Raw genomic sequence first — 115343 nt, forward strand, 5'->3', positions numbered from 1 at the left:
CGACCTGCAATTTTCCAACGCACTGCTCACCAGCGTCGAATACCTGTGTGACGCTCCAGCCATTGTCCTCGCCATTGACGGCGAATGGCTGACCGCCCAGGCGATTTCCTCCTGGCCCGAACTATCGTTGCGCCTTCCTCGCGAACCGGCACGAAGCCTCATCGCAATCTGTGCGGCCGAAGGCCGGATACTGACGACCTATGACGACGGTGTCGAACCGGCGATCGTCGACCAACAACTTGGTCACCTCCTGAAGCGCGCCCACCTTATCTACTTGCCGCTGCAGCACCAGGGACAATGCCTGGGCGTCGTCGTCGCGGGTATCGATAACCCTCTTCCGAAAGCCCGCCTCGACTTGCTGGCACTGTTCGCTCGCGAGGCAGGCCAATTACGCGTCAAATTGGGGCAAGAGCGGGAAACTGATCAGAGCGCACGTTCTCTCGAGCGTATGGAGCAGGAACTGGTTGTTCGCCGGGTCGCCCATGAAATCAGTAACCCGCTGACCATCATTCGCAACTACCTGTCCACATTGCAGGATAAGCTGAGCGACGATGAATCCGTCAGCGCGGACCTGCAAGTCGTCCGCGAAGAGCTCGAGCGGGCCGCAGACCTTTTGTTGCAGCTGCGCGATACCCGTGAGGAAATACCTGAAGGCGCGGAACTGGATATCAACACGGAAGTCCGCAACCTGGCCGACCTTTTGCAGGATTCGCTCTTTGCGGCGCATGATGTGCACTGCCAACTGCAGCTGTCAGAGGCCCCGGTAACCGCCCACGCGACACGCGGTCCTCTCCGGCAGGTGCTGGTTAACCTTGTCCGCAATGCGGTCGAGGCGATGTCGGAAGGCGGTGAACTCGAGATCCGCACCAGTCCGTCGATCTGGCAAGGGCATCGCAACTGGATTGAAATATCGATCAGCGATAGTGGCACCGGGTTACCCGAGTCGGTCCGCCAGAACATGTTCCGCCCGGTACAGACGACCAAAGGCGAAGGACATAGCGGCCTCGGCCTGAGCATTGTGAAACAACTGATTGATGACATGGAGGGCATCATAAGCTGTCGCACCGGAAGCGACGGCACGAGTTTCCAGATCCTGCTGCCGGCCGTATCCGGCGACAAGCAGGATAAAAAGGAAACCTGACGATAACCCAATAAGATGAAAGCCATGAATGGGGATAGCGCTAAGCAGGCTTCACGACCGATCGAGTCCAATGCAAACATCCTGGTTGTCGATGACGAGCCGCGGCTGCTACAAAGCCTGATCACGCTGCTCTCAGAGCGCGGTTTTTATGCCGATGCCGCGCTTGGAGGCAAAGCAGCCTGTCAGTTGCTGACGCAGCGCGACTATGACCTGGTATTGCTGGACCTTCGTATGGCCGACATGGATGGCCATCAAGTCATGGACTTTATGAATCGCCGGGACATTCGTGCGGCGACCGTGGTGGTCAGCGGCGAATCATCCTTCTCATCCGTAAGCCGTGCATTGAGGCGGGGTGCTTACGATTACATCAAGAAGCCCTTCGATGCGGATGAGCTGATCGCGACCGTGACCAATGCCCTCTCCAAACGGCAATTGGAACGTTCCCACGATGACGTCCAGCACCGCCTGCGCAAATCCGAAGAACTGCACCGCTATATCGTCAACAGCTCCCCCGATATCGTTTTCATGCTGGATAGCGACGGGCGTTTCTGCTTCCTCAACAGCAAGGTGGAAGCCCTGTTGGGCTACAGCTGTGGCGAGCTGCTGGGTCGGCACTTCCGCCATCTCGTTGACGACCAGGATGTCGCCAAGGCGATGTACACGTTCCAGGACCCCAACATCAACGCCACCAACCCACGCACCATCGAACTACGCCTGAAGACCCGGGGCAGCCGTAAGGCCAACCGCCACTTCGAGATCACGGCTTTCCCCATGGACGGGAATGCATTGGGAATGAAAGCCACCGATGGCGTTGCGGATAACGTCGATGCGCAGATTTACGGAACCGCCCGGGATATTACCGAACGAAAGGAAGCCGAGGCCTTCATCAACTTCCAGGCCTATCACGACCTTCTGACGCGCCTGCCCAACCGGGCCCTGTTCAAGGACCGCCTCAACCTCGCCATCACCCATGCCCGGCGGAACAGCCAGAAGCTGGCGGTCATGTTCCTGGATCTGGATCGCTTCAAGGTCGTCAATGACACCCTGGGCCATGCGATGGGCGACCGCCTCCTTCAAGCCGTGTCGCAGCGACTGGAAAGCTGCTTGCGTCGCGGCGATACCCTGTCGCGTTTCGGCGGCGACGAATTCACGCTCCTGCTCCCGGCGATCTCAAGCCATGAAGACGCGCGCAAGATCGCCCGCAAGCTGATCAGCGTACTGAAAGCACCATTCCAGTTGGGCGAACATGAAGTCTTTGTCGGCGTCAGTATCGGTATCGCCGTATTCCCTGATGCCGGCCAGAGCATGGATCAACTGATCCAGAACGCCGACATTGCCATGTACCACGTTAAAGGACGCGGCAAGGACGGCTACCAGTTCTTTAATGATGCCATGAGTATCAACAACACGACTCACCGCCTGGGCCTCGAGCGCGATCTCCGTCGCGCCCTGGAACAGAACGAAATGCGTGTTTTCTATCAGCCACAGGTCAGCGCAATCGACGGGCATATCGTCGGGGTCGAAGCCCTGGTGCGCTGGCAGCATCCGGAGCGCGGACTCCTTTACCCCCGCGACTTCCTGCCCCTGGCCGAGGAAACCAAACTCATCGGCGACCTGAGTCAGCTGGTATTGGGCACGGCCTGCCGGGAGGTTCGGGACTGGCTGTCGGACGGCAACCAGAAAGTACGACTGGCTGTCAATTTCTCACCCTCCCAGGTCGAACATCCCCGGTTTGTTCAACAGCTGCTGGCCCAACTGGATCACTTCAATTTCCCGGCGGAAAACCTGGAAGTCGAGATCACTGAAAACGTGATCATGAACGATCTGGAGCAAATGAGCCGCAAGTTACAGGAGCTGGCGGCCCATGGCATTCGCATCGCGATCGACGACTTCGGCACGGGGTATTCCTCGCTCAGCTATCTGCACCGGCTCCCGATTCATACGCTCAAGGTGGACCAAACCTTCATTCGCGGCATCCGGGCCGGCGAAGATGGCGCCTGCATCGTCAACGCCATTGTTGCCATGGCACATGGCTTACGACTGGATATCGTGGCAGAGGGTGTGGAGACCGCCGAACAGCTGCAATATCTACGCGAACTGGGTTGCCAGCAGGTTCAAGGTTTTTACTACGGACCGGCGCGACCGGCGGAAGAAATCGGGGGTTTGCTGACAGGCCAGCGCCAGTCTGTTCGTATCAGCAAGGCGGGTTAACGGTCAGGCGCTCATGAGCGCGCTGCCGGAAATCCCGCTACTCGCCTTTTCGCTGCCCCAGATACCGCTCCACGATGCGGTCGATAGTGCCGTTTGCCTTTAATACGCTCAAGCGCTCGCTGATAAAACGGCGATCCTCAGAGGGCATGTTACGGTCTACCGCAAGATAGATGTCGTAATCGGGAATGATCGCGCTGAAATCGACCCTGTGCAGACAGGTTGGACGCTGTCCTTTCCAGTGCTTCAGGTGGTAGCGCAAGCGAATATCCATTTCGACGAAACCATCCACCCGCCCCAATGCCGCCATGCGAATACCGGACTCGTAATCGCTGACGCCCACCTCGCGGACAAGCCCCGCCTGACGGGCCTTATCCAAGCCCAGATAGTCGAAATGTTTCAGTACGGCCAGCTGCAGCCCTGCCAGATCCCGCAGACTGGACAGCTTCGGGAAATCGCGGCGACAGGTCAGGGCAACATGGTGGACGCGAAACAGTGGTTCATTTATCAACAACTCCCGACGCTTCAAGTGTGGCCAGGGCTTGGCGTCATACGCAACCCAGTTGTTGAACACCCCCTTGTTGACCGTGAAAATCAGCCGATTAACCGGAAGGACCCTGACGCGAAGATCATAGGCTGAGCCGGCAAACACCGCCTGAACGATATCAGTGATGATACCGCCTGCACTTTTACCCGCATTCGCCACTTGAAACGGCTCACTCCTGCTTTGCACGACCAGATAATTGATCGTGGAGGCATAAACCGGCCCCACCGTCACCAGAAAGGCGGTCAGGAAAAAAAGCCTCAGGGTAAATAGGGTTCGGATCGCCATGCCGCCTCATACTCACATATGTCAAACACAAAATGTGACGCCAACAATTACCCTTTATAGCTCACAATTAGATCAAAGCCCGGATAAATCTGCAAATTGCAACCATCTTATTGTCAAACAATCCGTTGCAATATACTGATTCAGCTCACGATTCCTCGACAAGTGCCACAGATTTGCGGGCTGATCCACAGCTTTTTCGCAATCATTTTCGTACGCTCTGTAACCGTCGGCATAATGACAACACAAAATGGCCACGCAGTCTTCACACCTCCAGGGAGATGTTCAGACTGCCGGAACGACTCTCAGGACAGGCAGCTTCGATCATGCGGGATAAATATAAGGTTATCGGCCCCATCTATGACATGCTGAGCACGCTCTATAGCGGAAAAAACATTCTTAAATGCAAGACCGCTATGCTCAACGAAAACACCATCAGCCCCGGCACCAAGGTCTTGTTTGCAGGCGTCGGCCATGGCCGCGATGCGATCAAAGCGGCGGAGTTGGGCGCAGACGTCACCGTCGTCGACCTGTCCGAGACGATGTTGCGCAAATTCGAGGACGTCCGCCTTGAGCAGTCTCCGGATGCAAAGGTTCGCAAGGTGCACAGCGACATCCTCAAGTTCGACGAATTTGGCGAATTCGACATGGTCATCGCCAATTTCTTCCTCAACGTCTTCGACGAAGACACCATGGTGACGGTGCTGCAGCATCTGATTAAGCTGGGCAAACCAAATGCGAAGGTCGTTGTTGGGGACTTTGCCTACCCTACCGGCAATCTCGTGGCCCGCGGCTTCAAAAAGGCCTACTGGTACGCCGCCCTGTCACTGTTCTGCCTGCTTGCGGGCAATGCCTTCCATGAAATCTACAACTACCCCGAGCACATGCGAAAGCTCGGCTTGAAAGTGGCCACGCCACAGCACTTCAAGCTACTCAACATGCAGATGTTCTGGTCGATTCTGGGAGAGAAACAAGCCTAGAAACGGCGTCCGCCGACGCCACGCTGTGCGGTTGGCAAAACCGTCAGTTGGCGTCGGGCGACCAGTTGCCGAAGATTGTCGGAGAGCGATAACCGGAAGCGACAAGATAGCTATCCAGGCGGACAGGCGCATCAGCCGTAAAATAGAAGCGATGACCACCACCGTAAGACGCCTTCCGGGCCTTACCCTCAGCCGCTATCCACAAACTTTCCACTCGTCGGGCAATAGCGTCGCCGGAGTCTATCCATTGCACATCCGCCGGCATCTGTTCAGCCAACGCGTGGGCGATAAGCGGGAAATGCGTACAGCCAAGGATAATTGTGTCCACGCCAGCAGCTCGCAAGGGTGCCATAACCGACGCGACCACATCGGCCTTCAATGTACCCGTAGCCAGCCACTGCTCGGCCTCCCGCACCAGTTCTGAACTCCCCACCCGAGTAACCTCACAGTGCGCTGCAAAGCGCTCTATCAGATCATTGAGATAGGTTCGGCGCACCGTGGCTGGTGTCGCCAGTAACCCGATACGGCCACTGAGGCTTGCCTGCGCAGCCGGCTTGACTGCCGGCACGACACCTACTACCGGCTGAGACAGACAAGCCCTTAGCGGCTCCAGCACGACCGTACTGGCAGTATTGCAACCGATGACAATAATATCGACCGGCTCGGTGGACACCAGAGCGCTAACCAGAGAAACGCAGCGATCGACGACCATTTCCTCCGGTAACTCTCCATAAGGAAAACGGGCATTGTCGGCGAGATACACCACATCGCTGAAGGGTAACCGTTGGCGAATGCAGTGAGCAATGCTGAGCCCTCCGATGCCGGAATCGAAAACCAGCACCCGCGGAGCTCCCGCCTCATGCAGCGTCGCCTCAACGTCGGGAGACACCTCCGCCCCCGGCACTCTTGCGGTCATAACACCTTGTCCACACCATCCTGCGATGCCAAAGCAGCTCGAATCAGCTGGCCAGCAATGGTTTCGACACCCGGAATCCGGGGCAGAGAGTCGGCTGAAAACCAGCCCCCGTCGGCCAATTCGTCTTCCTGTAAAACCAGCTCGCCAGCCACGTAATCAACCATGTACCCCAACATCAACTGATGAGGAAAAGGCCAGGGCTGGGAGGCGACATAACGGGGATTGGCGACCTGCAAGCCGGTTTCTTCGAGCACCTCGCGGGCGACGGCCTCTTCAGCAGACTCACCGGGCTCGATAAAGCCCGCGATCAAACTGAACATCCCTTCCGGATAATGTGGCGCTCGGGCCAACAGTAGTTGGTCGTCACGTCGGATCACCACGATGACACAGGGAGACACCCTCGGAAACCAACGGTGCTGACAGGGTTCGCACCAAAGCGCCCTTTCGACGGGGTGCGGCTTTGTAGGGGTGCCGCAACGGCCGCAAAACCGATGGTCCTGCCACCAATGCAGCAACTCTGAGGCTGTTCCGACCAGCTCCCAATCCTCGGCGCTCGCCTGCGCCAGAAAGCGCCTCAAATCGATGGCCTCGACACCCTCTGGTGCTGCTGCGGCATCCAGCCCCAGAACATGCACACGTCGCCCGCCCCGCTCACCAATCGGGAACAGGTTAATGCTCCGGCAAGGGTCGGAGAGAGAAGATGCCCAGTCGGAAACAGACCACAGCGGACGCTGGTCCTTGAGCAGCAGGCGTTGGCCGGCGAAAACCAACAGCGTCTCATCCGGTGTCGGCGGTTCCAGCGACCAGGCAGGTACCAAATCTGTCATAGTGAAATCTCGATGTGCGGCCGTTGCTGAGCTTCAGTCGACAGGCTATCGACGGAAACTCCGACGCCACCACCAGGTAATCAGCGCCAGCAGCAGCGTCAGCAACAACGGCGCGATGACGATATTGATCAGTTTCAGCTTCGCTCCCAGCGCTTCGATATCACTATTGAGCTGATGCTGAACATCACGCAACTGCTTCCGAATCTTCAGCTTTTCTTCCCGGAACTGCAAGATAGTGCTCTTCTGCTCCTGTGTCAGCAGGTTCTTGTTCCCCTTACCGGCCTTCTTCTGCAGCGCATCGAGCTTGTCTTCGGTTTGTTTGAGCTTGTCTTTCAGTGCCTCTTCCCGCTCCAGAAAACGCGACTCGGCATCCCGGCGCAGCGCTTCCACCTTCACGAAAGGCCGGGTGTAACGCCCGCGGCTGCGAATACTGATCAGATCCTTACTGCCCGCGAAGTTGTCCAGGGCATTGATCAGGAAGCTGCCATTGTCCGCCCATGGCTGAGCGACTCGCTGGCCGAAGAAATCGTTGATACGAACCCAGAGCCGGTCTGAAAGAACATCGGTATCCCCCACCACCATCAGGTTGATGTCACCACTCGTCCGGGTGGGCGAGAGGTGTTCTTCGACCATCCTGGTTGCGCCCGGCGCGTTCCCACTCTTGTCAGTGGATGGCGACTTGTCGGCCGGGGCAGGCACCTTGACGTTCACGCCGTTGGGGAATGCCGTGGTTGCCTTGCCGGTGATGCGCGCCGCCAGGACGTAGCGCTTCCCGGTGGGTCGAAAGCCATCCATCAGCTGATCGGGCGTTTGCAGCGTCAACAACTTGTGGGTATCGATCGGCATCGAACTCCGACTACTATACAGCAACGGCTGCACCTTCAGCCCGGTCCCTGGCAGGATCTTGAAGTAGCCGGTTGTCGACAGGTTGATATTGTCCAAGCCGCTAAGAATAACGTCGCCGTTGGCGAAATCCTCCCGGGTCAAACCCAGCAAACCGATATGTCGCATCGGCTGCCGCTGCGGGCCCACACCCACCACCAACGAGTTGTCGTAATCGCCGACAAAATCCTGACTCAATTGTACCCCCCAATGCTTGAGGAGTTCCGGCAAATCGGAACGGCGTTGAGGCGCAGCTGCCATGCCCGAATTGTCGCCGGCGGCCTCTGAATTCGGGTCGAAAAAGGCAATCAGCTTGCCGCCGTTCAGCACATACTGGTCAATGGCGAAGCGGGTCTGGTCGCTCAGGTCGGTAGGGTGGATCAGCAGGAGGACATCCACATTCTTACCAATCTTCGCGACGTCATCGCCCAGCCAATGCACGTCGAAAAGGCCTTCCATCTGCTGAATCGCCGCCCAGGGATACTTACGGCTGTGCGTCGCGAAATCCACCCCGCCGTTGACGTCCAACCCGGAGATGACAGCCACCACCGGTTCCTGCGGATTCTCCAGGGTGTAGATCAGTTTAGTGATGTCGTATTCAAGGCTGGTCTCGCGATCGATCCGGAAAAACGGAATCACCTGCTGGTCGCCTGCCTGATTCCTGCCGATCAAGCCAAAAAAGACCTTATCTCCCTGATTCCCCTTCGGAATACTCTGCAGACCTGCTTCAGTGGCGGTGTCTTCCTGATCGGAAAATGGCTCTGGATCAACCACGTGAAAGTGGATCAGGCCACGGCTATTCGCCTGATATTCATCGAGCAGTTCACGAACCCGCGCCTCGTAGGAACGCAGGGCCGGCAGGTTGGTCGATGTCTGATTGGAGAAATAGAGCGTCAACGTGATCGGTGTCTTCAAATCGTCGAGGATGCTTTTTGAACCTTTCGACAGGGTGTAAAGGTGATTCTCGGTCAGGTCCAGCCGATCGCCCTTGAAATCCAGGGAGATCAATACCGCCAATACAAGAAAGGCAACAAACAGAACAACCAGGCCGACACCGGACTTCATGAAATGCCTCACCGGACCAGCCTCCTAATTCGCCTTGCGCAGATTCAGCACGATCACGGTGGCCAGCAGCCAGGTCACGATCGTGAGCAGGAAGTACAGAAGGTCGCGTAACTCGATGACCCCCCGCGCGATGGCATCGAAATGGCCAAGAAAACTCAGGGCACTGAGGCCGTCGATCACCCAGGTTGGCGCCCAGGGGGTGAACAGGTCCTGCACCATGGGGAAACCGGTGACGACAAACAGGAAGCACACGACCAAGGTCAGAATGAACGCTATCACCTGGTTCCGCGTAGCCGCCGACAGGCAGGAACCGATTGCCAGGAAGCCCCCGGCCATCAGCCAGGCGCCGATATAGGTGGCACTGATGACACCATTATCCGGATGGCCGAGGTAGTTGACCGTTATCCAAAGCGGAAACGTCAGCGCCAGCGCGACACCGACAAAGAACCATGCCGCCAGGAACTTGCCCAATACGGAGGTACCGATGGAGACCGGCAACGTCAGCAACAATTCGATGGTGCCGCTGCGACGCTCTTCTGACCAGAGGCGCATGGACACCGCGGGAATCAGCACCAGGTACAACCAGGGCAGGAAATTGAAGAACGACAGCAGATCCGCCTGACCGCGTTCAAAGAAATGCCCCAGATAGAAGGTGAACACACCGGAGAGTACCAGGAAGATGACCGTAAAGACGTAAGCCACCGGCGTCGCAAAGTAGCCGTACAGCTCTCGGCGCACAATCACCGACAATCCCGTCATGCCGCCTCCCCCGTGGTTAGCTTACGGAAGACATCATCCAGACGCCCCTGCTCCACATACAACTCTTCGATGCGCCACCCGTTCGCCTGGGCCAGTTCGTTGACGCCTCGCAAAATCCGGCAGCCCGGCTGCGGGAAAACGGTCATGGTAAGGCCATCACGCTCTACCTCAACGTCGGCCACATCCTCCAACGACAGGAACGCCTCAGCACGAACGCCTTCACCGGTGAACCTCAGGTGCACGGCCTGGTGGTAGCGTGACAGGCTCGCCAGATATTCCGGCGACCCATCGACGACAATGCGACCGGCGGAGATGATGAGCGCACGGGTGCAGACCGCATGCACCTCCTCCAGGATGTGGGTGGAGATAATCACGGTTTTGTCACGGGACAGATTGCGGATCAATTGACGGACTTGATGTTTCTGGTTGGGGTCAAGCCCGTCGGTGGGTTCGTCCAGAATCAGTATACGGGGGTCATGCAACAACGCCTGGGCCAGACCGACGCGGCGCTTGAATCCTTTCGACAGGGTTTCGATACGCTGGGTCAGGACAGGCTCCAGATCGACCTGTTCAACAACTTCCTGAAAGCGATTTTGCAGCGAGGTACCGCGCAGCCCACGAATCTGGCCGATGAAGTGCAGGAAGGCGCTGACGGTCATGTCAGAGTACGCCGGCGCACCTTCGGGCAAATACCCGATCTCTCTCTGGGCACTCACGGGATTACGGACAACGTCGTGATCGAAAATCGACACAGCACCGGAAGACGGCGTCAAAAAGCCGGTCAGGATTTTCATGGTGGTGGATTTCCCGGCGCCATTCGGCCCCAGAAAGCCGAGAATTTCCCCCTGCTCGACCCTGAAGGTGAGGTTATCGACAGCGGTGAAATCACCGAACTTGCGCGTCAAGCCCGTGACATCAATCATGGTCCGTTCACCCTGTTCTGCAGCAAAAAGTTCTGTGCCACCCGGCTATCAGGTACCGCAGAAACACCGTTCGGTCACGGTCACAATGCCGACTACGACAGGGTGCAGCGCGAAGGCAACAGGGCCGGAACCCCGCCATGGAAGGTGCTCTGCCAACCAGTCAGGTGGCAACGCTCTATTATTGTTATAACGATTCGATGACAGCGACGGGCGTTGACTGTGACCAGTACTGTCGCGACGTGTCCTGGCTTGAGCCATCAACGCGCCTTGCCGGGCCGTCACTGAAGGCTATTCAAGCCTTTCTTGGTTTGCCGGACTATAAAAAAGGCCCATTTGGCTGGCAAGTGACATCTTCGCAATATTAACGGTGTTCCGAGTGTGTCCTGCCCCGGCAGACCATAAAAGGATACCAATCCCATCAAGATCTCTACGAGACAGGACACTCTCAAAAAACGCGAAGCAAGTCACAGTTCCGTTCCATTTCAGCGGCGACCGACGAGACGCGTTCCAGGCCAGAAACATCGCTGCACTTTGCCTGCCTGTGCCAACCCAGTACACTTGTCCGGAACTTGTCGCGTCGCTTTCGTGGAGCCTGCATGATCAAATACTTGGGGTGGAATTCCTGGTTCTTTACCCTGTTGCGTAAGCTGTTGTATCTCTGGGTGAGGACCGATGTTGTCGGTGCCAGCCGAGAAGAGCTCGAACTCGATCCGAACAAGCCGATCTGCTACGTACTACAATACAGCTCCCTCTCAAGCCGCCTGGTGCTCGAACAGGAGGTTCTTCGGGCTGGACTGCCGTCTTCCCAGCAGCCCATGACGTTTCCCGACGGTCCCCGCCGCTCGTTCTTTTTCCTTTATCAGCGTCAAGGACGCCTGTTTCAACGGCGCCACACGCCGGCCCTGACCAGCCGCCTCAAGCAGCTGGTCCATGCAGCCGTCGCTGATACGTCGCTGGACGTGCAGATCGTCCCCGTGTCGCTATTCTGGGGTCGTGCACCGGACAAAGAACGCTCGTTGGTCAAACTCCTGCTCAGCGACAGCTGGTCTGTCGCCGGTCGACTGCAGAAACTGCTGGTCATCCTGATTCACGGCCGGGCGACATTCGTCCAATTCAACAAAGCGATCTCGTTGCGGCATGTCGTCGACGAGTTCCCGGACAGCGAGGAACGCGCCACCCGCAAACTGGCCCGGGTCTTGAGGGTTCATTTCCGCCGTGTTCGCCAAGCCGTGATCGGCCCGGACCTATCGCACCGCCGCACCCTCGTGGAATCCCTGATTCGCACACCGGCGGTAAAGGACGCCATTCGAGAAGCGGCCAAGCAGGACGACCTGCCACCGGAAAAAGTGAAGATGAAAGCATGGCGATATGCTGACGAAATCGCCTCCAATATGTCCATCGCCACCATACGCTTCCTGGAGACGATCCTGTCGTGGCTGTGGAACCGGATCTATAACGGTATCGCCATCAATCGCATCGACACCGTGCGGGAGATCGCACGGGACCAGACCGTCGTCTACGTGCCCTGCCACCGCTCACATATCGACTATCTGCTGCTGTCCTATGTGTTGTACAAAAACGGACTGACACCGCCACACATTGCCGCAGGCATCAACCTCAACATGCCCATTGTCGGCCCAATCCTGCGTCGTGGCGGAGCCTTTTTCATGCGCCGCAGCTTCAAGAACAATCCGCTGTATAGCACCGTCTTCAACGAGTATATGCACTTCGTCTTCTCCGGCGGCTATTCCGTGGAATACTTCGTCGAAGGTGGTCGCAGCCGTACCGGGCGCATGCTGTCGCCCCGCGCCGGCATGCTGGCAATGACCGTGCGCAGTTACCTGCGCGACCATCAAAAGCCCCTGGTATTCGTCCCCGTGTATTTCGGCTACGAAAAGGTTCTAGAGGCGCGCACGTACCTGGGCGAATTACGAGGACGCAAGAAGCAGAAAGAAAGCGTTTTCGGACTTTTCAAATCGCTGCGCTCGCTGCGCAACTCCTTCGGGCGCGTCGCGGTCAACTTCGGTGAGCCCATCCCGCTGGCCGCCTTCCTCGATAAGGAGCGCCCCAGCTGGCGCCAGGAAGCCTACGACAGCGAGTACCGTCCAAAATGGCTGGGCGAAGCGGTGGATAACCTCGCCGTCGAGGTCGCCACCCACATCAATGAAGCGGCGGCGATCAATCCGGTCAATCTTCTCGCCCTGGTCATGCTGTCTACCGAACGCCTGGCCATGGACGAACGCATGCTGGCGCGACAGATGGAGTTCTTTGCGGAGTTCATGCGTGCCTCGCCCTATAGCGAATACTGCACCATCCCCGTCGGCAAGGGGCAGGAATGGATTCACTACGCGGAAATCATGGGGTTGGTCGAGCGCCAGAAACAGCAGTTGGGCGACATCATCACACTGGAAGGCAACAACGCCATCCTGATGACGTTCTACCGCAACAACATCCAGCACCTGTATGCGATTCCGGCCTTGATTGCGTGCATGTTCCAGAACAACAGCACGCTGGAGCGCGAGCGCATCGTTTTCCTGATCAGCTCCATCTATCCCTACATCAAGGCAGAGCTGTTCCTGCGCTGGTCGGCAGAAGAAGTCGAGGCGGTGATCGATCACTGGATCGATATCATGATCGAGAAAGAACTGCTGACGCTTCAGGGTAATGTTGTCTATCGGCCGGTAACCGGCTCCGAACAGGCCGTACGCCTGCGCGCACTTTCGCGCTTCATTATCCAGATCCTAGAACGCTACTACATCAGCATCGCGGTTCTCCGCAAACAGGGGTCAGGGAAGATTACCGCGGCCGAACTGGAGGAACAAAGCAGCCTGATGGCCCAGAGAATGTCGATTCTGTTCGGACTCAATGCGCCTGAATTCTTCGACAAGGCCCTGTTCCGCAACTTCATTCACCATCTCAAGAAAAACGAGATACTGACGACCGACGACGATGGCAAGCTGATCTACACCTCGGGACTGGACGAAGTTGCGGAAGATGCGCGGCTGGTCTTGAACGTAGAAATGCGCCAGTCGATCCTTCAGGTCACCATGATGGAGTCCTAAGGCAGATTCAGTCCAGGGCGCGCAGGGTGTAAAGGTCGTAACGGCTACTCTTGCCTTCCAGCGCATGGGAGGGCGCCGGCCCCGCCAGGGGCGGCGCCTTGCGTGGACGCTTGACCACCACCCTGCAACGTGCCGCCTGCAATGCCGCCGGCAATAACCGGTCAGCATCGAGATCGTCCCCCACCAGGTCCCTGAAGACGCGCATTTCCTTTTTCACCAGCGCAGACTGTTGTCCACGGTGAGGAAACATCGGGTCCAGGTACACGACATCAGCTACCTCTTCGGCGGCCTCAAGATAGCCCGCTGCATCCGCCGCCTGAAGTTTCATTCGTGCGATGATCGGCGCCAGCTCCGGGTCTTGCGACGCCCTCGCCAGACCATCCTCCAACAGGGCATGGACCACGGGGGAGCGCTCCAGTAGCAACATCGAGCAACCCAGTGTGGCCAATACAAAGGCATCCTGACCCAGCCCGGCGGTGGCATCGAGCACAGACGGAATACGACGGGCACGACTCAGCCCTACAGCCTTGGCCACCAACTGCCCGCGGCCACCGCCATGCAAACGGCGAAAAGCCGCCTTGCCGCCGGAAAAATCGACAATGACAGGTCCTGGGGCACCTCGGCCGGTGACTCTCAAAGCCAAACCTTGATGATCCAACCAAACCAGAAGACCCCCTGGAGCCATCTCTCGTGGCGCCTGAGGGCCCAGATAAGGCAACTGGAGTCGCTGCGCCCAGCCTTCAGCCTCAGGCGCCAATGACGCCTCACCACAGGCGACGCCCAGCAGCGCTGCTCCAACAGAATCTTCAGTGTTTTTCATGAGGCACTTAGGGATAGGAAATGACTATCAGGCGCGGACGTCGATACCGGCAATCTCGACACCCTGCGTCTGGGACTGGGTAGCAACATCCGTATAGGCCTTCTGGGCCTGCAGGCCACGCAAAGGCACCTGGTCGGCACGGAAGCGCTGTAACCGAACCCCTTCACTGGATGCACTTTCTTCAACGGGCCGATTGGATGTACGCGTACGCCCCCCGGTCGCATTCTGACCGGTGGTGTTTTGATCGTTTTTCGACGTTACCCGTTCAGGGGCCGTCGATGCATCGGGCTGACGCGGCGGTTCCCGTCGCACCCTATCGGGTACAGGGACCGGCAGGCCAACACCGTTGATACCACCCACCATAAACCGACACTTCCTCCAGCCTATCAGGCCGGGCAATTAGGCAAGGTTTCTTTCAGGGACAAGCCAATAATGGATTATAGCAACACAACCAGCAGTACACCGCCTAACAACAAACGATACACCACATAAGGCATAAAACCGAAGCGATCCAAATAACGCAAAAAGAAGTGGATGCACAGGATGGCACTGACGAACGACAGCAGAGCCCCCAGACCCACCTGCCCCCAATGCGCACCGGTTCCCGCTTGAATCAGCTCCAGTGTTTTCAGGAGACCGGCAGCCGCAATCAGCGGTATCGACAGCAGAAAGGAAAACCGTGCCGCAGCCTGACGCTGAAACCCCAGCAGCAATGCTGTGGTCATGGTAATCCCTGAGCGCGAAGTGCCGGGAATCAAGGCTAATGCCTGTGACAGACCGATCAACAACGCCGCTCGCCATCCCAACTCGCTCATGGGCAGCTTTTCCGAACCACGGCGATCGGCCCAACCAAGAGCGAGACCGAAAACAATGGTCGCCACCGCAATCACCAGCCCGGACCGTAAGTGCTGCTCGATGAACGATTCCAGCAGGATACCGATCAGTCCGGCGGGTACCGTAGCCAGGACAATCTGCAGCCCCAGACGGCCACCCGCATCCAACTCCCGGCGCACCAGACTCCCAAGCGTTCCCCGAATAAGCCGGACAATATCCTGCCGAAAGTACCAAACAACCGCCAGCAGGGTGCCGACATGCACGGCCACGTCAAACGCCAGCCCCTGATCAGGCCACCCCAACAACGTGGAAGGTAGGATCAGGTGGGCGGAACTGCTGATGGGCAGGAATTCGGTAAAGCCCTGGATTAGCGCCAGGAAAAAAATGTGGAACAGTGACATATCAGCGCCCCGGCATCTTCTGCCAAGCGACTTCATCGCGTAGGTAGACAGGTTGAGCCTGAGCGGCATCGATCGCCGCGCCCTCGAGCCAGGCCTGCTGGGCCAGCAGGGCAATCGCACCAGCCGTCGGTATAGCCTCCAGCAAACGCTCGGTCACTGCGTCGCAGACCGACTTTGGCATCTCGTCACATAGCAGCCAACCGGCACCGGCTCCGAGCCAGCGCTCGTCTCCACCTATCGTCGGTAAGGAAAGCCTGTCCGGTGGGCAAACCCGTTCTTCCTCGAGAGGCTGCACCCTTCCCTCTTCAACCCGAAAGGTTCCCCAGTAGACCTCTGCCATGCGCGCATCGAATGCCACCGCCACCGGCCCTGGGTTCTGCTCACGAGCCACCAATGCCGTCGCGGCCAGCGAGGAAACCGGCAGCACGGGCTTTCCGAGCCCGTATGCCAGCCCTTGCACGATGCCGGCAGCAATACGTAACCCCGTAAACGACCCAGGCCCCCGCCCAAAGGCCAGGGCGTCCAGATCGGCAGGTTTCAGAGCGGACTGCCGCAACAGCTCGCGGATCATGGGCATAATGCGACGGGTATGCATGCGCGGCGCATTCTCGAACTGCTCGATGATCTGTCCGTCCAGGTTCAGAGCAACGGAGCAACCTTCGGCAGTAGTGTCCAGGGCGAGGAGTTTCATTTGGCGTTGAGTCGGCAAAGCGCCCAGAGATCGGCTCTCCGGACGCTTGCGGCCTTACTTGAGCTGGGCAAAAATCTGATCGCGGATGGAGTCGACAGACCCGATACCCTTGACCAAGACATAGGTGGGCGCTTCAAGCGGCGCGGCCTGCGCCCAGTCGCGATAGTAGCCAACCAGCGGTGCAGTCTGAGAGTGGTATACCTGCAGGCGCTTACGTACGGTTTCCTCGCGGTCGTCTTCCCGCTGGATCAGGGGTTCGCCGGTCACGTCATCGACACCGGACTCTTTGGGCGGATTGTAATTGACATGATAGATCCGACCGCTGCCCTCATGGACTCGACGTCCGGACAGTCGATTGACGATCTCTTCGTCTTCGACGGCGATCTCAACCACGTAGTCAATGGCAATTCCCTGGCTGCGCAGCGCTTCCGCTTGCGGGATAGTCCGCGGGAAGCCATCAAGCAGAAAACCGTTACGGCAATCGTCCTGCTGAATCCGGTCTTCGATTAGTGCGATGATGGTTTCATCGGAAACCAGCCCACCACTGGCCATGACTTCCTTGACCTTTTGTCCCAGCGGTGTACCCGCCCGAACAGCGGCACGCAACATGTCGCCTGTTGAAATCTGCGGAATGTCGAACTTCTCGGTAATAAACTGGGCTTGAGTTCCCTTGCCCGCACCGGGTGCACCTAACAGGATCACTTTCATGGTTGGCTTGCTCCCCTTCATTGAAAAAAATGGCTGGGTCATGCGGCAAAGCACCGTTTCCGGAGCCCGTACCGCTTATCGGAGACATCACTGCACCAACAATGCCCCATGTCAGATCCTGGATCTGACTCCCTAATTGGCTACGTATCGGCGACCATGTCGCTCGACACATCAATATCTCATGTGGCACGCAACCGACGTTTCACCACCCAAAAGATGGCCCCGGCCCGTTCGCCGTATTCTTGTTATGTATTGGGGGATTCGGGTCTTCAACAACCGGAAGGTCCAACTGGTGCGCCCCCACTTCCGGCCCCATCAGATTTTGCTGAGCGGAGCATTATACGAAGAGGAAGGGGGGAGAGAAAGGGGAGCCTGCAACCAAGAGCCGTCAGTGCCGTTTGGCACACAACCCATCTGGTAACAGCGGAGACTGGCATGAAGCTACTGCCAGCAGCAGCAAAACCCTTGCAGTATCAGGCCGCGAGCGCGTTTGCCAAGGCGTCCAGCTCACCGGCAGCTTCTTCGGTACAGACCATCAGTTCGCCCAGTGCCTGCTCATCCAGCCCAAGGGACTCAGCCAAGCCTTCAGGCGCTTCTTCGTTGAATTCGTCGCCAACCATTTCACGCTTGAGCAGGATATTCGCCAGTTGCACTGTCCAAATATAAGGCGCGTGCTCTCCCTGATAGCCGACATGCTGATGCATACCAGCAGACTTGATGACGGCTTCCGGTAATTGCCAGAGCTTGAGCAGAATGCCGCCGATAGCACCATGTCCCACCATGAGGACATCCTGCGCCTGCCCCATGCCGAAAACCTGCTGCTCGAGTGACGCCAACGGCTGCTCGGGGTTCGCATCCCTTAACTTGTTCAGCAGCCGAAATTCCGGGGGAAACAGGTGAGCGATCAGTAACAGGCCGAAGTTGTGCAGCAGGCCACACAGATAGGCCAGCGCCGGATCCATCCTGAGGGCGGGGTTCGCCCGTTCAGCAATCCGCTGACTTAAATAGGCGCAATAGAGGCTGTGACGCCAGAAAGCATCCAGTCCCAACATGCCGTCACGCGGCACGTTGAAGGCCCTGGAAGCCGCGATCCCCATTGCCATATGGGCAACGCGCTCAAAACCGAGAACGCGGGTCACCGCATCCTGGACACTCTGGATATCGCCCTGATAATTGAACAACGCCGAACGGGCATAGCGCATGATCTGCGCCGCCAGGCTCGGATCGTGATCGATCAGCATCGACAATTCGCGTGCCGATGCATTGTCGTCCGCCGTCAACTGGAGAATACGCAACGCAATCGCCGGCATGGCCGGTAATCGGTAGAGCTTTTGCAGGCGGGCAGCGATGTCTTCCAGGGTAATACCGCTACAGACGGTCTTCTCGGACAAGTCGCACACGGGCTGCATAATCGAAAAACGCGCCCGACTCGCACCCGCCATCGCCAAGCGGAAACTACGGCCATCCATCTCCAGCAGCGTGGTACGACAGCCGCTGGGCATGTAAAACACCTCCGCCGACAGCAACGCTTCCTCAACTACGACGGGCACACTGTACGCAGCACCGATGGGCGGATGCATCCCGGTTTCGCAGTCTGGAAACAACCGATCCGCCTGAGTGGCGGTCAGCGTCTGCAGTCGCCGCCCCGTGGAACGGCAGATGGCATCCACATCCAACGTCGCCTGATAGGGGTGAACCGCCATGACCACACCTTTGAGATCGATCAGGAAGGTGGCCATGACCACCTTATCAGCGGGAACACCACTGGCAGCAATCGCCATAGCCAAGCTATCGACCCGGTCATGATGCAAGCACTGGAAGTCGATTCCCTTGCGATTGAAAAACTGACTCAAACGCACAGCTAGTGGCACAACGTTTACCTCGCCTTCAAACCACCCGAAGCAGGCAGTTTTCATCACCTCAAGTCTAGTCTGCTCGCGTAAAAAACACCGCTACTACATCACAAATTAACTGTTCCAGAATGTTACCGCAAACGGACAGGACACTAGCCGGTATTGCGCATGCCCGCCGCAATTCCCGCCATGGTCACCTTAAGTGCCTGCTCCACGGGCTCGGGCACCTGCCCCGACGACTCCCGGTCCCGCCGCAGCAATTCCGCCTGCAGGTAATGCAGCGGATCAGTGTAGGGGTTGCGGACTTTCAGGGAATGCGCGAATACCGGATCTTCGGACAGCAACTCATCCTGCGCCTTAAGCTGGTTAACCAGTTGGATGCACCCTTCGAGCCGTTGACGCAGCGCTTCACCCAGGGGATGCAATTCCGGCGCGACCAAACGGTGTTCGTAGTAGCGACAGATACGCAGATCGGCCTTGGCCAGGACCATTTCCAGCATATCCACATGCGTGTGGAAAAACGGCCATTTCGCCATCATTTCCCGCAGGAGCGTTTCGTGACCGGCGTCCACCGCCTCGCGTAAAGCGGTATCGCTGCCGAGCCAGGAAGGCAGCATCAGCCGCATCTGGGTCCAGGCAAAAATCCAGGGGATAGCGCGCAGACTTTCAACACCGCCGCTGGCCTTACGCTTGGCGGGCCGGCTGCCCAGCGCCAGCTTGCCCAGCTCCTGCTCAGGCGTCGCTTGGCGGAAATAACTGACGAAATCCGGCTCACCGCGGACCAGACCCCGGTATGACGCCAGGGAACGCTCCGTCAGCCAATCCATCATATCCCGCCAGCGGGGGGCTGGAGACGGCGGCGGGGCCAGGTTCGCCTCGATCACCGCACTCGTATACAGGGTCAGGCTCTGTCCCGCCATTTTCGGGAGTCCGAACTTGAAGCGGATCATCTCGCCCTGCTCGGTGATACGGAAACGACTGCCGATCGATCCCGGCGGCTGAGACAGGATGGCACGATTGGCGGGACCGCCGCCCCGGCCGACGGTCCCGCCACGACCATGAAAGAGGGTCAGTTGCACATCGTTACGACGAGCAACATCCGTCAATTGCTCCTGGGCCTGGTACTGCGCCCACGCCGCCATCATCTGCCCGGCATCCTTCGCCGAATCCGAATAGCCGATCATGACCTCCTGATGGCCGCCGATATACTCGCGATACCATTCCACGGCAAACAGCGACGCCATGCTGTCCGGCGCATGACTGAGATCTTCCAGGGTTTCGAAAAGAGGCACGATCCTCATCGGATAATGCATCCCGGCTTCACGCAACAGCAATATCACACTCAGGACATCCGACGGTGTGCTTGCCATGGATATCACGTAGGACCCGAGCGCCTCCGGCGGCTGCTCAGCGACGACCCGGCAGGTCTCCAGCACTTCCCTGACATTGTCCGACGGCAGCCAGTCACGAGGGATCAACGGCCGGCGACCGCCCAACTCACGTAACAGGAACGCCTGCCTCTCGGACTCGTCCCAACTGCGGTAGTCCCCCATACCCAGCGCCTGCACCAGCTCGCCGACGGCTTCCGCGTGACGATCCGCTTCCTGGCGGACATCCAGCTTCACCAGTTCGAGGCCATAGCTGTGAGCCCGTCGCAAGGTATCCAGCAGCAGGCCATTGGCGATCACGCCAAGCCCACACTCTTCGAGCGATTCGTAGCAGAGAGTCAATGGCTCGATCAGATCGCGATTGGCCAGCAGGATGTCCGTCGTATCCGGAGGTGCTGCTTTCGGATCGTTCTGCACGCAGGCTTCCGCCCAATCCCGAGTGCGCAGGAGGCGATGGCGCAGCTGGCCAAGGATCTCGCGATAGGGTTCACGAGCCTCTCCGGTGACCTGTCGAACGGCATCGTTCGCTTCCCACATGGATAGCTCGGCACGCAGTGTCTGGATATCCCGCAGGTAAAGGTCCGCCGCCATCCAGCGACTCAGATGAAAGACCGTACGGGTAACGTCAGATGTCACATTGGGATTGCCGTCACGGTCACCGCCCATCCAGGACGCAATACGGATCGGCGCCACCGAACGCGGCAAGCGCCGCCCCGTAACCTTCTCCAGCGCCCGATCCAGATCGCGCAGGAAGCGCGGTAACGCCCCCCACAGGCTGTTTTCGATAACCGCAAATCCCCACTTCGCCTCGTCGACCGCCGTAGGGCGTTCATGACGAATCTCATCGGTATGCCAGGCTTCAGCGACCAGCTGGCGCAAACGGTCCACGACGTCGTCCCTTTCCTGCGGCAGCAGGTCGTCGTGATCGAGCTGTTCCAGACAGGCGGAAATTTCGTCGTACTTCATGATCAGCGTCCGCCGCGCCACTTCCGTCGGATGCGCGGTCAGAACGAATTCCATCTGCAGATCGCATACTTGCCGATAGAGTGTGTCAGTATCGACGCCACCCGCGATCAGGCGCTGAAAGACCTCTTCGAGAGGCTCAACCGCGAGATCCGACTCGTGGTCACGCTTACGGCGGATACTGTGGTATTGCTCTGCCAGGTTGGCGAGATTGAGAAACTGATTGAACGCCCGCGTTACCGGTAGCAGGTCAGACTCGCCAAGCCCCGTCAGGAGCTCGGCCAAACGCTGACTGGAACCGCTTTCGTGTTTACGGTCGGCTTTTGCGGCTGCCCTGATCTGCTCGATCAGATCGAAGCAGTCCGGACCGGGGTGTTGGCGGATACTATGCCCTAACAAATCGCCCAATAATCTGACGTTTTCTCGCAAATCCGGGTGCAATTCGGTCATGAAATGATCGCTCCTGTGCACAACGCCGGCTCTCTCATGGAGCCTACGTACAATCCGTTACTCAACTGGGTCTGTCTGGCCGCGGGAATACGACTAAACTTTACTGTAACGGCATTGCCCTGGCGATCACAATGAGGCAGGGTATTCTTATCGATCTGTACAACAGGTTACCGAACGGTCGCGCGGCTGTTTTCGATGATGGCGAGGAGATCTCATGAAGGTTACTGATCTGGTCAACAACTGGGAAACCGACACTAAATCGGATGACCGGAACAACGATTACTACCTGCGCATGCCGTTGGAAGATGCGGCTCGCGTTGCGGCGCTGTCTGAGCTTTTCCCGGGACGCAGCGAGAACGATATCCTCAATGACATGATTGCCGCGGCGCTTGACGATATTACCCAGACCCGTCCCCTCAAGGGCAAAGCTGCAGGCAGCAAGAAAATATCGCGCAATAACTGATTTGCCAGATACAAGACCGCGTTTCATTGCTGCGGCAAAGACATAAAAAAACCGGTGAGCCCTTTTGCTAAAGGCTCACCGGTTTCTTTTTGGCCCCGCCGAAACGGACGCCTTTATTCATTCATGATAACCGCCAGATAAAACAGTCGGCGTCACTCGCGCTGCCCGCCTCATGGGCAAGCCGCTATCCATCTATCCAACAACGCTGGAGCGGGAAAACCCCCGTCCTAGGCGGCAGAGCCCATCAGACGCTCTTTCAGCGACTGCATGTGCTTCTGGCTTAATGCGACGAAACGCGGCGTAATGCCCGCATCCTCATAGATTTCATCGCCTTCTTCATCCAGCGCAACGACACGAGCACCCTGCACATACGGAAAGCTCGTCTCCAGTTCATCCAATGCAGCTGACACAAGATCGCGAATCAGATCTTCGGGCGACTTCATTGGATAGAGCTCGGCAAGGGCATCCAAGCGCTGACGATTGTCGTCCGACAAAGACACCTTGTAGGCGTCACGCGTCAGTCGACCTCGCGCATGCTTGTCCCAATATCTCACCAGCTCTTTGATTTTCATGGGATGCTCCTAAAAACATCATAACGTCAACAACCCGTTCGCTCGGGATAATGCAACGTTTGCAGCAGTCATCCGGGGATCTTCCCGGTACTGAAAAACGGTGCAAGAACGAACGGCATTCTATGGCAACTGCCTTATTGATAAATTCTAGCCGATGCCGTCAAAATCCAAGGCAAATTTCGGTTACGGATTGTACCTATTCACCCGACACTCTCCGCTTTCCGCCATATCACCCGCCCCAAAATGGCGCCGGAATCATCCTGCCGGCACGCTATCGATTCGTACCAGCCTCTGAGACCCGCTCCTCCTGCTTGGCGCGATCCCAAAGCTCATCCAGCTTTTCGAGCGGAAGCGACTCCATACTTCGCCCTTGTTCACGCAATTGTCGTTCCATACTTCGAAAGCGGCGTTCGAATTTGCGGTTGGTTCGACGCAAGGCCTGGTCAGCTTCTACACCCAGAAAACGCGCCAGGTTAACGCAGACGAAAAGAATATCGCCCAACTCATCCTCCAGCGCATCCCGGTCGCCCTCCGACTCGGCCACCGCCTTCCAAGCCTGCTTCAGCTCTTCGACTTCTTCCTGAAGCTTATCGAATACAGGTTCGATATCCGGCCAGTCAAAACCGTGATGGGAAGCGCGCCGCTGCAATTTTTCAGCTCGCGCCATCGCCGGCAAACCCGCGGTTATCCCGTCGAGGTAACTGGTCGGCTGGTCCGTCGCAGCTAGCCCTTCAGCGCGACGCTCCTCGGCCTTGATACGCTCCCAGTTGGCCTTGATGGCCACATCATCCGGCCGATTGCCAGGGTCCACCCGGCTCTCGAGCGTGCCTTCCGGAAACACATGAGGGTGACGGCGTATCAGTTTGCTGACAATGCCATGTACAACGTCCTCAAACGCAAACCGATCCTCTTCCCGCGCCAACTGGCTGTAGAAGATGACCTGAAACAGCAGATCACCCAGTTCGCCACGCAAGTTGTCATAATCGCCCCGTTCAATAGCATCGGCGACTTCATAGGCCTCTTCCAACGTGTGCGGCACAATACTTCGGTAATCCTGTTTGAGATCCCAGGGACAACCATCGGACGGATCCCTTAAACGTGCCATCAGGTACTTCAGGTCATCCAGCGTGTAACGTTCCGCCACCTTGTCTCCTCATCCCATTTCCACACCGGCCTGCTTTCCGAAACGGCCGGCTCAACCATCAATGACTTCGCTTGCGGCGCACTTCCGCGATATTGGGAAGCTGGCGAATCTGGGCCAGCAGCCGCGCCAGTTGCTCGAGACTGTTGATCTCCACCGTCAGGGTCATGGTCGCGGTATTGTCGTCCGGGTGAGAAAGCGTGTTGAGGGCAACGACGTTGATCCGCTGATTGCCGACAATCGTCGTGATATCCCGTAACAGACCCGAACGGTCATAGGCCTCGATTTCGATTTCCACCGGATACACCGCTTCCGGGCGGCCGCCCCAGGACACTTCGATGATGCGATGCGGCTCGGCCTGCTGCAGTTGCAGGAAATTGATGCAGTCCATCCGGTGCACCGTTACGCCACGACCCACCGTGATATAGCCTCCGATGGCATCACCCGGCAACGGTTTACAGCAGCGGGCAACGGCCGTCTTCAGCTTGCCGACACCGCGGACCTGGATATCCGAGTCTGTGGCATAACCCTGCAATCGCGGCCCGGTCAGCTGCAAGGCCAGCTGTTTGTCCCGCGGTTCACTCATCTGCTGGGCCGAGTTCGCCACCTGGGTCGGCTTAAGGTCACCCGCCCCAATGGCGGCGAACATGTCCTCGGCACTCTTGTAATTGACCTTGTGCGCCAAGTCTTCCAGGTTGACGTCACTGATCGACAGACGCCGGAATTCGTCTTCCAGGATCGCGCGGCCATCCGCCACGTTGCGATCCCGGTCCTGCATCTTGAACCAGTGCGTCACCTTTGCCCTGGCGCGCGATGTCTGGATATAGCCAAGACTTGGATTGAGCCAGTCGCGGCTCGGTGCCGGATTATTGGATCGCAACACGAAGACCTGATCGCCGGTCTTCAGCGGATAGGTCAGGGGTACGATGCGACCGTTAACCTTGGCCCCCCGGCAGGCATGACCGACTTCAGTGTGTACCCGATAGGCAAAATCCACCGGTGTGGCGCCCTGCGGCAGATCCACCACATGCCCTTCGGGCGTAAACACGTAGACCCGGTCGGACGCCACGTCCGATTTGAGGTGGTCGACCAGGTCCGACATATCGCCCAGTTCTTCCTGCCATTCGAGCACCTGACGCAGCCAGTTGATCTTGGCTTCGTAGCCGATGGACGTGCTCTTGGTGTCCGTTCCCTTATAGCGCCAGTGAGCGCAGACACCCAACTCCGCCTCTTCGTGCATACGCTGGGTACGAATCTGCACCTCCATGATCTTGCCTTCCGGCCCGATCACGGCTGTATGCAGGGACTGGTATCCATTCTCTTTGGGATTGGCGATGTAATCATCGAATTCATGGGGAATGTGACGCCAGAGCGAATGCACAATACCCAGTGCGGCATAACAGTCGCGGACCTCCGGAACCAGCAGGCGCACCGCGCGGATGTCGTAGACCTGGGAAAAATCGATGCCCTTGCGACGCATCTTGCGCCAGATGCTGTAAATATGTTTCGCCCGCCCCGCCAGATCCGCCTTGATGCCGGCCCGTTCCAGCTCATGGCGAAGCCGGTCCAGCACCCGCTGGATGTAGGCATCGCGATCCAGGCGTTTTTCGTCGAGAAGCTTGGCGATTTTCTTGTAGGCGGTTTCATGGAGATAGCGGAAGGACAGGTCCTCCAGCTCCCACTTGATATGGCCGATTCCCAGACGATGAGCCAATGGCGCATAGATGTCGAATACCTCGCGCGCCACTCGCATGCGCTTTTCCGGCGATGCGTCCTTAACCGCCCGAATGGCGCAGGTACGCTCCGCCAGCTTGATCAACGCCACACGGACATCGTCGATCATCGTCACCAGCATGCGACGCACATTGTCGAGCTGCCCCTGGGTCTGCCCCAGAACACTGCCTTTCAGCGGGTGATGAACGGCCGATATTGCCGCCATCTGCTGGACGCCATCGATGAGTTTGGCGATTTCCTCACCGAAGTCCCGCGCAATGACGGCCAGCTCGACACGCTCTTCACGTACCGATCTGTACAGGACTGCCGCCACGAGGCTGGCCTGATCCATATGCAGATCGGCCAGGATCTGCGCCATCTCCAGCCCGGTAAGAAAGCTGCTGCCCCCCTCGGTCCAGAGGCGATCCTCTCGCACCGCCTGCTGGTCGATGGCCTGGCTGAGCTCGCAGGCCCGATAAAGCTGGGCGGGATCGTCCAACGGCACACTGGACTGGATATGTGTGATCCAGCGGTCGATGTCGGCCTTCCCATCCGGATTCAACACATAGTCTTCACGAACCTTGACCATCGGGGATCAAACTCCCTGCTGAAATACCCGCCGAAGACGGGTATGGAGGCATCAGCCCTTTTACAAACTCAGGCTTTTGCGAACTCTCAGTCTTTCACAAACAAGGCCATGGACTCGACATGGGCCGTATGCGGAAACATGTCCATAACGCCGGCCTTGACCAGGCGGTAACCTGCGGCGACCAAGACACCGGCATCCCTCGCCAGCGTCGCCGGGTTACAGGATACGTAAACGATCCTTCGCGCCCCAAATGCCGATAAATAGTGTACGACCTCCAAGGCGCCTGAGCGCGGAGGATCGATCAAAATCTTGTCAAAACCGTCGCTGGCCCAGGATTCCTTGGTGAAATCGCCCTGCAGGTTGGCCGCATGAAAAGTGACGTTATTCAAGCCGTTGGCCGCGACATTCTCCCGCCCTCGCACCACCATGGCCTCATCACCTTCAACACCGGTTACCTTTGCAGAACGCGTTGCAAGAGGCAAAGTGAAATTACCCAGGCCACAGAACAGGTCCAGGACCCGCTCGTTGGGCTGCGGATCGAGCCAATCCAGCGCCTGGGCCACCATCTGGCGATTGATATCGGCGTTCACCTGAGTGAAGTCCATCGGGTGGAAGTACATGGACACCCCGAAGTCCTCCAACCGGTAGGACAACCGGTCTTCACCGCCGTCGGGATAGAGGCGATGCACCGTATCCGGGCCACCCGGCTGCAGATAGATCTGCAAGTCATGTGCCTGACCAAAAGCCACCAGCGCTTCGGTATCGACGTCCTGCAACGGCTCCAAATGGCGAAACACCAGAGCCACCGCCTCATCGCCACACGCGACCTCGATCTGCGCGATGGCGCGATAGATCGTCAGCCCCCGGATCAACTGCCTCAGGGCCGGAAGGTGAGTCCCCACCCGCGGGTCCAGCACCGGACATTGCTCGATGTCGGTAATAAAGCTGTTGCGCTTCTCACGGAAGCCCACCAGCACCTCGTCCCGTTTCGGGACATAGCGCACGCCCAAACGGGCCTTGCGCCGGTATCCCAGTTCCGGGCCCTGCATCGGCGGCACCCACTGTTCCGGCTGAATGCCTCCGAAATGAGCAAATTGCTCGCGGAGCGTCCCTTCCTTGAACCGTATCTGTGCAGCGGGCGCCATATGCTGAAGACTACAGCCACCGCAGATCCCGGCATGGGCACAAGGCGCCGGGACCCGCTCCGGCACAGCCTCAATCACCTCCACAGTCCTCAGTTCGTCAAAGCGACGGCGAGAACCGGTGAAACGCGCCAACACCCTCTCGCCAGGGAGCGCCCCGTCGATAAACTGTATTTTGCCTTCCTGGTGGGCCAGCCCACGGCCATCGTGGCTCAGGCGTTCGATTTGACAGCTCACCGGCTCAGCCGGCAACGACTTCTTGCGACGTCTACTCATCAGATACTTTCGGTTCTTTTACGTTATCGGATTCAGGAAAACACGCCCGTGGACAGGTAACGGTCACCGCGGTCGCAGATAATGGCAACAATCACAGCATTTTCAACCTGTTGGGATAAACGCAGCGCACCGGCAACAGCTCCGCCGGAGGAAACACCGCAGAAAATGCCTTCGCGCTCGGCCAGCGCTCGCATGGTCTCTTCGGCTTCGGTCTGGCCGATGTCATACACATGATCGACTCGGCTCGCATCGAAGATGCTCGGCAGGTAAGCCTCGGGCCAGCGACGGATACCCGGGATCGAGGCCTGGTCCGCAGGCTGCAGGCCGACGATCTGGATATCCGGATTGCGCTCTTTGAGATAGCGGGAGACACCCATGATCGTACCGGTCGTTCCCATCGAGCTGACGAAATGGGTAATACGGCCGCGAGTCTGTTCCCAGATCTCCGGCCCGGTGGAGCGATAGTGTGCCAACGGATTATCGGGGTTGGAGAATTGATCGAGAACCTTCCCCTCCCCTTTTGCCTGCATCTCCAGCGCCAGATCCCGGGCCTGCTCCATACCGGACTCGCGGGAGACCGTAATGATCTCAGCGCCATAGGCCTTCATGGCGGCGCGGCGCTCCTCGCTCATATGCTCCGGCATGATCAGCACCATGCGGTATCCCTTAATGGCTGCCGCCATGGCCAGTGCGATCCCGGTATTACCGCTGGTGGCCTCAATCAGGGTATCCCCTGGAGCAATCTCCCCGCGGCGCTCCGCTTCACGAATCATGCTCAGGGCAGGCCGATCCTTCACCGATCCAGCCGGGTTGTTACCTTCCAGCTTGGCCAGCAAGGTATTACTCGTATTACCAGGCAGGCGCTGCAGGCGCACCAGCGGGGTGCTTCCCACAAAATCCTCGATGGTAGGGAAATCCATGACGACTCTGACTCCTCATCACGTCAGTACAACGGCGCGGCCACTGCCGCCGGACTACTCAGGCGGGTAATAAGACCGCTCCAGGGCCGGTCAGGGCGGTACACTCTGCTACGCTCTGGCGCGTTATCATACGCCTTCCACTGCCTCAGTCCCAACCTGTCGATATAACTGTGTCCCAACTCCAGCTTCTTCGCTGGCAGCGAAGCCAGAAGTCATTGATAATGATTCTCTGATCAGCGGGCCAATGCCCGCGAATGGCAACATCACCAAATTGCGGGCCCGACCGCCAGCGCCGCTGAATAGACCCATCGGATCGAAGACAGCATGGGACCGACTCTCATCACCGCGCAATGGGACCTTTCGTCACTCCCGCCTATGGATGAATGCCTCATGGCCTTACCGAAGCCTTGCGAACGGGAGATTCGCCACTGATGCGACGTTGGGGAATTCGCCAGAAAGTCTTGGTTGTTGGCCTGGTGCCGACCATCGCAACCACAGTCCTGCTGGGGCTGTTCTTTACCCATAGCTGGGTCGGCAATATCTCCAAGCTCCTCGATGAGCGCGGTGCTTCCCTCAGTCGCCAGTTGGCCTCAGCCGTCGAGTACGGCATGTTCACCGGTAACCGCAACCTGTTATTCGGCCTGGCCAGTTCCATGCTGGACGAACGTGATGTCCGATCGATCACCCTGCTCGATGCCTCTGGACAGGAACTGCTGCACACCGGTCCGCGCCTGGGCATTTCCATCCCGGCCTCGCTGCGCAAGCTCAGGAGCACGACAGAAACGGATGGCGAGGATTCGTCCATCTATATATCTCCCGTTCGCCTGCAGGACCTGATGCTCGACAGCGTTATGGATCTGGACAGTCGCCAGCAATCCCCTTCGGCCAGCAAGGCACCGCTGGGCTGGACGGTCGTCGAGCTGTCCCATGCCGCCACCGATACGGAGCGTTACCGTGCCCTGCTCGTCAGCCTGTTGCTGGTTGGGGGCGGCATCCTCTTCAATTTGTTGATCGCCATGCGCATGAGCCGCTCGGTGACCGACCCGATCTTCAAGCTGACCCATGCCGTGCAGCGCCTCAAGGAAGGCCATCTGGACACTCGCGTCTATACGCAGGCCGGCCCGGAACTGGTGCAGCTCGAGTCCGGCCTCAATGCCATGGCCGAAGAACTGAGCAAGGCCCATGCGGAGATGCAGCAGAACGTCGACCAGGCGACTGAGGACCTGCGCGAAACCCTGGAAACCATCGAAATCCAGAACATCGAACTGGACCTGGCGCGAAAGGAAGCGCTGGAAGCCAGTCGTATCAAGTCGGAGTTCCTGGCCAATATGAGCCACGAGATCCGCACACCACTCAATGGCATCATCGGCTTCACGGACCTGCTACTGAAGAGCCCCCTCAGCCAGCAACAACGTGACCACCTGCATACGATCCGCAAGTCCTCGGAAATTCTGTTGACCATCATCAACGACCTCCTCGACTTCTCCAAGATCGAAGCCGGCAAGCTGGTGCTGGACCGCATCCCGTTCCGCCTGAGGGATATCGTCGAAGACGTTATGGTCATGCTGGCGCCGGCCGCCCATACCAAGAACCTGGACCTCGTTCCACTGGTCTACAGCGACGTACCCGACCACATCGTCGGCGACCCCCTGCGGGTCAAACAAATCATTACCAATCTGGTCAATAACGCGATCAAGTTCACCCAGACCGGCGAAGTGGTCATGCGCGCCATGCTTGATGACGAAGGCGACGATGAGCACCTCACCATACGTATCAGCGTCACCGACACGGGGGTGGGCCTCTCGCGCGCCCAGCAGCAGTCCCTGTTCAACGCCTTTACCCAAGGCGATGCGTCAACTGCCCGCCAGTTCGGGGGAACCGGACTGGGCCTTGTAATATCAAAGCGCCTGGTCGAGGAAATGGGCGGCGAGATTGGACTGGAAAGCGAGCTTGGTAAAGGCTCGACCTTCTGGTTCACCCTGAAAACCGACCTCGCGCCGGGCGGTGGGCTACCGGAGTGCCGTGACGGCATCGGCAGCGAGCGTGTCATATATCTGGAACATCAAAAAACCACCGGTCTCTCCGTCGAACACCAGTTGAGTCAGTGGGGACTTGAAGTAACCCGTGTTGCCACACCGTCCGAAATGCTGGACAAGGTCGCCGCTGCGCAAAGTCAGCACAACGGCTATGCCGCCGCCCTGGTCGGCCTGACACGCCATCTACTCAATTCCAATCAGTACCGGGACCTGCTCCACCAGTTGGAGGTCGAGCTCGACTGCCGCGTCATCCTGCTGACACCGACCCTGGATCACCACGACGTCGGTTTGGTCGACATGGCTTCGTTCCATCTGGTGAAACCCATTTACCGGGATCGCCTCTACGACGCACTGTTCCAGTTGGTCCACGGAACCACGCCACAAACCGACACAGGCCCAGCCACGACCGGAGAATCGCAGCACCACCAAACAGTAGGCGTACCCAAGGTGCTCGCGGTGGATGACAACGATGCCAACCTGAAGTTGGTGCTGACCTTGCTGGAAGATCTCAATATCCGCAGTGAAGGTGCCGCCAGCGGCTTCGAGGCCCTCAGCAAGATTCGCCAACAGCGCTTTGACCTGGTCTTCATGGATGTGCAGATGCCCGGCATGGACGGCATCGAAACCACACGCCGCATAAGGGGGCTGGACGGACCCGGGCGCCATACGCCCATCGTCGCGCTAACGGCGCATGCCCTGAGCGAAGAGCGAGACCGATTGCTACGTCGCGGCTTTGACGATTACCTGACCAAGCCGCTTTCCAGCGACAAGCTGACGGAGATCGTCCAACGTTACACCGGTTTTCGCAAGAAAACCGGCCATATACGGGATACGGGAATCGAAACGCCCCTGCCGGTTCGCCCCTCGTCGCGGGCTCGCCAGGCGCCTTGTGTCGATATCGAGGAGAGCATTCGCCTCGCGGCCGGCAAAGCCGACCTCGCGGAAGAGTTGTTCAGCATGTTACTGGAACAGTTATTGGCGGAACGCAACCTGATAGCGGACCTGCTCGAACAGGAAGACTGGCCGACCTTGCTGGAACATGTCCACAAGCTGCATGGCGCAACCCGTTACTGCGGTGTACCCGAACTGAGGCAGATCAGTGAGGAGACAGAAAGCGCCCTCAAACGCAGTGACGAAAATGTCGCTGCATTGACGAAACAACTCCTCGAAGCCATCGATCACGTCGAGCATTGGTGCGATAAGACCCACTGGCAGTCACTGTTCCGCAACGCCGACAGCGCCTTGCCGTCCTGACAATCGCTCAAGCGCCGAAGAGGACGGCATCATCCAGGATCTTGCGCATGTCCATAACCGCCTGTTTCATGCCTGTGAATAGCGCGCGTGCCACGATACTGTGCCCGATATTGAGTTCATTGATGCCCTCTATGGCAGCAATCCGGGCCGTATTCTGGTAATTCAAACCATGGCCGGCGTTCACGATCAGCCCTTGATCCAGTGCGAAACGGACGCCCTCCCGAACCCGTAAAAATGCCGTTTCCTCCTGCTCGGGATCGGCAGCATCCGCATAGTGACCGGTATGGATCTCAATCACCGGCGCTCCGCAGCGCACCGCCGCCTCTATTTGTTCGCGCTCGGCATCGATGAACAGCGACACCTGGGTGCCGACAGCCGCCAGACGTTCACAGGCCTGCCGCACTTTCTCTTCCTGCGAAACCACATCCAGGCCACCCTCGGTGGTCAGCTCCTCGCGCTTCTCCGGCACCAGGCAACAACATTCGGGGCGCACACGCTCTGCAAATTCAAGCATTCCCTCGGTGACCGCCATTTCCAGATTCATGCGGGTATTCAGCAATTCCCTTAGCAACAGGACATCGCGCTCCTGGATATGACGGCGGTCCTCACGGGGATGGATGGTAATACCGTCGGCGCCAGCCTCTTCCGCCACCAGGGCCGCCTGAACCGGATCGGGATAACGGGTTCCCCGCGCCTGACGCAGTGTTGCCACGTGATCCACGTTAACCCCTAGCAGAATCCTCTTTTTCATGGTTATCGCCTCGCGAATGCGTAAACAGCTCCCGGCTGTGTAACGGCCGGCCCTGCAATAAATGATCGATCAGAACACGCATAACCCTTTTCGCCACACTCCGGGCACCTGGCGCATCATAGTCGTCATTGGCCAGCGCCAACAGCACATCGCCAGAGATATGCTGCAGTCGTGTACCGTCACCGGGACGCGCAGTAACCCCCTGCTCAGGGTCAAAACCATAAACCCTACCGGACTGGACCGGCTCACCACAATCGCTGGCAAGCTCCCAGGAAAAGCCCTGACCCAAGGCATCCATCAACGTCCGTTCGAAACGGCGTAACGGAATTTCGACGTTATCCGCCATCGCAAGCGAAGACAGGGTCTGGGCGTATGTGGCAAACAGTTCCGGGCAGGAATCCTGGGGAGGCAACAGGCGCTGGAGAAGTTCGTTCAGGTACAGGCCGCAATACAGGCGACGAGTACCGGAAAGCGCAGTGGAGGGACGCGATTCGGCATCCGTCAGGGTCTTCAGGTCCGACCGCCCCTGCCAACCGACCAGCAACGCCTGGAAGGGTTGCAGTTGGGCCTTCCAGGGATTTTTCGGTCTATTGGCGCCGCGCGCCACCAGGCTGACGCGGCCATGATGTAAGGTGAAAACATCCAGCAGCAGGCTGGTTTCACGGAAGTCACGCCGGTGCAGGACAAAAGCCGGCTCCTGATCGACCTGCCCCGCCATCGCCGTCATCAGCTATCGTGGAAGCCCAGGCTCCGTAGGGCACGCTCGTCATCGGACCAGCCTTTACGGACCTTGACCCAAAGTCGCAGCATCACTTTACGGTCGAACAAGCGCTCCATATCGACCCGAGCCTCCTGCCCAATCTGACGCAGGCGTTCTCCACCCTCGCCGATCACGATTTTTTTCTGCCCCTGCCGCTCAACCAGGATCAACGCATTAATGTGCAGGCTCTTGCCACTATCCTGGAAGGATTCGATTTCGACCGCCACGGAATAGGGCAACTCTGCCCCCAACTGCCGCATGACCTTCTCCCGAACCAGTTCGGCCGCAAGGAAACGTTGCGAACGATCCGTGATCTGGTCTTCATCGTAAAAGTGAACACCTTCAGGTAGATAGCCGCTGATCACCTGCGTCAGACGATCCAGGTTATTTCCCTTGAGGGCGGACAACGGCACGATATCCGAAAAGTTATACAGCGACGACAGGTGCTGGATATGGGGCAACAGCTTGTCCCGGTCAGCGATCTGATCGACCTTATTGATAGCCAGAACGACTGGACATGTGACCCGCTTGAGTTTTTCCAGCACACGCTCGTCGTCTGTGGTCCACTGCAACTTATCCACCACGAAGACCACTACGTCGACATGCGAGAGCGCCGCCGTCGCAGCCCGGTTCATATGCCGGTTGATCGCGCGGGAATCGTCATCGTGCATCCCCGGCGTATCCACATAGATCGCCTGGACAGGTCCTTCGGTCCAGATACCGATAATCTGGTGCTGCGTCGTTTGTGGCTTACGGGAGGTAATACTGATTTTCTGGCCGAGAATATGGTTGAGCAATGTGGACTTGCCCACGTTGGGGCGTCCAACGATGGCCACGTATCCACACTGGGACTTCGTCCCGGCTGAAGTGTTTTCCGGCTGATCCGTCATCGCGATGACTCCACACCCAAAGCCCTTAATGCGGCTTGCGCCGCCTGCTGTTCAGCCACGCGCCGACTGCCACCCCGTCCAGACGTCGATGCTTCCAGGCTGGGTACAACACATTCTACGAGGAAAGTCTGGGCGTGGGCTTCCCCTTCCACCGAGACCACCTCATAACGAGGCAACTGTAACTGACGCGCCTGCAGAAATTCCTGCAGCCGGGTTTTCGGATCCTTCTGGGTGTCTTCGATACTGAGTGCATCCAGACGGGCGCTGAACCAAGCCAGCACCTGGCCTCGGCATGTCGCAAAATCACTGTCCAGATAGATAGCTCCGATAATCGACTCCAGGGCATCTGCCAGGATGGAATCGCGACGATAACCGCCACTCTTCAACTCACCGGACCCTAATCGCAGATAGTCGCCGAGCCCAAACTCCCGGGCCAGTTCCGCCAGCGTCACCCCTTTGACCAACCTCGCCCGCAGACGACTGAGCTGCCCCTCGCGAGCCGCACCGAAATGCTGGTAGAGATATTCGGCGATGACCATGTTCAGAATGGAGTCGCCCAGAAACTCCAGACGTTCGTTATTGCGTCCGCCAAAGCTGCGATGGGTCAAGGCCAGCAAAAGCAGTTCGTCATTACGGAAAGTGTATCCCAGGCGACGTTGAAGTCGCTCCGTGGATGGTTCGGTTCCTGTCACTGCGTACTCATTTCATAGTGGTTCGTAAAGGTCTGGACCGCGTCGATATTGCCAACGATATGGGTACGGACTTCGTAGTGGAGATCGATATCGATCTGGTTGTCCACCTGCGTGATCTTGATCGCCTTGTCTGCATCGAAATGATCAATAGCGTTCACATCGAGATGGCGGCTAATGAGCTTTCTGACGCCATCTGGCGTGCGGTCGCTGGGACCGGCTTCCTGGGTCACGCTGACAATCGACTTTTCGATGGTGTAGTGATCCATATAACCCGGCCCCAACTTGATCGCCAGGGTCGCCACCGAGACCAACACAATCATGATGATCAACATACCCAGAACCGATGCGCCGCGCTGATGCTTCATAAGATCTCCACACATGTCCTGACGACAAGATAAGCGCCTTTCAACAGACACCCTGTTTAATTCAGCAGTCGATCCCGGCTGAAGCTCGGCAGCTCCCATCCCTTCATATGCATCCAGATGGCAAACGCCTTGCCCACAATCAAGTGCTCGGGGACGAAGCCCCAGAAACGGCTATCGTCACTGTTGTCGCGATTATCGCCCATCATGAAATATTCATGGGGCGGCACCACCCACTCACCATCTGCCCGCGGATCACTGGCTCCGGGGATGTGGTACATCTTGTGGTTTACCTTGCCCAGATGCTCTTCGAACAACCGGTAGGGTGGCAGGTCCGCAATGTACTCCTTGGGCACCGCCTTACCATTAATATAGAGGGTTTCATTGTGATAACGAATATGATCGCCCGGCACGCCGATCACACGCTTGATGAAATTCGTCTTGCCGTCGACCGGATACTTGAACACCATGATATCGCCGCGCTTGGGTTCTCCCACGCTGAGGATCTTGGTGCGCAATACCGGCAGACGCACCCCGTAGGCGAATTTGTTGACCAGGATAAAATCCCCCACCTGCAAGGTCGGCAGCATCGAGCCCGACGGAATCTGGAAGGGCTCCACCAGGAATGAGCGCAGGATCAGGACTATCAGCAGGATCGGGAAGAACGATCGGCACAACTCAATGAGATAGGGCTCGTCAGTTTCCTCTTCATCCGTCGCTGGGGACTCCCCCCCGGCAGCGACCTTCGCCAGCCGCCCCCGCCGCAGAAACAGGATGTCGACCAACCATACCAGTCCGGTACCCAGCGTCAGCAGGGTCAAAATCAGGGGGAAATCTATATTCATCTCGGGTCCTAGTTATCGACACGGAGGACGGCAAGAAACGCTTCCTGCGGCACTTCTACACGGCCGAGTTGCTTCATGCGTTTCTTCCCTTCTTTCTGCTTCTGCAGCAGCTTTTTCTTACGACTGACGTCACCACCGTAACACTTGGCCGTGACGTTCTTGCGTAACGCTTTGACGGTCTGACGCGCAATGACCTGGTTCCCAATCGCCGCCTGAATCGCAACGTCGAACATCTGCCGGGGAATCAGCTCCTTCATCTTCTCGGTCAATACCCGGCCACGGTTATGGGAATGCTCGCGATGCACGATCAGCGCCAGAGCATCCACCTTGTCACCGTTGATCAGAACATCCAGGCGCACAAGATTGGCCGGTTGGAAGCGGATGAAATGGTAATCCAGCGACGCAAATCCGCGGCTGACCGATTTCAGCCGGTCGAAGAAATCGAGGACAACCTCGCTCATCGGCAATTCATAGGTCAATTGCACCTGCGCGCCCAGGAACAGCATGTTCTTCTGGATGCCCCGACGTTCCTCACACAGCGCAATAACGTTCCCCAAATGATCCTGAGGTACGAGAATATTGGCTTCGACGATGGGCTCGCGCATCTCCTCGATGGTGCCGAGATCGGGCAACCGCGAGGGATTATCCACATAGATGGTTTCTTTTTGGGTGGTCAGAATCTCGTAGACCACGGTCGGCGCAGTGGTAATCAGGTCGAGATCGTATTCCCGCTCCAGGCGCTCCTGGATGATCTCCATGTGCAGCATGCCCAGGAAACCGCAGCGGAAACCAAAACCCAGGGCATCCGAGTTCTCCGGCTCGAAGAACAGCGAAGCGTCGTTAAGCGTAAGCTTTTCCAGCGCATCGCGGAAGTCGTCATAGTCATCCGCATTGACCGGGAACAAACCGGCATAAACCTGGGGCTTAACCTTTTTAAAGCCCGGCAGGGAGGCCACATCGGGAGTCTTCTGGTGAGTGATGGTATCACCCACCGGAGCACCATGAATGTCCTTGATACCCGCGACGATGAAACCTACCTCACCGGCCCTGAGCACCCCGGTATCGGTCTGTTTCGGCGTAAAGATCCCGACCTTGTCCACTGGATGAGCCTTGCCCGTGGACTTCATCTGAATCTTATCGCCTTTTCTCACCGTCCCCTGGAAAACCCGCACCAAGGATACGATACCCAGGTAATTGTCGAACCAGGAGTCGATGATCAACGCTTGCAGCGGCGCCTCCACATCCCCCTTGGGCGGAGGAATCAGGCGAATGATCTCTTCCAGAACATCATCCACCCCCATGCCGCTCTTGGCACTGCAACGAACGGCATCACCCGCCTCAATACCGATGATCTCCTCAATTTCCTTGGCAACCCGCTCGGGATCGGCCTGAGGAAGGTCCATCTTGTTCAGTACCGGAACCACTTCCAAACCTTGTTCGATGGCGGTATAGCAATTGGCCACCGACTGCGCTTCAACCCCCTGCCCCGCATCGACCACCAGCAGAGCGCCCTCGCAGGCCGCCAGCGAACGGGAAACCTCGTAGGAGAAATCCACGTGCCCAGGGGTATCGATGAAATTCAATTCGTATTCCCGGCCATCCTGCGCGCGGTAATTGAGGGTGACGCTCTGGGCTTTGATCGTAATGCCCCGCTCACGCTCCAGGTCCATCGAATCCAGCACCTGTTCAGCCATTTCCCGGGCAGTGAGTCCCCCACATACCTGGATGAAACGGTCTGCCAGCGTGGACTTGCCGTGATCGATATGGGCAATAATGGAGAAGTTACGAATATGGCTCAGGTCACTCACAGACAATCTATACCCGCTTTCCAGGAAACTGCTTGATGACCCCATCGCATGCACGGTGCTTGGGCGAACGACGGAGGGCTTTGGTATAACCGCGCGATTTTACCGAAGGCCACCGGTCATTACCATGTTCCTGACAGACAACGCGGGAATTAAGCGCTGCCGATGCGATAAAACCCCGCAAAAGAAAACCCGCGCATCGCGCGGGCTTTCTCTGGCGGTATGATGCCGATCTATTTCTTCTTGGGAATTTTCACCACGATGAAGGAGGGATTGCCGTTGCGGACAATCAGCACCGGAATCGCTTTACCCAAAGGCAACTCTTTCACCACCTTGTTAAAGACTTTTACCGAATCAATCGAATGATTGTTGATGCTGCGGATCACGTCATTGGACTGGATACCCGCATCCATCGCCGGCCCCTGCCCTACCTGGCCGACCAGTACACCGCCTTCGATATTCCACTGTTTCTTAAGCTTGTCCGGCAACGCCTGCACACTGATGCCCAGCTTGTTGTCAGTGATTTGTGGAGCGACGCCGCCCTGACCCGATCCAGCAACCTGTTCTGCCGGCAGCTTGCCGATCGTCACATCGATCGTTTTGCGCTCACCATTTCGCAATATAAGCAGCTTGGCCGTACCGCCCACACGGGTGCTACCGACCAGCGGCGGCAGATCCGATGAGAGATTGATCTTATGTCCGTCATACTCGAGGATGATGTCGCCCGCCTGCAGACCAGCCTTGGCCGCCGGAGAGCCGTCCATCACCTGAGCTACCAGGGCGCCGTGCGGCGTCTTCAGACCGAAAGACTCAGCCAGGTCACGACTGACTTCCTGAATCAGCACACCCAGCCAGCCGCGCGAAACATGCCCGGTATCCTTGATCTGATGGAAGGCATTCATCGCGACATTGATGGGAATCGCGAACGACAGCCCCATGAAACCACCGGAGCGGGTATAGATCTGGGAATTGATACCCACGACCTGGCCATCCATATTGAACAGCGGGCCACCCGAGTTACCTGGGTTGATCGCGACGTCGGTCTGAATGAAGGGTACGTAATTCTCATCAGGCAGGGCCCGGCCGATAGCACTGACAATACCCTCGGTCACACTGTAATCGAAGCCGAACGGCGAACCGATCGCAAACACCCACTGTCCCACCTGCAGATCGTCCGAGTTGCCCAGCTTGACCACTGGCAGGTCATCCGCCTTGACCTTAAGCACGGCGATATCCGCGCGCTTGTCGACGCCAACGACCTTGGCATCGAGTTCACGTCGATCACTCAGGCGAACCGTAATCTTATCGGCGCCCTTGATAACGTGGTTGTTGGTCAGGATATAACCGTCAGAAGAGACGATAAAACCCGATCCCATGGAGCGACGCTCGCCTTGTGCGTGAGGGCTGATCTGGGGAGCGTTGGGACCGAAGAAATGGCGGAAGAATTCCGGCAGTTGCTGAATCTGGTTCTGATCCAGCGTTGCCTGGCTGTTGCTGCCCAACTCGGCTGTCGCACTGACATTCACCACCGCCGCCTTGTTCTCTTTCACCAGTTTCGTGAAATCGGGCAATTCACCGGCGCGAGCCACCACTGCGGTCAACATCAAGACCCACAACAGCGAGAACGGCAGGATGAAACGCTTTTTCATCACCATGCTTGTCTCCAACGTCAAAAATGGGGGAATGAGAGAATCAGTAACATTCCTGATTTCCTGACTTATCATTCTGTGTTCGGCAAGCCGAATTTCAAATTAAGGATTGGTAAGTCGTCAAAAACGATGGGTTTCATCACACAACGACCGCCAACACAACGGGAAGATGGGCGGGGAGCGAGATGCCAGCGCCCGCAAGACCAGAAAATCAGCCTACATTGGCGCGCTAGGGCTCATTACAAATGCGTAGTAAAAGAGGACGCAAGTCGCCAGAACTTGCCCCCCTTCGCTGAAACCAGCTTACGAGGACAAAACCACTGCCCAGCCCCAACAACCCGGCGAATGCCACGGCCGAATCGGCGAAGCCGGCCAAATTGGCCATTACGGCGAAAAACAACATCCCCAGCAGCGGCCAGAGATATACCTGCACAGCTACCCGCAACAGCGCGGACTCCGTCATCCCGATCGTAACAGGATCGCCCTCGCATGCATTCAAATGGTTGATCACCGAAATCTGAACGATTTTGCCAGAGCCCATCCCAGCCAAAGCGCCCTGGCCACAACCTGCGCGGACGTCACACCCCTGGCATCCCGACTGCCGCTTAATGGCCACCCAAGCCCGGTCGCCTTCTATGGCTACGACCCGCCCTGACTCTTCCAGCATAGGTTCGGCAGTCCTCTCAACGCCGGGATCTCAATGCCCCAGTTCTATCCCGTTCGCCACACGCCGCGCCGTCAAAGGCGGCACTTCGCCAACGACCGTAATGAGGAAGGTGGTGTTATTCCGTCGGATCTTTCGCAAATACGCCGTCGTCGCGCCAATACGCGACACACCAGAGGGCATGTCGACCCCCTTCAGGGGCTCCACGAATACGGAAAAAGACGCCAAGCCGTCCGAGTAGGCAACCGCCTCATTCCTTGCCGAAACCGGCGCCGCAGCCGCAACGAAACCGGCCGGCTTCCAACCCATCGACCATTCCGTGCGATGGGGCGACGCATCCGGCTGGCGAATATCCTCCCGCTGTATCGTGCGATTTCCCGGCTTGGCTTCCAGCTCACTATCCGGAATATTGTCCGTAAACGTCAGATCGGTGAACTGGAAACGCTCCAGGGTGTGGCCACGGACCCCGACCACTTCACTACGCACCAGCAATCCGGTGTTCTTCTCAAGCCATAACCGATAGCTGTAACGATCCTTATCCTTCGCCTTTAACTCGATGCCGACCGCCGGATATCCGGCAATGCGATCTTCACGCAACAGCGTTGGCGTATACCAGCGGGTGACCGGTGTCAGTTGGTTGGCAAAGGCTTCCGCAAAAGGGCCTGCCGGAATAACGTTATCCAGCTGCACCTGTCCCTTATTGGGATAGATACAAACCACCCGATTATCGTCCCGGATGATTTCGCCATTGGCACCATCGAGCTGCACCAGCCGCTCCCGGACATGTCCGTCACGGTAACGATGATAGATCCGCATGCTATTGACGTCGTTACCGCGGGTATAGACGAAGACGCCTTTATAGCTCGTCCGGTTCAGCGCCGGCGCCAGTTGCTGGAGCCACTGCTCCGCAGTTTTGGAAGGCTGCTCAGCCGCTGCCAGCGACGACCAGAATAAGAGCAGGCATAACAGCCATTCGCCGGACCGGCTTCGACAACAGAGCGGCACAGCGCGTTCAGCGCACCCCATAATTCCAGAACGTTCAGACAAATTGGGCTCCGCTCTCACTGATCGTCATAGGAAATACTGGCAACACGCGCGAAGCCAACAGCGCCGCGACCACCGCCAATACTGCTATGCTGCGCATGGCGCAAAAGATAGGCCGACAACTGCTCACGCTGCGCCGGGTCCAGTTGCGCCATCGAAATATTGGTCATCCCCGACGCGGCATTATCCCCACTGTCGTCTACCCGCATGATCGAATGCGAGCCGCCGTCAGCCGACGCCACCAAATCGGCCGCACCCGGCAGCGCATGACGCCACTGTGAGCCCGCCCCAAACCCGAGCCCCAACGCCATGGCCACCATCGCCGTCAAGGCCCAGGGGCGAGCCTGACGTGGCAACACTTTTGTGACCGCAGGCAGACGCAGGCGACGCTGCGGCTGAGCCCCATCGATCTGCGCCCTGACGGCGGCCGACACATCGACCTTCGCAAATGGGCGTTCTTCATCACGTAACAGAGCGCGAACCTGATGCCAATGCTGCCAGGAACGTTGCATTTCCTCGACATCCCCCTGCTGGAGAACACGCCGAACAGACAACTCGTCGGCCTCGTCGTCCACCATTGCCGAAAGGATCTCTTTCAGTCGCTCATCCATTGTCCGCCACCTCGCAGAACAGAAAGCGCCAACCACACATAACCACTAATCCCCATTTTCCAGGAGCGGCGCAATACGGCGATCCACCGCCTCCCGCGCCCGAAAAATCCGCGACCGGACCGTACCGATAGGACAGTCCAGCACCTTCGCAATATCGTCGTAACTGAGCCCGTCAAACTCTCGAAGCAACAATGCCGTTCGCAATTCTTCCGGCAACTCGGCAATGGCCTGCTGCAGTACCTGATAGAGCTCCTGACGCTGAAGCTGACGCTCCGGCGAGGCAATCTCACGCAGTTGAACGGCCCCTTCGATACGCTCCGCATCGTCTGGGTCAACGGTGCCCTGCGGGCGACGACCACGCGACTCCAGGTAGTTCTTTGCCGTATTGACCGCAATCCGGTACAGCCACGTATAAAACGCACTCTCACCGCGAAAACCTTCCAGAGCCCTGAAGGCTTTCACAAAGGTCTCTTGAACCAGGTCCAACACCTCATGGTAATCGGACACGTAGCGACCGATAATAGCGGCGACCCGAGATTGGTATTTGAGAACGAGCATATCGAAGGCCGAACGATCCCCTTGCTGAACGCGTTGGATCAGTTGGCGATCGGCCTCACCCTGTTCGAGTGCAGCCTGAGAGGGTTGCGTCGATGACGTCATACCTTGAGCGCCGGGCACTCCTGTCGGCTGGTTGGCGGCGTCGCTGGAAACCGCCGGAGCGCCGGCGTCACCTTGAATCAATCTCAGGGGCGGGTTTTCTCCGGCAGACTCTTTTCCGGAAACGCCTCCCGTCCTGTGCGACATACCAAAATTGTTTGCCATTCGCTGTCCCCACAGTAAAAGCAGGCACTATCCAGACCGGTGCCCGCACAGAAGCGTCATCGCTCATGTGGGTCGAATAGACAGCGAAAAAAAAGTTTAGTTCAATACAGGCGTTTATTATGCCCCGCGACCAGGATGCCATGCCACAACCCTTCCAGCATGATGTACTTATCATCGGCAGCGGTGCCGCCGGATTAACGGCAGCCCTGACGCTACCGGCGCACCTGCGTGTCGCCGTGTTGAGCAAAGGCAGCCTCTCCAGCGGCTCGACACTCTATGCCCAGGGCGGCATTGCGGCAGTTCTGGAGCAGACCGACAGCATCTCCGATCATATCAGCGATACCCTGAAAGCCGGTGGCGGCCTCTGCCATGAGGATGCCGTCCGCTTCACCGTCGAGCACAGCCGCGAAGCTATTGAGTGGCTGATCGAACAGGGTGTCGAATTCACTCGCAGCGAAGACGATGGGGAACACTATCACCTGACCCAGGAAGGCGGGCACAGCCGGCGGCGAATCATTCACGCGGCAGACGCTACGGGTCAGGCGGTGTCCAATGCGCTCTGCGACCGGGTCAAGGAACGCCCCAATGTCGAGATTTTCGAGCACCGGGTCGCGGTCGACCTGATCACGCACCGCAAGCTGTCGTTGCCGGGCAACCGCTGCGTCGGTGCCTATGTCCTAAACCGTCAGACCAACCATGTCGAAACCTTTGGCGCCCGCTTCGTCATTCTGGCCACCGGCGGCGCCAGCAAGGCATACCTGTATACGACCAATCCGGACGGTGCCTCCGGCGATGGTATCGCCATGGCCTGGCGTGCCGGCTGCCGCGTAGCCAACATGGAATTCAATCAGTTCCATCCGACCTGCCTCTACCATCCCCAGGCTAAATCCTTCCTGATCACGGAAGCTGTCCGGGGCGAAGGCGGCTTGCTGAAACTGCCGGACGGCACCCGTTTCATGGACCGCTTCGACAAGCGCGGCGAGCTGGCACCCCGGGATGTCGTGGCCCGCGCTATCGACCATGAAATCAAGCGGCTGGGCGTCGATCACGTCTATCTCGACATCAGTCACAAACCGGCGGAGTTTATTCGCGGTCATTTTCCGACAATTTATGAAAAATGCCTGGAGCTGGGCATCGACATTACCCGACAGCCCATACCCGTGGTGCCCGCCGCCCACTACACCTGCGGTGGCGTCATCATCGACCGGCGCGCGCACAGCGACATCAACCAACTGTATGTCGTCGGCGAGGCATCCTTCACCGGCCTGCACGGCGCCAACCGGATGGCGAGCAACTCACTGCTCGAATGCTTCGTGTACGGGCGTGCGGCCGCCAATGATATCGCCAAGCGGGCACCCGATATTCCCGAAGCACCGCTGGCCCCGGACTGGGACGAATCCCAGGTGCGCGACTCTGACGAGGATGTCGTCATCTCCCACAACTGGGATGAATTACGCCGCTTCATGTGGGACTATGTCGGCATTGTACGGACCACCAAGCGCTTGCAGCGCGCCAAGCACCGGGTCGACTTACTGCATCAGGAAATCGCAGAGTTCTACAGCAATTACCGTGTCAGCAATGATTTGCTGGAGCTGCGCAACCTGGTCACGGTCGCCGACCTGATGATCTGCTCGGCCCTGCAGCGACGAGAGAGTCGAGGCCTGCACTACACCCTGGATTTTCCGGGGCTTCTGAACGAAGCCCGAGACACCATTCTGACGCCGACGTCCTGGATGCGTCGTACAACCTGATTCCCTATAACCAGCGGGCATCCCGGAGGCGCTCGGACGAGTGCTCTCGGCGTGGCCAAGAGGTAGTAATCAATGACGGATGAAATAGAAACCAAGCGACTTTACTGGCATAGCCGGCGCGGCATGCTTGAACTGGATGTCCTGCTGATCCCCTTTCTGGAAGAAGCCTATCCCAGCCTGGCCGATGACGATAAAGAACGTTACAGACAACTACTGGAATGCGAAGACACCGATATGTTCGAATGGTTCATGCAGCGCAGCCGCCCGCAGGACCCAGACCTGGCGCGCATTGTCGACCTGATTTTGAGCCGTGTACAACCGGATTGATGTCCCTGTACGGCCCAGTCACCGACTAGCCCTGCTGGCCGTTTTACCTTGGCTGACGCTCGGCACCACCCTGCTGCTGTCCGGACGGCCGCCCTGGGTGATTGCTCTTGCTGGGATTCTGCCGGTGGCAGGGCTTTGGCGGGACAGTCGCCGCCTGGGATTGTTACGCGGTACCCGCGCCATCAGCGCGTTGCGCACTAGCGGAGGCGAGATCGAGTTCCTCGACAGGACAGGCTGGCAGGTTGCCCGGGTCAAAGGCACATCACGCCTGTTCGCCCACTGGGTCCTGCTCACGTTGAAATCCCATGCGACGGGACAGCGCCGCACCATCGTACTCAGCAGCCATCCACTGTGCACCAATACAAACCCGGAAGCCCTGCGTCGCCTGCAAGTCTGGTTGCGATTCCGCCCCAAACACCGACATGGCGAGCGGGCACCCACTCACTGAGACACGCTTCGGACGTTTTATGACGCTGTTACTGAATGAACTGGCAGCCGCAGGCATACCCTGCGATAAGGCCCCGGCGCCGAGCACCCTGCCGCCGCAATGGCTCTCTGCCGCCATTGATCAGGTTGTGGTCCGCGTCCGAGGCGCCGACGCCGCACGTTTCCTGCAAGGACAGGTCACCTGCGACGTAGAAAACCTGGACATGTCCCACAGCATCCTTGGCGCTGCTTGTACACCCAAGGGCCGCGCCTATCTGACCTTCCGCGTAGCGCGGCACGGAGATGACTTTCTTCTGCGCGCCCCGCGCGAGACGGCAACCGCCGCACTGGAACGCTTACGCAAATATATGGTGTTTTTCAAAGCGGAAGCGTCTGTACTGGAAGATTGGGTGGTCATCGGCGAAGCGGGAGAAGCCAGGACGCCACTGACCGCCGTCGGCGACACTGCTGCGGTTGCCCAAGGTATCCGGGTGCGGGTTCCCAACACGATCGAAGGACTGATCCGCCACGAACTCTGGCTGCCGCTGAAAACGTTATCCGACGCCCTACCAAAGCAGGATGCGAACTGGCTGCCCCCCAGCGCGTGGCAGCTCAGCGAGATCCGGGCCGGGATTGGCGAAGTGACGCTGGCAACGTTGGAATCCTTCGTGCCGCAGATGCTGAACTGGCACCTTCTTGACGGCATCAGCTTCAAGAAAGGATGCTACACCGGCCAGGAAATCATTGCCCGCATGCGCTACCTCGGCCAACTGAAACGCACCCTCGTACGCCTATCCCTGACCAGCCCGGAAACACCCCAGGTGGGAGACACTCTGATGGCGAATGAACGAAAGGCGGGAGAACTGGTCAAGGTGTTACGCCTCGACGATGGCAAATACGAAGCCCTGGCGGTGATACAGAACGATCTCGACGGCCCGTTCCAACTGGAAACGATCACCGGCAGTCTCCTGACCGTTATGCCCATCCCCTACGAGGTACCCGATAGGCAAAACGGCTAAATGCCCGATACAAGCCGCACAATTCTGCTATAACTACATAAACTCAGTTTCGGGCACAGGCCCGCCAGAGCGTTTTGGCCCGAAACGTCGGCTATCATGGATTTGAAGACTTATGTCAAACCTTGCGGACAAGATCAAAACCGACCTGATGACGGCTATCGACGCCGATAAACTGGTCCTTCCAACGCTCCCCGAAGTCGCACTCAAGGTGCGGGATATCGCTGAATCGGATGACTCGTCCGTCGCGGACCTGGTCAAGGTGATCAGTAACGATGCGGCCATGTCGGCACGCCTGATCCGGGTCTGTAACAGCCCGCTTTTCCGGGGCAGCCGCGAAATCGAAAACCTCAACATGGCCGTCAGTCGCCTGGGTATGGCCTATACCAGCAACCTGGCGATGGGCCTGGCGATGGAACAGATGTTCCAGGCAACCTCGGATATGATCGACAAGCGCCTGCGCGACAGTTGGCAGAAGAGCACGGAGATTGCCGGTATCTGTCATGTACTCGCCCAACATTACACCCGGCTGAAACCGGATCAGGCGACCCTGGCCGGGCTGGTCCATGGCATTGGCGTGCTCCCCATTCTGCGTTACGTGGAAGACAACGACATCCAGATCAGCAACGTCATGCTGGACAATCTGATCGACGAACTGCATCCGCGCATTGGCGTGCGTATCCTGCAGAAGTGGGACTTCCCGAAAGAACTGCAGGATATTCCTGTCGAGTACACCAACTTCGGTCGCCAGATCCCCAAAGCGGACTACGCCGACGTGGTCATGATTGCCAATCTGCAGACGCTTGTCGGCAGCGAACACCCCTTTACCGAAATGGACTGGAACAAAATCAGCGCATTCGCTCGCCTCGGCCTGGACCCCAACGTCGACATGGCCGGCGAGGAAGATCTCAGCGCGGAAATGGAAGCCGCCATGTCGTTCCTGGGATAAGCCCCCAGACAGAACTCCGGTGGCGCTCCAGCGTCACCGCCCCCTCGCGCCTTTAATGGCAAATTTTCTACTTATGACTTCCGCTGATAACGGGCCAACAGCACTTCTTTCGCCGGCAGTGCCCACTCAATCGGTTTACGGCCATGGGCGATCAGGTACTGGTTGGCTTGGGAAAAGTGGCTGCAACCGAGGAAGCCTCGGTGCGCGGACAATGGGGAAGGATGCGGGCTTTGCAGCACCAGGTGCCGCTGGCGATCGATGAACTGCCCCTTTTTCTGCGCATAACTGCCCCACAGGAGAAACACCACACCGTCCCGCTCGTCATTCACATGCTGAATAACGCGGTCGGTGAACTGCTCCCACCCCTTACCCTGGTGGGCGCCTGCCTGTCCCTGAACAACCGTCAAAACGCTGTTGAGCAACAGGACACCCTGCTCCGCCCAAGGCTGCAGGCAGCCATGGTCAGGTGGGTCTATCCCCAGATCCCGCTGGATTTCCTTGAAGATATTGATCAATGACGGTGGCGGTCTTACGCCTGGGCGTACGCTGAAGCAGAGCCCATGCGCCTGTCCCGGACCGTGGTAGGGATCCTGGCCGAGAATCACGACAGCCACTTTATCGAAGGGCGTCGTGTTGAGCGCATTAAAACAGAACTGGGAGGGCGGAAAAATCACCTTTCCCGCCTGCTCTTCCTGAGCCAGGAAGTCTCCCAGCGATTGCATATAGGATTGCTGGAACTCCGGTTCCAACAGCTCCCGCCAACCGCGACCGGGCTTGAGATGGGACAATAGACTCGCAGTGGCGGGATGCAAGACGCTACCCCTTTTCGGGCCGCATGGCCGGGAACAGGATAACGTCCCGAATCGACGGCGAATCGGTGAGCAGCATGACCAAACGATCGATGCCGATCCCTTCTCCCGCGGTGGGTGGCAAGCCGTATTCCAGGGCAGTGATGTAGTCCTCGTCGAAGAACATCGCCTCGTCGTCACCGGCGTCCTTCTCTTCCACCTGTTGCTGGAAGCGGCTGGCCTGGTCTTCCGCATCATTCAGCTCCGAGAAACCGTTGGCGATCTCCCGCCCTCCGACGAAAAATTCGAAGCGGTCTGTCACGAAGGGGTTGTCGTCGTTACGGCGCGCCAACGGAGACACCTCGGTCGGATATTCGGTGATAAACGTCGGCTGCACCAGTAGGTGCTCGACCGTCTTCTCGAAGATCTCGATCTGGATCTTACCCAGCCCCCAAGTTGGCTTGAGCGGAATATGCAGTCGCTTGGCGATCGCCCGAGCGCCCTGCTCATCGCCCAACTCGGCGGCAGAAATGTCCGGATTGAACTCCAGGATCGAATTGAACACGGACAGGCGACGGAAAGGTTGGCTGAAGTCGTATTCAATGGTTTCGATAACTTCGCCATCACGGTCACGCACGGTGTTGACGATGGCGGTCGTGCCGAGCGCCTCCTGCGCCACACGACGCAGCATCTCCTCGGTAAGATCCATCAGGTCATTGTAATCGGCATAGGCCTGGTAGAACTCGATCATGGTGAATTCGGGGTTGTGGCGCGTCGACAACCCTTCATTACGGAAGTTGCGATTGATCTCGAATACCCGTTCGAAGCCTCCCACCACGAGCCGCTTCAAATACAGCTCCGGCGCAATACGCAGGTACATGTCGATATCCAGCGCATTATGATGCGTGATGAACGGACGCGCTGTAGCGCCGCCGGGAATCACCTGTAGCATCGGCGTTTCCACTTCCAGGAAACCGTGTTCGACCATGAAACGACGGATACTCTCGATGATCTTCGAACGCTTGAGGAAGGTATTACGGGTCTCCTCATTGGTCATCAGGTCAACATAGCGCTGACGATAGCGGATCTCGGTATCGGTCAGCCCTTTGTGTTTCTCCGGTAGCGGACGCAAAGACTTGGTCAGCAGGATGAATTCATCCATGCTGACATAGAGATCGCCCTTACCCGACTTGTGTAACACGCCACGCACACCAACGACATCGCCGAGATCCCAGTGACGGGTATCCTTCTGCACATCCTTGGAGGCATAGACCTGAATGCGTCCCGAGCTATCCTGCAGCACCTTGAAGGCCTTACGGTCCAACATCAGGCGACCGGCAACGGCGACCGTGATATTCAGGGCTTCGAGCTCCTCCTTGGTCTTCTCGCCATATTTCGCCCGCAGCTCCGCGGCATAGGCATCGCGACGAAATCGGTTGGGAAAGGCGTTACCCTGCTCTCGCAGCTCGTTCAGCTTGCCGCGGCGCTCGGCGATCAACTTGTTCTCGTCGTGGGCGGGCGCATTCGAAGTCTGTTCGGTCATGATATCTCGCTGCTGTTTTTACACTGTGGCTGACAGACGGACCCGCCGCCTGCCACGTCGCTCGATCTCGAGTCACTCGATCTCTAAATGGACTACTCGGCTCAGAGTCCCATTTTCAGGCTGGCTTCGATAAAACGATCGATATCGCCATCGAGCACTGCCTGCGTATTACTGGTTTCCACCTTGGTTCTCAGATCCTTGACCCGGGAATCGTCCAACACATAGGAACGGATCTGGCTACCCCAGCCGATGTCGGCTTTGGTGTCTTCAAGGCGCTGTTTCTCGGCATTGCGTTTCTGCAACTCCAGCTCGTACAGTTTCGCCTTCAACTGCTTCATCGCCCGATCACGGTTGGCGTGCTGCGAACGCTCGCTCTGACACGCCACAACCACACCGGTCGGGTTGTGGGTCAGACGCACGGCGGATTCAGTCCGGTTGACGTGCTGACCGCCCGCGCCGGAAGCCCGATAGACATCGACACGCAGGTCGGCCGGGTTGATCTCGATATTGATGCTGTCATCCACTTCCGGCGACACGAATACCGACGAAAAGGAGGTGTGCCGGCGATTGCCGGAGTCGAACGGCGACTTACGCACCAGACGATGCACGCCTGTCTCGGTCCGCAACCAGCCATAGGCGTATTCGCCCTGGAATTCGATGGTGGCGCTCTTGATACCGGCGACTTCGCCGTCCTGGACCTCGATCAGCTCGGTCTTGAACCCTTTACGCTCACCCCAGCGCAGATACATGCGCAGCAGCATGGCCGCCCAGTCCTGCGCCTCCGTACCGCCCGATCCCGCCTGAATATCGAGATAGGCGTTGGACTCATCCATTTCACCGGAAAACATGCGACGGAATTCGAGACGGGCAAGGTCTTCTTCGAGACTGTCGAGTTCTTTGCGGATGTCGGCTACCGCATTCTCGTCTTCCTCGGCGGCCGCCATTTCCAACAGCTCTTCGAGGTCGCCCAAGCCCCCGGTGAGCTTGTCGATGGTGGAGACGATTTGCTCCAGGCTGGAGCGCTCGCGTCCCAGCGCCTGCGCTTTCTCCGGCGAGTCCCAGACTTTGGGATCTTCCAGTTCGCGCTCGACTTCTACCAGGCGTTCCTTCCGGGTATCGTAGTCAAAGATACCCCCTAAGAACGTCAGTGCGCTCTCGAAGGTTGTTGATCGTCAAAACAATCGGATTGATTTCCATCTTATACGTCCACTAACCGCAAGAAGACGCCAACCGGCGCCTTCGAAAATGGGAAAGGGCAACATTCTACCGGATGCTGCACCCCGAATACATGCCCGACCCGCCACTCACCGCGGCTCAAGATACTCCACCATCAGCTGCAGACTGGTCCGCCCCCGAAAATGATTCTGCTCCGGACGGAACACCGCCCTGATGCCATCCTTCGTATAGTCCGGCACCTGTGCGCCGGTATTGAAGGCAATGGCATCGACAAGATCGCGGCCACGCAATGGTCGCAGCAACAGCTTCAGATGATTACCGCCGACAATCCGCTGATTCACAACCTCGAACTCCCCGTCAAACAGGGGTTCGGGAAACTGTTGTCCCCAGGGCCCGGCGTCCTTCAGGAGTTGCGCCGTCACCAGGCTCAACTCATCCGGCGCCAGCTCTCCGTCGGTCACAATGGCCGCGTCCAGCGCTTGTGCATCCAGCTTGGCGCGCACACGGTCGTCGAATGCCCGGCTAAAGCGGTCGAAATCCTGAGCGCCGATCGTCATGCCGGCCGCCATGGCATGGCCGCCGAACTTCCGTAAAAGGCCGGGGTGACGGGCATCCAGATCGACCAGGACGTCGCGGATATGCAGCCCGGGGATTGAGCGAGCCGAGCCCTTCAGCTCTTCACCATCGTCGTCGGCCCGAGCAAAGGCAATAACCGGACGGTGCAACTGCTCCTTGATCCGTGACGCCAGAATGCCGATGACACCCTGATGCCACTCCGGTTCGTAAAGCGCCACACCCCATGGCAAGCCTTCATCATCCAATGCCAGATTGGACAGCAGCACCTGGGCCTGCTGCTTCATGTCGTCCTCGATACTACGCCGTTCGCGATTGAGCCGGTCCAGCTCTATTGCCAGCGTGTGCGCATGCTGCGGATCGTCCGCCAACAAACAGGCGATACCCAGACTCATATCGTCCAGACGTCCGGCCGCATTGAGTCGGGGTCCCAGCACGAATCCAAGATCGGTTGCGGATATCTGCTGCGGTTCCCGCCCGGCAACCTCCAGCAACGCCAGGATACCCGGCCGCGCCAACCCTCGACGGATGCGACGCAACCCCTGCTCCACCAGAATCCGGTTGTTATGATCCAATGGCACCACATCGGCGACGGTGCCAAGCGCAACCAGGTCCAGCAGATCCGCGATCGGTGGTTCGCGCCCCTCCGCGAAATACCCAGCGTCCCGAAGATGGCGTCGCAACACGGTGAGCACATAGAACATGACACCCACTCCCGCCGCATTCTTACTCAGGAACTCGCAACCCGGCTGGTTGGGATTCACGATAGCCTCGGCCGGAGGCAGCGTTTCTCCGGGCAGGTGATGGTCGGTGACGATGACTTTGGCGCCGGCGGCCTGGGCTGCAACGACCCCCTCGTGAGCAGCGATGCCGTTATCGACCGTAACCAAGATGTCGGGAATCTCGCCCTCCTCCTGCAGACGCGTCACGATGCCTGGCGTCAGGCCGTATCCATCGACAAAACGACTGGGAACACGGAAGCCCAGGCGACGCGCGCCCATCATCCGCAGGCCCAGCAACGCAACGGCGGTACTCGTGGCGCCATCGGCATCAAAATCCCCGACGACCAGAATGGAAGCATCGTCCCGAATGGCCATCAGCAGGAGTTCTGCCGCCCGCTCGGCTCCCGCCAGCGTGTGGGGGCTCGCCATGGACTTGAGGGTGTAATCGAGCTGGGATTCGGATTCGACACCACGCGCGGCATATAGCCGACGTAGCAGCGGAGGCAGTTGCTGCCCCCAGTCGATGGCGTCTGGAACGGGACGCCGGACAATCTTCTTAGGCATATTGCTCACGGCGAGAGATGTCCCTGTGGCGTATCAGCAGGGTGCCTTCCCGGCACCCCGGTTATAGCATCAGGCAAACTTCCAGTGCTTTGCGATGAACTGCTGAACGGCCGTAATATCGTTATCCAATACCTGATAGCGCTCCTCGCGCTCAAACAGGTCTGCCAGATGCAGCGGCAGTGCCGGTCGCGCCTCGACGCCGGCCTTTTCGACGGCATCCGGAAACTTGGCAGGATGAGCGGTCGCCAAGGTCACCATGGGGATGGACGCGTCCCGACGGCAGGCTTGTGCCGCTTTGACGCCGATGGCGGTGTGCGGGTCGAGCAGGTATTCCGCTTCCGAGAACACCTCAGCAATGGTGGCGCAGGTTGCTTCGTCGTCAACCGCATAACTATCGAACAACTTGCGCGCCTGAGCCCAACGATAGTCGTCGATACTGACCGGTCCCTGCTGGAAACGGGCAAAAAGATCCGCCACCGCTGCACCGTTACGACCGTAAAGGTCGAACAGCAGGCGTTCGAAGTTACTGGAGATCATGATATCCATACTGGGCGACAGCGTGTGCTCCAGCTGGTGCTTCTCATAGCGGTTACCGCTCATGAAGCGGTGCAGGATGTCATTGCGATTGGTCGCAATGACCAGCTGTTCGATGGGCAGTCCCATCTCACGTGCCAGGTAACCGGCAAAAATATCGCCGAAGTTTCCGGTCGGCACCGAGAATGCCAAACTGCGATCCGGCCCGCCCAACGAAAGCGCCGCATGGAAGTAATAGACGATCTGGGCCATGATCCGCGCCCAGTTGATCGAATTCACTGCCACCAGCTGCGCCTTGCCATCCAGGAAGGACTGATCGCCGAAACTCGCCTTGACCATCTGCTGACAGTCGTCGAAATTTCCGCGAACCGCCAGATTATGGATATTGTCGCCGGGAACCGTCGTCATCTGGCGACGCTGAACTTCCGACACCCGCTGATGGGGATGCAGGATAAAGATATCCACATGCTTGCAACGGCGGCAGCCTTCGATGGCCGCGGAGCCGGTGTCGCCCGAGGTCGCGCCCAGGATAACCACATGCTGCTGACGCTTTTCCAACACATAGTCGAGCAGGCGTCCCAGGAGCTGTAGGGCGAAATCCTTGAATGCCAGCGTCGGTCCGCGGAACAGCTCCATGACCCATTCGTTGCTGCCGATCTGTATCAACGGCGCTACAGCCGGATGGGCGAAATCCGCGTAGGTTTCTTTCAGCATGGCCCGGAAATCATCAGCCGGGATCGCCCCTTCCACAAACGGGAACATGACGTTGAACGCCAGCTCACTGTAGGGCAGTCCGCGCCAGGAACGAATTTCCTCCAGCGTGAAACGGGGTAGCAGTTCCGGCACATAGAGGCCGCCATCCGCTGCCAGACCGGTCAACAGAACGTCTTCAAATCCCAGAGCAGGCGCCTGGCCACGGGTACTGATGTATTTCACAAGCGATTCCTGTCGAAAAAACGAAAGGCGCCCCTAGCGGCGCTCAGTGATTGAAATGCTCCGTGCGGATGCGCACGACCTTGCCGACGATGTCCGGAAGGGCTTCCAACTCGGCAATCGCCCGGTCGATCTGACGTTCCTGCACCGTATGCGTCAGCATGATAATGGGAATGGTCCCATTCTGCTCTTCGAATTCCTTCTGCATGATGGATTCGATATTGATGCCGCTGTCGCTGAGGATCGTCGCCACCTTGGCCAGTACACCGGGGTGGTCCTGAACCTGGATTCGCAGGTAGTACGCGGAAAAAATCTCGTCCACCGGCAGTACCGGCAGGTTGTCCACCGCATCCGGCTCAAAACCCAGATAGGGAACGCTCTTGTGGGTACCGGACATAACGGCCCGGGCGACATCGACGAGGTCGGCGATGACAGAAGAAGCGGTCGCTTCAGCGCCGGCACCCGGCCCGTGATACATCGTTTGCCCGACCGCATCGCCATCCACCAGGACAGCGTTGAGGACGCCGTCAACCTGGGCGATAAGATGACTCGCCGGCACCAGCGTCGGATGCACGCGCAACTCGATGCCCTGGTCACGGCGACGGGTAATGCCAAGATGCTTGATGCGATAGCCCAGCGCTTCAGCGTGGGCAATATCGAAAGGCGTGATACCGCTAATGCCCTCGGTATAGGCACGGTCGAACTGAAGCGGCACCCCGAAAGCGGCCGAAGCCAGGATCGTCAGCTTGTGCGCCGCGTCGATCCCTTCGATATCAAAGGTCGGATCGGCTTCGGCATAGCCCAGTGCCTGCGCTTCGCGCAACACATCCTTGAAATCCCGTCCTGCGCGCATCTCGGTCAGAATGTAGTTGCCTGTGCCATTGATAATGCCGGCGATCCAGTCGATCCGGTTGGCAGACATTCCCTCGCGAACGGCTTTGACGACAGGAATACCGCCTGCCACAGCGGCTTCGAAGGCCACGATCACACCCTTCTCGGCGGCGGCTTCGAAAATTTCATTGCCATGCACGGCAATCAACGCTTTATTGGCCGTAACGACATGCTTGCCATTCTCGATAGCCGTCAGCACCAGTTCGCGGGCGACGTCATAGCCACCGATCAGCTCCACAACGACATCGATATCAGGATCCCGGGCAATGGAAAAGACATCGTCCGAAAACGGCACATCACCCAATTCGACACCGGGACGCAGGCGACGGGAGGCGGCTCGCAGCACCCGAATTCGGCAGCCGGCCCGACCAGCAATGAGCTCGGCATTCCGGGCTAGCACGTTGAACGTACCAACGCCGACGGTACCCAGTCCGCAGATCCCGACTTTAACCTCTTTCAAGCTGTCACCTCTGTGCTATTTCTTTCGTGGATTGATGTGCTTCGATGATTATCGAACCGGCACTATGGCTCAGTCAGCGCCACCAGGCCGTCGCGCCGGAACATGGTCCGGATCCCTCGAATAGCCTGTCGTGTTCTTTGCTCGTTTTCGATCAACGCAAAACGGACGTGATCGTCACCGTAATGGCCAAAGCCGACACCCGGCGACACGGCCACGCCTGCGTCTTTCAGTAATTTCTTGCTGAACTCCAGGGACCCCATGGCGCGATAGGGCTCTGGAATCTCAGCCCAAACAAACATCGTCGCCTTCGGCGTCGCTACCGGCCAGCCGATCTGCTTCAAGCCCTGGCACAGGACATCACGACGGCGCTGATACATGTCCCTGATCTCGGACACGCAGGACTGATCGCCTTCCAGAGCCGCAATCGCAGCCACCTGAATCGGCGTAAAGGTACCGTAATCGAGGTAGGATTTAATCCGCGCCAAAGCCGCGATCAGATCACGGTTACCGCAGCAGAAGCCCACGCGCCAGCCGGGCATATTATAACTTTTGGACAACGAAAAAAACTCGACGGCAATCTCCTTTGCCCCTTCCACCTGCAGAATCGAAGGCGCCTGATAACCATCAAAGACAATATCGGCATAGGCGAGATCCTGAACGACCCAGATGCCATGTTCCCTGGCCATCGCGACGACCTTCTCGAAGAACGCCAGGTCCACGCACTGAGCCGTCGGATTGCCCGGAAAGTTGAGGACCAACATCTTCGGACGGGGCCAGGAATCGAGAATAGCCTTCTCCAGCTCTTCGAAAAAGTCCCGGTCCCGGGTCAGCGGCACATGACGGATATCGGCACCCGCGATCACAAAACCATAGGGGTGTATCGGATAGGATGGATTCGGCACCAGCACCGCGTCACCCGGCCCGACCGTCGCCAGCGCCAAATGCGCCAACCCTTCCTTCGAGCCGATCGTGACAATCGCCTCGCTCTCGGGATCGAGCTCGACACCATAGCGGCGCTGATACCAATTGGTCATCGCACGTCGCAGGCGCGGGATACCCTTCGACTGCGAGTAACGGTGGGTGTCCCCTCGCTGAATGGTTTCCGTCAACTTCTCAACGATATGCGGCGGCGTCGGCTGATCAGGGTTCCCCATCCCGAAATCTATGATGTCCTCTCCCCGCGCTCGCGCCTCTCGCTTCAACTCGCCGACGATGTTGAAAACATAAGGAGGCAAACGCTGGATACGCGGGAACGAGGAATTCATGCACGGACTCCGTTACAGGTTAGGAATCGCCACCCGGAAGTGGCAGCGACACCCTAGGACCATAGCGGGGGGCCTTGAAACCTGTCAATCGGGGCAAATCAAGGTCTTGACGCCTTCTACAAAACACCCAGCCCTTTGGCCAGTTGCTCTGCCGGGAGATAGCCGCGCACCATCTCCCCACTCTGCAGGATAATTGTCGGCGTCGCATCGACACCGATGCGATTTCCCAGATCATACTGGCGTCTCACCGGGTTAGCGCAGGTTTTGCTCAGCACAGGCTGTCCGGCCTTGGCGGCGGTGAAAGCAGCCTTACGATCCTTGGCACACCATACGGAAATGTATTTTTCAAACGACGGCGTATCAGGGCCTGAACGCGGATAGGCCAGATAATTGACCTGGATACCCATTGCATTGAGCTGTGGCACTTCCTCGTGGAGACGACGGCAATAGGGACAGTCCAGGTCAGTGAAGACATCGATGATCGCCTTGGGTTTACCCTTGGGCGCATAGGTGATCATGTCGCTCGCCGGAACCTGCTTGAGCAGTGCCACCCGCTCACGGGCCTTCGCCTGCTCTGTCAGATTCACCAGTCCCTTCTCGCTCACCGAATACATCTGTCCAAGCACAAAGTGCTTACCATCCGCCGTGGCGTAAATCATATCGCTGTTGTTACTGGATACCTCATAAAGCCCGGACTGCCCGACCGGCTTGATGCCGGTAATCTGAAGGGCTGGCACCGCCTTGGCCAGTTGCGCCCGAATGGCCTTCGCTGCAGCCTGATCCGCCGTCAAGGTTTCTGCCTGCACGGACACAACCGTAAAACCCAGCAACACACAGAGGACCAACCGCAAATTTACTGATCTCATAGACGCTCCTGAGGATGTGTCGGCACGGCGCAACGAGGGCCGCCGACCGGGCCCGTACGCCCAAATAGTGCGGCGCCGGGAGCGCCGATGCAAGCAACTTCAACCACGGGGATGATGGAATTCATGCAACGCCTGTAAACGCTGTCGCGCAACATGTGTGTAGATTTGCGTTGTCGAAAGATCAGCATGACCGAGGAGCATCTGCACCACGCGAAGGTCTGCACCGTGATTCAGCAGATGAGTGGCAAAAGCATGGCGCAGCGTGTGGGGCGAAAGCGAGCCGCGGATACCCGCCACTTGGGCATAATGCTTGATCCGATACCAGAACGCCTGACGGGTCAGCGCCTCGCCGCGCATCCCCGGGAAAACGGCATCGCTAACCCGCCCTTTGAGAAGGCTCTGCCGAGCCTCCGCCAAATAGCGCCCCACCCAGTAAAGCGCCTCTTCCCCCAGCGGCACCAAACGCTCCTTGCTCCCTTTCCCGAGGATACGAACCACGCCCTGACGCAGATTTAGCTGCGACAGCGTCAGCTGCACCAATTCAGACACCCGGAGTCCGCAGGCATACAATACTTCCAGCATGGCACGATCCCGCAATCCCAGAGGCTCGGAAAGATCAGGCGCGCCCAAAAGGGCCTCGACATTCTGCTCGCTAAGCGTTTTAGGTAATGGCTTCAGCAAACGGGGGCTGCTGACCCTCAGCGTCGGATCGTTCGCGATCAACGACTCTCTTAACGACCAACGGAAAAAACGACGCAGACAAGAAAGCCGACGGGAAGCCGTGGTCTGCTTATCGCCGCGGGAAAGCCCAAAAGAAAGGTATTGCAGCACTTGCTCACGCGTAACCGCAACCAATCCCACCGGGGGCGACAGCGACTGCAACCAGCGGCAGAGCTGCAACAAGTCGCTGTAATAGGCGTTACGCGTTTTTTCGCTGAGCCCCTGCTCCAACCACAGTGCTTCGGAAAAGCGCTCAATGAGCGCCAGGTCTGCATCAGGTACTTCTGGAGAAGACATGCAGACACCACCCGCTCAGCGATTCAGCACCCCAAAACGACAAAACGGGCAGCCTGGGCCACCCGTTTCGCTTACCAAACACAGCCATCGATTCGACGCCGACATCAGCACACAATTGCCGAAGCCGCACTGCCAGACTACCGATAAGCTTAGTTCAGCTTTTCCTTGATCCGTGCAGCCTTACCGGACAGATCACGCAGGTAATACAGCTTCGCCTGACGAACATCGCCGCGACGCTTCACCTCAATGCTGTCAACCAGCTTACTGAAAGTCTGGAAGGTACGCTCCACACCGACGCCGTAAGAAATCTTACGCACGGTGAAAGAGGAGTTCATACCCCGGTTACGCTTACCGATCACCACGCCTTCGAAAGCCTGCAGACGCTCACGGTTCCCTTCGGAAACGCGCACCTGAACCACGACAGTATCGCCCGGACCGAACTCGGGCACCGTCTTGGTCATCTGTTCGGCTTCAATCTGACTGATGATGTTGTTTTTGCCGCTCATCGTTCGCTCCTAACACCAACCGTTGGCCCCGCAGACTCCGGGACACCGTTTTCCTGAATAAATTCGTCCAGCAACAATCGCTCTTCGGACGTCAATTGCCGTTCCGCCAGCAGATCCCTGCGCCTCAACCATGTTCGCCCCAGAGCCTGCTTCAAGCGCCAGCGGCGAATTTCCTCGTGGTGACCACCCAGAAGAACAGCGGGAACAACCTGTCCTTCGTAGACCTCAGGTCTCGTGTAATGCGGACAGTCCAACAAGCCATCCGCAAATGAATCCTGCTCGGCCGAGAGCTCATGCCCCAACGCGCCAGGAATCAATCGCGTCACCGCATCCACCAGCGCCATGGAGGCCAGCTCACCACCACTCAGCACGAAATCCCCGAGGGATACTTCACGATCGACCTGACTCTGGATCAACCGCTCATCCACGCCTTCGTAACGCCCGGACACCAAAATCAATCCAGGCTCCGCGGCCAACTCCCCAACCAGCGACTGCGTCAGACGCTCTCCCTGGGGTGACATATACACCACGGGCGCCCCGGCAGGCCCCGATGCTTTCGCCTTGGCGATAGCATCGTGCAGAGGCTGTACCTTCATCAACATGCCGGGACCGCCTCCGTAGGGGCGATCATCCACCGTGCGATGACGATCATACGTAAAATCACGCGGATTCCAGCATTCCAGATCCAGAAGACCGGACCTGACCGCCCTGCCGGTGATGCCATATCCCGTCAATGCTTCAAACATTTCCGGGAACAGCGTTACCGCACCAATCCACACGATCTAAAACTCAGCGTCCCAATCGACGACCAACTTACCCGCCGCCAGATCCACTGCCTTGACAACATCTGACGGTAGATAGGGAATCAGACGTTCCCGATCATCGATACTCCCAGCGTCACCCCGAACGACGAGCACGTCGTTGGAGCCGGTTTCCATCAGATGATCGACGACACCCAGGCGCTGACCGCCAAGCGTCTCAACGCTCAGACCTTCCAACTGGTGCCAGTAATACTCGCCTTCCGGCAACGGCGGCAAGCTGCTGATCGGAACCACGATTTCAGCGCCACAAAGCAGCCTGGCCTTATCGCGATCATCAACTTCAGCGAGACGAGCCACCAAACCGGGACCGTGCCGCCTGCCTTCAATGACCTTCACCTGCTGCCGCCGGCCGTCAGGGAAACGTAGTTCCCAGCGCTTGTATTCCAGCAAATTCTCCATTGGGTCCGTATAGGAATAGATTTTCACCCATCCCTTGACCCCAAACACCGAGGTGACGCGCCCAAAAACCGTTTCTTGCTCAGCCTGCGACACGCATATCACCCCAAGAAGCGCTCTTGTTACTGAGCAGCTTCCTTCAGCAGCTTGGAAACACGATCAGAGGCTTGCGCACCCTGCGACAGCCAGTATTGAACGCGCTCCTGGTCTACACGCAGACGTTCTTCCTGTCCGCTGGCGACCGGGTTAAAGAAACCCACGCGCTCGATGAAGCGGCCATCGCGGAATTTGCGGCTGTCGGTAACCGTCAAATGGTAGAACGGGCGCTTCTTGGAGCCACCACGTGCCAAACGGATTGTGACCATTGACCAATATCCTGTTGTGTTGACGAATTCAGAACTCGTTTGAGAGGCTGCGACGACCAAGTGGACGCATCCACGGCACACGCACCAAGCCCCTACTCGAAAGGGCCGCTATTCTAAGCGAAAACGCGGCGCTTGAAAACTACCGATTTACAGAGAAATGCCGAAGCCTCGGGCAAACGCCGTCCAACACGGACCAAACCTGGCGTCCAGCGCACCCGAAGCGCTCGGATAGCGGATTCTACATACGCCCAAACGGCGGCATGCCACCACCGCCACCCGGCGGCATCATACCCCGCATACCGCGCATCATATTCGCCATGCCGCCTTTCTTCCCAAACTTCTTCATCATCTTCTGCATCTGCTTGTGCTGCTTCAGCAGTCGGTTCACATCCTGAATCTGAGTCCCCGACCCTGCAGCAATACGGCGCTTGCGAGAATTGTTGATCGTGTCCGGATAGCGCCGTTCCTGCGGCGTCATCGAACAGATAATGGCTTCAAGCCGCCCCATGGACTTGTCATTGACCTGCTGCTGAGCCACCTGGGACATCTGCCCCATGCCGGGAAGCTTATCCAGAAGACTGGCGATACCCCCCATATTTTTCATCTGCTGGATCTGGTCACGAAAATCTTCCAGATCGAAGCCTTTGCCTTTCTTGATCTTCTTCGTGAGCTTTTCCGCTTTCTCACGATCGATCTTGCGCTCAGCCTCCTCGATCAGGGAGAGCACATCCCCCATACCCAGAATCCGCGAAGCGACACGATCCGGATAGAAGGGCTCCAGAGCTTCGGTCTTTTCACCAACCCCCAGGAACTTGATCGGCTTACCGGTAATATGCCGCACCGAGAGCGCAGCACCACCACGGGCATCGCCATCGGTCTTGGTCAGCACGACCCCTGTCAGTGGCAGGGCATCATTAAAGGCCTTCGCCGTATTGGCAGCATCCTGACCAGTCATCGCATCGACAACGAACAGGGTTTCTGCCGGCGTGATCGCACTATGCAGGCGACGAATCTCGCCCATCATCTGCTCATCGACGTGCAGACGGCCCGCCGTATCGACGATCACCACGTCGATAAACTTTTTGCGCGCCGCATCGATAGCACCACTGGCGATGTCGACAGGGTCCTGGTCCGCCGAACTGGGATGGAAGGTCGCACCGACCTCACCCGCCAGCGTTTCCAACTGCTTGATAGCGGCAGGACGGTAAATGTCGGCACTCACGACCATAACCGACTTCTTACGGCGCTCCTGAAGGAAACGCGCCAGCTTGGCCACAGTGGTCGTTTTACCAGCACCCTGCAGGCCGGCCATCATAATGACCGCCGGCGGCAGGACCGCGAGATTCAGATCCTCGTTGGCAGCGCCCATGACCCGCTCCAATTCGGACTGAACGATCCGAATGAAGACCTGCCCTGGCGTCAGGCTACGCGAAACCTCCTGCCCAACAGCGCGCTGCCGCACCCCCTCGATAAAGTCCTTGACGACCGGCAGGGCGACATCCGCCTCCAGCAGCGCCATGCGAACTTCACGCAGGGTTTCCTTGATGTTGTCGTCGGTGAGACGGGCCTGGCCGGATATGCGGCGCAGACTATCCGAGAGTTTTTCGGTCAGATTCTCAAACATGATGTGTCAGTCTGTCGTTGACGGGATCTTTCGAAAGCAGCCCTGGGGCGCTTCCCGATGTTTGTTGCCACCAGCGGAGGCTTGCACGCACCCAACAAAGGGCTCCTGCGCGACCAATGCCTATCTATCCTATTGAATACGGTTGCACAATCGGACCATTATAACCAGACTGTCGCACCGACACGAATCCTCCTCTTTGCAACCCGCAGGGACGAGGCGAAAACCCGATTATTACTGCAGGTTCGCATGGGCACACTGATACTTGCCATAACCAGCCTATTCCTTTACAGCATCGGCACCACGTTCCAGGCCTTGGTGTTTCGCAGACACCTCACCTATCAGCGCGGCCTGAACCTGCTGATTGGCGGGCTCGCCCTGATCAGTCACGCCTCCCTGACCTGGCAACTGGTCTGGAGTCGCAGCCACGACGACCTGAACCTCGGCGTATTCGAAGCATCGGTCCTCATTTCAGCCCTGATCGTCGCCATGCTGCTCATCCTGGACTGGCTGAAACCGGCACGCAACCTGTTCCTCGCGGCCTATCCGATTGCCGCCCTATCCATCATCACAGCACTGGTTTTCCACTGCCCGCCACATTATGTGGAACAGATGGGAGCAGGCATGCTCGCCCACATCGCACTTTCGGTCACCGCGTACAGCCTGTTCACACTGGCTGGCGTGCAGGCGTTACTGCTTCAGCTGCAGAACCGCAAACTGAAACGCCAATACAACAGCCTGCTGATCCGCAACCTGCCTCCCCTGCAATCGATGGAATCGCTGCTGTTCCAGTTGGTCTGGGGCGGATTGATCATGCTGACACTTGCCATCATCAGCGGCTCACTGTTTGTCGACAACCTGTTTGCCCAGCACCTCGTCCACAAAACCGTTTTTTCCCTTTTATCCTGGCTGGTTTTCGCAGGGCTCCTCGTTGGACGCTATGCCTGGGGCTGGCGCGGCGCCACCGCCAGCCGCTGGACGCTGGCCGGCTTCATCCTGCTGATGCTGGGCTACTTCGGCAGCAAGATTGCCCTGGAAATGATTTTCCACAAACCCTACTGAATCGGCCGCTCCGAGGATTAAACACATCAAAACAGGTGGCGTTTTTCCGCTTACGCCTTGACAGGATAAGCAGTACGCCCCTAGATTGCGGCACATGGACAGCCATCCGGGATACACCAACTCTTGAACGAAGGTTCTTTAACGGCGCTATCGATACTGCTGGTCGTATTGATTGTACTGTCCGCCTTTTTCTCCAGTTCCGAAACCGGAATGATGTCCCTGAACCGCTACCGGCTCAAACATCTCGCCAAAACCGGCAATCGCGGCGCCCGCAAGGCTAACGACCTCCTGAAACGGACCGACCATCTCATCGGGGTCATCCTGATCGGGAACAACTTCGTCAACATCCTTGCATCATCGATTGCAACCATTATCGCCATCCGCCTCTGGGGCGACGCCGGCATTGCCATCGCAACAACCGGCCTCACAATCGTCGTACTCATCTTTGGCGAAGTAACCCCCAAAACGCTGGCCGCATTATTTCCCGAACGCATCGCCTTCCCCGCCAGCTACGTGCTCGCACCGATGCTTCGCGTCATGTATCCGCTGGTCTGGGCATTCAATCTGGTGACCAAAGGATTGCTGCACCTGATGCGCATATCGCCCAAAGATGCCAATGGCGACCATCTCTCGAGGGAGGAATTACGCACACTGGTCAACGAGGCCGGCGCGCTGATCCCCAAAAAGCACAAGGACATGCTCGTTAGCATCCTGGACCTGGAAAAGGTCACGGTGAACGACATTATGGTGCCACGGAATGAGGTCATCGGGATCGACCTTGAGCTGGAAATGACAGATATCCTGCGCCAGCTGAGGAGCAGCCAACACACACGCCTGCCGGTTTACCGTGGCGACATCAACAACATCGCCGGCATACTGCACCTGCGCAACACATCCAAGCTGCTGCAGATGGACGACCTGAACAAGGCGATGATCGTTCAATTATGCCGGGAGCCCTACTTCATCCCCGAAAGCACCCCCCTGAACACTCAGCTCATCAACTTTCAGAAAGCCAAACGGCGCATCGGCATCGTCGTCGACGAATACGGCGACGTTCTGGGCATCGCCACGCTGGAAGATATCCTTGAGGAAATCGTCGGCGAGTTCACCACCGACTACTCGGCCACCAGCAGTCCGGACATACTTCCCCAAGACGATGGCACCTATATCATCGATGGTTCGACCCACATCCGGACCATCAACAAGATGCTAGGCTGGCACTTGCCGACGGATGGCCCCAAAACCCTTAACGGCCTGATCCTGGAAGCCCTGGAATCCATCCCTGAAAGCAATGTCTGCTTGCGTGCCCACAGCATTCGCATCGAGATATTGCAGATCAAAGACAATATGGTGCGTGCCGCCAAAGTGTACGCTCCACTCCGCAAAAGCCGACGCCGAACAAACCAGCAATAGCCTGACGGTTAGAGGCTCCCGTTATAACCCTCCCTCCCCTAGGAAGATCAAAATTTAACCAGCACCTTGACCTGCATCAAGCGCTGCTCAAAACTTGAGCATGAGAACTCCAGACCAAAATAAATGGAGGGGTATCCATGAGCCTGAGTCACACGTTCGGCCTATTTACACACCCCGACCAGGAGTGGGAAGCCATTCGGCGGGAGTCTGAGTCTGTTGGAATGCTGTATGGGAAGCATATTCTCCTGTTGGCCCTCATACCTGCTGCAGCGGCCTACTATGGGACCACGGAGGTAGGCTGGCAGGTGGGCAACACACAGGTCACAAAACTGACCAGCGCAAGCGCATTACAACTCTGCCTCCTGTTTTACGCAGCCATCATCGTCGGCGTCTATATTCTGGGGCGCTTCATCGACCTGTTCGCCGCCACTTACGGCGTCCGCGAAGCAAAACCCAAGGGCTTTATCCTCGCAGCCTATACGGCCACCCCCATGTTTCTTTTGGGCGTCATCGCCATCTATCCGAACATCTGGCTGAACATGCTCGTAGGACTGATCGCTGTCGCCTATTCCGTTTATCTGCTGTATGAAGGTCTTCCCATACTGATGCACATCCCCAAAGAACGCGGTTTCATGTTCGCGTCTTCGGTGCTCACAGTAGGATTGGTCATGCTCGTCGCCTTGATGGCAACAACGGTGGTGATATGGGGAATGGGCGTAGGGCCGGTGTATACCAACTGACTGCCGGACTCCACACATACACAAGGCGGAGTCCGGTGAGGCTCCGTTTTGTGTTTTGGCACCCCGAATGGCGCCGTTGGCCGCCTCCATCCCCCTTAAACTGCACCGGGCCCGGTCAAAAATACAGCGGCCCAGCAATTTTTTGCGTAATATTTTGTGAATTCGCCAAGCAGTTTGTACAATCAGGGAGCCTACATCCTTATTCTAAGATGAACATAAGCGCGCTCGGCGACGTGACAGGTTGAGGCAAACCCATTGGAGCCTGCTATGAGCAAGCCGTCCGGCATACATTACTTGCATGAGCATAGTACGCCAGGCATGAAAACGTCCCTGCCAACAGAAGTCCAGAAAATCCAGGACACCGTGACTGCAGGGCTGTCGGATCTGCTTCAGGGCGCCTTTGACGCTGTTGACGATTCGTTGTTCGAGCTGGCCAATAACTCTCGCAGCAATAACGAGCAAAACCGCTACTTCGAAGCGATGCGAGAAGTCCGCATCAAGCGCAAGGGCGTTGAAAAGCGCTTTCGTCAGGCACTGATCAACCTCTTCGAGCAGCCGCCCTCCGACCTGCAAGTGGCCGCCCCCCGCACCGAACAAGCAACGGCTGACACACTTTCGCTGGTGCAGAACGACGATCTGGAAGAACAGGTTGCGTTCAATGCCATGGTCACCAAGGCTCGCGCACATTTCCAAGGCACACTCCTGCAATTGCAGACACGTTTTTCCTCGATCTACCCTTCGGCATCCGAGGAACACCCTGTCAACCCGCTATCACCTGAACTGCTCTGCAGCGCTTTCCGCGAATCGATCGACGACCTGGATGTTCAGATCCGGGAGCGCCTGATCCTGATCAAGCAGTTCGACCGCTATGTCGTATCCAACCTTGGCATGGTGCTCGAGGAGGCCAACCGCATCCTGGTTCAGGCCGGCGTAATGCCCAACTTCCGCTTCCGCGGCAAGGCCAGCGAAAGCAAGCCGGGACAAACAAACACAGACGCCGGGCAAACAACCGCACCTCGTGGCTCAGAAGAAGGCCTGTTCGAACAGATTCGTGAGATGTTGTCGGCGCAACGGGCCAATCAAGGCCAACCGCCCCGCTCCGCAGACCCTCACCTGCACATTATTGGCGGCGCGGAACTCTATCAGGCACTATCTATGTTGCCGCAACCGACGACAACGACCCAGGATCTCAGCCGGGGCGAGCCCACGGTTCTAGACCTGCGGCAGGTCGTTCTGCAATTACTGCAGTCGCAGCAACGCTCGGACGGCAAGGAACCGGCACTCAACGAGGTCGATGAAGATCTGATCAACCTCGTTTCAATGCTGTTTGAGTTCATTCTGGATGACTACAATCTGTCGCCGCCCATCCAAGTACTGATCAGCCGCCTGCAGATCCCGATCCTCAAGGTCGTGATCAAGGACAAAGCTTTCTTCAGCAAGGCCACACACCCGGCCAGAAAACTGCTTAACGCACTGGCCCGGGCCGGTATCGGCTGGAGCGACAGCGACGAGAAGAATCGCGATAAGCTTTACGAACAGATACACAATATTGTTTTGCAAATACTGAACGAATTTGACGGCGACATCGGTCTCTTCGAACGACTCTACGACGAATTCGATCACTTCCTGGCCCGTGAAAACCGCAAGGCGACGCTGGTGGAACAACGGACCAGGGAAGCGGAGCGCGGTCGCATCAAGTCACAAAAAGCCCAGGAAACGGTGGACCAGCTGTTACGGGACAGAATTGCCCGCTGCAAAGTCCCTGAAACGGTGCGCAACATCATTATGAATGGCTGGAGCCGCGTCATGTTCCTGGCCTATCTGCGCGACGACACCGAACACCGCTGGTCGCAAAGCGTGCGCGTGGTGGACGACCTCCTTTGGTGCCTGCAGCCCCATCTTGACGAGGAAGAACGCGAGCAATGGGTTCGCCTGGTCCCGGTCCTGCTCAAGACATTGCGATCCGGCCTGGAAGAAGTCTCCTATAATGCCGCCCGCCTTGATGAGATGATGGGCGATCTCAAACGCGAGCTGACAGAAGCCTTCAAACGTCACGCGATGGCGGAAGCCCGCGAAGAATCGCCAGTGGCTCAGACCAACGAGACGGAAGAACCTCTCGCCGCCGCCAAGACAGCAGTCGAGCGCCAGCAGGAACTGGAGGACGCAGCCGTTGCCGAATTCATCACCCGAATCGATGCCATTGGCGTCGGCACCTGGGTCGAATTCAATTTGGTGAACGGCGCACGTTTCCGCTGCAAGCTTTCTGCCATCATTGATGAAGCCGACTGCTTCGTCTTCGTCAACCGGATGGGTCTGAAAGTGATTGAAAAGACACGCCTGGACTTGGCCCACGAGATGCGTCGCGGACGGCTGACAGTGCTTGAGCAAGGCGCACTCATCGACCGGGCCCTCGATGCAGTTGTCGGCAGCCTGCGACGAAAGGCCAGCTAACGTCGCGTAGGGTCGGTCTCCCTTGGCCGCCCCTGGCTTATAGACAAGTATGTACGAATTGGGCAACACGACGACGTACCGTATCATTCTGGCGCTATCTTTAGCGCTCTTTCTACATACGCTCATCGCACTGGCGCTGGCGCGCTATCATTGGTCTGTTCCGACACCACAACAAACCGTCGAGTTTGAACTGGTTCGGTCCGGATCACCAACACCGCCGCCAACAACCACCGCACTCGCCAGCACTGCCACACCGGAGAGCAGGGCCACTCCAGAACAGCACCCCGAGCGGCCCCAACCGCGGTCAGTGCAGCAGCAAATTACTACCACTGGCGACAGCCGGCCCACACCTGCTGCGAGGAAAGAAGCCTCGCACCAAAAACCCAAATCAAAAGAAAGCCTTCCCGCAGCAGCGAACGCCACAACCAACACCGCTCCCAACCCGTCATCGACGGCCAGCAAGAGCACCCTCTCGAAGGACAGCCCCGGGCAGCGGACATTGGATGCCGCAAAGCACCGCAGCAATGGCATTACCCAACTGACGACGCACGAGGGAAAGCCCCTATCGGCCTATGAAAAAGTCTTATGGGCACACATCGCAGAGCGCATCAGGTTTGCACCCTTCATGCAGAACCTGGACCAGGTACGCACAGTGAGACTGGAATTAACATTGATGTCGAACGGAACGCTGGAGAAGGTGCGGGTCATAGACTCTTCCAATAACCCAACCGTTGATCAAGCGGCAAAGCATGCCACCATCATGGCAAGCCCCTATCCTCCGCCGCCGGAAACGGAACGGAACAACGGCTACCGTTTTCAGGTTGAGCTGGCGTTCACTCCCGCCAGCTCCTGAAGCAGGGACGGCCTAATCAGCCTGCATCGGCTTCGCTCTTGTCAGCGGCACTCGCACTCTGGACTAACGTTTTCAATTCCCCGCTCTCATACATTTCCATAATGATGTCACAACCACCGACCAGCTCTCCGTTGACATACAACTGCGGGAATGTCGGCCAGTTAGAGTAGACTTTCAGGCTCTCGCGCAACTCGGGGTTTTCCAGGATATTCACATAGGCAAAACGCTCGCCGCAGGCCATCAAAGCCTGAACAGTGCGCCCGGAAAAACCGCACTGGGGCATTTGAGGCGTCCCTTTCATATAAAGAATGATCGGGTTTCCCTCCACCTGCTCTTTGATGGTTTCCATGATATCCATACTGTTAATACCTCGTAACTGAACGAATGAGACGGGATCACGCCGTGGCAGCGTCTATTGTAACCAGAATCCCAATACCTGACCATCCTGGTGGGTCTTTACTCACCACCCCCAACGTCGCTCAGCCGCCAATCTACCGCACATAGGGACATTTTTCCCAGAAAGCCCATCCCCTTAGATTCCGGCCCGCTGGCGCCGTTGTCATAATCCAGGTTTATCGATACTATCTGAACTCTGCAGAGGCAGCAGTTACCAAGCCCAGTGACGTCAAGGCGTTAATCCAAGGGTTTGGTTCGGGCTGCCTTTTTACGTTTTTATAGAGAGGTAATGCCATGGCAGATCAGCCCCTACTGAATACCTATGGACGGCTGCCCATCGCATTTGACCATGCACATGGCGTCTGGCTGCACGACACTAAAGGGCAGCGCTATTTCGATACCTTCAGCGGCATCGCCGTTTGCGGGCTGGGACACGTTCACCCAGCGGTTACCGAAGCTATCCGGGAACAGGCCGGCAAACTGGTTCACTGTTCCAACCTTTTTCATACGGCGCAGCAACACCGTCTGGCCCAGAAGCTTTGTAATATCAGCGGCATGGACGGCGTGTTCCTGAGCAACTCGGGGGCAGAGGCAAACGAAGCCGCCATCAAACTGGCCCGCCTTTACGGCCACAGCAAGGACATTGCTGCCCCAGCCATTATCGTTATGGAACGATCCTTCCATGGACGTACGCTGGCGACCCTCTCAGCCACGGGCAACAGAAAAGTTCAGGCAGGCTTCGAGCCACTGGTATCCGGCTTTGTCCGGGCACCATTCAACGACCTGAAAGCTGTCGAGAATATCGCGCGTTCCAACCCCAATGTGGTTGCCATTATGGTAGAGCCGCTGCAGGGCGAGGGCGGCGTCTACGAGGCCGATCCTGGCTACTTGCGCGGACTGCGGGAAATCTGCGACCAGCAGGAATGGCTGCTGATGCTGGATGAGGTTCAGACCGGCAACGGACGCACTGGCCGCTTCTTCGCTTACCAGCACACGGATGTGGTACCCGACGTCGTGACCACGGCCAAGGGGCTGGGCAATGGCTTCCCGATTGGAGCCTGTCTGGCGAAAGGCGCCACCGCGGAGCTTTTCCAGCCCGGCCATCACGGATCGACCTTTGGCGGTAACCCCCTGGCCTGCGCTGCAGCCCTTGCCGTTATCGACACCATTGAGAGCGAGAACCTGTGTGAACGCGCCGAAAAACTGGGCAATAGCCTCCTGAAGTATTTTAGGGATCACTTCGAAGGCGCCGACTACGTCCGCGACATTCGTGGACAAGGACTGATGATCGGTATCGAAATGAGTGAGCCTTGTCCTGAACTCGTGCTGCTCGCGAAAACCCAGGGTCTATTGCTCAATGTGACGGCAGACCGTGTCATACGCTTGCTGCCCGCGCTCACCATGACCGATGAAGAAACGGCTTTCCTGGCAGACCAGGTTGTTCGCATCATCAAACTCTATGCTGCCGACGACCGGGAACGCCCTCGCCGCTAATTCGGCAGCAAGAGGCCTCCACCTCATTCTTGCGCACTCCCGACCCAAGGATCACAAAGGACGACAGACGACACCATGGCACCCAGACACCTCCTGACGCTGCTGGACCTGACACCAGCCGAACTCGACAACTTGCTCGATCACGCCATCCAGCTTAAACGCGAGCTGCGATCAGGAACCGTGCGTGACACGCTACATAATCGTGTTCTGGCCATGATCTTCGAAAAATCGTCTACCCGAACCCGAGTGTCCTTCGAAGCCGGCATGATACAGCTGGGCGGTTCAGCGCTATTCCTGTCTCCGCGAGACACGCAACTGGGACGAGGTGAGCCGATAGAAGATAGCGCCCGTGTGATTTCGAGCATGGCTGACGCCGTCATGATCCGGACCTTCGAACACCAGAAAGTGGATACGTTTTCCCACTTTTCGAAATCACCCGTCATCAACGCACTGACCGACGATTATCATCCTTGCCAGTTACTGGCCGACATGCAGACCTGGCGAGAGCACCGGGGCGCTGCCAAAGGGATTCGCGTTGCCTGGATCGGCGATGGCAACAACATGTGCAACTCGTACATCAATGCGGCCAGACAGTTCGATTTCGAACTGGTCGTTGCCTGCCCGGAAGGCTACGAGCCCAATGCAGACCTGGTGAGCGCCAATCAGGACCGCGTCAGTATTGTTAACGACCCCAAGGCCGCCGCGGAAGGGGCACACTTGATCGTCACCGACGTATGGGCTTCCATGGGCCAGGAAGAAGAGCAACAAGCACGCACGAACGACTTTGCCGGCTTCCAGGTCAACCCCGACCTGATGAAGCTCGCCGACAAAGACGCACTGTTCATGCATTGCCTGCCCGCCCATCGCGGCGAAGAGGTCTCCGTCGACATGCTCGACCATCCGGCCTCCGTCGTCTGGGATGAAGCGGAAAACCGCCTTCACGCCCAAAAAGCCCTGCTGGAATTCCTCATCCTGGGCTTTTAAGCCCTCCGAGCCGGCGGCCCTCAGCCGCCGGCCCTTTGCCGCCTGTCATGACCTCCAGAACGGCTTGCGCGACTCCGTCAACGCTTCGTGACGGCTGATGCCGATATCCTCGAGTTGATGATCGGTGAGACGACGCAAGTGCCGGCGCGTTTCCATCAACGTCTTTCTCGATGCCATCCAGTTTTGAGCCTTGCGAACCCATATCAGCCTACTCATAAGAGCCCCCTGCCATTGTGTGACTGTTCCAGCAGGTTAGGGCTTGCGCAAAAATCAATACAGATCCAATATATCAATATTAAAGCAATACAGAAAATCACTAAACACCACTGTATTGCAAGTATTCGCCCCATCTGTATTGCCATGAGAGCCTGTACCGGCAAACTGTTATGAATCTGTACGAGAAAGTTGCTAACGACCTCCGACAAAAAATCGAACAAGGCTACTATCGAACAGGAGACCGACTCCCTTCGGTGAGGGCACTGAGCCAGGAATACGGCGTCAGCATTACTACCGTACAGGAAGCCTACCGCCAGCTTGAGGACGACGGACTGACCAATGCCCGCCCCAAGTCCGGCTATTTTGTGCGCCCACCGAAAACCACACCACATCTGCCATCCCCCAGCCGGCCGGCGAGACGACCGGTAGAGGTGTCACAATGGAAACAGGTGTTGGATTTACTTAACAGTGTCGAAGATGAGGATATGCTGGTCCTGGGGCGAGGCATACCCAATATCGACAGCCCGACGCTCAAGCCACTCATGCGCAACTGGTCGGAAACCACGCGCCACTATTCGCCACAGACGCTGGGATACGGATTACTACAGGGAACGGCGGAATTGCGTCACCAAATTGCCAGGCAGGCTCTCGATGCCGGCTGCAGCCTCCACCCGGACGATATCATCGTAACGTCCGGCTGCCAGGAAGCCCTGGCGATCAGCCTGCGTAGCGTGACGCAGCCTGGCGACATCATCGCCGTCGATTCGCCCAGCTTCTACGGCGTCATGCAGATTGTCCGGGCCCTGGGCCTGAAAGTTGTGGAGATCCCAACCGATCCGGAAAACGGAATCAGCCTTGAAGCCCTTGAACTGGCTCTGGAACAGTGGCCTATCAAGGCCCTGCAGGTCACCCCCACGTTCAATAACCCACTGGGCTATACCATGCCCGATGCGCGAAAACAGCAGCTTCTGACACTGGCTCAACGGTTCGATATTGCCATCATCGAAGACGATATCTATGGCGACCTCTCGTTCCTCTCACCGCGCCCACGCAACCTGAAATCTTTTGACCGCGACGGACGTGTTCTGCTGTGCAGCTCGGTATCGAAGACGCTGACTCCCGGCTTACGCATAGGCTGGGTTGCACCCGGGCTTTACACCGAAAACGCCCTGCACATGAAGTATGTATCGACCGGCGCAACGACAACATTGCCGCAACTGGCCATTGCCGACTTTATGGCTCGGGGTGGGTACGACAAGCACGTAAAGCATATGCGAAGCCACTACCGGACCGGCCGCGACCAATTTCTTGACTGGGTCGCCCGCTACTTTCCCCGCGAGGCGCGCGTGAGCTACCCCCAAGGCAGCTTCATGCTCTGGATAGAGCTGCCGGATTACGTCGACTCCCTGCTACTCAACGAGCGCCTTCGTCCGCAAAAAATTCAGATTGGCCCCGGCTTCCTGTTTTCCGCATCCGGAAAATACCGTAACTGCATCCGACTGAACTACGGCGTGACATTGGACGAAAGAACTGAGAAAGCGATCCAGACCGTGGGAAGGGAAATCCACAAAATGATTTCGGAGAATCTGGCTCCGGTCGCCTAAAACAGGGGCGCCTCAAAACGCCCCCATACAGGACCGAGCGACACCCCACATGCATCAGTGGGTACGACGCACCCGCTCGACGGCATCCAGCCAGCCCGCGTACAGCTGCTCACGCAATCCAGGCTCCATCGATGGCAGGAAGCGCTGTCCACAATTCCAGAGTTCGAAGATCTCATCCAGCCCCTGATAGACCCCAGCCTGCAGCCCTGCCAGATACGCCGCGCCCAGCGCTGTGGTTTCCGTAACCCGCGGCCTGTCCACCGCCACATTGAGAACATCGCTTAAAAACTGGACCAGCCAGTCGTTTACCACCATGCCACCATCGACACGCAACTCGCCAAGCAAGGCGCCATCGTTCTGAATGGCCCGAACCAGATCCTTTGTCTGATAACAGACCGACTGCAGACCAGCCGTCGCGATTTCGGCAATTCCGCTATCCCGCGTCAACCCGAGAATTGCTCCTCTGGCATGTGGATCCCAGTAAGGTGCACCCAACCCGGTAAACGCAGGTACCAAATATACCGGATTCACAGCCCCGACGGCCTTCGCATAATCGAGCGTTTGACCCGCGCTTTCGATCAACCCGAGCCCATCGCGCAGCCATTGGATCGTGGCACCTGCCATGAAAATACTCCCCTCCATGGCATAGGTCGTTTTCCCCGCCAGACGATAGCCGACAGTGCTCAATAAGCGGTTTTCCGAGCGCACCACCTCGTCACCGGTATTCAATATCAGAAAGCATCCGGTGCCATAGGTGCTCTTGGCCATCCCTAGACGAAAACAGGCCTGACCGATCAAAGCCGCCTGTTGGTCGCCCGCCATGCCGCATATCGGCACCGATGCTCCCAGCAGCGGCGCTTCACTGGTTCCAAAATCCGCCGCCGAGTCCATCACCTCAGGCAACAGCGATGCCGGCACCCGAAACAATGCCAGCAGATCGGGATCCCATTCCTGACGATGGATATTGAACAACGCCGTTCGAGAGGCATTGGTTGCGTCCGTTCTATGCGCACGTCCCCCTGTCAGTTGCCACAGAAGCCAGGAATCTACCGTCCCGAAAGCAAGTTCACCGCGCTCGGCTCGCTCTCGTGCACCTTCGACATGATCCAGAATCCAGGAAATTTTTGTCGCAGAAAAATACGGATCGATCAGGAGCCCCGTCCGCTCGACCACCAGGGCTTCCTTGTTCTGCGATCGCAACTGTTCGCATACTGACGCTGTACGCCGGTCCTGCCACACAATAGCGCGGTAAAGCGGCTTGCCGGTGGCTCTATCCCATACCAGCGTGGTCTCCCGCTGGTTGGTGATGCCGATACCCGCCAATTCACTCGCATCGATCCCCGCGCCCTTCAATGCCTGCCTGGAGACCGCCAGCGACGACTGCCAGATATCCTCAGGATCGTGCTCAACCCAGCCGTCGTTCGGGAAATATTGGGGAAACTCCTGCTGCGCAATGGAAAGCGACACGCCGTCGCGCTGAAAGACAATAGCCCGCGAGCTTGTGGTCCCCTGGTCGATAGCGAGCAAATAAGCAGTCATCATCGAATCCTTGTCGTTGTTGTTAACCGGTTGTTAACCGGTTGTTGGCCGGTCATCGGCAGCAGCCCATGCAGCGCGCCAGCGAGAAGCACGCGAACAATGTTCGAAAAAGAAAATTCTACTGGTAAAAGCAATGGCGGAAAACCGTAAGCCACAAAAAGCGTGACCCGTATTCCTAAGGAAGGGGATATTTCGGACATCTAGCGGAAGGATGCAACACCACCAGACTCAGTGACATCGGCGCCGAAGCCGGCGCAACTCGGTCAAAATCTGCAAAAAAAAGAGCGCGTATCGACATCAGACAACGAAACTACTCGCGACGAGGCAACTGAAAGCCCGACCTGGAACCTCAAAAAAATCAGCCTCATGGACATGGCGTTACCGCTTTCGCACGGAGGCTTTCGTTATCGATACAAGGCATCAGCGCCTTAAAACCATGCCAAGGAGAAGCCGCCACCCATCTTTTCCCGTATCCGACACCGAAATTTTCGTTTTCGAAAATTTTATTTGCACTTTCTTTGCCGAACACTCTAGAATGCCATTATAGCGTTCCATTTATGACATTTTTGCGGCACCGCAAAGCAACTCCACTTCGTCAGGCACACCAAAGGTAAGCCATGCTCAGTCTTACAGCCCCCACGTACGACCTCTTTGTTATCGGCGGCGGTATCAACGGTACTGGCATTGCCGCAGACGCTTCCGGCCGAGGGCTCAGCGTCATGTTGTGCGAACAGTCAGACCTCGCCTCGGCAACGTCGTCAGCCAGCAGCAAGCTCATTCATGGGGGCTTAAGGTATCTTGAGTATTACGAATTCCGTCTGGTACGCGAAGCGTTGGCTGAACGCGAAGTTCTTTTGCGAAACGCACCGCACCTGGTAGAACCACTCCGCTTTACGCTGCCTCACCGGCCTCACCTTCGGCCAGCCTGGGTGATCCGCTGCGGTCTCTTTCTTTACGATCACCTATCTCGACGCACAACCCTGCCGGCAGCAAGAAGCATACGCTTTGGCGTCAATAGCCCTCTCAAGCCGAACATACGCAAAGGTTTTATGTATTCGGACTGCTGGGTGGATGATGCGCGACTGGTGATCGCCAATGCACAGGCGGCGTCCGCACGAGGCGCCCGCATCGCCACCCGTACCCGCTGCATCAGCGCTCGACGCCACCCTGAAGACGACGTCTGGGAAATTCGCTGCCAAAGCATGAATGGCGAAGAAGAGACCGTTTACGCCCGGGCACTCGTCAATGCTGCCGGCCCCTGGGCCGCATCCCTGTTCGATAACGTATTGCACACGCCATCGCCGCGACGCCTGAAACTGATCAAAGGCAGCCACATCATCGTGCCACGTTTTCAGGAGTGGCACGGCGCCTTTATTCTACAAAACACGGATCGCCGTATCGTCTTTGTGCTGCCGTATCAGGATGACTTCTCGCTGATCGGTACGACCGACAAGATCTATTCCGGCGACCCCGCCAAGGTATCAATCGACGACGAGGAAACCGATTACCTGCTCAAGGTTGTTAACGAGCACTTTGTCACCCAGCTCAGCCGGCAGGATATCGTCAGTGCCTATTCGGGCGTGCGCCCGCTGTGTGACGATGAGTCGGCCGACCCGTCTGCCATGACTCGCGATTACACCGTCGAGGTAACCAGCGAGAATGGGCAACTACCGATACTCAGTGTTTTTGGGGGCAAGATCACGACTTACCGGAAACTGGCGGAGGCCGCCCTTGCTCACCTCCGCCCCTGGTTCCCGCAGATGGGACAGGACTGGACCGCGGAAGCACCTCTGCCGGGAGCAACTGCGCAGCTCAACACACGACAGGCCCTGCTGGAACTCCTTACCGAGCTCTATCCGGCATTGCCGGCGCCGCTGCTGAAACGATATGCGCGAAGCTATGGCACTCATGCCATGCGCTTCCTGGGCGACGCCAAGAGCGTCAATGACCTGGGACACCACTTTGGTGCAGGATTGTATGAACGGGAAGTACGCCACCTGATCGAGGACGAATGGGCGGAAACCGCCGAGGATATCCTTTGGCGACGTACAAAGCTCGGCCTGAAACTGAGCGAAGCCCAACGCGTCCAGCTATCGAATTATCTCGAAGCCCGCATTACCAACACGCCAAAGGCGCTGGCTGAAGCTTAAGGGAAGAATCCAAAAGCCGCACAGCCATTTACTCCGACTGGCTGCGCGGCCATACCAGACTAAAGCGGGCCCCGCCGAGGTCCTCACTTCGGCTGACAAAAGCCTGACCGCCATGCCAGTAGAGAATCCGGCGCACGATCGATAACCCCAGCCCGTACCCACCCGACTTGCGGGTCCGGCTGTCATCAAGGCGGGCAAAGGGCGTAAAGACGCGTTCCCAGTCCTCCTCTGGAATCCCTGGACCATCATCCTCAACATCAACCCGGCACGTTTCCTCGCCAAAGTGGCAATGCACACGGACTTCGCCAGCGGCATACCGGGTCGCATTACCCACCAGATTCTGGATGGCGCGGTGAATGTAACGTGGCTCGACGTCTACATACTTCCAGTCATCGCTCGTTAAATCGACAACGGCATGGATATTGAGATTGGGGCGCGTCATCTGCTGCTCGCGAACTACCTGCTCGACAACCTCCTGCAGGTTAACCGTCTGCGTCGCCAGGATAGGCCCACCCTGCTCCAGTCTCGCATAGGTAAGGATCTCGTCGATCAGCTCATCCAACTCCTGGATATCCGAGTCGATACCCACGAGCTGCTTGTGCAACGTCGCCTCGTCAGTACAGTCTTCGATCATCTGCACGCCGAAACGAATCCTCGCAACGGGCGTTCGCAGCTCATGAGACACCGCGTGAATCATTTCCTGCTGCACCTGCACCAGGCGCTGAATATGCTCCGCCATGCTATTGAAAGCTTCACTAAGCCGGTCGACGATAGAGACGTTATCGACCTTGACCCGTGCATCCAGCTCGCCGCGCGCAATTCGGCCGACGACGTTTTCGATACCGCGCAATCGCTGATGCAGACGTGCCAGCACATAATAGTTGGCAACGGCCAAAGCACCGGCAATCAGCAGCAGCATGATCAGCAACATCGGCCAGGGCCAGAGGTCGAAGGGCGCAGCCATCGACATGCGCACGACTTCGCCATCATTCAGACGGACATAAATCTTTGCGGCATCGTCAGGGGCCTGTTGATCATAGGCAAAACCGTTGCTTGCCAACTGATCAAGCACCACCTCTCCCGGCACCTCTTCGCTGGATGCGACATAACGGATACCGATGCCCAATTGCCCGCCTAATTCGTCGAGCACCTGATGACGCTGGACCGGCGAAATCTGCTCCAACTCCCAGGCCGCAATCAACGCGGAGACACGGGACACATCCTGATAGAGGTGATCGAAACTGGCATCGAGGACGCCATTGCCGGAGGTTTTCAGCAGCAAATGGGCAACCGATCCTCGATTGCGGGATATCACCTGCCCGTACGACAAGCGCTCGCGCTCCACCGGCGTCAATTCGAGGTCTGCAGTCGAGCTGTACTGAATATCGACGTTGTCGCTCACCCAGTTGGCGACATGGACACCATCCGGGTTATCTCGCAACCAACTGAGCAGCGGAACGGGGAAATGCTCCTGCCAGGCGCGCTCACGCACCCTATTCAGACCTGAAACCAGCAGGTAGCCCACAAGGGCCACCAGCAGCGTCAACATCAGTAGCAGCGCGTAGCTGCGTATATAGAAGGATCTGAGGGACATGGAAGACGCCCGACGCGGCTAATACATTCCAGGCGCCCCCACCGGAGTCGCGTCGACGGGTACCGGTGAGGCCTGGGACTCAGGCTTCCTTGACGAACAGGTATCCTTTGCTGCGGACAGTCTTGATCCGCCGCGGATGCACAGGGTCATCGCCAATCTTGGGCCTTATGCGCGAAACCCGCACATCGATCGAGCGGTCCTGCCCGTCGTACTCGATACCACGCAACGCCGTGAAAATCTCCTCACGACTCAGCACCCGGCCCGCATTACTGGCCAGCAGCCACAACAGGTCGAATTCCGCACTGGTCAAATCGATACTCTCATCATTCAACCAGGCTTCCCGCATCGAGCGATCGACCACCAGATCGTTGAACATCAACCGAACCGGTTCGTCCCCTTCAGCCTCCAGGGGCTTGGCCGGCGCCTGCTCGTTGACCCGGCGCAACAGCGCACGAATACGGGCCAGCAGGACCCTTGGCCGGACCGGCTTCGACATATAGTCGTCCGCCCCCATCTCCAAACCCAGAACCTGATCAAGATCATCGGTTCGTGCGGTCAGCATCAGGATCGGACCATGATAGAAGGGTCTCACACGCCGGCAGATGGAAAGACCATCTTCACCCGGCAGCATCAGATCCAGGACGACCAGATCCGGGCTTTCACTGCGAATGCGTTCGACGGCATGCCCGCCGTTAGCCTCCAGCGAAACCACCAACCCGTTGCTTTCCAGATATTCCCGCGTGAGTTCCGCAAGTCGCTCGTCGTCTTCGACGATGAGCACACGCCATGCCTCGTTTGTCTGTTCCACGCCTTCCATCTCTAACGTTGTTATATCCGTTGAATCCACGTATGGGGGTGGAGCCCCGTCACGATCACACCGCTCAAGGCGGTACTGGGGCAACGCCATGTAACGTAATTATACATCCTGTTCTGAAAAATACATGGAAACGCCCACAGTTACAGCCTGTCACACAAATTCGGATTCCGCCAGGCAAAGCCCCTAGAAGCGGACAATTATCACATCCTGCCCTGTAACAGCTTCGTCAAATTCCTTTCACATCGCTGCAACACCGCCTTCATACCCTCATTAAGAATTCGTCATAAAGAGACCTTTTCATGCAAGCACAACGTGCATTGTCCGCCAGATCGGCGCGTAATTTGCGCGCATCCATCACCCGCGACGAAGCTTCCGTGCGCGCAGCCCAAAAATTGCGCTACGACATCTTCTCCGCGGAATACGGATCGGATCTGGGTGCCACGGAAACCGGGATCGATGCGGATCGCTTCGATGCGGCCTGCGAGCATCTGGTCATCACCAACGAACTGACGGGTGAACTGGTTGCCACCACCCGCATACTTCACCAACGCGAGACAGCACGCTGTGGTGGTTTCTACTCGGAAAGCGAATTCGACCTGAGCGACCTGAAACAGGTCAGCGGCACCTTCGCCGAACTGGGACGGACCTGCATCCACCCGGACTACCGTAACGGCGTCACGCTGGGCATGCTGTGGACGCGAGTCGCGGAATACCTGGTGGCGGAAAATGTCGATTACCTGATCGGCTGCGCCAGCATCAGCATGCTGGACGGCGGGCAACGCGCCTGGCGCATCGCCCAGCATCTACGCCAGAGCTACATGGCCGGCGACGCTTTCCGGGTGCATCCGCGCCGGGAACTGCCACACCTGGCCATAACGCCGACCACCGGCGACCAGGACATCAGCGTCCCGGCGCTCATCAAGGCTTACATGCGGCTGGGCGCCCTCGTCTGCGGCGAACCATGCTGGGACCCCGACTTCCGTTGCGCCGACCTGCTGGTCATGCTGGAAGTCGATAAACTGAGTGCGCGTTATGCGCGTCATTTCATGCGTCGCGAAACCGCCTGAGAAGGCCGGAGGTTCTCCATGCTGAGTGCTCTGAGACTCACCTGGCGCCTGACCCTGTTCATTCTGTTCCTGGTGTCGATCATTCTGGTGGCACTGGCGCTGCGTATCGGAGATCTGTTCACCGCAAGCCGAATCGACCGCACACCGGTCGCCCACCACTCCATTCAGATCCTGTGTGGACTGCTCGGTTTCCGTCTGAATGTCCGCGGCAGCGTCGCCGAAGGCCCCGTCCTCTTCGTCAGCAACCATATTTCCTGGTCGGACATTCCCGTCCTGCTCGCCTGCGCACCGCTGCGTTTTCTATCTAAGATCGAAGTCAGTCGCTGGCCAGTCATTGGCTGGCTGGCCGGTGAGGCAGGAACCCTTTATATCAAACGCGGCGGCGGCCAATCGGGATCTGTACGTCAGCAAATCGCTTCAGTTCTCGCCGGAGGCCGCTCCGTACTGATATTCCCGGAAGGCACGACCACGACAGGCGTTTCGGTCCTACCCTTTCACGGCCGTCTGCTGGCAGCGGCGGCAGACGCCAAGTGCCGCATCCAACCCATGACAATCGGCTACCGCCGCAACGACCTGCCCGACCCGGTTGCCCCGTTTATCGGCGACGACAGCTTCCATAGCCATCTCGTCAGACTGCTGAGCAAACCGGCCCTGGAAGTCGAGGTAATTTTGCACCCAGCCATCGAGCCGGAAGCGGCGCAGCCGACAGAGGCACTGGCGCAACAACTGCACAACACCGTCTCCTCGGGCCTGTCCCAGATTCACGAGCCCAGACGCACGTCACCGTCAACCCCAGACGAAGGCGACGCCCTTGGTGCCTGCGCTTCCCTGGAAAGCCGCTCCGGTTATTGAGGCATTCCCGACGCGACCTCATCCGGTGTCGCGTCGCGAACCTCCAACACTTCCAGATCGAAATACAGCGTAAAGCCGGCCAACGGGTGATTGGCATCGACACGGACCATATCACCCCGCACTTCCACCACCTTCACGACCTGCCGATCATCACCAGTGTTCGTCTGGAACGTCATACCAACCGCCAGCTCATCCACCCCCTGAAACAGCGAACGCGGCACCGCACGTACCAGCTCGTCGCGATGCTCGCCGTATGCAAGCTCCGGCGGAATCGTCACTTCCAGGCGATCTCCTACCGCCCGGTCTCGCACGGCACGCTCCAACCCTTCAACGACCTGCCCGGCACCCTCAACGAAACGCAACGGCTCACCGCCTTCAGACGTGTCCACCACCTCGCCCTTGCGATTCTTCAGCCAGTAATTCAGGGCAAAAACCCGGGGTTCCCGCATAACAATAACGTCCTCAACTGTGACTCAATGCATATATCAATAGTCGCTGGTTCAGCTTTTCTTTGGGGCCGCGCGGCTGGCGAAGCCCCATTCGATCCAACAACGGCGCATAATCTTTAACGTGCCCACTATGGCGATAGGCGCCCCACAACGTTTTCAACAGGCCGGACCTTGTCGACGTACGAGCCTTCAATGCCTTCAACGCCTTGCCCAGCCGCAATTCTTCGTCGGTGAAGTCCGTACCGAACGGAAACGCCTGAAACAGCCCTTTCTCCTGCTGCTCCCCCACAATGGCCCGGATGTTCTCCGGGGTGTTATGACGATAGGGTTCAGCGATCTTCACATGTGAGGGAATTTTGCCCGCCCGCTTGGCCTCCTTGAGCAATCCCTCCTGGAAGCGGGAATCGGCAATCTGGATCAACTGCATATAGACATCGCTGTCTGAGCGGCCACGTAGATCGGCGACACCATATTCGGTCACCACGATATCCCGCAAGTGGCGTGGGATAGTACAGTGACCGTAATTGAACAGGATATTGGAAAGAACTTTGCCGCGATGCGTTCGCGTCGCGCGCAATGTAATGATGGAACGCGCGCCAGGCAACTCATGCGCCATCGCGACAAAGTTGTACTGCCCGCCCACGCCACTCACCACAGAACCATCTTCCAGCCCATCAGACACCGCCGCACCACTCAGCGTATGCATCATCGCCGAATTGATAAAGCGGGCATCGCGGCGCTGCACTCGCTTGAGCTTCTGATCACCGAAAGGATGGTCATACAGCTGATTGATATAGTTGACGCTGCTCATGCAGAAATGGCGAGCTTCTTTCTCCGGCATGTCACGGAGCGCCTGATAGAAGTCTCGCGGCCCGATAAAGAAACCGCCGTGCATGACGGTGCCGCCCTTGAGCGACCGCCCGAGACAGTACCTCTCGATCAGACGGCGTGCGTCTTCGTCGTCCAGCACAGGCTCAATCGATTGCCCATCGACAACAAGCCGCCCCCCCTTGAATTCCACCTCTTCGCGCAAGAGGCCATATTGCTTCAGCCACCGAACATCCCGTGCCCGCATGGGACTGCTGATCCCTTCCGCCGCGAACAATGCGTCAAGCGATGCCATCTCAACCTTCGTTGAGATTTGGCCTTCGTTGAGCAACTGCTGAAGCAGCACATCGGCAAACACTTCCCGCTTGAGCACGCCCGCCTTATACAGATGGATAAAACCATCCACCATCATCTCACTGCAGCCGTATAGCCCTTGTTCAAAAACATCCATCCCGCCCTGTTCGGCCGTAACCGGAAAGCGCTTATGAACATCGAGCGCCTCAATCAGGGACCGGTAGTGCGCATTGTCGGTATGACGCAATATCGCGCTGTAGACAACCGCACTCCCCAGAGAACCGATGCCGACCTGAAGCGTCCCGCCGTCCTTGAGCAACGTACTGGCATAGAGACCGATCATATGATCCTGGGGGGCGATCGATAGCGCGGGCGCAGAAAACAGCGGGTAATCCTGTGCAGGATTGTCGTAGATAAAGTCCATAAAGTCGGGCTCTATCTCAGCATCGTTATACATATAGGGAAGATGACGATTAACCTCCCCCACCAATGCTATCGGCGCGCCTTCCGCTTCACGCTCCCGCAGCGCTATGCCAAGATCCAGGGAAGTGTCCGGGTTACAACTCAGACTGAAACGCCCGGAGCCGGCGGGGTCCGGCGCCACTATCTGGGTCGCCACGTTAATACCCAGCGTTAAAAGATCGCGCACAGCATGGGTGTAATTGAGGCATATATAGTTCTGCTGCTGGCTGGCATTGTTCAGGTAGCTGCCCGCCTTGAAAAAGAACTCGGAGATGGTGACATTGGGCGGCACCTTGTTGCGCCGCAGATCCATCACATACTCCAGATCCGGGATCTCGCCATAGAGCCTGTCGACGAAAGGCTTCAGAAAGCGACGTTCCAGGTCCTGCCTACCGACCGGCTTCTCCAGTGATAGCGCAGTGGCAATATGAAGTGTGATTGATTTGTCAGCACAAGCCCGCCGGTACAGCGCATTGCAGAGGTTTATGGCCTTACCCAACCCCAACGGCAAGCCCAGCCGGATGTCCTTTCCGACTTTGGCGATAATCGCATCCACACAAGCTTCCACATCGCTGAACGTCTTCGGTTGCTCCGCCATAGCGCAACGACTCTCCTTCTCAAAGCTGAACGACACTGGCTCGACGCGATCAGGACCACCCTCGGTCAATCCCGCGACAGGAACCGATAATCACATGTCGATCATGTCAGCACAACAGAGTCAGGAGTAATAGCGAGATAGATCAAGATAGGTGCATTTTGCAGACTGAAAGCAGTAGAAAAGCGCAAGATAGCGGCACAGCAAATGCTGCCCGAACGCCGGCTAAAACCGCCACTCGAGATTCAGAGCAGCACCGTCCTGAAGAAGGGAAATACTATGATCCTCACGAATATTCTCGTAAGCATAACGATGGGTATGCTGAGCGCTGAAATGCCACTTAAGAAGGCGCATGCCCAACGCAGTCAGCGCCTCATCCGGCGTAACACCGGTGTGGCCAGTGGTCACCGCACGATTTTCCCGGGTCATCTCGACAGCAGGCGAATCCCATTGGCTTTTGGCAACAGGCTCTCCAGCATAGGCCTTCGCCCAAAAGACTGCCAGATTCAACAATAACAGCGCCAAAAAGACTTTGATGACCATACTGTAAACCCGCCAGTAGACTCGCCCATAACCTGCATTCTACGGATTAGACGAAAGTATGCCGTGACGAACACCACAAAATAGCCGTATTTACGTCACCAAAACCAATCACTATTAGTCATATTTTTGACTAGCCACTATCAAGTAGTTCGGGCGCCCTATTTACAAGAAGCCCTTAATCAGACCGCTCCGCCAGCCAATCCGCACTCAGCGCCCAAGTGCTCCCCGGCGCTCCGGCACCGGCAAAAACCCCCGCATGACCACCCGGCACCACACAAAATTCCTTATCCTCTGAGGCCACGATATCCAAGACCTTGCGCGCCGCACGAATACTGACGAGGCGATCCGAATCCCCCGCAAAAGCCAGAATGGAACAATGGATCTGACCGAAATCCGCCTGCTGATCGCCCAGTGGCATGCGGCCACGAGCCATCCGATTGTTCAGCGCCATATGCACCACCATGCCCTTGATCGTCTCTCCGGGATAATCGACCATCTCGTCGAACCACTGCTGCATGGTGCTGTGGACCTTGACGTACTCCCTGTCCCACAAGTTGAGCAGCAGCTCAAGGGAACTCACCACAGTTCCAACCGGGTTGGTCAACTTGAAAGCGAGCGAATTCATCCAGCCGGGAATGTGCAGATAACGGGCCGGCAAATCCAGCAAGGACAGGTTAAGGAACTGGCTCAGGATCTGCGTGGGCCGATAAATGGCGGCCAGCACCCGTCCCGCGAGACCACTCTGGTGCATATCCACGGGGCTGGCGACAGTCACCATGTTGCGGATATGCGTATCCTGGGAAACTGCCGCATACATCAGCGACAGCAACCCTCCCATACAGTAGGCAAACAGGGACACATCCTGTTCCCCACTGCGTTCGCGCACCGCCGCCAGTGCTGCCGGCATCCACTCCATCACATAGGTTTCCAGGGAGATATCGCTGTGGTCCGCCGTCACCTCGCCCCAGTCGATCAGGTAAACATCAAACCCTCTGGCCAGGAAGTAGCGCACCACGGAACGCTGCGGCAGCAAATCAAAAATCATCGACGTCGCCGCCAACGGAGGCACCAGCACCAGCGGGATTCGATATCTTGCCGGCGCTACCGGTAGCGTTTCGTCCCCCACTCGGATAGCGGGCTCCTCCAGAGATTCGTAACGCCGCACACTCATGATGCGATCGCTGTAGATCACTTCATAAGGCGTTTGATTGGCAACGATGAAACGTTCCGAAAACAGTCGACGCTCTATGCCGTTGATCAACGACCAAAACGCCTTTTCGGTCAGCGACAGAGGCTTTTTTTCAGGCAGGCTCAAGATAGATACCCTCGCAACAGACAGGCCCCACCCAAGGGGTATACCTCTCATTCTATGCGACTAAAGGCACCGATCAGTGGCCCTAAGTGCTCCAGGAGAAGTCACTCGGGCCACCGCCATCCGCAGCGGATAGTGCTTAGGGACTGGGATAGGTGAAGCGGCGATGGATCGACTCGATCCCCGACAACACCTCATCAGACAAGGTCACCGATGCGCTATCGATATTCTCCTTCAGCTGGGCCATCGTGGTAGCACCGATAATGTTGCTGGTCACGAAGTCCCGGCCATTCACATAAGCCAGTGCCATCTGCGCAGGCGTCAGCCCATGCTTCTGTGCCAGTGCCACGTAGGCCGTCGTCGCATTCTCGGCCTGCTCAGAGGTATATCGGCTGAACCGGGAGAACAACGTCACCCGTGCATTCTCAGGGCGCTGGCCGTTCAGGTACTTGCCGGACAACACGCCAAATGCCAGCGGCGAATAGGCCAGCAATCCCACATTTTCACGGTGTGCGATCTCGGCCAATCCCACCTCGAAGGAACGGTTAAGCAGGTTATAGGGATTCTGGATACTCACCACTCGCGGCCAGCCGCGCTGCTCAGCCAATTGCAGGTAACGCATGGTTCCCCAAGGTGTCTCGTTAGACAGACCGACGTGACGCACCAGTCCGTCCCGCACCAGCTCATCCAGCGTTTCCAGCGTTTCTTCGATAGGCGTCATCTGTTCGTCGGTACGATGCTCGTAACCCAGTTTGCCGAAGAAATTGGTATTCCGGTCTGGCCAATGCACCTGATAGAGATCCAGATAGTCCGTCTGCAGACGGCGCAGGCTGGACTGGACCGCCTCCCGGATATGCTGCCGGGTTAGCCGGGGACCGTTTCTCAGATAATCCAGGCCATTGCCCGGCCCAGCGACCTTGGAGGCGATAATCAGGTCATCGCGACTCCCGCGCTGCTTCAACCAATTTCCCAGGTAGGTCTCGGTCAACCCCTGGGTTTCTGCTCGCGGCGGTACGGGATACATCTCCGCCGCATCGATGAAATTGATACCCTGATCGACGGCATAATCCAGTTGCTCGAATGCCTCTTGTTCAGTGTTCTGCTCCCCCCAGGTCATCGTACCCAGACAGATCAGGCTGACCTGCAGCCCGGTTGAGCCCAGCTCGCGCTTTTCCATGTTACTTCCTCATTTATCAGAGTTACCAAGTATCAACGCCACCAAGTATCAGCGTTATCAAAGTCTGCGGGTGACGTGACGTATACGGATCTTTGCGGCGAAGTTCAAGGATGCGGGTCAAACCGCTTCGGGAAATGGGCCTGACAGCGTTATGAACGCTTAGGCAGACTCAATACTCAAGAGACCGTCACTGTTCAAAATACTGTCATTGCACTGTCGTCCCGTTGTCACAGGACACTTCCATAGTGAAGCCATTGCCGCGAGCCATAGTGCCTGATGATGGGCACCCCGTAACCCGGCGACACAGGACGCAAGCGTGCAGAACCCGAGCCGAAAGATTGCCATCGTCACCGAAACCTTTCCACCCGAAATTAACGGTGTCGCCAACACGCTACGCTACCTTTGCCATGGACTGGCGGACAAAGGCCATCGGCTGCAGATCGTGCGCCCCCGTCAGCCGCAGGCGAGACAGGTTCCCGTGCATGCGAGCATCTCTGCACCAGAAGATCAGGTCAGCGATCACCAGGTGGCAGGCCTGCCGCTGCCTGGCTACCCGGACCTACGCTTTGGACTGACCACGAGCCAGCGTCTGAAACGTCTCTGGTGCGAGGATAGGCCCGAAGCCGTCTACGTCGCCACTGAAGGCCCGCTCGGCTGGGCTGCCGTAAGCGCGGCACGCGATCTTAACCTCCCCGTCAGCGCGGGCTTTCACACCAATTTCCACACCTACAGCCGCTATTACGGCGCCGGCTTCCTGGAAAAGCTGATCACCCTGTATCTGCGCCGCTTTCACAATCGCGCCGGTACCACGCTGGTCCCGACACAGCGCATGCGTCAGTACCTGCAAACATTGGGCGTCGAGCGTGTGCAGGTCTGGAGCCGCGGCGTCGATTGTGACCGCTTTTCGCCCCGCTGGCGCAGTACCGAACTCCGCCACGCCTGGGGACTTCAGGACGATGACCTGGCAGTGCTATATGTCGGCCGGCTAGCCGCCGAAAAAAACCTGCAACTGGCCGTACACTGTTACGAACGGCTTCGACACCTGCACCCGCACGCCAAATTCGTTCTGGTCGGCGATGGCCCTTTGCGTCGGCGACTGCAGGAGCGCCACCCCGATTACATTTTCTGCGGCATGCAAAAAGGCGAAGCGCTGGCGCGTCACTATGCCTCCGGCGACCTGTTCCTGTTCCCCAGCAAGACAGACACCTTCGGCAATGTAGTGACTGAAGCCCTGGCAAGTGGCCTGGGCGTGGTCGCCTTCGACGATGCCGCCGCCGGGGAACACATTCATCACGAAATCAATGGAATGAAGGTCCCCCTGCAAGCCGACGCCGACTACATCCAGGCTGCGCTGAAACTGGCGGACCAACCGTCATTGCTGAAACAACTGAGACATGAGGCTCGACAAAAGGCGCTGGAGCTGCACTGGCGGGAAATCGTCGAGCAGTTCGAGCAGAAAGTACTGAATCCCCCCTCGGAGGAACGCCGTCATGCGATCAAGCAAAGCGTCTCGCTTCTTTGATCGCGCCGATCAGTTGGAATATGCCCTGTGCCAGGTGATCAACCGATCGTCGCGTCTGCGCCCCGTTCACGGCTACTTCGCCACTGTCAGCCGCCTCGGTGACGGTTATTTCTGGTATGCGCTGATCCTGATAACCCCGCTATTGGCCCCGGATGGCGGCCTGGCCATTGCCGTCAGCATGGCGCTGACCGGACTGGCGTGCTCGATCAGCTACAAACTGCTCAAGCGCTGGCTGATCCGGGAGCGGCCGTTCATCTCCTTTCCGAGCATCAATTGCGGCACCCCCCCGCTGGACCGCTACAGTTTTCCGTCCGGTCATACGCTGCACGCCGCCTGTTTCAACGTCATGCTTTGGCTGACGCTGCCAACGGTCGCGCTGGCGATACTGCCCTTCACCCTCAGCGTTGCTGCATCGCGCGTCATTCTCGGCCTTCACTATCCAAGTGACGTCGCTGCCGGTGCGCTGATCGGAGGGATTATTGGGACGCTATCGATCACCTGCATCCCACCGGCTGAAGTGCTACAGGCCCTGATGCCACTGTGAGGCAGCAACGCAACGATTAATCGAATAGCCGCAGTTGCACCGCTTCACCAGGCTCATCGACCCGATAACGGACACCCAGTCCCAACAGCCGGACCGGTCGACGTGCATCGCCGTAAAGCTCCCGAAGTAACGGTAGGAAATCCTCCCGCTGCGGCAGGACGGTCAGGTTCCGGATCCGCTCCTGGGTGTGCGTGGAAAAGTCAGAAAACCGCAGCTTGACGAAAAGCTTATGCATCGGCTTGTTTTCACCCTTGCGTTTGAGCCGCAGGGCCAGGTCGGTCACCAACTCATCCAACGCCGCCTCACAAGCGGCCAGCGTCGGCAAATCGCGACCGTAGGTCCGCTCGACACTGATCGACTTGGTCGGCCGGCTCACCACCACCGGACGCGGATCAATCCCCCGGGACATCTCATAAAGACGCAAGCCGAGTCGACCAAAGCGCTCCGCCAGCTGTTCACGGGACCAAGCCTGAAGGTCATTGCAGGTGCTGACACCCAACTCATGCAGACGGTTTGCCGTGACCTTGCCGACGCCGAACAGCCTTTCGATGGGCAATGCCCGGACGAAGTCGTCCGCCGCTTCCGGCAATACGACGAAAAGGCCATCCGGCTTATTCCAGTCGCTCGCCACCTTGGCCAGAAACTTATTCCCGGCCACGCCCGCCGACACCGTAATACCAACCTCTTCTCGGACACGTCGCCGGATGTCGCGGGCGATCAGGGTCGCACTCCCTTGAAAGAGTTCAGTTTCCGAGACATCCAGAAACGCTTCGTCCACCGAAAGGGGTTCAACTAACGGGGTATAGTCGCGAAAAATCCCCATGACCTGGCGGGAAACCTGGCGATAGCGCGCCATGTCCGGTGGCACTACCACCAGATCCGGACACAGGCGGTGCGCCTCGCTCATGGTCATGGCAGAACGCACACCGTAGGCGCGCGCCGCATAGTTGCAGGTGGCCACAACTCCCCGCCCGCCGTCGCCGCCAACTGCCAGCGCGACCTCACGCAACGAAGGATCGTCACGCATTTCCACGGCCGCGTAAAAGCAGTCACAATCGCAGTGGATAATCTTGCGCTGAGACATGAAATAATGACTGTATTTATATACAGTCTTGTATATTACGGCAACATTCTGAGAATGTCAGTCTGAACAACAACATTGACACCCTGGCCCACCTACCTGAAGCCGCCCGCCATGAAACAGGAACAATCTTCGACAGATCAACAACAAGCAATAGAAAGTGCCGTTTTGAGGCGCCTGATCGAACACCTGCAGAGCCACACCGACGTCCAGAATATCGACCTGATGAATCTGGCGGGCTTCTGCCGTAACTGCCTGGCCAAGTGGTATAGTGCCGCTGCAGAAGAGCAGGGCCAGCCACTGACCTACGACCAGGCCCGCGAGATCATTTACGGCATGCCCTACGAGCGCTGGAAAGCCCGCTACCAGACGCCAGCGACCCCGGAACAACAGGAACGTTTCAAAGGGACTTAACAATGATCACGGCAGAACCCGAAACCCGTTGGCAATCGGCGCTGGACAGCCACATCTCTGAACTGGAACATGGCAACGCCGATTTCGAAGATACGCTGGCGCTGATCGACCATTTTTTTGAATACAGACCGGTACCTTTTCAAAACGGCCAGTTGCATAATGCCGCCGGCACTAATGAAGGGTCCTGCAAAATCTTTGCACTGAGCCAAATCGCCGGCCTCGATACGCAGCAGACGCTCCTCTGCTTCGGCCGCCATTACCGCAGTGTCCTGGAGCAGCCCAGCGGTCGGGAACATGCCAATATCCGCCAATTTCTCGAGAACGGCGGCGCAGGGTTGCGCTTTGAAGCCTTACCCCTGCAGCCTAAACCGGCATCCCAGCTGCAAGCCCACATGTCGGAGTGGCTTTCGGAACTTTTAGAGGGGAACGCAATGCCTGATTCTGTCGCCACGAATGCCTGCTTCGAGCTGAAAGGCGCCATGCTACCCATGACGCTGATCGAACTGCAGCTTTTCGAACAACAGGCCTTCGAGGACACCCTGCGCGAAAAGATTCGCCAGGCACCGGGGTTCTTCAAGGATATCCCGGTGATTGTGAGCCTGGAAAAATACAGCCGGCCCGCCGCCGAACTGGATTTTTTCCAGATCATCGGCATCTGTCGGCGCCACAACGTTCACGTCGTTGCGGTGCGTGGAGGAGACGAAGACATGCGCCGGCTGGCGCGTAATGCCGCTCTCGCCTGGATGCCTGCGGGAAGCGCACGCCCGGTGCCCGCCGCCCCAGCAGCAGAAACACCTCCGACCGAAGACGCCCCGGTGGAAACGGCGATTGACGCCGCCCCCACCATGGCACCCGGCAAAGTGGTGACGCTGCCCGTCCGCTCCGGCCAGCAGGTCTATGCCGCAGAAGGGGACCTTATCGTACTCGCGCCGGTCAGTGCTGGAGCCGAGATTCTGGCCGCCGGCAACATCCATGTTTACGGTCCATTACGGGGTCGCGCCCTGGCAGGTGTGCAAGGCGACACGAATGCGCGCGTTTTCTGCCAGTCCATGGAGGCTGAGCTTGTCTCCATTGCGGGACACTATAAAATCTCGGAAGATCTGCAGGAGAGTTGCTGGAAACAGCCCGCGCAGGTCCAGCTCAAGGATGACGTGCTCGTGGTCACGCCACTGGGCTGACGACGGGCGTTCGTTACTGGAATGGGTATTCGATCCATAACTGGTCCATAACTACATCCACCGAATCAACAGGATCCACACATTGGCTAAGATAATTGTTGTCACCTCAGGCAAGGGTGGCGTGGGCAAGACCACCACAAGCGCGTCCATCAGTACCGGTCTGGCCAAGCACGGCCACAAGACCGTGGTGATCGATTTCGATGTGGGTCTGCGCAACCTCGACCTGATCATGAACTGCGAAAGACGGGTGGTGTACGACTTCGTCAACGTGATCCAGGGCGAAGCGACACTCAAACAGGCACTGATCAAAGACAAGCGGGTCGAAACGCTGTACATCCTGCCGGCATCCCAAACCCGCGACAAAGACGCGCTCTCGCTGGAAGGCGTCGGAAAGGTTCTGAGTGAATTGGCAGAAACCTTCGATTACATCATTTGTGATTCACCTGCCGGCATCGAACACGGCGCCCTGATGGCGATGCACTTTGCCGATGAAGCCATCATCGTCACCAACCCGGAAATTTCCTCCGTACGCGATTCCGATCGCATCCTTGGCATACTGCAAAGCAAGTCGCAACGCGCCAAAGATGGACAGGAACCCGTACGTGAGCACCTGCTGCTGACCCGTTACAACCCTGAGCGTGTCGTTCGCGGCGAAATGCTCTCGGTCGGCGATGTTGAAGAAATTCTGGCTATCCCGCTGCTGGGCGTCATCCCGGAGTCCCAGGCGGTACTGACAGCCTCGAACCAGGGCGTGCCTGTCATTCTCGACGACAGCAGCGACGCTGGGCAGGCCTATGAAGACGCGGTGGCGCGACTGCTTGGTGAGAAGCGCGAACACCGGTTCCTCGACACCCAAAAGAAAGGATTCTTCAAACGGATGTTCAGGGGGTAAGGTCGCATGAGTCTTCTCGATTACTTTCGCAGTAAAAAACCCGCGACGGCCTCTATCGCCAAGGAACGTCTGCAAATTATCGTTGCCCACGAACGCGGGCGCCGTGACCAGCCGGATTACCTGCCCCAGTTGCAACAGGAGCTGATTGCCGTCATCCGCAAATATGTGCAGATCGACGATGATATGGTGCAGGTGCAGTTGGACAAGAATGACAGTTGCTCAGTACTGGAGCTGAACGTCACCTTACCGGAAGATTGAGTCCGCTATGTGACACCACGTGCGTGCTACCAGCGCGCAAAATGGTCTTCCATCAGGCCAGGCTGCGCGACCAGGGAGTGTGTGTTCCCCTGGTCGTCGGTCAAATGGCCCTCGAAATGCCCGTAAAACTGGCGAAAGTTCGACGCCAGGAGTCCCAGGTTCACCCTTTCCTTGCGAACACCGGCTGGCAAAAAGCGCAAATCGACCCGGCCATCGCTGGTACTCACCTGCCATGGCTCCTCCGGACGATAACGCTGAAAACGAAAATCCGCCGGTGCCAGGGTGGTGCGACGACCGTCTACCCAAAGGGCATTCTCTGTTACCCCCGTCTCATTCACCCCAGCGGCCAGATTCAAACCAATCGAAACTCCCTGCTCCGTCACGCCTGCAAGGCAGGCCCAGTTCCAGGCCGTCTCACGACGCATAAAACCGCCCGACCAGTCGATACTGGCGCGATGATCCGCATCTGTCGTGTAGTGATAGTCACCCCAGCGGACCTCTCCGCTGACCGGCAAGCCCGCCGACTTCTGGGTATAGACCCAACCGCTGTAGCCCGCCCGGGAGCATAGCCGCAAAGTCTCGAATGCGGCCGGAACGGCGACCCTGAAACGCATCGACACATCCTTACCCTGCTGGACGACGACCTCTCGCGCATCTCCCAGCGGTGTTATCGATACCTGAGTGCTGCCTTGGGCAAACCGGCTGCTGCCGGTATCGGGAGATGAATCGATCCGGGTCCCCCAAGCCAGCGGCTGCAGGCTGCTGTGCTCCAGCAGGCGCCCCTCCCGAAAGTCGTACAGGTAGAAGAAGGCATTTGCGATCCACTTCAGATCGACGACCGCCACACCGGCTAACCACTCCCTCCCCATGACACCTACGAACTGGAACTGGTTGTGCCCGAACCGCCTGGCCCAACGGGAGCGCGGGCGGTCCATCACCGTACGCAGATCAAAATCGTCGAAATTAACCCGATCCACGGGCTCGTCGATCAGCCCCCATCGGGGTTGCCCGGATGCATCGATCAAAGGCACGGGATAGTCCTTCCTGGCTGAAGTGAAAAGGTCGGCCCGTAAACACGGCAAACCGGCCGAATCTGCAAAGAGTTTATCAAAATCCACCATAATCGCCGTGCTAGACTCGAACTCTTTGCCTGGGAACCCATTGTCATGCGAGAAGCATGGCGAGCGGGTTCCATATTCTCCGGCCACCGTTGACCCACAGGGACCATCATTTCCATGACCCGACCGTTGTCTGCCGCCCCCGCACTGCTCGTCGCACTGATTCTGCTACTACTGGAATCCACGGCCGCCCGGGCCATCATGCCGCCAGATAACAACTGGCAGCTTGCCAAAAACGGAGATGGCATCCAAGTCTTTACCCGCGACACACCGGGGTCCGATTTCAAGTCCTTCAAGGCGACCGCACGGCTCGATGCATCCCTGGCCAGCGTCATCGCCGTCATGAATACCCCCTCCTCTTGCATGCAGTGGGTACATGGCTGTGAACAGGCCTACAACCTGAAGATCCTCAGTTTCAACGACCGCTTTGCCTACTCCATCAATAACCTGCCCTGGCCGGTCGAAGACCGGGACTACGTTCTGGAAATCAAGACGCAGTCTGATCCCAAGACCGGTGATGTCATTATCCGCATGCACACGGTAAATGATATGAAACCGGTATCACCGGACTTCGTCCGTGTGACCAATGCCGATACCTTCTATCGCTTCCATGCCGTCGACGCCAACCACACCGATGTCACCTGGATTCAGCATACCGATCCCAATGGCGCCCTCCCCAGCTGGTTGGTCAACCGGCTGTTGGTGGATATACCTTATGAGTCACTGCGCAAGCTGAACAAACTGGTGAGTTCGCCCCGCTATCAGGGCTACCAACTCGACTACGACAGCCAGGGGCGCTTGACCGGCGTCAGCAAAACCAAGACAAAACCCTAGCCACCTTGTTGTGACGATGGCTGGCCTGCCAATCAGGATAGAACGGTAAATTCCCAACAACGCTTGCCAAACGTCCCTACATTTCGGATGATTTCAGACAGAACAAGGGACGCGCCTTGATGACACGCCAGCGCTAGGGATTTTCGCAATGACCGTACGTGCCCGGGACATTATGACGCCTCACGTCAAGTCCGTTCCCCAGTCATGGACCATGCAGCACGTGGTCCGTTTCCTGACTGATAACGAGATCAACGGCAGCCCGGTCTGTGATGAAGACGGCAAGATCGTCGGCATCGTCACACTGAAGGACGTCGCTGAATTTCATTGGAACAGCGTCGATCCCGAAGTCGAAAAGCAGCTCACCCCCGACGAGCGCCAGGAAGCCCGCCGCCTCAAGCAGATGATTTTCGAAGAGATGACACGCGTCCCCGTTGAGGTGCGCGACATCATGACCCCCAGCGTCATCTCCGTCACTGAAGATACCACCGTCCGCGAGATTGCCGAGCTGATGATGAAGGAGCACCTGCATCGCGTCTTCGTGACCCAGGACGAGCGTATTACCGGCATCGTAACCACCTATGACATGCTCAAGGTGATTGCCGACCCGACACTGACACGTAGCAGCCTCGGAGACGTCCGTGCCTGAGCGGCGTTTCGCACCCGATACAGAGTCACCGATCCGAAAAAGAGGGCTGCGCCGTTCAGCGTAATTGACTAAGATCGAAATCAGCCAACACAGCAAGAGGGATTGGACCTTATGCCACGAGCACCGCGTTCGCGGAAAAAGATGTACGTCCTAGACACCAATGTCCTCATCCACGACCCCAACGCAGTCCTCAATTTTGAAGAGCACAACGTCGTCATCCCGATGACGGTTCTTGAAGAACTCGACAGTCTGAAAAGTGGTAAGCAAGCTGTCGCCGCCGATTGCCGCCAAGCAATCCGCACCATCGACAGACTCCTTGGCGATGCCTCTCCCAGAGAAATAGAGCGCGGCGTTCCAATTAAACGCACCGAAACCGGCCCGGCCCAGGGTACCCTCACCATCCTGATGAGTTCGACACACCAAAACGGGCACCATCTTCCCGAACACATCAACGACAACAAGATTATCAACACGCTTGCCGACTTGCAGGAAAAGCACAAGAGCCAGAACATCATCCTGGTGAGCAAGGACATCAACATGCGCCTCAAGGCGCGAGGGTTCGGCGTTGAAGCTCAGGACTACCACAACGATCAACTGGTAGACGATATTGATCTTCTGCCGATCGGCTATCAGGAGTTCTCCAATTCCTTCTGGGACACCATCGACAAGGTGGAGACCGTCCAGCGGGCGGGCCTGACGGAGCATATCCTGCGCCGGGAAGGCGCCCTGCTGAAGCTCAACATCAACGAATTCGTCATTGACGAACTCGGCTTCGTAGGCCGGGTCACCGATATCGACGATGACCGCATTGTCCTGCTGGACCTCAGCCGTTACGAGCTGATGGAACAGCAGGTCTGGGGCCTGACACCACGGGACATCTACCAGGCCCTGGCCCTGAACCTGTTACTCGATCCGGACATTCACTTGGTCAACCTCACCGGTGCCGCTGGTTCCGGCAAGACCATCCTCGCCCTGGCCGCCGCCATAGAGATGACGGTAGCCAGTAAACGCTACAAGCGCATCATCGCCACCCGCAGCACCCAAGGGCTGGATGAAGACATCGGCTTCCTGCCCGGTACCGAAGCGGAGAAGATGGAACCCTGGTTGGGCGCAATCGTCGATAACCTCGAAGCCCTGCACGAAGACGACGAGAACATGACGTCCAGCGTCGACTACATCCTCAGCAAGGTGCCGCTGCACTTCAAGTCACTCAACTATATCCGCGGCAGAAGTTTCCAGCACAGCCTGATCCTGATCGACGAGTCACAAAACCTGACCCCGCACCAGATCAAGACCATCGTCACCCGCGCCGGCAACGGCAGTAAGGTGATCTGCCTCGGCAACCTGGCACAGATCGATACGCCTTACCTATCGGGCATCAGTTCAGGGCTGACCTACATGACAGAGCGCTTCAAGCGGTTCCGGCATGGCGGTCACATTCACCTGAAGGGTGTGCCACGCTCGGTATTGGCGGAGTACGCAGAAGCGCATCTTTGAAGGTGAGTCGTGAGATGTCTCCCTCTCCCCATCCGGGGAGAGGGAGAACGGCCGACGCCGTTGTTGCTTCATCTACCTACTTCAACAATTCATCCCAGGGGTGCGTCGGCAACGTATTCTCCTGATAGGCAGGATCCAGCTCCGACCGGAATTCCTCCACCGCCTTCACCGCTTCATCCAGCTCGTCGAAACGGGCAATGTGATAAATGGCCTCGCCTTCGTTGACCAACGGCAGGTTATTCATGGCAATGACGATGCCGGACGCACTGCTAACAACCGGTGACTCACGCTCCCCAAATGGATCGGCAATCACCGCCAGCTTTTGCCCTTTGTTCACCCGCTGCCCGAGCTTGACGCCGGGCCGCAGGATGCCATCAATCTCGGCACGCACCCAGGTCGACGTAACGGCCACTTCCGAGCGGACCGGCGAACGCTTACGGGCACCCGCCTTGGTCCGTTCCGGCGGGAGCATATCCAGCGCACGCATCACACGGATGATACCCTTCACCCCGCTGGCGATGGCGATTTCATCAAACCGCAACGCCTCACCGCCCTCGTAGGTGACGACGGGAATACCGAGAGAGTCGGCATGCTCCCGCAGGGTTCCCGCGCGCAGGCTGGCATTAAGGATAATGGGGGCCGCAAAGGCTTCGGCCATGCGTGCCGTTTCCTCACTCTTGAGCTCGGCCCGGATCTGCGGCAGGTTGAAACGGTGAATGGCGCCTGTGTGCAAATCGATAATATGCGAGGCCTTCTCCATGATCTGTGTTCTGAACAGATAGGCGATACGGGCACCCAGAGAGCCACTTTCCGAACCCGGGAAGCAGCGGTTCAGGTCTCGCCTGTCCGGCAGATAGCGGGACCGCTGAACGAAGCCGAAGACATTGACGATAGGCACGGCGACCAGCGTACCGCGCAGATAGCGCAGACCACCGAACCGCAACACCCTGCGCACGATTTCCACGCCATTGATTTCGTCACCATGGATAGCGCCGCAGACCAGCAAGGTCGGTCCTTCACGGCGACCATGCACAACCTCCACCGGGATATGCAGTGGCGTGTGTGTATACAACTTGGCGACAGGCACTTCCACCGTCCGGCGCTTACCGACATCGATCGTCTCGCCGGCGATCTCAAACGGTTCCCGCGCCATGCTTAGCCCCTACCCTTGGTTTTCGTTCGCCAGGGACGTGCATTCTTCTCGGTAAACTCCAGTATCATGCCGGCAACGTTCTTGCCGGTCGCCGCCTCGATACCCTCCAGACCGGGGGAAGAGTTCACTTCCATGACCAGCGGACCACGACTGGAGCGCAATAGATCGACACCGGCGATATTCAGCCCCATCGCCTTGGCCGCCGCAATCGCCGTACGCCGCTCTTCCGGGGTGATCCGCACGACAGACGCCGTTCCGCCCCGGTGGAGATTGGAGCGAAACTCGCCTTCCGCCGCCTGACGCCGCATGGCCGCAATCACCTTGTCACCGATGATGAAGCAGCGGATATCGCTGCCACCAGCTTCCTTGATGTATTCCTGTACCAGGATGTCCGCATGCAACCCCAGAAAGGCCTCAATGACACTCTCCGCCGCCTTTCGGGTTTCGGCCAGCACCACGCCGATCCCCTGGGTGCCTTCCAGCAGTTTGATTACCAGCGGCGCACCGCCAACCATCTTGATCAGGTCAGGAATGTCATCCGGCTTATTGGCAAAGCCGGTCACCGGCAAACCGATACCCTTCCGCGACAGCAGTTGCATCGAACGCAGCTTGTCACGCGCACGGGTAATCGCGACCGACTCATTGAGCGGGAAAACGCCCATCATTTCGAACTGGCGTAACACCGCCGTACCATAAAATGTCACCGACGCGCCAATGCGGGGAATCACGGAATCAAAGCCATCCAGAACCTCCCCCCGATAATGGATACTTGGGTTGGACGAGGTGATATTCATATAACAATGAAGACAGTCGATCACACGCATTTCATGGCCTCGTTTGAGACCTTCTTCCACCAAGCGACGGGTGGAATACAACGAACGATTACGGGACAAGACCCCGATTTTCATGAATTACCCCCAGGCTGCGGCTGACCGGCCAGATAGGACGCCTGCGGGTCTACCACCGCATGCTTCGCCATGGCCGTACGCCCCAACAACATCCGAAAGCGCATCGTATCCCTGTTGGTCAGGGTCATTTCGATGGGCCAAATTACCGATCCGATACAGACCGGTGTCAAAATTACCAAACGCTGTTCACGATGACCGCCGCTGTCCGACACCATACGCTCATCGATGACGGCCGCGTCGCACTCCAGCTCGTCACTACTTCCCCCCTGTTCGGGGTGCAACCAGAAACGGACACGGCGCCCGGTTTCGTCCTGATAGGCTTCCGTACGAAACGTGTGCAGGCAGGAGGTACGCGCCCCCGTATCCACCTTGGCCTTAATGCGCTGAATACCCAGCTCGGGCAAAGCCACCCACTCCCGCCATCCCAACCAGATCAGGGATGATTCCTCCTGCCCGGGCTCAGATTGTAGTGTTGTCATCATTCGCCCGATCCTGTTGATTGGCGGGACTCACCAGTTGAATACGGAACGGTTCGGAAGCCGAACCCGCATAAACACTTGTGTGAGGGAATGGAATCTCAATGCCTTCGCGATCGAGACGGTCCTTGACGGCCTGCAGCATGTCGCTGCGCATGTCGCGAACATCCTCCGTCCGCACCCAGAAGGAGAACTGCAGGTCGACCGACGACGCCCCCAGGCCCAGCACCAATACAAAGGGACGCGGTTCCTCCAGGCAGCGAGGGTCGTCTTCCGCCATGGCCAATAAGAGCTGCTTAACCTGTGCAATGCTCTCACGGTAGGCTATCCCAATCTGGAGGTCTACACGACGCAAGGGAAACCGCGTGAGATTGGTTACCTTGGACTTGATCAGGGTTTCATTGGGAATCCGCACGTAAAGGTTATCGACGGTCCGCAGTTTGACGCTCATCAGGTCAATGCTGACCACTTCACCGCGGGTACTATCCACTTCGATGAAATTACCGATTTCGAACGGTTTCTCCGCCAACAGGAAAAGGCCGCTGATCATATTGGATGCCGACGTCTGCGACGCAAACCCAATCGCCACCGTCAGAATACCCGCCGCGCCGAGCAAAACGCTGAGCTCAAAACCCGCCTCGCGCAACGCAGCAATGACGAACAGCAGCAACACGACATAAAACACCAGTCGCCGCAGCATCACCTGCTGATGCCGCGACAGCCGCCCACCAACCCGAACCAGCGCACGGCTGAGCAACGACGCGAGAATGCCGCCCATAATCAGCAGGATGAATGCATGGATCCATCCCGCCCAGTTGAGACTGGTAAACATTCCACTGAAAGCCTGTCCAAAGCTCATCGGCAACTATCCAAAAGGTTCTTACCCGAAAATCCGGTCGAAAGCCTTCACCAGCCCGCCCTTTTCCGGCTCCTGTCGTGCATGGCACAGCAACTCGCACTTACCGGCATCGGCCGGGGCATGAGGGGCGACCGCCAGCTTGGCTTCCGCAATGTCCTTTTCACAGGTCACGGTCACCTCGGGCGTCCACAACCAGTTCTGCTCGCTCTTGAACACCGGCAGCATCGGAGAGGGCAGACTGAAGCGCTCGAGCAACAGCGCATCCTTACGCCGATTGACGATGCGCACCGGCGTTATCACCCGCCAGGACCGTTTGGGTAGTGCTTCCAGCGCCAGGCGTGCAAACGTATTACTGGCATAGCATAGCTCGCCATCCATCGTCGTCTTTCCCACCCAGGTCATGGATGGCACCACGATAGGCAGCTCCAGCAACTGCGTCTGCTTATCCCCGACCTGAAGACGCAGCCAGGCGCCGGTACTGACATAGATCGTGCAGTAGCCGCCGGCGGGAATATACAGGGGGTGATAGGGACGGATGACCACGGATCGGTCCGGCAGGGCCGGCATCATCCGCAGTTTTGGAGAGAGATCGTTACGCACGTAGCGGTTGAGCGACACGTCACCGCCAGGCAAGACAAAACCCAGCACCTGCAGCCAGCGCACATCCTCGCGTTTGTTATCCGCACGTTCGTAACGAACCTGCCATTCACGGTCGAGCATGGTGATCCAGAGCCGCAGGCTGCCGAAGTCATTACGTAATGTCTGACCGGACTCCAGCGCCAGTTCCTGGGCCCACTGACCTTCCTGTTCGATGAGATTTTCCGGCATCCGGTATCGTTCCTGCACATCCTGGTTGTCGGCGAGATGGCCCTTAAAACCTGAAAAAATACAGGCTAAACACGGACATGCTACCGGAAATCGAAGCGAGTGCCACCCCGCTATCCCTACGCAGTTACAACGACGCCGGGACGGCAGGCAGAGAGTCGCACTTTTGGCTTAATAGAAGGGACAAGGCTCATCGGCGGAGACCACGAAAGCCCCGCCGACAGCCCAGCCTCACTGCAAACCGAAGGGTTGGCGCTACCGCCAGCCAACCTCTGCCTCAGTAGTCGCCGACAGCCTCATCACTGCTGTAGTCTCCCCCTTCCGAGGCGGGTGCCGAGCAGGAATAGCGAATCGTCGGGCGAGTGGTTTTCTGGAGGTATTTAACCCATACCTTTTCCAGCAGACTTTCCGCCGGCACCTCGCCCTGGACCACTTTCAGGAGACGTTCCTGTGCAGCATTCGCCGGTGTAGCCTTGCCCAGCGTCAATTCGTTGAGCAGCACACCATGATTGGCAAGAAGCTGCGCCTCTCTCATGGAAAAGTCACCCGAACGATTGAAGCCGCGCGGGTAATGTTTGGTATCGAAGAATGCTCGCTTGCAGCTGAAATCAGAGAAATTTGCCTGCATCACACGATCTCCGTTGGGATTCACGAAGGTCCTGTTTTGGTAAAACCCTCCCATTCATTGGAAAGGTCGACTGCTACCAGGAGTTCTTCCAACCGGACAACCACGACATAACCTGAGTATAGTCAGATTTATGCGTTGGCAAGCCGAACGGAAAAACATCCCAAAGATGCACCGCCGGACAAGCCCCCTGCCCCGTCAGACACCTTCCGGCAACATGCACCGGTAGGCGGCCGCGATTATGGAGCACACTTCCGGCAAGGGTACAACAATATTTTTTTCTAAATACAATTAATTTTAATAATGGATGATCATGTGGCCTGATTGGCCCCCAAACGCCCGGGCTGCAGGGACTGCGGACTGTACGATGAACACAGTGTCAGCAAGCCCACAATCCGCTCGATCAAGGCCGGGCGCTCGTGAGCGCTCTTGTGCACGACATGGACAGCCCGATTGAAGACCGGCGCATCCTCCACGAGAAACAGCACGGATTCATCGAGATAGGGTCGCGCCACCGGTTCCGGCAGATAGACGGCCCCTCCGTTGGCCAACAGGAAGTCCAGCGCGATCCGGCCACTCGAGGTGTGCAGTACGGACGGCGGCATGCCGACAAATGCCCGGGCATGCTCCACCTTGAAAGTTGTTCCCCAATCCACCTGTATATAGCGGTCGCTGACCGCCGCCGTTGCCGCCTGCCCCGAACGCGAAGACACCATGATCAACGACAGGGAATCCACCTCCTTTACCACCAGGTCGTAACTTTTCGGCGGATCGAAGCAGACGGCGAGATCCAGGGCGTCCTCGATCAATCGTCGCCCTAGAGAGTCATCGCTATAGACATCGGCCCGCAAGGCAATATCCGGCAGGTCGCGCATCAGCCGCTGCAGGGCCATTTGCAACCAGCTGTCCCAAATTGACGGCGGCGCGGCAATCGCCAATCGGGTCAACAGCCCCTGGGACAACGCAACATCCTGGCGCGCCCGTTCCCAGACCGTCAGCACCGACTCAGCATGAGGCGCCAAGCGTTCTCCGGCCGGCGTCAGATGAATGTTATTGCGGGTTCGGACAAACAGATCGGTGCCGAGCACCTGCTCGAGCTGACGAATACGGGCGCTGACGGCCGACTGGGTCAGGTAAAGGTTTTCCGCGGCACGCCCGAAATGACGAGTCCGATGCACCTCGAGAAACGTTTTCAGCAGCTCGATATCCAATCCTCTACTCCCGCACCCGGTTTATGCCGTCGTCGGAGCCACTATAATCCAATCGTTCAATGCCCGCGAATAACCCTCATACATCATTTTTCCAGGGCAACACTCCATGACACAATTGGTCTGGTTCCGAAACGACCTGCGACTGGCGGATAACCCCGCCCTGACAGCCGCCCTGCAGGGCGAAGCGCCTGTCGAAGCCTGCTTTCTCCTGACACCGGAACAATGGCGGCAGCACGACTGGTCACCAGCACGCACCCGCTTTTTGCTGGACAACCTGGACAGCCTCTTTCACCGTCTGTCGGCCCTTGGCATTCGCTGCCATCTGTTGAGACACGATGACTTCAGTGCCTCACCCGACGCCCTGCTGAACCTCAGTCGCGCGCGGAACATCAGCGGGCTGCATTTCAATGAGGAATACGGCGTCAACGAAAGGCGTCGCGATCGCGACGTGCGGCATAGGCTGACGGAGGCGGGTATACAGGTCCATCGGTACCGCGACCAGAGCGTCGTGCCAGTGGGTCAGGTCCTGACACAGCAAAGCGCGCCCTATACGGTTTTCACCCCCTTCTCGCGCCGTTGGCGAAGCTGGCTTGACGAGTTTCCGGTCTCGCTCTACCCAGAACCCAGTCAACGTGGCCCCGCCGTTGACTCGCCCACGGTCCCCCGCGACATGATCGATGCGAACAAGGTGCCTGATTCAGGGCTGACCGCGGGCGAAAACGCCGCGCACCAGCAACTGGAACAGTTTCTCGACGAACGCGGCGGGACCTACAAGCGAGACAGGGATTTCCCGGCGCTGGCTGCAACCAGCCGTTTGTCGCCTTATCTGGCCGCCGGTGTACTGTCCGGCAGACAATGCCTGGTGGCCGCCCAACAAGCTCTCAGCTCCGGCGGACGCGAGGAAGGTATTGCCAGTTGGGTCAACGAAGTGGCCTGGCGCGATTTCTATATCCATATCCTCTATCACTTTCCCCGCGTCAGCATGCACCGCGCATTCAAACCGGAAACGGAGTCCCTGCCCTGGAATCCACCCGGAGAGGCGTTCGAAGCCTGGAAGGCAGGACAAACCGGCGTCCCCATTGTCGATGCGGCAATGCGCCAGCTGAACCAAACCGGCTGGATGCACAATCGGCTGCGTATGGTCACCGCCATGTTCCTGACCAAGAACCTGTTTATCGACTGGCGCCTGGGAGAGGCCTATTTCATGTCCCGGCTGGTCGACGGTTTCCTCGCCTCCAACAACGGCGGCTGGCAGTGGAGCGCATCGACAGGTACCGATGCAGCACCGTACTTCCGAATCTTCAACCCGGTATCGCAAAGTACCCGCTTCGATCCTGACGGCAGTTTTATCCGCCACTATGTGCCGGAAGTCGCCAAACTCGGGCCGGACAGGATTCATGCCCCCTGGGAAAAGGGAGGGCGGGTCACCGGTTACCCTGCACCACTGGTGGATCTGAAGGCAAGCCGACAAGCAGCCATCGAACACTTTCGGGCATTACAACCATAAAGCACGCCCTAGGAGGCAACTGAGAAGAGCGATAGAAAAAGAGATGGATCAGCCTTGATGCCGCGGTCCACAAACAGGGCATTCAGGATCGCGGGGTAACTTGAGGGATCGCCACTGTAATGTCAGCGCATCCAGCAGCAGCAACTGCCCTGTCAGCGACTGACCGACACCTGCAAGGATCTTGATGGCTTCCATCGCCTGCGTGGTGCCGATCATGCCGACAAGTGGGCCGAGCACGCCGGCCTGGGAGCAGTTCAGGGCCTCGTCGTCGTCGACTGCGTAGAGGCAGCGGTAGCAAGGGCTATCCATCTGTCGTGCATCGAAAACGGCGACCTGCCCTTCGGCCCGTATCGCAGCGCCGGACACCAGGGGGACCCGGTGCTTCACGCAGGCCGCATTCACGGCGAAACGGGTGGTGAAATTGTCGCTGGCATCAAGGACCAGGTCACTGCCCGCCACCGCAGTGTCCAACGCCTGCCCCTCAAGGTGCGCCACCTTCGGCACCACCCGGCAATCCGGGTTGGTGGCCATCGCCCTCTCGGCCAGCACCTCAGCCTTGAAGCGGTCGATATCCGCCATCGTGAAAGCGATCTGACGCTGCAAATTGGTCAGTTCCACGATATCCGGGTCGGCAACGGTCAACTCACCCACGCCCGCCGCCGCAAGATACAGCACGACAGGGCAGCCGAGCCCACCGGCACCGACCACCAGCACCCGCGCATTGGCCAGGCATAGTTGACCCGCCACGTCCATTTCCGGCATCAGAATCTGCCGGCTATAGCGCAGGAGCTGTTCGTCAGTGAGGGTATCGGACATCAGGGAGACTCCCATTGCGCCAGGGTCAAACGCAGATTACCGCCATAATCACGCTGCGAGGCCACACGACGGAAACCCCGCGCTTCCAGCAACGCCTGCACAGCCTCCGCCTGCTGCCAGCCATGCTCCAGCACGATCCAGCCTCCCGGCATCAGCCAATCTGGCGCGGCGTGCACAATATCACGCAGGTCCGCCAACCCCGCATCGCCCGCCACCAAGGCGGAACGCGGCTCAAAGCGCACATCGCCCTGTTCGAGGTGCGGGTCTTGCGCATCGATATAGGGCGGATTGGCGACGATCATATGAAAGTGCTGGGGTTCGAGCGCCGAGAACCAGTCACTCTCGGCGAAATGGACATGCTCAAGCGCCAGCTTGACGCTATTGGCCTTCGCCAGCGCCACGGCCTCTGGCGAACGATCGACACCCCAAACCTGCCATTCCGGTCGCTCAAATGCCAGGGCCAACGCAATCGCTCCGGTGCCCGTGCCCAGATCCAGCACCCGGGCCTGCTCCGGTAATGCCAACACCAGAATCGTCTCGACCAGGCATTCCGTATCCGGCCGGGGTATCAGCGTGCTGGCGTTGACCGACAGCGGCAACGACCAGAACTCTCGCTCACCCAATAGATATGCCACCGGCTCGCCAACGGCACGACGCTCGACCAGGGTCTGGAAAGCCGCCTGCTGGGTTTCCGACAAGGCCGCGTCCGGCCAGGTGTAGAGCCAGGTCCTCGATTGTCCCATCACCCGCCCCAGCAACAACACCGCATCCAACCGCGCCGATTCGCTATCGATACGATCAGAGGCCCAGGCCAGAGCCTCGGCAACGGTCTGTGGGGTCGGGATGTCAGTCATTAGTCTTCAGACATGCTGTTGAGCAGTTCCGCCTGATATTCCTGCATCAAGGGTTCGATCACCGGGTCGAGATCACCTTCGACCACTTCGTCCAACTTGTACAACGTGAGGTTGATACGATGATCGGTCACCCGCCCCTGTGGGAAGTTATAGGTCCGAATGCGTTCGGAACGATCACCACTGCCGACCAGGCTCTTACGGGTATCGGCCTGCTCACGGGCATGCTTTTCCCGCTCCTGCTCCATCAAGCGTGCCTGCAGCAGCGACATCGCCTTGGAGCGATTCTTGTGCTGGGAGCGCTCATCCTGGCATTCCACGACAATGCCGGAAGGAATATGAGTAATGCGGATCGCGGAATCCGTCTTGTTGACGTGCTGACCGCCCGCCCCTGACGCCCGGAAGGTATCGACCCGCAAGTCGGCCTTATTCAGCTCCACCGCTTCCACTTCATCAGGTTCAGGCATAACGGCAACGGTACAGGCCGAGGTATGAATACGCCCCTGGGATTCAGTCTCCGGCACCCTTTGCACACGATGCGCACCGGACTCGAACTTGAGGTGGCCATAGACCTGATCACCGGCAACGCGGGAAATGATTTCCTTATAGCCACCATGCTCACCAGGGCTCTCGCTGATGACCTCAACACGCCAGCCCTGTCGCTCGGCATAACGGGAATACATGCGGAAAAGGTCACCGGCAAAGATGGCGGCCTCGTCCCCTCCGGTACCGGCCCGGACTTCCAGAAACACGTTACAGCTGTCATTCGGGTCGCGCGGCAACAACAGTCGCTGCAGTTCGGACTCCAGCTCCAGCTGCCGCTCGCGACCACTCTCAACCTCTTCTTCCGCCATGGCCCGCATCTCGGCATCCCCTTCCCGCAGCAGCTCTTCAGCGCCGGCGATGTCCTCACAGACCTTGCGGTATTCCCGGTAGCACTTTACCACCGGCTCGACTTCGGCATACTCCTGGGACAAAGCCCTGAAACGATCCTGTTGCGCGATGGTCTGGGCGTCAGTCAGCAGCACACCGATTTCTTCAAAGCGGTCGAGCAACTGGTCCAGTTTGGTCTGAATGGATGCCTTCATAAGAAATACAGCTACCTGCGATACGGTCAGAGGTGAGAGTCCAAGTGCGCCTGAAAACGGGGTCTGTCAGCTCGTTCCGGAGCGCATAGCGCATCGAACACACCGATTACACCGGAGCGTCACTGGATAATCCGCACAGGATACTAAACTTTCTGGCGCTGTTCGGCCACGAAGATAGGTTCGACGGCAGCATTACCGTCGGCATTGCCGCCCTTACCGTTAGGCCGGCCAGGACTGAGATCGTAGAGTTCACGCAGCCACTCGGCCACATCCGCGCGGCCTTCGGCTGTCGCTTTGCGCACCTGCACGGTCGGCCCATGCAGCAGCTTATTCGTCAACGCACGCGCCATGGAGCGCACAATCGTCTCAGCGTCGGCCCCCGCCTGCAGGGCTCGCACCGCCTTGTCGACTTCGTCATCACGCACCCGCTCCGCCTGACCACGAAACTGCTTGAGCGTCGCCACGGCATCCAAAGCCCGCAACTGATACATGAATTCAGAGACACCGCTCTCGATGAGGTTCTCTGCCTCACGCGCAGCCCCTTCGCGGGAGCGGATATTCTCTTCGATGACTTCACGAAGATCGTCGACGGTATATAAATAGACATCACTCAGCTCGCGCACTTCCGGCTCGATATCCCGCGGCACGGCGATATCGACCATAAACATGGGGCGATGCTTGCGCTGCTTGAGCGCCCGCTCCACCGAACCCTTACCGAGAATCGGCAGAGGGCTTCCGGTGGACGAGATAATAATGTCGGCATTGGGCAAGACCTCAGGAATATCGGAAAGCCGGATACCCTGCCCGCCCATTTCTGCCGCCAACTCTTCAGCCCGCTCCAGGGTGCGATTGGCAACGGTGATGTCAATCAGCCCGAGCTCCCTCAGATGCTGAGCCACCAACCGGATCGTCTTGCCCGCGCCGATCAGGAGGGCCCGGTTTTCCGACAGGTCGGAAAAAATATGACGGGACATCGCAACCGCAGCGTAGGCGACAGAAACCGGGTTCTCACCAATGCTGGTCTGCGTGCGCACACGCTTGGCGATGGAGAAGGACTGCTCGAAAAGACGGGTTAATTCACGCCCCACGGTCCCCGCTTCACGGGCCGAGGCATAGGCATCCTTGAGCTGGCCCAGGATCTGAGGCTCACCCAGCACCATGGAATCCAATCCGCTGGCGACGCGCATCATGTGACGCACAGCCTCATCCTGCCAATAGACATAACAACAGCCGGCAAGCTCCAGGGCATCGATACTGTGGAAACCGCCCAGCCAATCCAGCAACTGGCGCTCGCCGTCCAGATCGGTCGCGCAATAGACTTCCGTGCGGTTACAGGTCGAAAGGATAGCGACCTCGCTGACCCGCTTGGTATCCACCACCTGACGCAGGGCAGACGGCAGTGTCTCTGGCGCAAACGCCACACACTCCCGCATTTCCACCGGTGCGGTGCGATGATTTATACCCAGTACCAGCACAGCCATATCAGATATCGGAACTCGCCAGGATGTCGGTGATGCCTTTCGGGATGGCATTCTATAGGTTGCTACAAAACGTCCCTATTTTAGCGGTCTGGCCTCTTCGGTGCCAGCCAAACTCCTGCGCTGGATCAAAGACCGACGGTTTTTACCTACAAGTTATTGATCGCTTGCGACAGGGCGACGGACGACAATCAGGGGATTAGGCATGCGCTTCGCCTTGTGCCATTATTAGGAACTCTCACAGTTTCTCTGTCCGCCCATCCATTGAGCATACGGAAGCAACATGCGGAAACCATTACTTCTGTCCGCCGGCCTGCTAATGTTAAGCGGCTGCGCGAGCCTCCTGCAGCACCCAGCCAAACAGTCCGAAACGCCCAAAGTGCAGGCCAAACCGGAACAACAGGCAAAACAGGAGGTGCATTACGGCAGCTTCCCGCCCAATGTTCTTTTCCAGTTGCTGACAGCGGAAATTGCCGCCCAGCGCGGGCGTTATGATGTAACGCTGCTGGATTACGTCAAAGCTGCCGAAGAATCCGGCGACCTGGGCATCATCAAGCGCGCCATGGGTATCGCCCACGCGCTGAATGCGACCAATGCCCAGGCCAGACTGTCACAGATCTGGCTGGAAAAGGACCCCAATAGCGTCCAGGCACATCAAATTGCCGCTCTCGAAGCCATCCGCAAAAAGAATTTCACCCTGGCCCTCCAGCATATGGAAACCATCCTGAAGCTGGGTGGGGATGCTAACTTCGATGGCCTGGCGGGCTACGCCGAGACGCTGAAGCCGGAAGAGCAGCAGCAAATCCTCAAGCTCTACCAGCAACTGGAAACCCGGCATCCCGATAACCTTGAGATCAAGTACAGCCTGGGCCTGCTTTACCGCATCAACAAGGACAATCAGCAGGCCATGGAGACCACCAAGGCCCTGCTCAAGGCGCACCCGGACTATCAGCCGGCCATGCTACTGTATGGCACACTGCTCTACGACCTGGGCAACCCCAAAGAAGGACTCAGTTACCTGCGCAAGCAGACCAACCGCTATCCGGATGACCGCAAGCTGGGCACGCTGTATGCCCGAATGTTGCTGGAGGACCGGCAGAACCAGGCCGCAGAGGATGAGTTCCAGCGACTGATGATCCGCTTCCCGAAAGAATCCGGCCTCAAGTTGTCCCACGCCCTGGTTGCCCTGGACAATGGCCACGAGGACATTGCCAAGACCGAGCTGACCGAGCTTGTCACGGCCGGTGAGCACACCAATGAAGCTCACTATTATCTCGGCCGGATTGCCGACAAGAACAAGGACGTCAAGGAGGCCATTGACCAGTATGGGCAGGTTGAAGACGGCACCCAGTTCTTCTCGGCACTCTCGCGCAAGAGTTTCCTGCAGGCACAGGAGGGTAACCTGCAGGATGCCCTGAACAATCTTGATTCCCTGCAGCAACAGATGCCCAATCAGGCCGAAAACCTCTGGATGGTGCGCATCAATCTCCTGCTGGATCTCAAGAAACAACAAGAGGCACTGAAAGCCTGTAACGATGCTCTTGAGAAATACCCAAACAACAATCGCATCCGTTATGCCAGGGCCATGCTTTTCGACAGCCTGGGGCGCGATAAGGAGTCTGAGGCCGATTTTCGCAAGATTATCGCTGCGGAGCCGAATAACGCCGTGGCCCTCAACGCGCTGGGTTATACGCTGACCGTAAAAAGCACCCGCTATAAGGAAGCGCTTGAGCTGATCCAGAAGGCCCACAAGCTGGATCCGAAAAATCCGGCCATCACGGACAGTCTGGGCTGGGTCCAATACAAGCTCGGCAATCTCCCCAGTGCCGTAAAATACCTGCGAGAAGCCTATGCGGCATTCCCGGACCCCGAGGTGGCCACCCACCTGGCCAGGGCACTCTGGGACAGCGGCAAGAAGAGTGAAGCCCGCAGCATCCTGCAGGATAGCCTGAAGGCACACCCAGGAGATTCTCGCTTGATTAAGGCCATGAAAGAGTTGGGCATTCAATAAGGCACCAATACCGGGACTCATACCTGGCATTGAAAAGGAGCATCTGTGACGAACGCCCCAAGCCGCAGCGGGCGAGCCTGGCTCGCCCTGCCCCTCCTTGTACTACTGGCCGGCTGTGCCAGCCAGGTACAGCTGCCTCAAGAAGGTCGTTTGAGCACGGCGAAACCGGCAGACTGGTCCGTCAAGCAACAACAGCTCGCCAGCTTCGATCACTGGGAGCTGCAGGGTAAGGTCGCCGTCAGCCAGCCCGAACATAATGACACCGGTGTGATCAACGCTTGGCGACAGACCGGAGATACCTATCACCTACAACTGTCCTCCAGCTTCCTGGGCATGGGCAGCACAACCCTTAATGGCGCTCCCGGCTTTATCACGCTCACCACCAGTAACGGCAAGCGTTTCAGCTCAAACCAGCCGGAAGAACTGCTACTGCAGGAAACCGGCTGGCGTCTGCCGGTTTCCCAACTGTCCTACTGGATACGGGGAATCCCCGCGCCTGATGGCTCGCCCAAGCTATACTTCAGTCCTCAAGGCCAGCTTCGCCTGCTAACCCAGGACGGTTGGCGCATCCATTACCAGAGGGAAAGGACCTGGATCACTGGCCTGCCTCCGCTGCCTGCGCTCCTGACGGCAGAAAAAGGGCAAGTACGCGTGCGCGTCGCCGTCACAGCCTGGCACCCTCTCAATAACCCTTAAGCTGAAGATTTACTGTGCCACACCTGACCCTCCCTGCCCCAGCAAAGCTCAATTTATTCCTGCACATCGTCGGGCGTCGCCCTGACGGCTACCACGAACTGCAAACACTGTTTCAGTTTCTCGATTACGGCGATGAGCTGATCTTCGAGCCCCGTGGCGACGACCAGATCAGGATAGAACCGGCACTACCCGGCGTATCGTTGGAAAACAACCTCATCTGGAAAGCGGCGGAACAGCTGCGAAAAGAGGTGGGCGGCACACTGCCCGGCTATACGATTCATTGCGATAAGCGCCTTCCGATGGGAGGCGGTCTCGGCGGCGGCAGCTCCAATGCGGCCACGACACTCGTCGCGCTCAACCGACTCTGGGGCCTGCATATCCCGGTAGACCGCCTCGCGGAAATCGGTTTGTCTCTGGGCGCCGACGTACCGGTTTTCGTGCGCGGCCATGCCGCCTGGGCAGAGGGTGTCGGCGAGCGGCTGACGCCGTCATCCCCCCCCGAGCACTGGTACCTGGTCCTGAAACCAGAATGCGAAGTCAGTACGGCTTTGATTTTTGGTCACGAAGGGTTGACAAGGCACTCTCCCCGAATCAAAATAGCGCCCGCTTTTGAGGGAGACGATCCTCGCTACCGGAACGATTGTCAGAGCCTCGTTTGTAAACTCTACCCAGAGGTTGCACGGGCACTTGATTGGCTGGGGCAATTTACCAGCGCAAAATTAACCGGTACGGGGGCTTGCATTTTCGGGCGTTTCCCGACAGAATCCGAGGCCCTCGAGATTCTGGCAAGAAAGCCCTCAGGCATCAAAGGGTTCGTTGCAAAGGCTGTGAACCTTTCACCGCTCACTGTCAGGCTAAACGAGCTGAACTGATGCCAAATGTTCGAGATACTGGGGTGTCGCCAAGTGGTAAGGCAACGGGTTTTGATCCCGTCATTCGTTGGTTCGAATCCAGCCACCCCAGCCATTCTTCAAACGCCGTCACTTCCCCGAATTCCAAAGACGCTCCCCAGAAGGATCACACCGTGTCCAAACTGATGGTCTTTGCGGGTAATGCCCATCCTGAGCTTGCCCAGAAAGTCGTGCAAAAACTCCACATCCCGATGGGTGACGCCACTGTCGGCCGGTTCAGCGACGGCGAAACCACTGTCGAGATCAACGAGAACGTTCGCGGCCGCGATGTTTTCGTCATCCAGCCGACCTGCTTCCCGACCAATGACAACATCATGGAACTGATTGTCATGGCGGACGCGCTGAGACGCGCCTCAGCCTCCCGGGTTACAGCAGTCATCCCCTATTTCGGCTACGCACGCCAGGATCGGCGGGTACGCTCGATGCGAGTCGCTATCAGCGCCAAGATCGTAGCGGATATGATCGGTAACGTCGGAATCGACCGGGTACTGACCGTGGATCTCCACGCAGACCAGATCCAGGGTTTCTTCGACATCCCTGTCGACAACATCTATGCGACGCCGGTGCTACTGGAAGATATCGAACGCCAGCGCTTCGAAAACTTCATCGTGGTATCCCCGGACGTGGGTGGCGTCGTACGTGCCCGCGCCATCGCCAAGCGCCTCGATGACGCCGACCTGGCCATTATCGACAAGCGGCGCCCGCGCGCCAACGTCTCCCAGGTCATGCACATCATCGGTGACGTTCAGGGCAAGACCTGTATCCTCGTGGATGACATCGTCGACACTGCCGGCACCCTGTGCAAGGCTGCCAACGCCCTTAAGGAACACGGCGCAGAACGTGTTGTCGCCTATATCACCCACCCCGTGCTGTCCGGCCCGGCGATTGAGAATATCAACTCGTCCCAGCTCGACGAACTGGTGGTCTGCGACACGATCCCGCTGGGTGACAAGGCGGCCAGATGTGATAAAATCCGCCCCCTCAGCATGGCAGGGCTTCTCGCCGAATCGATTCGTCGCGTCTGCAACGAAGAATCGATCAGCGCCATGTTCGAGTAAGGCCTGGAATTCAGGCAGTTATTCGCGGACTTTCGAGTCCGCACGGTAAGGAGTCGCTTTGCGGCTCCTTACTCGTTTGAGCTCCCTACCGGAGCATACAACCACCATCACCGGCAAGCCTGGTCGCGGGCCCCGGATGATGATCTTGAGGAAACGACAATGTCCGAGCAATTTGAAATCCAAGCAATCCTGCGCGAAGACCAGGGGAAAGGTGCGAGCCGCCGCCTGCGCCGCGAAGGTCAGGTTCCGGCCGTTCTGTACGGCGGAAACCAGGAGCCGACTTCCATCTCCATCGCTCACAAAGAGCTTCAGAAGGCCCTGGAAAACGAAGCTTTCTACTCCCACGTTCTGACCATCAACCTGAACGGCAAGAAAGAAAGCGCGATCCTGAAGGATCTGCAGCGTCACCCGTACAAGCCGACCCTGTCTCACGCTGACTTCCAGCGCGTTAACAAGGACACTGAGATTCACGTTCACGTACCGCTGCACTTCACCAACGAAGACATTTGCGCAGGCGTTAAAACCGCTGGCGGCGTAGCTTCCCACCAGATCACTGACGTGGAAGTTATCTGTCTGCCGGGCGATCTGCCCGAGTTCATCGAAGTCGATATGACCGACGTGCAACTTGACCAGATCCTTCACCTGTCCGACCTGAAACTGCCGAAAGGTGTTCGTATCGCCGCACTGCAACAGGGCGAAGACCACGATCTGCCGGTCGTGTCGATTCACAAGCCCAAGGGTGCGAAGAGCGACGACGCAGCTGAAGGCGGCGAAGAATCCGAAAGCGAAGCCTGATCGTCTGACAGGTAGCGCCGGATGTCGAGTCAGAAAATACAACTCGTGGTTGGCCTGGGTAACCCCGGGGCAGAATACGAGAATACCCGACACAACGCCGGCGCCCTGTTTGTAGAAGCGCTGGCCCGCCATGCGGGCCATCCGCTTCGCCCCGAACGCAAATACCACGGTTTCTATAGCCGTATCCAGTGGCAGGGCTTCGACCTGCACCTCCTGATCCCCACCACCTTCATGAATCGAAGTGGCCTCGCCATCCGCGCCGTTACCGATTTTTTCAAGATTCCCCCGGAAGCCGTTCTCGTTGCTCACGACGAGCTCGACCTACCCCCTGGCACCGCCAAACTCAAGCAAGGCGGCGGTCACGGCGGTCATAACGGCCTACGAGACACCATTGCCCACCTGGGCACCAACAACTTCCAGCGTCTGCGCCTGGGAATCGGACATCCCGGAGACGCCAAACTGGTAACAGGTTTCGTCCTTGGCCGTTTGGGCAAAACCGAACACGACCAGCTCGACCAGGTCATCGACCAGGCCTGCCGTATTCTACCGGACGCCATCAATGGCGAGACCGCCAGGGCCATGAACGCCCTACATGCCTTCAAGGCATTGTAAATCGTCGTTCGCGCACAACCCCAGCGACCGGTATAATCCCCACCTTCGTTTACTGCATCGTTCAATCAGAGGCACGCTATGGGTTTTAATTGCGGCATCGTGGGCCTGCCCAACGTCGGCAAATCCACCCTCTTCAACGCACTGACCAAAGCCGGCATCGGCGCCGAGAACTTCCCGTTCTGCACCATCGAACCCAATGCTGGCGTCGTGCCAATGCCCGATCCCCGTCTCGACAAGCTCGCCGCGATCGTCAAGCCCCAGCGCGTCCTGCCGACGACGATGGAATTCGTCGATATCGCAGGCCTCGTCGCCGGGGCATCAAAAGGCGAAGGCCTCGGCAACCAATTCCTGGCCAATATCCGCCAAACCGACGCCA

General features: G+C 58.0%; 107 protein-coding genes and 1 tRNA gene (2 of these 108 only partly in view). 41 read left to right on the forward strand and 67 right to left on the reverse strand.

The features are described from left to right. Both CLR77_RS11215 and CLR77_RS11220 read left to right on the forward strand, forming a co-directional pair. Window positions 1–1141, forward strand: the 3' portion of a protein-coding gene (locus tag CLR77_RS11215) for an HDOD domain-containing protein (protein ID WP_158227182.1). It extends 857 nt beyond the left edge of the window; 1141 of the gene's 1998 nt are visible here — the last part of the coding sequence; the start codon falls outside the window, past its left edge; it ends in the stop codon at window positions 1139–1141. Between the two features lie 15 nt (window positions 1142–1156). Next, window positions 1157–3352 carry a putative bifunctional diguanylate cyclase/phosphodiesterase gene (locus tag CLR77_RS11220; RefSeq protein WP_227519884.1) on the forward strand — a complete coding sequence of 732 codons (2196 nt, stop codon included), beginning with the start codon at window positions 1157–1159 and terminating at the stop codon, window positions 3350–3352. Between the two features lie 37 nt (window positions 3353–3389). Here CLR77_RS11220 and CLR77_RS11225 read toward each other — a convergent pair whose 3' ends face one another. Then, window positions 3390–4181: a substrate-binding periplasmic protein gene (locus CLR77_RS11225; protein ID WP_097460740.1), complete on the reverse strand. Its 792-nt coding sequence runs from the start codon at window positions 4179–4181 to the stop codon at window positions 3390–3392. 323 nt (window positions 4182–4504) lie between these two features. On the opposite strand from CLR77_RS11225, the gene CLR77_RS11230 reads away from it, so the two are divergent. Beyond that, complete coding sequence (locus CLR77_RS11230) at window positions 4505–5158, forward strand: class I SAM-dependent methyltransferase (RefSeq protein WP_097461001.1); 654 nt, start codon at window positions 4505–4507, stop codon at window positions 5156–5158. A gap of 43 nt (window positions 5159–5201) precedes the next feature. Here CLR77_RS11230 and murI read toward each other — a convergent pair whose 3' ends face one another. The 5 genes from murI to CLR77_RS11255 are packed head-to-tail and all read right to left on the reverse strand — an operon-like array spanning window position 5202 to window position 10530. Then, the gene (gene murI, locus CLR77_RS11235; protein WP_097460741.1) at window positions 5202–6074 is read right to left on the reverse strand and encodes a glutamate racemase; all 873 of its coding nucleotides are present in this window, start codon (window positions 6072–6074) and stop codon (window positions 5202–5204) included. Further along, entirely contained in the window at window positions 6071–6901 is an 831-nt protein-coding gene (gene nudC, locus CLR77_RS11240) for an NAD(+) diphosphatase (protein WP_097460742.1), read from the reverse strand. Before nudC ends, murI begins: the two co-directional genes overlap by 4 nt. Window positions 6902–6946: 45 nt before the next feature. Further along, window positions 6947–8860: a Gldg family protein gene (locus CLR77_RS11245; protein ID WP_097460743.1), complete on the reverse strand. Its 1914-nt coding sequence runs from the start codon at window positions 8858–8860 to the stop codon at window positions 6947–6949. A gap of 12 nt (window positions 8861–8872) precedes the next feature. Beyond that, on the reverse strand, window positions 8873–9607 hold the full coding sequence (locus CLR77_RS11250; RefSeq protein WP_097460744.1) for an ABC transporter permease subunit: 735 nt from the start codon (window positions 9605–9607) through the stop codon (window positions 8873–8875). Continuing rightward, complete coding sequence (locus CLR77_RS11255) at window positions 9604–10530, reverse strand: ABC transporter ATP-binding protein (protein ID WP_097460745.1); 927 nt, start codon at window positions 10528–10530, stop codon at window positions 9604–9606. Before CLR77_RS11255 ends, CLR77_RS11250 begins: the two co-directional genes overlap by 4 nt. Before the next feature lie 137 nt (window positions 10531–10667). Between CLR77_RS11255 and CLR77_RS20020 the strand changes: the two genes are divergently transcribed. Both CLR77_RS20020 and plsB read left to right on the forward strand, forming a co-directional pair. Next, window positions 10668–10895, forward strand: coding sequence for a hypothetical protein (locus tag CLR77_RS20020; RefSeq protein WP_143269407.1), 228 nt, complete (start codon window positions 10668–10670; stop codon window positions 10893–10895). Window positions 10896–11126: 231 nt separating this feature from the next. Continuing rightward, entirely contained in the window at window positions 11127–13592 is a 2466-nt protein-coding gene (gene plsB / locus CLR77_RS11260; protein ID WP_097460746.1) for a glycerol-3-phosphate 1-O-acyltransferase PlsB, read from the forward strand. 7 nt (window positions 13593–13599) lie between these two features. On the opposite strand, the gene CLR77_RS11265 is transcribed toward plsB, so the two are convergent. The 7 genes from CLR77_RS11265 to ppc form a co-directional block, all read right to left on the reverse strand. After that, window positions 13600–14412 (reverse strand): class I SAM-dependent methyltransferase, encoded by an 813-nt coding sequence (locus CLR77_RS11265; protein WP_097460747.1) that lies wholly within the window; start codon window positions 14410–14412, stop codon window positions 13600–13602. A gap of 27 nt (window positions 14413–14439) precedes the next feature. Continuing rightward, window positions 14440–14775, reverse strand: a complete 336-nt coding sequence (locus CLR77_RS11270; protein ID WP_097460748.1) for a hypothetical protein — start codon at window positions 14773–14775, stop codon at window positions 14440–14442. A gap of 74 nt (window positions 14776–14849) precedes the next feature. Next, window positions 14850–15647 carry an undecaprenyl-diphosphate phosphatase gene (locus CLR77_RS11275; RefSeq protein ID WP_097460749.1) on the reverse strand — a complete coding sequence of 266 codons (798 nt, stop codon included), beginning with the start codon at window positions 15645–15647 and terminating at the stop codon, window positions 14850–14852. Between the two features lies 1 nt (window position 15648). Then, on the reverse strand, window positions 15649–16338 hold the full coding sequence (gene tsaB, locus CLR77_RS11280) for a tRNA (adenosine(37)-N6)-threonylcarbamoyltransferase complex dimerization subunit type 1 TsaB (protein WP_097460750.1): 690 nt from the start codon (window positions 16336–16338) through the stop codon (window positions 15649–15651). A 54-nt stretch (window positions 16339–16392) separates the two neighbouring features. Further along, a complete protein-coding gene (gene adk / locus CLR77_RS11285) occupies window positions 16393–17046 on the reverse strand; it encodes an adenylate kinase (protein ID WP_097460751.1) in 654 nt (217 codons plus the stop codon). 473 nt (window positions 17047–17519) lie between these two features. Further along, complete coding sequence (locus CLR77_RS11290) at window positions 17520–18917, reverse strand: HDOD domain-containing protein (protein WP_097461002.1); 1398 nt, start codon at window positions 18915–18917, stop codon at window positions 17520–17522. A gap of 134 nt (window positions 18918–19051) precedes the next feature. Then, complete coding sequence (gene ppc, locus CLR77_RS11295; protein ID WP_097460752.1) at window positions 19052–21700, reverse strand: phosphoenolpyruvate carboxylase; 2649 nt, start codon at window positions 21698–21700, stop codon at window positions 19052–19054. Window positions 21701–21914: 214 nt separating this feature from the next. Between ppc and CLR77_RS11300 the strand changes: the two genes are divergently transcribed. Then, the gene (locus CLR77_RS11300; protein ID WP_097460753.1) at window positions 21915–22163 is read left to right on the forward strand and encodes a hypothetical protein; all 249 of its coding nucleotides are present in this window, start codon (window positions 21915–21917) and stop codon (window positions 22161–22163) included. Between the two features lie 227 nt (window positions 22164–22390). Here the strand turns inward: CLR77_RS11300 and CLR77_RS11305 are convergent, their stop codons facing one another. From CLR77_RS11305 to cysM, 5 genes are all read right to left on the reverse strand, one after another. Continuing rightward, window positions 22391–22735, reverse strand: coding sequence for a pilin assembly protein (locus CLR77_RS11305; protein ID WP_097460754.1), 345 nt, complete (start codon window positions 22733–22735; stop codon window positions 22391–22393). Between the two features lie 271 nt (window positions 22736–23006). Next, window positions 23007–23879 (reverse strand): nucleoside triphosphate pyrophosphohydrolase, encoded by an 873-nt coding sequence (gene mazG / locus CLR77_RS11310; protein WP_198962742.1) that lies wholly within the window; start codon window positions 23877–23879, stop codon window positions 23007–23009. A gap of 58 nt (window positions 23880–23937) precedes the next feature. After that, the gene (relA, locus tag CLR77_RS11315; RefSeq protein WP_097460755.1) at window positions 23938–26178 is read right to left on the reverse strand and encodes a GTP diphosphokinase; all 2241 of its coding nucleotides are present in this window, start codon (window positions 26176–26178) and stop codon (window positions 23938–23940) included. Between the two features lie 86 nt (window positions 26179–26264). After that, window positions 26265–27596: a 23S rRNA (uracil(1939)-C(5))-methyltransferase RlmD gene (gene rlmD / locus CLR77_RS11320; protein ID WP_097460756.1), complete on the reverse strand. Its 1332-nt coding sequence runs from the start codon at window positions 27594–27596 to the stop codon at window positions 26265–26267. A 32-nt stretch (window positions 27597–27628) separates the two neighbouring features. After that, complete coding sequence (cysM, locus tag CLR77_RS11325) at window positions 27629–28516, reverse strand: cysteine synthase CysM (RefSeq protein WP_097460757.1); 888 nt, start codon at window positions 28514–28516, stop codon at window positions 27629–27631. Between the two features lie 431 nt (window positions 28517–28947). Here cysM and CLR77_RS11330 point away from each other — a divergent pair, with 431 nt between their 5' ends. Next, window positions 28948–31806, forward strand: coding sequence for a response regulator (locus CLR77_RS11330; protein ID WP_097460758.1), 2859 nt, complete (start codon window positions 28948–28950; stop codon window positions 31804–31806). Between the two features lie 7 nt (window positions 31807–31813). Here the strand turns inward: CLR77_RS11330 and pdxJ are convergent, their stop codons facing one another. From pdxJ to rpoE, 12 genes are all read right to left on the reverse strand, one after another. Further along, the gene (gene pdxJ, locus CLR77_RS11335) at window positions 31814–32557 is read right to left on the reverse strand and encodes a pyridoxine 5'-phosphate synthase (protein ID WP_097460759.1); all 744 of its coding nucleotides are present in this window, start codon (window positions 32555–32557) and stop codon (window positions 31814–31816) included. After that, window positions 32529–33284: a DNA repair protein RecO gene (gene recO / locus CLR77_RS11340; RefSeq protein ID WP_227519885.1), complete on the reverse strand. Its 756-nt coding sequence runs from the start codon at window positions 33282–33284 to the stop codon at window positions 32529–32531. The genes pdxJ and recO overlap by 29 nt, the downstream gene beginning before the upstream one ends. Continuing rightward, complete coding sequence (gene era / locus CLR77_RS11345; protein WP_097460760.1) at window positions 33284–34207, reverse strand: GTPase Era; 924 nt, start codon at window positions 34205–34207, stop codon at window positions 33284–33286. Before era ends, recO begins: the two co-directional genes overlap by 1 nt. Beyond that, complete coding sequence (gene rnc, locus CLR77_RS11350; RefSeq protein ID WP_097460761.1) at window positions 34204–34899, reverse strand: ribonuclease III; 696 nt, start codon at window positions 34897–34899, stop codon at window positions 34204–34206. The genes era and rnc overlap by 4 nt, the downstream gene beginning before the upstream one ends. After that, a complete protein-coding gene (locus tag CLR77_RS11355) occupies window positions 34896–35264 on the reverse strand; it encodes a DUF4845 domain-containing protein (RefSeq protein WP_158227183.1) in 369 nt (122 codons plus the stop codon). The genes rnc and CLR77_RS11355 overlap by 4 nt, the downstream gene beginning before the upstream one ends. A gap of 56 nt (window positions 35265–35320) precedes the next feature. Further along, window positions 35321–36106 (reverse strand): signal peptidase I, encoded by a 786-nt coding sequence (gene lepB / locus CLR77_RS11360; protein ID WP_097460763.1) that lies wholly within the window; start codon window positions 36104–36106, stop codon window positions 35321–35323. Window positions 36107–36114: 8 nt separating this feature from the next. Continuing rightward, on the reverse strand, window positions 36115–37914 hold the full coding sequence (gene lepA, locus CLR77_RS11365) for a translation elongation factor 4 (protein ID WP_097460764.1): 1800 nt from the start codon (window positions 37912–37914) through the stop codon (window positions 36115–36117). Between the two features lie 230 nt (window positions 37915–38144). Continuing rightward, window positions 38145–39566, reverse strand: a complete 1422-nt coding sequence (locus CLR77_RS11370; protein WP_198962743.1) for a DegQ family serine endoprotease — start codon at window positions 39564–39566, stop codon at window positions 38145–38147. Window positions 39567–39789: 223 nt separating this feature from the next. Then, window positions 39790–40227 carry a SoxR reducing system RseC family protein gene (locus CLR77_RS11375; protein ID WP_097460765.1) on the reverse strand — a complete coding sequence of 146 codons (438 nt, stop codon included), beginning with the start codon at window positions 40225–40227 and terminating at the stop codon, window positions 39790–39792. A 30-nt stretch (window positions 40228–40257) separates the two neighbouring features. Continuing rightward, window positions 40258–41271: a MucB/RseB C-terminal domain-containing protein gene (locus CLR77_RS11380; RefSeq protein WP_227519886.1), complete on the reverse strand. Its 1014-nt coding sequence runs from the start codon at window positions 41269–41271 to the stop codon at window positions 40258–40260. Between the two features lie 14 nt (window positions 41272–41285). Further along, the gene (locus tag CLR77_RS11385) at window positions 41286–41879 is read right to left on the reverse strand and encodes a sigma-E factor negative regulatory protein (RefSeq protein ID WP_097460767.1); all 594 of its coding nucleotides are present in this window, start codon (window positions 41877–41879) and stop codon (window positions 41286–41288) included. Window positions 41880–41924: 45 nt separating this feature from the next. Continuing rightward, window positions 41925–42701: an RNA polymerase sigma factor RpoE gene (gene rpoE / locus CLR77_RS11390; RefSeq protein WP_406564951.1), complete on the reverse strand. Its 777-nt coding sequence runs from the start codon at window positions 42699–42701 to the stop codon at window positions 41925–41927. 140 nt (window positions 42702–42841) lie between these two features. Between rpoE and nadB the strand changes: the two genes are divergently transcribed. From nadB to CLR77_RS11410, 5 genes are all read left to right on the forward strand, one after another. Beyond that, window positions 42842–44452 carry an L-aspartate oxidase gene (nadB, locus tag CLR77_RS11395; RefSeq protein WP_198962757.1) on the forward strand — a complete coding sequence of 537 codons (1611 nt, stop codon included), beginning with the start codon at window positions 42842–42844 and terminating at the stop codon, window positions 44450–44452. A gap of 72 nt (window positions 44453–44524) precedes the next feature. Beyond that, window positions 44525–44779 carry an FAD assembly factor SdhE gene (locus CLR77_RS11400; RefSeq protein ID WP_097460769.1) on the forward strand — a complete coding sequence of 85 codons (255 nt, stop codon included), beginning with the start codon at window positions 44525–44527 and terminating at the stop codon, window positions 44777–44779. Beyond that, entirely contained in the window at window positions 44763–45227 is a 465-nt protein-coding gene (locus tag CLR77_RS20135; RefSeq protein ID WP_158227184.1) for a protein YgfX, read from the forward strand. Before CLR77_RS11400 ends, CLR77_RS20135 begins: the two co-directional genes overlap by 17 nt. Window positions 45228–45246: 19 nt before the next feature. Continuing rightward, complete coding sequence (gene ygfZ / locus CLR77_RS11405; RefSeq protein ID WP_158227185.1) at window positions 45247–46224, forward strand: CAF17-like 4Fe-4S cluster assembly/insertion protein YgfZ; 978 nt, start codon at window positions 45247–45249, stop codon at window positions 46222–46224. Window positions 46225–46336: 112 nt separating this feature from the next. Then, window positions 46337–47170 carry an HDOD domain-containing protein gene (locus tag CLR77_RS11410; RefSeq protein ID WP_097460771.1) on the forward strand — a complete coding sequence of 278 codons (834 nt, stop codon included), beginning with the start codon at window positions 46337–46339 and terminating at the stop codon, window positions 47168–47170. A 71-nt stretch (window positions 47171–47241) separates the two neighbouring features. Here CLR77_RS11410 and ung read toward each other — a convergent pair whose 3' ends face one another. The 14 genes from ung to ffh form a co-directional block, all read right to left on the reverse strand. Further along, complete coding sequence (gene ung / locus CLR77_RS11415) at window positions 47242–47982, reverse strand: uracil-DNA glycosylase (RefSeq protein ID WP_097460772.1); 741 nt, start codon at window positions 47980–47982, stop codon at window positions 47242–47244. A gap of 4 nt (window positions 47983–47986) precedes the next feature. Beyond that, window positions 47987–49501 carry a lysine--tRNA ligase gene (gene lysS, locus CLR77_RS11420; protein ID WP_097460773.1) on the reverse strand — a complete coding sequence of 505 codons (1515 nt, stop codon included), beginning with the start codon at window positions 49499–49501 and terminating at the stop codon, window positions 47987–47989. Between the two features lie 101 nt (window positions 49502–49602). After that, window positions 49603–50698, reverse strand: a protein-coding gene (gene prfB / locus CLR77_RS11425; RefSeq protein ID WP_097460774.1) for a peptide chain release factor 2 whose coding sequence is annotated in 2 segments (ribosomal slippage) — window positions 49603–50625 and window positions 50627–50698 — 1095 coding nt in all. Because the reading frame shifts where the segments join, the coding sequence is not laid out codon by codon here. Between the two features lie 107 nt (window positions 50699–50805). Beyond that, the gene (recJ, locus tag CLR77_RS11430) at window positions 50806–52536 is read right to left on the reverse strand and encodes a single-stranded-DNA-specific exonuclease RecJ (RefSeq protein WP_097460775.1); all 1731 of its coding nucleotides are present in this window, start codon (window positions 52534–52536) and stop codon (window positions 50806–50808) included. A 69-nt stretch (window positions 52537–52605) separates the two neighbouring features. Beyond that, window positions 52606–54006: a threonine synthase gene (gene thrC, locus CLR77_RS11435; RefSeq protein ID WP_097460776.1), complete on the reverse strand. Its 1401-nt coding sequence runs from the start codon at window positions 54004–54006 to the stop codon at window positions 52606–52608. 43 nt (window positions 54007–54049) lie between these two features. Next, on the reverse strand, window positions 54050–55354 hold the full coding sequence (locus tag CLR77_RS11440; RefSeq protein WP_097460777.1) for a homoserine dehydrogenase: 1305 nt from the start codon (window positions 55352–55354) through the stop codon (window positions 54050–54052). A gap of 62 nt (window positions 55355–55416) precedes the next feature. Continuing rightward, window positions 55417–56619, reverse strand: a complete 1203-nt coding sequence (gene alaC / locus CLR77_RS11445) for an alanine transaminase (RefSeq protein ID WP_097460778.1) — start codon at window positions 56617–56619, stop codon at window positions 55417–55419. A 116-nt stretch (window positions 56620–56735) separates the two neighbouring features. Then, entirely contained in the window at window positions 56736–57485 is a 750-nt protein-coding gene (locus tag CLR77_RS11450; RefSeq protein WP_097460779.1) for a DsbC family protein, read from the reverse strand. Window positions 57486–57584: 99 nt separating this feature from the next. Continuing rightward, window positions 57585–58502 (reverse strand): site-specific tyrosine recombinase XerD, encoded by a 918-nt coding sequence (xerD, locus tag CLR77_RS11455; protein WP_097460780.1) that lies wholly within the window; start codon window positions 58500–58502, stop codon window positions 57585–57587. A gap of 149 nt (window positions 58503–58651) precedes the next feature. Next, window positions 58652–59008 (reverse strand): 50S ribosomal protein L19, encoded by a 357-nt coding sequence (rplS, locus tag CLR77_RS11460; protein ID WP_097460781.1) that lies wholly within the window; start codon window positions 59006–59008, stop codon window positions 58652–58654. After that, window positions 59005–59787, reverse strand: coding sequence for a tRNA (guanosine(37)-N1)-methyltransferase TrmD (trmD, locus tag CLR77_RS11465; protein WP_097460782.1), 783 nt, complete (start codon window positions 59785–59787; stop codon window positions 59005–59007). The genes rplS and trmD overlap by 4 nt, the downstream gene beginning before the upstream one ends. Window positions 59788–59790: 3 nt before the next feature. Next, the gene (gene rimM, locus CLR77_RS11470; protein WP_097461007.1) at window positions 59791–60321 is read right to left on the reverse strand and encodes a ribosome maturation factor RimM; all 531 of its coding nucleotides are present in this window, start codon (window positions 60319–60321) and stop codon (window positions 59791–59793) included. A 26-nt stretch (window positions 60322–60347) separates the two neighbouring features. Continuing rightward, window positions 60348–60590 (reverse strand): 30S ribosomal protein S16, encoded by a 243-nt coding sequence (rpsP, locus tag CLR77_RS11475; protein ID WP_097460783.1) that lies wholly within the window; start codon window positions 60588–60590, stop codon window positions 60348–60350. A gap of 238 nt (window positions 60591–60828) precedes the next feature. Beyond that, on the reverse strand, window positions 60829–62214 hold the full coding sequence (gene ffh, locus CLR77_RS11480) for a signal recognition particle protein (RefSeq protein WP_097460784.1): 1386 nt from the start codon (window positions 62212–62214) through the stop codon (window positions 60829–60831). A gap of 246 nt (window positions 62215–62460) precedes the next feature. On the opposite strand from ffh, the gene CLR77_RS11485 reads away from it, so the two are divergent. The 5 genes from CLR77_RS11485 to CLR77_RS11505 all read left to right on the forward strand — a co-directional run bounded on the left by CLR77_RS11485 (window position 62461) and on the right by CLR77_RS11505 (window position 68730). Next, window positions 62461–63273 (forward strand): cytochrome C assembly family protein, encoded by an 813-nt coding sequence (locus CLR77_RS11485; protein ID WP_097461008.1) that lies wholly within the window; start codon window positions 62461–62463, stop codon window positions 63271–63273. 123 nt (window positions 63274–63396) lie between these two features. Further along, window positions 63397–64686 (forward strand): HlyC/CorC family transporter, encoded by a 1290-nt coding sequence (locus tag CLR77_RS11490; protein WP_097460785.1) that lies wholly within the window; start codon window positions 63397–63399, stop codon window positions 64684–64686. A 137-nt stretch (window positions 64687–64823) separates the two neighbouring features. Then, on the forward strand, window positions 64824–65426 hold the full coding sequence (locus CLR77_RS11495) for a Yip1 family protein (protein WP_097460786.1): 603 nt from the start codon (window positions 64824–64826) through the stop codon (window positions 65424–65426). 267 nt (window positions 65427–65693) lie between these two features. Beyond that, window positions 65694–67877, forward strand: a complete 2184-nt coding sequence (locus CLR77_RS11500) for a DUF1631 domain-containing protein (RefSeq protein WP_097460787.1) — start codon at window positions 65694–65696, stop codon at window positions 67875–67877. Between the two features lie 49 nt (window positions 67878–67926). Beyond that, window positions 67927–68730 carry an energy transducer TonB family protein gene (locus CLR77_RS11505; RefSeq protein WP_097460788.1) on the forward strand — a complete coding sequence of 268 codons (804 nt, stop codon included), beginning with the start codon at window positions 67927–67929 and terminating at the stop codon, window positions 68728–68730. A gap of 16 nt (window positions 68731–68746) precedes the next feature. On the opposite strand, the gene grxD is transcribed toward CLR77_RS11505, so the two are convergent. Further along, window positions 68747–69088, reverse strand: coding sequence for a Grx4 family monothiol glutaredoxin (gene grxD, locus CLR77_RS11510; protein ID WP_097460789.1), 342 nt, complete (start codon window positions 69086–69088; stop codon window positions 68747–68749). 332 nt (window positions 69089–69420) lie between these two features. On the opposite strand from grxD, the gene CLR77_RS11515 reads away from it, so the two are divergent. After that, entirely contained in the window at window positions 69421–70620 is a 1200-nt protein-coding gene (locus CLR77_RS11515; protein WP_097460790.1) for an aspartate aminotransferase family protein, read from the forward strand. Window positions 70621–70695: 75 nt separating this feature from the next. Then, window positions 70696–71604, forward strand: coding sequence for an ornithine carbamoyltransferase (argF, locus tag CLR77_RS11520; protein WP_097460791.1), 909 nt, complete (start codon window positions 70696–70698; stop codon window positions 71602–71604). Between the two features lie 45 nt (window positions 71605–71649). On the opposite strand, the gene CLR77_RS11525 is transcribed toward argF, so the two are convergent. Further along, window positions 71650–71820 carry a DUF1127 domain-containing protein gene (locus tag CLR77_RS11525; RefSeq protein ID WP_097460792.1) on the reverse strand — a complete coding sequence of 57 codons (171 nt, stop codon included), beginning with the start codon at window positions 71818–71820 and terminating at the stop codon, window positions 71650–71652. Between the two features lie 170 nt (window positions 71821–71990). Here CLR77_RS11525 and CLR77_RS11530 point away from each other — a divergent pair, with 170 nt between their 5' ends. Further along, window positions 71991–73424: an aminotransferase-like domain-containing protein gene (locus CLR77_RS11530; protein WP_097460793.1), complete on the forward strand. Its 1434-nt coding sequence runs from the start codon at window positions 71991–71993 to the stop codon at window positions 73422–73424. A gap of 54 nt (window positions 73425–73478) precedes the next feature. On the opposite strand, the gene glpK is transcribed toward CLR77_RS11530, so the two are convergent. Next, complete coding sequence (glpK, locus tag CLR77_RS11535; protein WP_097460794.1) at window positions 73479–74963, reverse strand: glycerol kinase GlpK; 1485 nt, start codon at window positions 74961–74963, stop codon at window positions 73479–73481. Window positions 74964–75580: 617 nt separating this feature from the next. Here glpK and glpD point away from each other — a divergent pair. Beyond that, entirely contained in the window at window positions 75581–77113 is a 1533-nt protein-coding gene (gene glpD / locus CLR77_RS11540) for a glycerol-3-phosphate dehydrogenase (protein ID WP_097460795.1), read from the forward strand. A 28-nt stretch (window positions 77114–77141) separates the two neighbouring features. Here the strand turns inward: glpD and CLR77_RS11545 are convergent, their stop codons facing one another. Then, complete coding sequence (locus CLR77_RS11545) at window positions 77142–78707, reverse strand: ATP-binding protein (RefSeq protein ID WP_097460796.1); 1566 nt, start codon at window positions 78705–78707, stop codon at window positions 77142–77144. 79 nt (window positions 78708–78786) lie between these two features. Then, window positions 78787–79524 (reverse strand): response regulator, encoded by a 738-nt coding sequence (locus CLR77_RS11550; protein WP_097460797.1) that lies wholly within the window; start codon window positions 79522–79524, stop codon window positions 78787–78789. Window positions 79525–79823: 299 nt separating this feature from the next. Here CLR77_RS11550 and CLR77_RS11555 point away from each other — a divergent pair, with 299 nt between their 5' ends. Then, window positions 79824–80591 (forward strand): GNAT family N-acetyltransferase, encoded by a 768-nt coding sequence (locus CLR77_RS11555; RefSeq protein ID WP_097460798.1) that lies wholly within the window; start codon window positions 79824–79826, stop codon window positions 80589–80591. An 18-nt stretch (window positions 80592–80609) separates the two neighbouring features. Further along, entirely contained in the window at window positions 80610–81443 is an 834-nt protein-coding gene (locus CLR77_RS11560; RefSeq protein WP_097460799.1) for a lysophospholipid acyltransferase family protein, read from the forward strand. On the opposite strand, the gene CLR77_RS11565 is transcribed toward CLR77_RS11560, so the two are convergent. From CLR77_RS11565 to CLR77_RS11585, 5 genes are all read right to left on the reverse strand, one after another. Then, the gene (locus CLR77_RS11565) at window positions 81437–81892 is read right to left on the reverse strand and encodes an FKBP-type peptidyl-prolyl cis-trans isomerase (protein WP_097460800.1); all 456 of its coding nucleotides are present in this window, start codon (window positions 81890–81892) and stop codon (window positions 81437–81439) included. The two genes, CLR77_RS11560 and CLR77_RS11565, sit on opposite strands and share 7 nt — an antisense overlap. A 13-nt stretch (window positions 81893–81905) precedes the next feature. Then, window positions 81906–84074, reverse strand: coding sequence for an acetyl-CoA hydrolase/transferase C-terminal domain-containing protein (locus tag CLR77_RS11570; protein WP_097460801.1), 2169 nt, complete (start codon window positions 84072–84074; stop codon window positions 81906–81908). Between the two features lie 222 nt (window positions 84075–84296). Then, window positions 84297–84614 carry a hypothetical protein gene (locus CLR77_RS11575; RefSeq protein ID WP_097460802.1) on the reverse strand — a complete coding sequence of 106 codons (318 nt, stop codon included), beginning with the start codon at window positions 84612–84614 and terminating at the stop codon, window positions 84297–84299. Window positions 84615–84789: 175 nt separating this feature from the next. After that, window positions 84790–85929 carry an alpha/beta fold hydrolase gene (locus tag CLR77_RS11580; protein ID WP_198962744.1) on the reverse strand — a complete coding sequence of 380 codons (1140 nt, stop codon included), beginning with the start codon at window positions 85927–85929 and terminating at the stop codon, window positions 84790–84792. A gap of 136 nt (window positions 85930–86065) precedes the next feature. Further along, window positions 86066–87103 carry an NADP(H)-dependent aldo-keto reductase gene (locus tag CLR77_RS11585; protein ID WP_097460804.1) on the reverse strand — a complete coding sequence of 346 codons (1038 nt, stop codon included), beginning with the start codon at window positions 87101–87103 and terminating at the stop codon, window positions 86066–86068. A 316-nt stretch (window positions 87104–87419) separates the two neighbouring features. Here CLR77_RS11585 and CLR77_RS11590 point away from each other — a divergent pair, with 316 nt between their 5' ends. Together CLR77_RS11590 and CLR77_RS11595 are read left to right on the forward strand one after the other, a co-directional pair. Then, window positions 87420–88625, forward strand: a complete 1206-nt coding sequence (locus CLR77_RS11590; RefSeq protein WP_097460805.1) for a glycosyltransferase family 4 protein — start codon at window positions 87420–87422, stop codon at window positions 88623–88625. Then, window positions 88594–89169, forward strand: coding sequence for a phosphatase PAP2 family protein (locus CLR77_RS11595; RefSeq protein ID WP_097460806.1), 576 nt, complete (start codon window positions 88594–88596; stop codon window positions 89167–89169). Before CLR77_RS11590 ends, CLR77_RS11595 begins: the two co-directional genes overlap by 32 nt. A 16-nt stretch (window positions 89170–89185) precedes the next feature. Here the strand turns inward: CLR77_RS11595 and dinB are convergent, their stop codons facing one another. Beyond that, on the reverse strand, window positions 89186–90253 hold the full coding sequence (gene dinB / locus CLR77_RS11600) for a DNA polymerase IV (RefSeq protein ID WP_097460807.1): 1068 nt from the start codon (window positions 90251–90253) through the stop codon (window positions 89186–89188). 111 nt (window positions 90254–90364) lie between these two features. On the opposite strand from dinB, the gene CLR77_RS11605 reads away from it, so the two are divergent. From CLR77_RS11605 to minE, 4 genes are all read left to right on the forward strand, one after another. Then, on the forward strand, window positions 90365–90664 hold the full coding sequence (locus CLR77_RS11605) for a DUF1244 domain-containing protein (RefSeq protein WP_097460808.1): 300 nt from the start codon (window positions 90365–90367) through the stop codon (window positions 90662–90664). Window positions 90665–90666: 2 nt separating this feature from the next. After that, window positions 90667–91842, forward strand: coding sequence for a septum site-determining protein MinC (gene minC / locus CLR77_RS11610; protein WP_097460809.1), 1176 nt, complete (start codon window positions 90667–90669; stop codon window positions 91840–91842). An 82-nt stretch (window positions 91843–91924) separates the two neighbouring features. Beyond that, window positions 91925–92734, forward strand: a complete 810-nt coding sequence (minD, locus tag CLR77_RS11615) for a septum site-determining protein MinD (RefSeq protein ID WP_097460810.1) — start codon at window positions 91925–91927, stop codon at window positions 92732–92734. A 6-nt stretch (window positions 92735–92740) separates the two neighbouring features. Continuing rightward, window positions 92741–92992 (forward strand): cell division topological specificity factor MinE, encoded by a 252-nt coding sequence (gene minE, locus CLR77_RS11620; RefSeq protein ID WP_097460811.1) that lies wholly within the window; start codon window positions 92741–92743, stop codon window positions 92990–92992. A 26-nt stretch (window positions 92993–93018) separates the two neighbouring features. Here the strand turns inward: minE and CLR77_RS11625 are convergent, their stop codons facing one another. Beyond that, entirely contained in the window at window positions 93019–94023 is a 1005-nt protein-coding gene (locus tag CLR77_RS11625; protein WP_227519888.1) for a DUF2804 domain-containing protein, read from the reverse strand. A 204-nt stretch (window positions 94024–94227) separates the two neighbouring features. Between CLR77_RS11625 and CLR77_RS11630 the strand changes: the two genes are divergently transcribed. From CLR77_RS11630 to CLR77_RS11640, 3 genes are all read left to right on the forward strand, one after another. Beyond that, on the forward strand, window positions 94228–94944 hold the full coding sequence (locus CLR77_RS11630; RefSeq protein ID WP_198962745.1) for an START domain-containing protein: 717 nt from the start codon (window positions 94228–94230) through the stop codon (window positions 94942–94944). A gap of 148 nt (window positions 94945–95092) precedes the next feature. After that, complete coding sequence (locus CLR77_RS11635) at window positions 95093–95590, forward strand: CBS domain-containing protein (RefSeq protein ID WP_097460813.1); 498 nt, start codon at window positions 95093–95095, stop codon at window positions 95588–95590. Between the two features lie 102 nt (window positions 95591–95692). Next, entirely contained in the window at window positions 95693–97087 is a 1395-nt protein-coding gene (locus tag CLR77_RS11640; RefSeq protein WP_406564952.1) for a PhoH family protein, read from the forward strand. Between the two features lie 76 nt (window positions 97088–97163). Here CLR77_RS11640 and CLR77_RS11645 read toward each other — a convergent pair whose 3' ends face one another. The 7 genes from CLR77_RS11645 to CLR77_RS11675 all read right to left on the reverse strand — a co-directional run bounded on the left by CLR77_RS11645 (window position 97164) and on the right by CLR77_RS11675 (window position 103144). Beyond that, window positions 97164–98240, reverse strand: a complete 1077-nt coding sequence (locus tag CLR77_RS11645) for a succinylglutamate desuccinylase/aspartoacylase family protein (RefSeq protein WP_097460815.1) — start codon at window positions 98238–98240, stop codon at window positions 97164–97166. Window positions 98241–98242: 2 nt separating this feature from the next. Continuing rightward, window positions 98243–99148: a 30S ribosomal protein S6--L-glutamate ligase gene (gene rimK / locus CLR77_RS11650; RefSeq protein ID WP_097460816.1), complete on the reverse strand. Its 906-nt coding sequence runs from the start codon at window positions 99146–99148 to the stop codon at window positions 98243–98245. After that, window positions 99145–99627 carry an ATP-dependent zinc protease family protein gene (locus CLR77_RS11655; protein WP_097461011.1) on the reverse strand — a complete coding sequence of 161 codons (483 nt, stop codon included), beginning with the start codon at window positions 99625–99627 and terminating at the stop codon, window positions 99145–99147. Before CLR77_RS11655 ends, rimK begins: the two co-directional genes overlap by 4 nt. Continuing rightward, window positions 99608–100483, reverse strand: coding sequence for a mechanosensitive ion channel family protein (locus CLR77_RS11660; protein ID WP_198962746.1), 876 nt, complete (start codon window positions 100481–100483; stop codon window positions 99608–99610). Before CLR77_RS11660 ends, CLR77_RS11655 begins: the two co-directional genes overlap by 20 nt. Before the next feature lie 21 nt (window positions 100484–100504). Beyond that, window positions 100505–101311, reverse strand: coding sequence for a hypothetical protein (locus CLR77_RS11665; protein ID WP_097460817.1), 807 nt, complete (start codon window positions 101309–101311; stop codon window positions 100505–100507). A 274-nt stretch (window positions 101312–101585) separates the two neighbouring features. Continuing rightward, on the reverse strand, window positions 101586–101936 hold the full coding sequence (gene maoP / locus CLR77_RS11670) for a DUF413 domain-containing protein (protein WP_097460818.1): 351 nt from the start codon (window positions 101934–101936) through the stop codon (window positions 101586–101588). A gap of 308 nt (window positions 101937–102244) precedes the next feature. Then, window positions 102245–103144 carry a LysR family transcriptional regulator gene (locus CLR77_RS11675; protein ID WP_097460819.1) on the reverse strand — a complete coding sequence of 300 codons (900 nt, stop codon included), beginning with the start codon at window positions 103142–103144 and terminating at the stop codon, window positions 102245–102247. Window positions 103145–103250: 106 nt separating this feature from the next. Between CLR77_RS11675 and phrB the strand changes: the two genes are divergently transcribed. Then, complete coding sequence (phrB, locus tag CLR77_RS11680) at window positions 103251–104651, forward strand: deoxyribodipyrimidine photo-lyase (protein WP_097460820.1); 1401 nt, start codon at window positions 103251–103253, stop codon at window positions 104649–104651. Window positions 104652–104699: 48 nt separating this feature from the next. Here phrB and CLR77_RS11685 read toward each other — a convergent pair whose 3' ends face one another. From CLR77_RS11685 to hemA, 4 genes are all read right to left on the reverse strand, one after another. Further along, the gene (locus CLR77_RS11685) at window positions 104700–105467 is read right to left on the reverse strand and encodes a HesA/MoeB/ThiF family protein (protein WP_097460821.1); all 768 of its coding nucleotides are present in this window, start codon (window positions 105465–105467) and stop codon (window positions 104700–104702) included. Continuing rightward, window positions 105467–106321 (reverse strand): peptide chain release factor N(5)-glutamine methyltransferase, encoded by an 855-nt coding sequence (gene prmC / locus CLR77_RS11690; RefSeq protein ID WP_097460822.1) that lies wholly within the window; start codon window positions 106319–106321, stop codon window positions 105467–105469. The genes CLR77_RS11685 and prmC overlap by 1 nt, the downstream gene beginning before the upstream one ends. Then, the gene (gene prfA, locus CLR77_RS11695) at window positions 106321–107406 is read right to left on the reverse strand and encodes a peptide chain release factor 1 (RefSeq protein WP_097460823.1); all 1086 of its coding nucleotides are present in this window, start codon (window positions 107404–107406) and stop codon (window positions 106321–106323) included. The genes prmC and prfA overlap by 1 nt, the downstream gene beginning before the upstream one ends. A gap of 143 nt (window positions 107407–107549) precedes the next feature. Further along, on the reverse strand, window positions 107550–108887 hold the full coding sequence (hemA, locus tag CLR77_RS11700) for a glutamyl-tRNA reductase (protein WP_097460824.1): 1338 nt from the start codon (window positions 108885–108887) through the stop codon (window positions 107550–107552). Between the two features lie 280 nt (window positions 108888–109167). Between hemA and CLR77_RS11705 the strand changes: the two genes are divergently transcribed. From CLR77_RS11705 to ychF, 8 genes are all read left to right on the forward strand, one after another. Next, on the forward strand, window positions 109168–110895 hold the full coding sequence (locus tag CLR77_RS11705; protein ID WP_097460825.1) for a tetratricopeptide repeat protein: 1728 nt from the start codon (window positions 109168–109170) through the stop codon (window positions 110893–110895). A 45-nt stretch (window positions 110896–110940) separates the two neighbouring features. Beyond that, window positions 110941–111591 carry a lipoprotein insertase outer membrane protein LolB gene (lolB, locus tag CLR77_RS11710; protein WP_097460826.1) on the forward strand — a complete coding sequence of 217 codons (651 nt, stop codon included), beginning with the start codon at window positions 110941–110943 and terminating at the stop codon, window positions 111589–111591. A gap of 14 nt (window positions 111592–111605) precedes the next feature. Then, on the forward strand, window positions 111606–112463 hold the full coding sequence (gene ispE / locus CLR77_RS11715) for a 4-(cytidine 5'-diphospho)-2-C-methyl-D-erythritol kinase (protein ID WP_097460827.1): 858 nt from the start codon (window positions 111606–111608) through the stop codon (window positions 112461–112463). Window positions 112464–112482: 19 nt separating this feature from the next. Then, a tRNA-Gln gene (locus tag CLR77_RS11720) sits at window positions 112483–112557 on the forward strand. A 58-nt stretch (window positions 112558–112615) separates the two neighbouring features. Then, window positions 112616–113560, forward strand: a complete 945-nt coding sequence (locus CLR77_RS11725) for a ribose-phosphate diphosphokinase (protein ID WP_097460828.1) — start codon at window positions 112616–112618, stop codon at window positions 113558–113560. A gap of 159 nt (window positions 113561–113719) precedes the next feature. Then, entirely contained in the window at window positions 113720–114355 is a 636-nt protein-coding gene (locus CLR77_RS11730) for a 50S ribosomal protein L25/general stress protein Ctc (protein ID WP_097460829.1), read from the forward strand. 21 nt (window positions 114356–114376) lie between these two features. Beyond that, a complete protein-coding gene (pth, locus tag CLR77_RS11735; protein ID WP_097460830.1) occupies window positions 114377–114967 on the forward strand; it encodes an aminoacyl-tRNA hydrolase in 591 nt (196 codons plus the stop codon). A gap of 78 nt (window positions 114968–115045) precedes the next feature. Next, window positions 115046–115343, forward strand: partial view of a redox-regulated ATPase YchF gene (gene ychF / locus CLR77_RS11740; RefSeq protein WP_097460831.1) — the 5' portion only. The gene runs 794 nt beyond the window's last position; the window shows 298 of its 1092 coding nt (coding positions 1–298); it begins with the start codon at window positions 115046–115048; its stop codon lies beyond the right edge, outside the window.

Origin of the sequence: Mangrovitalea sediminis, from assembly GCF_002514725.1 — a bacterium.
GTDB lineage: Bacteria > Pseudomonadota > Gammaproteobacteria > Pseudomonadales > Oleiphilaceae > Mangrovitalea > Mangrovitalea sediminis.

Coding starts and splice junctions, on each gene's coding strand:
- CLR77_RS11220 (WP_227519884.1), top strand. CDS start 1,157: ATGAAAGCCATGAATGGGGATAGCGCTAAGCAGGCTTCACGACCGATC.
- CLR77_RS11225 (WP_097460740.1), bottom strand. CDS start 4,181: ATGGCGATCCGAACCCTATTTACCCTGAGGCTTTTTTTCCTGACCGCC.
- CLR77_RS11230 (WP_097461001.1), top strand. CDS start 4,505: ATGCGGGATAAATATAAGGTTATCGGCCCCATCTATGACATGCTGAGC.
- murI (WP_097460741.1), bottom strand. CDS start 6,074: ATGACCGCAAGAGTGCCGGGGGCGGAGGTGTCTCCCGACGTTGAGGCG.
- nudC (WP_097460742.1), bottom strand. CDS start 6,901: ATGACAGATTTGGTACCTGCCTGGTCGCTGGAACCGCCGACACCGGAT.
- CLR77_RS11250 (WP_097460744.1), bottom strand. CDS start 9,607: ATGACGGGATTGTCGGTGATTGTGCGCCGAGAGCTGTACGGCTACTTT.
- CLR77_RS11255 (WP_097460745.1), bottom strand. CDS start 10,530: ATGATTGATGTCACGGGCTTGACGCGCAAGTTCGGTGATTTCACCGCT.
- CLR77_RS20020 (WP_143269407.1), top strand. CDS start 10,668: ATGGAAGGTGCTCTGCCAACCAGTCAGGTGGCAACGCTCTATTATTGT.
- plsB (WP_097460746.1), top strand. CDS start 11,127: ATGATCAAATACTTGGGGTGGAATTCCTGGTTCTTTACCCTGTTGCGT.
- CLR77_RS11265 (WP_097460747.1), bottom strand. CDS start 14,412: ATGAAAAACACTGAAGATTCTGTTGGAGCAGCGCTGCTGGGCGTCGCC.
- CLR77_RS11270 (WP_097460748.1), bottom strand. CDS start 14,775: ATGGTGGGTGGTATCAACGGTGTTGGCCTGCCGGTCCCTGTACCCGAT.
- CLR77_RS11275 (WP_097460749.1), bottom strand. CDS start 15,647: ATGTCACTGTTCCACATTTTTTTCCTGGCGCTAATCCAGGGCTTTACC.
- tsaB (WP_097460750.1), bottom strand. CDS start 16,338: ATGAAACTCCTCGCCCTGGACACTACTGCCGAAGGTTGCTCCGTTGCT.
- adk (WP_097460751.1), bottom strand. CDS start 17,046: ATGAAAGTGATCCTGTTAGGTGCACCCGGTGCGGGCAAGGGAACTCAA.
- ppc (WP_097460752.1), bottom strand. CDS start 21,700: ATGACCGAATTGCACCCGGATTTGCGAGAAAACGTCAGATTATTGGGC.
- CLR77_RS11300 (WP_097460753.1), top strand. CDS start 21,915: ATGAAGGTTACTGATCTGGTCAACAACTGGGAAACCGACACTAAATCG.
- CLR77_RS11305 (WP_097460754.1), bottom strand. CDS start 22,735: ATGAAAATCAAAGAGCTGGTGAGATATTGGGACAAGCATGCGCGAGGT.
- relA (WP_097460755.1), bottom strand. CDS start 26,178: ATGGTCAAGGTTCGTGAAGACTATGTGTTGAATCCGGATGGGAAGGCC.
- rlmD (WP_097460756.1), bottom strand. CDS start 27,596: ATGAGTAGACGTCGCAAGAAGTCGTTGCCGGCTGAGCCGGTGAGCTGT.
- cysM (WP_097460757.1), bottom strand. CDS start 28,516: ATGGATTTCCCTACCATCGAGGATTTTGTGGGAAGCACCCCGCTGGTG.
- CLR77_RS11330 (WP_097460758.1), top strand. CDS start 28,948: ATGCGACGTTGGGGAATTCGCCAGAAAGTCTTGGTTGTTGGCCTGGTG.
- pdxJ (WP_097460759.1), bottom strand. CDS start 32,557: ATGAAAAAGAGGATTCTGCTAGGGGTTAACGTGGATCACGTGGCAACA.
- recO (WP_227519885.1), bottom strand. CDS start 33,284: ATGACGGCGATGGCGGGGCAGGTCGATCAGGAGCCGGCTTTTGTCCTG.
- era (WP_097460760.1), bottom strand. CDS start 34,207: ATGACGGATCAGCCGGAAAACACTTCAGCCGGGACGAAGTCCCAGTGT.
- CLR77_RS11355 (WP_158227183.1), bottom strand. CDS start 35,264: ATGAAGCATCAGCGCGGCGCATCGGTTCTGGGTATGTTGATCATCATG.
- lepB (WP_097460763.1), bottom strand. CDS start 36,106: ATGAATATAGATTTCCCCCTGATTTTGACCCTGCTGACGCTGGGTACC.
- CLR77_RS11370 (WP_198962743.1), bottom strand. CDS start 39,566: ATGGTGATGAAAAAGCGTTTCATCCTGCCGTTCTCGCTGTTGTGGGTC.
- CLR77_RS11375 (WP_097460765.1), bottom strand. CDS start 40,227: ATGCTGGAAGAGTCAGGGCGGGTCGTAGCCATAGAAGGCGACCGGGCT.
- CLR77_RS11385 (WP_097460767.1), bottom strand. CDS start 41,879: ATGGATGAGCGACTGAAAGAGATCCTTTCGGCAATGGTGGACGACGAG.
- rpoE (WP_406564951.1), bottom strand. CDS start 42,701: ATGGCAAACAATTTTGGTATGTCGCACAGGACGGGAGGCGTTTCCGGA.
- nadB (WP_198962757.1), top strand. CDS start 42,842: ATGCCACAACCCTTCCAGCATGATGTACTTATCATCGGCAGCGGTGCC.
- CLR77_RS11400 (WP_097460769.1), top strand. CDS start 44,525: ATGACGGATGAAATAGAAACCAAGCGACTTTACTGGCATAGCCGGCGC.
- ygfZ (WP_158227185.1), top strand. CDS start 45,247: ATGACGCTGTTACTGAATGAACTGGCAGCCGCAGGCATACCCTGCGAT.
- CLR77_RS11410 (WP_097460771.1), top strand. CDS start 46,337: ATGTCAAACCTTGCGGACAAGATCAAAACCGACCTGATGACGGCTATC.
- lysS (WP_097460773.1), bottom strand. CDS start 49,501: ATGACCGAACAGACTTCGAATGCGCCCGCCCACGACGAGAACAAGTTG.
- recJ (WP_097460775.1), bottom strand. CDS start 52,536: ATGCCTAAGAAGATTGTCCGGCGTCCCGTTCCAGACGCCATCGACTGG.
- alaC (WP_097460778.1), bottom strand. CDS start 56,619: ATGAATTCCTCGTTCCCGCGTATCCAGCGTTTGCCTCCTTATGTTTTC.
- CLR77_RS11450 (WP_097460779.1), bottom strand. CDS start 57,485: ATGAGATCAGTAAATTTGCGGTTGGTCCTCTGTGTGTTGCTGGGTTTT.
- xerD (WP_097460780.1), bottom strand. CDS start 58,502: ATGTCTTCTCCAGAAGTACCTGATGCAGACCTGGCGCTCATTGAGCGC.
- rplS (WP_097460781.1), bottom strand. CDS start 59,008: ATGAGCGGCAAAAACAACATCATCAGTCAGATTGAAGCCGAACAGATG.
- rpsP (WP_097460783.1), bottom strand. CDS start 60,590: ATGGTCACAATCCGTTTGGCACGTGGTGGCTCCAAGAAGCGCCCGTTC.
- ffh (WP_097460784.1), bottom strand. CDS start 62,214: ATGTTTGAGAATCTGACCGAAAAACTCTCGGATAGTCTGCGCCGCATA.
- CLR77_RS11485 (WP_097461008.1), top strand. CDS start 62,461: ATGGGCACACTGATACTTGCCATAACCAGCCTATTCCTTTACAGCATC.
- CLR77_RS11495 (WP_097460786.1), top strand. CDS start 64,824: ATGAGCCTGAGTCACACGTTCGGCCTATTTACACACCCCGACCAGGAG.
- CLR77_RS11500 (WP_097460787.1), top strand. CDS start 65,694: ATGAGCAAGCCGTCCGGCATACATTACTTGCATGAGCATAGTACGCCA.
- CLR77_RS11505 (WP_097460788.1), top strand. CDS start 67,927: ATGTACGAATTGGGCAACACGACGACGTACCGTATCATTCTGGCGCTA.
- grxD (WP_097460789.1), bottom strand. CDS start 69,088: ATGGATATCATGGAAACCATCAAAGAGCAGGTGGAGGGAAACCCGATC.
- CLR77_RS11515 (WP_097460790.1), top strand. CDS start 69,421: ATGGCAGATCAGCCCCTACTGAATACCTATGGACGGCTGCCCATCGCA.
- argF (WP_097460791.1), top strand. CDS start 70,696: ATGGCACCCAGACACCTCCTGACGCTGCTGGACCTGACACCAGCCGAA.
- CLR77_RS11525 (WP_097460792.1), bottom strand. CDS start 71,820: ATGAGTAGGCTGATATGGGTTCGCAAGGCTCAAAACTGGATGGCATCG.
- CLR77_RS11530 (WP_097460793.1), top strand. CDS start 71,991: ATGAATCTGTACGAGAAAGTTGCTAACGACCTCCGACAAAAAATCGAA.
- glpK (WP_097460794.1), bottom strand. CDS start 74,963: ATGACTGCTTATTTGCTCGCTATCGACCAGGGGACCACAAGCTCGCGG.
- glpD (WP_097460795.1), top strand. CDS start 75,581: ATGCTCAGTCTTACAGCCCCCACGTACGACCTCTTTGTTATCGGCGGC.
- CLR77_RS11545 (WP_097460796.1), bottom strand. CDS start 78,707: ATGTCCCTCAGATCCTTCTATATACGCAGCTACGCGCTGCTACTGATG.
- CLR77_RS11550 (WP_097460797.1), bottom strand. CDS start 79,524: ATGGAAGGCGTGGAACAGACAAACGAGGCATGGCGTGTGCTCATCGTC.
- CLR77_RS11555 (WP_097460798.1), top strand. CDS start 79,824: ATGCAAGCACAACGTGCATTGTCCGCCAGATCGGCGCGTAATTTGCGC.
- CLR77_RS11560 (WP_097460799.1), top strand. CDS start 80,610: ATGCTGAGTGCTCTGAGACTCACCTGGCGCCTGACCCTGTTCATTCTG.
- CLR77_RS11565 (WP_097460800.1), bottom strand. CDS start 81,892: ATGCGGGAACCCCGGGTTTTTGCCCTGAATTACTGGCTGAAGAATCGC.
- CLR77_RS11570 (WP_097460801.1), bottom strand. CDS start 84,074: ATGGCGGAGCAACCGAAGACGTTCAGCGATGTGGAAGCTTGTGTGGAT.
- CLR77_RS11575 (WP_097460802.1), bottom strand. CDS start 84,614: ATGGTCATCAAAGTCTTTTTGGCGCTGTTATTGTTGAATCTGGCAGTC.
- CLR77_RS11585 (WP_097460804.1), bottom strand. CDS start 87,103: ATGGAAAAGCGCGAGCTGGGCTCAACCGGGCTGCAGGTCAGCCTGATC.
- CLR77_RS11595 (WP_097460806.1), top strand. CDS start 88,594: ATGCGATCAAGCAAAGCGTCTCGCTTCTTTGATCGCGCCGATCAGTTG.
- dinB (WP_097460807.1), bottom strand. CDS start 90,253: ATGTCTCAGCGCAAGATTATCCACTGCGATTGTGACTGCTTTTACGCG.
- CLR77_RS11605 (WP_097460808.1), top strand. CDS start 90,365: ATGAAACAGGAACAATCTTCGACAGATCAACAACAAGCAATAGAAAGT.
- minC (WP_097460809.1), top strand. CDS start 90,667: ATGATCACGGCAGAACCCGAAACCCGTTGGCAATCGGCGCTGGACAGC.
- minE (WP_097460811.1), top strand. CDS start 92,741: ATGAGTCTTCTCGATTACTTTCGCAGTAAAAAACCCGCGACGGCCTCT.
- CLR77_RS11630 (WP_198962745.1), top strand. CDS start 94,228: ATGACCCGACCGTTGTCTGCCGCCCCCGCACTGCTCGTCGCACTGATT.
- CLR77_RS11635 (WP_097460813.1), top strand. CDS start 95,093: ATGACCGTACGTGCCCGGGACATTATGACGCCTCACGTCAAGTCCGTT.
- CLR77_RS11645 (WP_097460815.1), bottom strand. CDS start 98,240: ATGGCGCGGGAACCGTTTGAGATCGCCGGCGAGACGATCGATGTCGGT.
- rimK (WP_097460816.1), bottom strand. CDS start 99,148: ATGAAAATCGGGGTCTTGTCCCGTAATCGTTCGTTGTATTCCACCCGT.
- CLR77_RS11655 (WP_097461011.1), bottom strand. CDS start 99,627: ATGACAACACTACAATCTGAGCCCGGGCAGGAGGAATCATCCCTGATC.
- CLR77_RS11660 (WP_198962746.1), bottom strand. CDS start 100,483: ATGAGCTTTGGACAGGCTTTCAGTGGAATGTTTACCAGTCTCAACTGG.
- CLR77_RS11665 (WP_097460817.1), bottom strand. CDS start 101,311: ATGCCGGAAAATCTCATCGAACAGGAAGGTCAGTGGGCCCAGGAACTG.
- maoP (WP_097460818.1), bottom strand. CDS start 101,936: ATGCAGGCAAATTTCTCTGATTTCAGCTGCAAGCGAGCATTCTTCGAT.
- phrB (WP_097460820.1), top strand. CDS start 103,251: ATGACACAATTGGTCTGGTTCCGAAACGACCTGCGACTGGCGGATAAC.
- CLR77_RS11685 (WP_097460821.1), bottom strand. CDS start 105,467: ATGTCCGATACCCTCACTGACGAACAGCTCCTGCGCTATAGCCGGCAG.
- prmC (WP_097460822.1), bottom strand. CDS start 106,321: ATGACTGACATCCCGACCCCACAGACCGTTGCCGAGGCTCTGGCCTGG.
- prfA (WP_097460823.1), bottom strand. CDS start 107,406: ATGAAGGCATCCATTCAGACCAAACTGGACCAGTTGCTCGACCGCTTT.
- hemA (WP_097460824.1), bottom strand. CDS start 108,887: ATGGCTGTGCTGGTACTGGGTATAAATCATCGCACCGCACCGGTGGAA.
- CLR77_RS11705 (WP_097460825.1), top strand. CDS start 109,168: ATGCGGAAACCATTACTTCTGTCCGCCGGCCTGCTAATGTTAAGCGGC.
- CLR77_RS11730 (WP_097460829.1), top strand. CDS start 113,720: ATGTCCGAGCAATTTGAAATCCAAGCAATCCTGCGCGAAGACCAGGGG.
- pth (WP_097460830.1), top strand. CDS start 114,377: ATGTCGAGTCAGAAAATACAACTCGTGGTTGGCCTGGGTAACCCCGGG.